This window comes from Fructobacillus sp. CRL 2054 (assembly GCF_028764065.1).
Taxonomy (GTDB): Bacteria; Bacillota; Bacilli; order Lactobacillales; family Lactobacillaceae; genus Fructobacillus.
This window is the reverse complement of record NZ_JACOFN010000003.1, coordinates 1-110,904: the sequence shown is the minus strand read 5'-3', so window position 1 is coordinate 110,904 and position 110,904 is coordinate 1. Positions and strand designations below refer to the sequence as shown.

Here is a 110,904-nt window from a genome sequence, read left to right as displayed (position 1 = left end):
TGACCGCGCCGGTGCCGTTAAGAAGATGCCACAGCCAAAGGCCAACGTTTTGAAGTACTGGTTGGCTGACGGTTCATGGATTGCCCTTCGTCCATCAGGTACGGAACCAAAGTTGAAGCTCTACATCGGTGTTGTGGCTGATTCAGAGAAGGAAGCCGAAGAAAAGTTGGCTGCCTACGAAAAGGAAATGGCTGCTAAAGTTCAAGGTTAAGCGACCATTGCAAGAAAGTTTACCCTTTGGTATACTATTAAAAGGCAATAAGCCATAATTAACGGTAATCCGCTGTGCGATAGTCGGTTCGGCAAGCATAAGATTGGCGATTAGGAGAATGACATGCGTCAAAACATTTTGTTAGAAAAAGTTACTTCAGCCCAATTGCGGAACGATATTCCTGAATTCCGTGCAGGGGACACTGTTCGAGTTCACGCTCGAATCGTTGAAGGTACTCGCGAACGTGTTCAGCTCTTTGAAGGAGTTGTTATCAAGCGTAAGGGAACTGGAATCCAGGCCACTTACACTGTTCGTAAGATCTCTTCTGGTGTTGGTGTGGAACGTACTTTCCCAGTACATTCACCACGTGTTGACAAGATCGAAGTTACTCGCTACGGTCAAGTTCGCCGCGCCAAGCTTTACTACTTGCGTGCATTGCAAGGTAAGGCAGCTCGTATCAAGGAACGTCGTCGCGACGTCTAAGTTCGAGTTAAAGTCTCCACTCTTAGTGGGGACTTTTTATTTTGCTTAAATATTTAGAAAGGGGGGGCGACAGAAATGTCAGAGTTTTTACAGGCCAAAGACCATCGACGAATTTTGCATGTTGATATTGATGCTTTTTACGCACAAGTCGAAATGCGGGATAATCCGAAGTTGCGGCAGGTCCCCCTTGGGATTGGACGTGATCCTGATCAGCACCATGGTCATGGAGTGATTGCGACCGCAAACTACATTGCCCGGCAGTCTGGTGTTCATTCAGCCATGGGGGCGATTGAGGCCAAGAAGGCTTGTCCTAATTTAGTTTTTGTCGCACCAGACTTTGATAAGTATCGAACTATTTCGGCTCAGATTCATGCCATTTTTCATGAGTTTACCGATATGATTGAGCCGGTTGCCTTAGATGAAGCTTATTTAGATGTTTCGGCTAATAAAATGGCAGCCCCAACTTTAGCCGCCCAGTTGCGTCATCGAATTTGGGAAGAGACTCATCTGACTTGTTCGGTTGGTGTTTCTTATAATAAAGTGCTGGCTAAGCTGGGATCGGAACACCACAAACCGAACGGAGTGACGGTGATTCCGCATGAATTGGCCCAAGATTTTATGCTGAAGTTACCAATTCGAAAGTTCCGTGGTGTTGGACAAAAGACCCTTGAGAAGTTTGAAAAATTAGGTGTGAAGGATGGCCGTGATTTATTTGCCATGTCCTTAGATGATTTGCGTGTTCATTTCGGATCCTTTGGGGATGTGTTGTACTGGCAAGCCCGGGCCACTCATTTTTCTCCCGTGAAAGACCGCTCTGTTCGTCAATCCGTTGGGAAGGAATCAACCTTTGAGTTTGCCTTACATGACCGCGCACAGATTGAAGCTGCTTTTAAAGATTTAGCTGAAAAAGTCGTAGCGAATATGACGAAGCGAAAGCTCCTGGGACGAACACTAACGGTGAAAATCCGTGATGACCAGTTTAAGACGCAGACCAAGGGAATCACCCAGCCAACGACTTTTGACCTGGACCCAGCCTTCATGGCACGACAGGCGATGTTGATTTTTGATGAACTTTATCCGGATGGATTCTCAATCCGTTTGTTAGGGATTACTTTTTCAAACATTGTGGAACAAAAGTATGAGGCCGTTTCGCTTTTCGACCGATTCTAAGGATTGATTTCCTTTTGGTTCCGCGGTCTGGCTAGGGTATAATAGTAAGTAGACAAAAAAGACAAGGATATATTTATGGCAAGCATCCAAGAAGATATTTTGGCGCAAATTAAGCGTTATGACACAATCATCATTCACCGTCACCAACGACCTGATCCTGATGCCTATGGTTCTCAGCTCGGATTGCAGGCAATTTTAAAGGCCTCATTTCCTGAAAAGAAAATCTATGCAGCTGGTAAGCAGATTCCTGGTTTGGCCTGGATCGGTGATGGTCAGCCAATTGCTGATGATGTGCCGGATTCAGCCTATAAGAAAGCCTTAGTTATCGTTGTCGATACCGCCAACGACCCTCGCGTTGATGACCAGCGCTGGCGTGACGGAATGGAAGTGGTTAAGATTGACCACCACCCAAACGTTGAACCTTATGGTGATTGGCAGTGGGTCGAAGACGATGCGGCTGCAACTGCCGTCTTGATTTACAAGTTTTACGAGATGCTAAAGGACCAAGGGTTGAAGATGACCAAGGAAGCCGCTCGCTTCCTTTACATTGGAATTACCGGTGATACTGGTCGTTTCATGTATTCTTTGAACGAAGATGTCTTTAACGTGGCTGGTAAGTTGGTTTCCTATGGATTTGACTACCAGAAGATGTACACACAGATGACGACTTTGCCAGAAGCCGCTGTCAAGCTATCTGGTTGGGTCATGCAACACATTACAGTGCTTGATTCAGGATTTGCCTACGTGGTCTTGGACCGTGATTTGCTCGACTCCTTCCACTTGGGGGATGCTGGTACTTCTTACACGGTTTCGATTCCATCACGAATTGACCGTGTGAAGGCCTGGGCTATTTTTGAAGAACAAGATAACGGCGATTACCGAGTGCGTTTGCGCTCTCGTTCCGTTGTCATTAACACCATTGCGCAAGACTTTGATGGTGGGGGACACCCACTGGCATCTGGTGCTTGGGCATACGGTAAGGAGCAGATTCAAGAGGTTGTTGACCGCGTGGATGCTGCCCTTAAGAATGCGAAGTAAGAAAGTAAGGACAATATGTCAGAACAAAGCCAACAATTTGGCCAATTTAATTTAAAGCCGGAAGTGCTCTCAGCACTAAAGAAAATCGGCTTTGATCAACCAACACCAATCCAAGCAAAGTTGATTCCAACGGCTTTGCGTGGTGGGGATGTCGTTGGTCAGTCTCAGACGGGATCGGGTAAGACCCACGCCTTTTTGGTACCCGTCTTTAATAACTTGAAGCCTGAGTTACAGAAGACCCAGGTGGTGATTACGACACCTTCCCGTGAATTGGCTGCTCAGATTGCCAAGGCTGCCCGTACCTTTGCGGAAGCCATGGAGATGGAAAAGGTATCCATCGTCGAATACGTTGGGGGAACCGATAAGGCCCGCCAAATGCGCCAGCTGCAAAAGCATCAACCACAGGTTGTTGTTGGAACTCCTGGTCGTTTAGCTGATTTAGTAAAGACTGGTGCCTTGGTTGTTAACCAGGCCGAAACACTGGTTGTCGATGAAGCGGACATGACTTTGGACATGGGATTCCTGCCAGACGTTGATTTTTTGGCCGCTGCTATGCCAAAGGATTTGCAGACTTTGGTTTTCTCTGCCACGATGCCAGAAAAGTTGAAGCCATTCTTGCGTAAGTATTTGGAGAACCCAACATTTACGACCATTCCAACGTCTGCCACGATTGCCGACACCATTGACAACTGGTTGATTTCAACTCGTTCAAAGGATAAGGAAGAAGTGATTGACAAGTTGTTGTCAATCTTTAACCCTTACTTGGCTTTGATCTTTGGAAACACCAAGGAGCGTGTTAAGGAATTGGCCATGCATCTTCGCCACCAGGGTTTGAAGGTTGCCGAAATCCACGGTGATATTCCACCTCGCGAACGTCGCCGTGTCATGAAGGGCATTATGAACCTTGAGTACCAATACGTGGTTGCAACCGATTTGGCTGCTCGTGGTATTGATATCGAAGGGGTCTCTCACGTCATTAACGATGGTGTACCTGGTGAATTGGAATTCTTCGTGCACCGTGTTGGTCGAACAGGCCGTAACGGTTTGCCTGGTACAGCCGTGACGCTGTACGGACCAGACGAAGAAAAGAAGATTGCTGAACTGGAAGCCCTTGGAATTGTTTTCCAGAACAAGCAGATTAAGAACGGCGAGATTGTTGATATCAAGGACCGTAAGGCCCGTTATCAGCGTCAAGCAACCACCAAGAAGCTCGATCCAGAAATGGTCGGAATGGTGAAGAAGAAAAAGAAGAAGGTTAAGCCTGGTTATAAGCGCCAGATTAAGAATAACCTAAAGCGTAAACAACAAATGGACCGTCGTATTGAAGCGCGTCAAGAACGTCGAAATACCATGCGAAAGAATAAGCAAAACGGTTAATTTGATGTAAATAAAAAACACCCGATATTCTCGGGTGTTTTTTTATTGTGTTTAATAGTCTAAGGTACTCTTTGAATCGCGGTTCTTTTTAGTCTTTGGATCGAAGGCGAGAAGGGAATTCGTAATGGATTGTTCCACTGAAAGTTCCTCTTCTTCTTCAGACATGGCCACGTGTTCATCAACTTCGGCTTCAGAAGCAAGTGATGCAGCCTGTTCTAATTGACTCTGGCTGTTTTCTGTTGAGTCCGGGGCGACGGAGTTAACGCTAGTGCTTAAGGCTTCATCCGTTGAAAGCTCTGTTTCTTCGTCGATGAAGTGTGATTCGGAAGCGGGCTTAATCGTACCGGTTTCTTCGATTTGTTCTTGAACGGATTCCGTCTTGGCATCCATCAAATCGAAGAAGCGGTCGCGAAGGGTAACCTGTTCGGATGAAGTGAGTGAGTTAATCTTATGTTCGTTATCCACCATGATGGTGATGGTAACGGAGTTTTTACGGTTAACAACCTGGAAGTAACCTTCAGAGATTGCTTGGTTTTGCATTTCAACCTGTTGCGCTAGAAAACCGGTTTCCAGTGAAAAGTCAGCCTGACGGTTTAGTGACAAACGGTCAGCCACCACTGGACCGGTTAACACCCACTGCTGTTCGGATTCACCCTGGTAGGCAATTTCAAGCTGACCAAAAGAGGCGTTATCGAAGAATTCTGATAATTCAGCGATTGATTCCAGTGGGAATTGACGAGCCAATTCCTTACCAGCCCAGTAAGTGATGTTGGCGTAATCATCAGTTAATAAGTTTTGCAATAAAGCGTCTCGCAAAAGAAGGGATGCGAAGGCGTTTTCTGTCCGGTTAGAACCGATTCTTTTATTGGCTTTAGCGTTTGGCATTAGGCAAAATCCTTTCTTCTAACCATTATAACAAAAGGAAAGCAAAACGACGCAGTCTCTCTTGCTTTTTTTCACGAATCTACCATAATAGGAGTTATGAAGAAATCGATGAATGCAATTGGAATGATGGATTCCGGTATTGGTGGTTTGACTGTTTTGAAGGCGGTTAAGGCCCTTTTATCAAAGGAATCAATTGTCTTTGTTGGAGACAATGCGAGAAACCCATATGGGCCACGTCGGCCCGAAGAAGTGGTGCAATTTGCAAGACAAATTGCGCATTTTTTGATTGAAAAATACGATATCAAAGTCTTTGTCATTGCCTGTAACACAGCCACGGCCTGTGCTTTACCCGTTTTGCAAAAGGAACTCAATATTCCAGTTATTGGGGTCATTGATTCGGGGGCTAAAGCGGCCGTTAAGACCAGTCAAACGGGTCGAATTGGTCTGATTGCGACGGAAGGAACTGTGAAGTCTGCTAAGTATCAGGATGAGATTCATTCTCTAAAACCTGGGGCTAAGGTCTTCGCTCAGGCCGAGCCCGACTTTGTTCAATTGGTTGAAAAGAATACCTATCAGACGACTGCGGCTGAAGAAGAAGTGGCTGAACACTTGCAGGACTTTGGAGCTGATAAGATTGATACCTTGATTTTGGGCTGTACCCACTTTCCATTGCTGACTAAGTCCATTCAAAAGGCGGTCGGTTCCGGCGTAAAACTGGTTGATGCCGGTGCGGCAACGGCGGTTGATTTAGCAAAAAGTTTAAAGAGTATGGACTTGTTGGACACAGAGTCAGCAGCTGCTGCAAGTTATGAACTCTATACGACTGGTCCAGTTGATGCTTTTGAAGTCATTGCTACCGACTGGCTTGGTCAAGGTGATTGGCATTTCGCTCACTTGCCAGTTGAAGAATTAGAACAAAAATGATGATTGAGGGACTGTCATGGCACGATTGATTATTGCAAGTAAGAACGCGCATAAGGTGGAAGAAATCGAAGCAGCTTTGAAAAAGGCTAAGATTAATTTAGAGGTTTTGTCCTTAGCTGATTTACCAGAGCTGCCCGATGTTTTGGAAGATGGTCAGACTTTTTTGGAAAACGCAACGAAGAAGGCGGAAGCGATTGCGGCTGTTTATCCAGACGACTATGTTTTGGCTGATGATTCGGGCTTAGTGATTCCAGCTTTGAATGGTGAACCTGGTGTTTATTCAGCCCGTTACGCTGGTGATCATGATGATGTAGCCAACAATAAGAAGGTGCTCGAAAAGATGGCTGGCCTTCAAGCGATTGACCGGGAGGCCTTCTTTACCACGGTGATGGTGGTGGCTGGCAAGAATCGTCCAAACTTGGAAGCGGCTGGTCGGGTTGACGGCTTCATTACCGAGGATTGGAACGGGAACGAGACATTCGGATACGATCCCATTTTCTACTATGCACCCGCGGAAATGACTTTCGCGGAAATGACGATGGATGAAAAAAACGCTGTTTCCCATCGCGGCCGCGCCTTGAAAGAAATGATTGCAAAATTGCCAACATGGTTGGCCAAATAAGTCGGGTAACCGACTTTTTTAGTTGATAAAAGTCAGCTCGGCTGGCGGGCAAAAGTAGCGATAATTAGGTTATAATAGGACTAATGACTGACGAAAACCCACAATTTAACGCCTGGTACGAGGGGCAAAACGAGACGGATGAACTCTTGAAGAACGCTTCGGCTAATCAGGAGGAGCAGGAGAGCGAACTTTCACTGCGTCCAAAGAAGCTGTCGGAATACATTGGCCAACGGGCTTTGAAAGAGGAACTGTCTGTTTACTTGCAGGCGGCTAAGATGCGTGAAGAAGCACTGGACCACGTTCTACTCTTTGGCCCTCCAGGTTTAGGTAAAACCACCTTGGCGATGATTATTGCCAACGAGTTGGGCGTCCACTTGAAGACGGCTTCGGGTCCGGCCATTGAAAAGGGTGGCGACTTGGTTGCCCTTTTGAACGGACTGGAACCAGGAGACGTTCTCTTCATCGATGAAATTCATCGTTTACCAATGAACGTGGAAGAAATGCTCTACTCGGCCATGGAAGATTACTACATCGACATCATGGTCGGGCAGGGGCCAACGGCCCGGGCCGTCCATTTCCCATTACCACCCTTTACTTTGGTGGGGGCGACAACTCGTCCCGGGATGCTGTCAAAGCCTTTACGTGATCGTTTTGGAATCATTAACTCTTTGGCCTACTACGAGCCTGAAGATTTGGCGGAGATTGTGAAACGTACGGCGGCGATTTTTGAAGCACCGATTACTAAAGAAGGTGCTTTGGCCGTTGCCCTGCGTTCCCGTGGGACACCGCGAATTGCCAACCGCTTGTTAAAGCGGGTGCGCGACTTTGCCCAGGTTGCTGGTAAAACAGCGATTGAACCAGAACTGGTCGACATGGCCTTGGATAAGCTGCGTGTTGATCAAAAGGGTTTGGATGAAACCGACCATAAATTGTTGCTGTTGATGATTGATTTGTACAATGGCGGACCGGTTGGTCTGGCAACGATTGCAGCCAACATTGGTGAAGAGCAGGACACCATTGAATCGATGGTGGAACCTTACTTGCTACAAATTGGTTTCTTGAAGCGAACACCACGTGGTCGTGTTGTTACCGAAGCGGCGTACGAACATCTCGGACGACCATATCCTGACAAGTAAAAGAGATAAAGAATAAAAAGGGGGGCCTTCCATGACGGAAGCACCACATTACCAACTATCTGATTTTGACTATGATTTACCTGAAGAATTAATTGCGCAAACGCCTTTGAAGGACCGTTCGTCATCCCGTTTGCTGGTTTTGAACGCGGTGACTGGTGCTTATGAGGATAAGCATTTTTACGATATTATCGACTATTTGAACCCGGGCGATGCGCTGGTGATGAATAACTCACGTGTCTTACCAGCCCGTTTGCACGGTATTCGTCCAACAACTGGTGGCCATGCCGAAGTGCTTTTGCTACGCCAGGACCACGACGACGTTTGGGAAGTCTTGGTAAAGCCAGCTAAGAAGTCACCGGTTGGTTCAACGATTGTCTTTGGGGATGACCCAGAGAACCCAGTGATGACTGGTACCATTGTTAAGGAATTGGAGCACGGTGGCCGTTACATTAAATTTAGCTACCAGGGTATCTTCATGGAACGCTTGGAAGAGCTAGGTGAAATGCCACTTCCTCCATACATCAAGGAAAAGCTTGATGATCAGGAACGTTACCAGACCGTTTATTCAAAGGTGGATGGTTCAGCAGCTGCCCCAACGGCTGGCTTGCACTGGACGCCAGAACTTTTGCAAAAAGTCGCCGACAAGGGTGTTGAATTGGTGGAATTGACTTTGCACGTCGGACTAGGAACCTTCCGTCCGGTGGACGAAGAAAACATCGAAGACCACAAGATGCACTCCGAGTTCTACCAGTTGTCGGAAGAAGCTGCTGAAAAGTTGAACAAGGTGCGCGCAAACGGTGGTCGCGTCGTAGCGACTGGAACAACTTCTATTCGTACTTTGGAAACGATTGGAAGCAAGTTCCATGGTGAGTTAAAAGCCGATTCTGGTTGGACCGATATCTTCATCAAGCCTGGCTACGACTGGCAGGTTGTCGATGCCTTCATCACGAACTTCCACTTGCCAAAGTCGACTCTTGTGATGCTGGTTGCCGCCTTTACTGGCCGTGACAATATCTTGAACGCCTACAAGCACGCGGTGGCGGACAAGTACCGTTTCTTCTCCTTTGGGGATGCGATGTTTGTACACAAATAATGGTTACAAAAGCAGCCTTGGATGGCTGCTTTTTTGCTTATTCTGGTCCAGACCGTCAGTGTCGGGACCATGTTATAATAGATTCTATGAAAAAATACGAAAGCAAAAATGCAAAAGAAACCCAGGCTTTGGCAGAACAGATTGCCAACTTGGCTAAGCCTGGTCTAGTTATCACTTTGAACGGTGACCTTGGGGCTGGTAAGACGACTTTTACGAAAGGCTTTGCCCAAGCTTTAGGCGTGGAAGACCGTGTGAAGAGTCCAACCTTTAATATCTTGAATACCTACGAATCAGGGCGAATTCCTTTGTACCACTTTGATGCTTACCGTTTGGAAGAGTCTGGTGCGGCGGATCAGGGATTTGAAGATTACTTGGGAACCGATGGAGTCACTTTGATTGAGTGGCCACAGTTTATGGCGGACTTACTACCAAACGATCGCTTAGTGATGACCTTTGAGCGAACGGGGGAGTCAGAGTCGGACCGTGTGATTACTATCAAGGGACTTGGTTATGCTGAAAGCATTGAAGAGGGGCTATCATGATGGCCGAAAATCGGGGCGATGACGAAGTGACTTTGACCTATAGTTTAAAGGGGATGGACCTGTCCAATGCTCAGGCCGCTCAAGATTTGTTGGCCGTTTTGAAGAAGGAGTCCGATACCTTTTTATTGGCCGATGAACTCGCCCGCCAGCAGTCCCGGTCCTTTGATGAAGATGATTTGGACCCTGAAGATGATTTACCAGCGAAGTCTTGGTTGATTTGGGCGGAAGCTGAGTCGGCAGATGATTCTGCCGATAATCCTGCTGTTTCTTATCCAGTTGGGATTGGATCCATTTCAGCTGGTGAAGTTGGGATTGCTGTTTTAAAAGATTATCAGAATCAGGGACTAGGCCGACTGACAATCGAAGCCATGATCGACTGGGCCGAACAAGTTGGCTACGACCGTTTATGGCTGGATGTTGATGTAACGAATGCGCCAGCTCGTCATCTTTATGATGTTTTAGGTTTTGATATTCAACCTGGCGGTGAGCAGCAGGTCAAGTTACCAAACGGCCGAGTTGCCGAATTGGAGCGAAGGGAGTTGAGTTTAGCATGAATTTTGTAGCAATTGACTTTGAAACGGCCTCTGGCCAACGGCATTCTGCCGTTTCGCTAGCCCTCGTTGTTGTTCGCGATGATAAAATTGTCGACCAGTTTTATAGCTTGTTGAAGCCAGACACTCATTTTTCTGCTCGTAATTCGCAGATTCATGGTATTTACGAAAAGGATGTTGTGGACGCGCCAAACTTCAAAGAGATTTGGCCAACGATTGCGCCCTTCTTTACAGAAGAGAAACTGGTCGTTGCCCACAATGCGACTTTTGATGTTTCGGTTTTGAAAGCTTGTCTGGATTACTACGACTTGCCCGATGCGCACTTCCAAGTACTGGATACACTCCGTACTTCGCGTAAATTGATGCCGGATTTGCCAAATCATAAGTTGAATACGGTATCGGCTTCCTTAGATATCTCACTGAAGAACCACCACAACGCCTTGGCCGACGCGGTGGCCTGTGCTGAAATCTTGATTCGTCAGGGTCAACTTTTTGGAACAGAGCCGTTGAAACAAGCGGTCAGGTATAAGTGATTGATTATTTGATAAGTTAGCGAAAAAAAGTGGTACCAACATTTGTTGATACCACTCTTTTTATTTTCTTTTTTGAGCCGTAATGACTATGGTTGCCATCCAAGGGCCACCCCACCAACCGTTGTAACCAGTTTTCGATAATTGTACATTGTTATACTGCTTTGCCTCCGTTAACGTTACTTGATATTCACGGTCATGGCTGAAATCAATAATTAATAGTTGGCCATTTGGCTTTAAAACGCGAGTCGCTTCTTTTAAAGCAGCTGCTCTTTCATGTTTTGATTTGAGGTTATGGATGGCTAAACTAGCTGTTACAATATCAAAACTATTATCGGCAAAGGGAAGGTCAAGCATGTTTGCTGTCGCAACATTTGCCACTTTTTCGTATCCCAGTTTTGAAATGTTCGATTTAGTTTCTTCGATTGAATTATTTGATTGATCACCGTTTCGCCAGATATCGATTCCTGTTGCTTGGCCAGGAAATTCCAAATATTGGGCAGCTTCAATTAGGACAATGCCATGTCCAGTTCCTAAATCTAAAATTTTATCCGTGTTTTGGATTTTTAGCTGTTGCACAGCATTCTTGATGATTTTATACTTTCCAAAGTAGCTTGTGTGAAAGTATGTGATAGCTGAAAAGAATAAAATGATTGTAAAAATCCATAGAACAGTGTGACCAGTTCGAAGTGCTTGTAAAAAGAGTAGAACAGTCACAAAAGACATTCCGAACAGTGCATATGGTGCATCGATACCTTTTTTCATTTTGATTCTCCCTAATGAATGGTTTATTTAATATACCATACACGAAGAAATGTCCAATATTTTACATTGTTTAATTTCCTACATAAAAAAGCCTCGTAGTTATAACTGCGAGGCTTTTTATTTACATCTCAATATCCAATTCCAATGGGGCGTGATCCTGACGTGCGCCAGTGTCGACGACGTGGATGTCTTGGACCTTATCGGCGATGCGGTTTGAGACCAAGTAGTAATCAATTCTCCAGCCGGAGTTGTTGATTTTTGATGTCTTGGAACGCTGCGCCCACCAAGAATAGATATCTGGTTGGTCAGGATACATGGCACGGAGGGTGTCGGTGTAGCCAGCGTCCAAAAGCTTGGTGAAGTGTTCACGTTCTTCATCCGTGAAACCAGCGGAATGGTGGTTTTGCTTAGGGTGCTTCAAATCGATTTCTTCGTGGGCGACGTTGAAATCACCGGAGAAGATAACGGGCTTCTTTTCGTTTAAGCCATCGATGTACTTCCGGTAAGCGTCATCCCAAAGTTGACGATCGTCCAAACGGGCGAGTTCGCCACCGGCGTTGGGTGTATAGACAGTTGATACGTAAAAGTCTTCAAATTCGGCCGTTACGATACGTCCTTCTTGATCCATTTCACCGGGTGCGCCGATGGTTGGAAAGTCAACCTTTAGTGGTTCGTTCTTGGTAATCAACATGGTACCAGCGTAAGACTTACGAGCTGATGATGAGTTGGCGTAAAAGTGGTAGTCGGGGAAGAGACCTTCCAGGGCTTCCTTTTGCTTCTTGGTCATCCCATCGACTTTTAACTTTGTTTCTTGAATGGCCACAACGTCGGGTTGCTTTTCAGCAATCCCTTCGAGTACGCCCCAGGTCATGAGGCCACGGTCGGATTTGTGCTCGACGGCTGCGTTGATGGAATCGATGTTCCAGGAAATCAGTTTCATTTGAGTGCGCTTCCTTTGTGATTATTCTTCTTGTTCTTCATCAAGCCCGTCAGCGGTGATTGGTGTATCCGCTAGTTTTTTCATAAAGGCGGGGATGGCTTCGGCAATCTTTGATGGCAGAGTCACGTAGGCCGTCTTGCTGAGTTCATCAGCAATGGCCGAATGGCAGTAAACAGCGGCCAGAACGGCCGCGCCAAGGGGATGGAATTGCGCGGCGAAGCCGGCAATCATACCGGCTAGGGTATCGCCCATACCGCCTGTTGCCTGATAAGGGCCGCCGACAGTGAGTTGATAAAGTTCATGTTCCAAGTATACCTGGGTGGCATCTGATTTCAAAACTAAGATTGGTTCCTGATTAAAGTTTACGAGGGCTTCCCAGTTGTTGTCCTCACGCTTTTGGTTGGCAATGGCGATATTAGATAAACGCTGCCATTCCATCTGGTGGGGAGTGAATACAATTTTGGCATTTGGTAAGGAGAGATTATTTTCGGCAATCATTGTGATGGCAGATCCGTCAATAATGAGCACTTGGTTTTCTTGGATTGTTTGCAGACATTCTTTTAGAATATCGATTTCATCACCCAGACCGGAACCGATGAGAACAACGTCGGACTTTTGAATGTAGTCTTCGAGATGTTCGTGGTAGTCGACAACCATGGCTTCGGGTAGGCGGGAGTGAATGGCCGTCTTATTGGAAATGTCGGTTGCAACCGTCACTAAGCCGGCACCCGATTGGACGGCGGCCTGTGTGTTCATAATGGCTGCGCCACCAAGGTTAGCGTTGCCTCCAATAATGAGTACACGACCGTATGTTCCTTTATAACTGTTTGCCTGCCTTGGTTGAATAACATTGGCAGCAATTGTCCGTGAAAGTTCAATCATAAAATTTCTCCTCCTATGCAACATTTTAACGCTCACTTGTGTATAATTAAAATCAAATCATTAGAATATTATGAAAAAGCCCTGAGCGACTTTTCAGATGACATGAGGAGGTTTCCATGATCAATTGGCAAGAGAAAGCAAAGGAAGAAGAGGCGGCTTATTTAGCCGACCTAGCTGATTATTTAGCAATTCCTTCTGTTCGTGACGATAGTAAGGCAACGAAGGACGCCCCATTGGGCCCTGGACCACGTGATGCATTGGTTCACGTTTTGTCCTTAGCAGAACGTGATGGTTTCAAGACTAAGAACATTGAAAACATTGTTGGTTACATTGAGATTGGACCAGAAGACAGTGACGAATACGTTGCCCTCTTGGCCCACGCCGATGTCATGCCAGCCGGTGAAGGTTGGGATACGGATCCATTTACGGCAGTGATTGAAGATGGTAAGGTGATTGCCCGTGGTGCATCTGACGATAAGGGACCTGGTTTGGCTGCCTACTACGCCTTCAAGATGATTCGTGACATGAACTTGCCATTGAAGCGCCGTGTTCGTTTGATCTTTGGTACCGATGAAGAAAACGACTGGACTGGAATGACGCGCTACTTCGAAGTTGAACCAGCGCCAGCCTTTGGGTTCTCACCAGATGCTGAATACCCAATCATCAACGGTGAAAAGGGAAACATGCAGGTTAACGTGACGGCCGCTGGTACAAACGGCGATAAGGCTCAGTTGTTGAACTTTGAGTCTGGCTTGCGTACAAACATGGTGCCAGGTGTTGCTCGTGCAACGGTTGGCGGTTTGACTTTTGACCAAGTCGATGACGACTTCAAGGCCTTCTTAGCAGCACATCCTCAAGTACATGGAAAAGTCACTTTGGATGGCGACGAAGTCCAACTTGAATTGATTGGAAAGCAAGTCCACGGTTCATTACCAGAAACTGGTGAAAACGCTGGAACTTACTTGGCTCATTTCTTGGAAAAGTATGAATTCGGTGGATCGGCCGCTGGATTCTTGGCTTACTTGGGTACTTGGTCACACGATGACCCAACTGGTCGTCAACTAGGCGTTGCCTTTGAAGACGAAGTAATGGGTGCCTTGTCAATGAACGTTGGAATCATTCGTTTCAACGAAGAAGAGGGTGCTTTCATTAACTATAACTTCCGTTATCCAAAGGGTATTTCACCAGACTTCATTCGTGGACAATTGGCAAACGCTGTTTCATCTTGGCCACACGAAGCCAAGATTGGCGGACATTCTCAGGTACCTCACTACGTTGCACCTGATGATCCAGTTGTTCGTACGCTTTTGAACATTTACCATGATCAAACTGGTTTGCCAGCCTACGATCAAGTTATTGGTGGTGGAACGTACGGTCGTTTGATGGACCGTGGGGTTGCCTTCGGTGCTTTGTTCCCAGACTCACCAGAAACGATGCACCAAGTCAACGAATTTGCCTTGGTTGACGATTTGGTTCGCTCAATGGGAATTTATGGTCAAGCCATTTACGAATTGGCCAACTTGCCTGAATAATTAACGGTAATAAAAAAATGCTGTGCAGATTCTGCACAGCATTTTTATTTTTTTAAATTAATCTTCCACTAGGTCGCTTTCGATTGCAGCTTGTTCTTGCTTCTGCTTATCGCGGAAAACATAAAACTTTGCTAAGTAGTAGTTTGGAATCAGTAGCATGGCGTTACGAGCGATATTAACGTAAAAGTCGTTGAAAGACATTAGGTTAACACCAATCCACATGATGACTAATCCCAGCCAGAAAGTGAGACCACGAGAGGAGTAGTACTTGATAATCTCAGGGACAACCTGCCAACCGGAAACTTTTGATTCAAAAACCCATTGTCGGTTAGTTACGTATGCGAAGAGTACCGCAATTCCCCAGGCCAGTGTGTATGCGATTGAATAGTTAGCGACTTTGGAAATGAAACCATAGGCCCACATGTTCACCAAAAAAGTACCAAATCCTAAGACAAGGTAGCGAATGATGCGGTCATATTTTTTTAGTAATTGTTTAACCATGGCTTCTTCCCTCTAAACCGTGTTATTGCAATATATAATAGCAAAGATTAACAAAATGAACATTAAAAATTTTCAAATTAGAAATAAGTCGTGATTTTCTAGGAAATCGGGCCTAGAAACCTTGTGATAATCGTCTATTTAGTCTAAAATTAGTAGGAAGAAATAACTTGGAGGATTTACTATGTCTAAATGGACAGCAGCTGCGGATGCAAACCGCGGAACATTAGAATTTTCAATCGCACAAGCGGATGTACAAAAGGGCTTGAAGGCCGCTTTTGAAAAGAACAAGGACAAGATTGCCGTTCCTGGTTTCCGTAAGGGTAAGGTACCTATGTCACTATTCTTGCAAAAGTTTGGTGAAGAAGCATTGTACCAAGACGTAATGGACTTTGTTTTGCCAGCCGCTTACCAAGCTGCTGTTGCAGAAGCAGGTATTACGGTTGTTGGACAACCTGACATCGCTCCAGTTTCAATGGAAAAGGGTGCTGACTGGGAAATGAAGGCTGAAGTTGCCGTTGCCCCAGAAATCAAGTTGGGTGACTACACTGGTTTGACTGTTGAAAAGCAAGATGCCACTGTTTCAGATGCAGACGTTGATGCTGAAATCAAGCGTATGCAAGAAAACCAAGCTGAATTGGTTTTGCAACCTGAAGGTACAAAGGCTGAAAACGGCGATACTGTCGTAATCGACTTTGACGGTTCAATTGATGGTGACCACTTCGAAGGTGGACAATCAAAGGACTACTCACTTGAATTGGGTTCAGGTTCATTCATCCCTGGCTTCGAAGACCAATTGGTTGGCCACGTTGCCGGTGACGATGTTGATGTGAAGGTAACCTTCCCAGAAGATTACCAAGCTAAGGATTTGGCTGGTAAGGAAGCTTTGTTTGAAGTAAAGCTTCACGAAATCAAGCGCAAGTCATTGCCAGACTTGGACGACGAATTTGCTAAGGATGTTGACGAAGACGTTGACACTCTTGACGAATTGAAGGCCAAGACTAAGAAGAACTTGGAAGAAGCTCGTGAAGAAGCAGCCAAGGATGCCTTCGAAGACGCAGCCGTTGAAGCTGCTGTAAAGAACGCTGAAGTTGTTGGTGGCGACATTCCACAAGAAATGATCGATGAAGACGTTAACCGTCAAATGCAACAATACCTCGGTCAATTGCAACAACAAGGTATCTCACCACAAATGTTCTTCCAAATCTCTGGTCAAACAGAAGATTCATTAAAGAAGCAATTTGCTGAAGGTGCCGACAACCGTGTTAAGACTAACTTGGTATTGGAAGCCATCGTTAAGGCTGAAGATGTACAACCATCAGACGAAGAAGTTGCTGCCGAAGTGAAGGATTTGGCTTCACAGTACAACATCTCTGAAGAACAAGTTAAGCAATCATTGTCAGACGCTTTGTTGAAGCATGACATCGCCATGAAGGCAGCGGTTGATAAGATCGTTTCTTCTGCTAAGGCAAAGTAAACGTGATTAAAAGCCCATTGCGGGCTTTTTTTCTTATAATGAGTTTTAAGTAAAAAACGAAAGGACGGCTTATGGCTGAGCAAAATCAAGGACCAATGATTCACTGTTCCTTCTGTGGGAAGGGCGCCGATGAGGTTAAAAAGTTAGTTGCCGGACCTGATGGCTTGTACATTTGTAATGAATGTACTGACCTGGCTGAGCAGATTATTAAAGAGGACTTAGCTATCGACGCTAAGGAAGAGCAAATTGATTTGCCAACTCCAAAGCAAATTGTTGAATCACTGGGCGACTACGTGATTGGACAAGATGATGCGAAGAAGACTTTGGCAGTGGCTGTCTACAACCACTACAAGCGTGTTAACGAAAACGCCTTGAAGACAACGGATGTGGAGTTGCAAAAGTCAAACATCGCCTTGCTTGGACCAACTGGTTCCGGTAAGACCTACTTGGCTCAGTCATTGGCTAAGATTCTGCAAGTGCCATTCGCGATTGCGGATGCCACGACTTTGACAGAAGCCGGATACGTTGGTGAAGATGTTGAGAACATCTTGTTGAAGTTGCTTCAAGCAGCGGATTTCGATGTTGAATCAGCCCAACGTGGTATCATCTACGTCGATGAAATCGATAAGATTGCCAAGAAGTCTGAAAACGTCTCAATTACCCGTGACGTTTCTGGTGAAGGTGTTCAACAAGCATTGCTTAAGATGCTAGAGGGTACGATTGCTTCCGTTCCACCTCAGGGTGGCCGTAAGCATCCCAACCAGGAATTGATTCAGGTGGATACGACCAATATTCTCTTTATCGTTGGTGGTGCCTTTGCTGGTTTGGATACCATTATCAAGGAACGCCTTGGTAAGCGAGTGATTGGATTTGGTTCTGCTTCTTCTGAAAACGCAGAAGCTTTGTCAAAGGACAACATCCTCCAGAACGTGGAACCAGAAGACCTTTCAAAGTTCGGATTGATTCCTGAATTTATTGGTCGTTTGCCAATTATCACGGTATTGGACGAGTTGACGGTCGAGGATTTGACCCACATCTTGACCCAGCCTAAGAACGCTCTTGTTAAGCAGTACAAAGCTCTCTTGGGCTTGGATGGTGTCGACTTAGAGTTCCAGCCAGCTGCTTTGAAGGCGATGGCTGATTTGGCCATTTCCCGTGGTACTGGTGCCCGTGGCTTGCGTTCCATTATCGAAAAAGTCATGAAGGATATCATGTATGAAATTCCTTCCCGTGACGATGTTGAAAAGGTAGTCATCACCAAGGCTGCTGTTGAATCTGGTAAAGAACCAAAGTTGGTTCTGAAGAAAGAAGAGAAGTAATTATGGATGTTCATAACGTTGAAATGGTCATGTCGGCCGTTTCCCCAAGTCAATATCCAGAGGACGGACGTCCTGAATTCGCCCTTGTTGGTCGTTCAAACGTTGGGAAGTCCTCATTGACGAATACCCTAATCAATCGTAAGAATTTTGCCCGCACTTCTAGTCAACCTGGTAAGACGCAGACTTTGAATTTCTATTCAGTCGAAGACGAACTGTACTTCGTCGATGTTCCTGGTTACGGCTATGCTAAGGTTTCAAAAAAGAAGCGTGAAGAATTCGGCCAAATGATTGAAACTTACATCAGTACTCGTAAGCAATTACGCGGTGTGATTTCACTGGTGGATGCCCGGCATAAGCCAAGTGAAGAAGATGTGATGATGTACCAGTGGTTGGATTACTATAATATTCCAATTCTCTTGGTGGCAACTAAGGCGGACAAGATTGCCCGTGGTAAGTTGAACCAGTCGGAATCAATCATCAAGAAGGCGGTTGGTTTTGATCCCGCTAATTCAGACTTCTGCTTTTTCTCTTCCGTAACTAAGTCCGGTAAGGATACGGTTTGGAACTGGATTGAAGAACGAATGTAAAATTAGAATTGACCGAAAAGACCTCCTTGGTACAATAGAGTACCAAGGAGGTCTTTTTCTATGGCAGAAGATAGCGCAATTTTTGCAGGTGGTTGTTTTTGGTGTATGGTCGAACCCTTTGATTCTTTACCAGGAATTATCAAAGTTCGTTCTGGTTATACCGGTGGCCATGTTGCAAATCCAACGTACGAACAGGTTTGTTCACATACGACTGGGCACACGGAAGCGGTCAAGATTGACTTTGACCCGGATGTGATCACCTACCGTGAACTAGTTGACCTCTACTGGCAGGTGGCTGATCCAACCGATGCCATGGGGCAGTTTGCTGACCGTGGTGATTCTTACCGCCCGGTGATTTTCGTGAACTCGGCTGAGCAGCGGCGGGTGGCCGAAGAATCCAAGAAGGCCTTGGAAGAATCTGGTCGCTTTAAGAAACCAATTGTCACAGCAATTGAAGATGCTAAGCCTTTTTATGAAGCTGAAGAGTACCATCAAGACTTTTATAAGAAAGATCCATTGCGAGAAGCAATGATGATGGTGCCAAGGCAGCAGTACCGGGCCAAGTATTGGAGGGATAAGCGATGACAAAATTTAACCAAGAAGAGTTAAAAAAACGGCTCACTCCTGAACAGTATGAAGTGACCCAAAACGCGGGAACGGAGCGCCCCTTCACTGGTAAGTACGACCAGTGGTGGGAGGACGGCATCTTTGTTGATGTGGTGTCGGGCGAACCCCTTTTCTCATCAACTGATAAGTACGATTCAGGTTGTGGTTGGCCTGCCTTTACTAAGGGGATTGATGAAGCTGATTTAAAGGAAAATACCGATACTTCCTTTGGAATGGTGCGAACCGAAGTGCGGTCAGCGGAAGCTAACTCCCACCTCGGCCATGTTTTTCCTGATGGGCCGGCTGATAAGGGCGGATTACGCTATTGCATTAATTCTGCTTCCTTACGTTTTGTTCCAAAAGCGGACATGGAAAAAGAGGGCTACGGCCGCTACTTGAAATTATTTAAGTAATATTTTTAGAAAAGTCCTTGTGTATCTGCAGGGACTTTTTAATTTGAATTTTTTAATTAGAATATTTACGGCGAATACTATATCTTATATAATATTGTATGAGGAGAGTAGTATGGCAATTAAGATTCCTAATCGAGTTCTGGAAGCGGTGATTCTTTCTGTTTTACAGGAGGAGCCTTTGTACGGGTATGCCCTGACAAAAAAGATTCAAAGTGAAGTGCCAATTTCAGACTCGACAACCTATCCGGTATTACGACGTTTAGAGAAAGCGGGATTGGTCACGACTAGCTCAAAGGTATTTGCGGAACGAGTTCGTAAGTATTATGAATTAACTGATGCAGGACAGTTACACTTAAAAGAAGCCTGTGCGGACTGGTTGGCTTTTGAAGACCAGATTAATTCGTTACTGGGAGAAGGGTAAGAATGACCTATATACAAGAGCTCGAGCAGACCTTAAAAGACCTGCCAGTCAGCGAGCGAGAAAACATAATGAATTCCTATCGGAATTACTTTACGGATGGGAAGTTGTCGGATGAGACGGCCCGTGAAAAGTTGGGTGAACCTTCTGCACTGGCTAAGAAACTTCGTACGGAATTTAATCTAAATGAAGAGCATGCTGAAAGTGATGATGAGAAAAAGCAATCACTATTTCGACGGGATGGCTGGCTTTTTTGGTTAATGGTATTAATTAGCGCGCCGGTTTGGTTCCCATTGTTAATTACTGCCTATGTGTTGATTTTGATATTGCCGTTTATGGCATGGGTTATCGCCATTGCCTTTATTCTGGCTTCTGCTTTCGTTGTCATTGCTGGGGCGGTTGTCTGTCCACAAAACATTTGGGCCGGTTTATTCTATATCGGAATCGGTTTAGCACTTTTGGGCGTTCCAATTATCGCCTCATCATACGCTAGCTGGTTATCACTAAAGGCTAGCGATTGGGCTAAGGCCTTGACCCACACCCTTTACCGGCTGATTCGAAAGGTGGCTAAACGATGAATAAAAAAGTTTTAGTTGGCCTTGTTTTCATTGTTGTCGGTTTAACGCTTTCGGGAGTGGCCGTTTGGCGTGGTGGCTTGCCAGGTGAATTGTATTGGAATAATGGACCAATCTATCTGTCTGATCAAGATGAAAAGGGGACGGCTGATATAACCCCTGACCAGGTGACGACAGGAAAGCAGGATGTGACAGCCCTTGACGTGACAACGAAGGATGCTGATGTTATTTTGAAACGCGGTGAGCATTTTGCCGTATTAACAGACCCTGCTGAAAAGACCAGTGTGACGGTTTCTGCGATTGATGGCACCGTGAAAGTCACGGGGGATGAAAAGAATAACTGGTCCTTTGGGATTAAGAACCATGGTCGCCATCAGATTACCGTGATTATTCCTGAAAAGTTTGATTTGAAGAATGTTTCGTTGTCTAATACGAACGGAGACATTCACTTATCAAAGTTGGAAACTGAAGAAATTCAGATAGGCAATGTTAATGGTGATGTTCTTATCTCAGATAGTAAGGTAAGCAAGTCTGGAAATGTTGAAAATCGAAACGGTGACATCATTGTCAAGAATTCAACGCTCCCTAAGTTAAAGGGCTATAGTCGTTTTGGTGATTTGAATATCACCAATAATTATCAAAACGTAACAGCTGATCAGGCCGTTCTTTCATTTCGAAATTTGAATGGTGATATTTCACTGACATAAAGAACTATCGATGACGAACACTCTCTTATGGGAGTGTTTTTTATTTAATAAAGCGGAAGGACTTTTTCAGTCCTACTAGTAATTTGATATAATAAAAGCAATTCGGCCTTTCGGTCAGTCAATTTCGGTAGGAGAAAATGGTTAAAGCAAATTTAGTAAAAGAAAACCTAGCAGGAAATCGAATTGGTGTGTTCTTCGGGACTTTAGCACCCATGCATATCGGACACCAGGCTGAAATTTATAAGGCGGCGGCGTTAAATGATGGTGTGGTGGTCATTACTTCTGGCTATACGGGAGACCGTGGCGACCAAATCGGTTTACCAGTCGAAAAGCGTTTTCGTTATCTACGTGAGGCCTTTAATGATGAAAAGCGGATAAAGGTTGATTATATTAACGAAGATGACATTCCACAGATGCCCAATGGTTGGCAGGAATGGACGAACCGTTTAGTGGAAACGATTAAGCGCAATATTATGAATCCTGATGCTCACATAACCCTATATACTGGTGAAGCAGACTATAAAGAAATGCTCGAAAAACTTCTACCTGATGATGCGCACTGGTCGGTTTCCCTGATGGACCGGACAATTTTGAAGGTTTCGGCGACTGCCGTCCGTAAGGATCCACTTGGGAACTGGGACTACATTAACCGTGTTTTTCGTCGGCACTTTGCTAAGAAAATCTTGGTTGTGGGGGCGCCGCAAACTGGTAAGTCGACGCTAACGCGACGCCTAGCCCGGACATCGAACTCACCATTTTCAGTTGAATTTTCAAGAACTTACCAAGAAAAGTCGAATGTCTTTGATTCTGAGCTGCTACTAAAGGACTACACGCGAATTATTCAGGGCCAGTACGATGCCAATTCGGCTGAAATTAATTCACCCGCTAACAACGGTTTGACCTTCTTTGATACGGATGCAATGGTGACCATGGCCGAAACACGGGCCTGGTTATCGGCTGAAGATAACCAGAAGTTAAAGGCACTCTTTGATAACACCATCGGGGAAGAAGAGCTGGACCTTATTTTGGTTATTCCACCCGAGGTAGCGGTTGATAATGGAGCGGATGAAGAGTATTCCCGCCTCTTTGACAAGCACCTTTGGCAGATTATTAAAGAGTACGGCTTTGAAGAGAAGGCTGTGGCCTTGAAACACGAGGGACAGGGAATTGACCATGATGGTTATTACGCCCGTTACTTACAAGCTTTACACATTATTGAAGAACGTGTTGGTGTCAACTTGACAAAGGTTTAACACTTGAGGGGGCTACCGGTTGGTAGGCCCTTTTATAGTATTTTAATTTGAATTCTATATAGTATTTTTACCGAAAGGAGTGCCATGGAGCAGTCATACGCAGAGGTTGTGGTTGACGTACCAACCCAGCAGACGAACCGACCTTATACCTATCTGGTCCCAAATGAATTGAATGAGCAAGTCGTCCCAGGCGTTCGCGTTTTGGTTGCTTTTGGGCACCGTTCGGTATTGGGCTATGTTGTTGGTTTAGTAGACAAATTACCAGCTGATTTAAAAGAGGAGCAGGTAAAGGATGTTTTAACTGTACTGGATGACAAGCCAGTGCTCTCAGAAGAGTTACTGACTCTGGCCCATGACCTAGCGGAAACAAACTTTTCTTACTGGGTTTCCTTTTTAGCTTTGATGTTACCCACGGCCTTAAAGGCGGATTATCGAAAGAAGTTAACGGCTTTGGCTGGACTATCCGATGAGGACCGAGTTACCTATTTGGACGGTCAGCAAGAACGTCTTGTGAAGACCAAAGACTTCACGGCCAAGGGCTGGCGGGCGATTCGAGAATTGCAAAAGGCCGGGCAATTGGCGGTTGTCCCTGTGATTGAAAATAAGGGGAAGATTAAAACGATTTTGGCCTACCAAACAAATGCTGATCAGTCAGTTTTGGAAGACATTGAGAAACAGTTAAGTAAGGGGGCTAAGCAGCAACAGCGCCTACTCGACTTTGCTAGGAAACACCCGGGGCAAACTTTTTCGAAGCAAGAATGGTTAACCCAGCTAGATACCTCAGCTGCCTCTTTGAACACGGCTGTTGAAAAGGGGATTTTGAAAAAGGTCCAGGTTGAGGTGAAGCGTCGTCCTGATACTGTTTCTGGTAACCGTGTTGAGCAAGAAAAGGTACTGAATCCAGAACAGCGGGCTGCCTATGACGCCATCACTCTGGCGATTAAAGAAAGGCAGAAGACAACCTTCCTCTTAGAAGGAATTACTGGTTCTGGTAAGACCGAGGTTTATTTACAGGCAGCCCAAGAGGCGATTAACCGAGGTGAGCAGGTGCTTTTCTTAGTGCCGGAAATTGCCTTGACGCCGCAAATGCAAAAGCGAGTGCAGGACCGTTTTGGCGATAAAACCGCCTTGCTACATTCCGGCCTATCTGCTGGTGAGCGCTATGACGAGTGGCGCCGTATCCGTGAGGGAAAGGTACAGGTGGTTGTCGGAGCACGTTCTGCCGTTTTTGCTCCCCTCGATAAGCTGGGCTTGATTATTGTGGATGAGGAGCATGAAGCTTCCTACAGCCAAAGTGAGAATCCCCATTATTCAGCCCGAGACGTCGCCCTTTGGCGTGGCACCTACCACCAGGCACCGGTTGTGCTTGGTTCGGCAACTCCTTCATTGGAGAGTCGGGCCCGTGCCCAAAAAGGCGTTTATCAATTGTTGACTTTGACAGCCCGTGCGAATCCAGCGGCGAGTCTTCCTAAAGTTGACATTGTCGATATGCGACAGGAATTACTGGACCGTGGCGACACCAACTTCTCTCAGAAACTCTTAGATAAGTTGAAGGAGCACCTAGGACGGGGCGAGCAGGCCGTTTTGATGCTAAATCGCCGTGGCTTTTCTTCCTTTGTGATGTGTCGGGATTGCGGCTATGTGCCACGAGATCCAAACTGTAACCTGGCAATGACCCTGCATATGGACACACGTACTCTGAAGTGCCACTATTGTGACTATCAGGAGCCGATTCCTCAAGTCTGTCCGGCCTGTGGTTCCCACCGAATCCGTTATTACGGAACGGGGACTGAAAAAGTCGAGGCGGAGCTCAAAAAATTGCTGCCCGAATACGGTGTCATTCGATTGGACCAGGATACGACCCGGAAGAAGGGGGCAATGGCTAAGGCCTTAGCCGACTTTGGAAAGAAGAAAGCACAGATTTTGTTAGGAACACAGATGGTCGCCAAGGGATTGGATTTTCCTGATGTGACCTTAGTCGGTGTCTTAAACGCCGATACGGGATTGGGCTTGCCGGATTTTCGTGCTTCTGAGAAGACCTTCCAACTTCTAACTCAGGTGGCTGGCCGTGCCGGCCGTGCCGAGCAGCAGGGGGAGGTTGTTATTCAAACCTTTAATCCTGACCACTACGCCTTAAAGTTCGCACAGAATCATGATTATGAGGGCTTTTACCGTCAGGAAATGGCGATTCGTCATGCGGCAGAATTTCCGCCTTACTTCTACACCATTCAGATTCAGTGTTCGGATGTGGATGAATCCAAGGTGGCCTTACAGACGGCCAAAATTGCTGCCTGGCTGCGAAAGCGCCTGCCAGAAGATGTCTTAGTTTTGGGACCATCGCCCCGGTCGATTGCAAAGCTACAGGGCCGTTATTTCTTCCAGATGATTTTGAAGATGAAAAAGCCCCATGAGGCAGACGAACTGTTGCGGGACTTAGTCGACCGTTCTCAAAAGGCCGAGAAGGGCTTCCGCTTGGAAGTTCGGCGGGACCCGGTTTCCTTTATGTGATTGGCCTGGTCTTTTTGGCCCTTAGTAATTTTTGTTATAATGTAAATATTGAGACTTTTTTAGAAAATAGAGTGAGGTAGAAAACATGGCTTTATCAATCGTCTTTATGGGAACCCCACAGTTTGCGGTTCCAACTTTAGAAGCCCTTGCTTCAGATGATCGTTTTGACGTCAAAGCTGTGGTAACGCAGCCTGACCGTCCTTTTGGGCGCAAGCGACAACTAAAGGCTAGCCCAGTTAAGGAAGCTGCTGAAAAATTAGGATTACCGGTTTTGCAGCCGGAGAAGATTTCTGGCTCAGAAGAAATGGCTAAGGTCATTGAAATCGCACCAGATTTCATTGTGACGGCGGCCTTCGGTCAATTCTTGCCAGTGAAGTTATTGGAGGCAGCGAAGTACGGTGCGGTTAACGCCCACGCTTCTTTGCTACCTAAGTACCGTGGTGGGGCACCCGTTCACTACGCCATTATGAATGGTGATCGAGAAACCGGTGTAACCTTGATGTACATGGTGAAGAAGATGGATGCTGGGAATGCTTTGGCGGTTGTTAAAGTCCCAATCACGGAATCCGATAATGTCGGCACCATGTTTGATAAGTTAGGGGCAGCAGCCGTTGGCCTTGTGACTGAGAACTTGGAGAAGATTGCTTCTGGTGAGCTGAAGGGTCAGCCACAGGATGAAGCGGAGGTGACTTTTTCACCTAATATCTCCCGTGAACAGCAGGAATTGCACCTTGATAAGGAAACGGCACAGGAGTTGGACTGGCACATTCGTGGCTTGTATCCAACCCACCCAGCCCATGCCAAGTCAAAGGGCCAGTCAATTAAGTTTGTGAAGGTTAGTCCACTTCCTGAAAAGACGGACGCAAAGCCCGGTGTGATTACTTTTAAGGATAAGAAGCACTTGCACGTGGCGGCTGCTGATGGTAGTCAAATTGCCGTGGAAGAATTGCAACCAGCTGGTAAGGCAGTGATGCCAATTACGGCATTCTTGAACGGGGCAGGACAAAATCTTGCCGTTGGGGATGCTTGGATTGATTTAGGAGAGGCGAATGCCTAAGAAAACGTTACGTTCAAATAACCCCCGTCTATTGGCGGCTGTGACTTTGGCTAAAGTCAAAAACGGGGCTTACTCGAACTTGCAGTTGAATCAAATTATTAAGCAAAATCCCTTGAAGGACTCTGACAAGGGATTGCTGACCAGTCTGGTTTACGGAACAATTCAGTACCGTTTACTCTTGGAATACTGGTTGAATCCCTTCGTTAAGGGAAAGAAGATGGAACCTTGGTTGAAGGAGTTGCTATTGACAGCCCTTTACCAGTGGAAGAAATTGGACCGAATTCCAAAACACGCCATCTTTAACGAAACGATTGAAGTGGCCAAAACTTTGGGGAACGTTGGTGCCGGAAAGTTCGTAACGGCTATCTTACATAGCATGGACCGCCATGGCTTGCCAGATCCAGCTAAGATTAAGGACGAGACCAAGCGTCTGTCCATCACCTATTCAGTACCTGAATGGCTGGTTGCAGAAATCAGCAAGCAGTTGGGTGATAAGAAGGCGGAAAGCATCCTGCAATCTTTGAACCATGCACCGGAACAGTCCGCCCGCGTGAACACGGCCAAGGCTGATAAGGCTGCCGTTAAGGAATCTTTGGAAACTGAAGGATACACGGTTAAGGACGGCAGGCTTGCCGCTGACGCTTTGATTGTCTCTGGTGGGCATGTTGCTTCATCAAAGGCCTATCAGGATGGCCTTTTGACGATTCAAGACGAATCAGCCATGCTACCGGTCGAAGCCTTGCATATTGATGATTCCGTTCAGTCTGTTTTGGATGCTGCCGCAGCACCGGGTGGAAAGACGACTCAAATCGCCCAGTACCTGTCTGACGGGGCTCGGGTAAGGGCTTTGGATATTCATGACCACAAGGTGAAGTTGATTGCCCAAAACGCCGCCCGTATGGGTGTGGCTGACCGTGTTGATGCCATGGCCTTGGATGCACGTAAGGTACCAGATGAACTTCATCAAGAATTCGACCGAATCTTGGTTGATGCTCCTTGTTCTGGTTTGGGTCTGCTACGTCGTAAGCCAGAAATTCGTTACGATAAGACACTGGCGGATGTGGAACATTTGGCTACGTTGCAGCTTGATATTTTAGAAGCTGCTGCATCAAAGCTAAAGAAGAATGGCTACCTGGTTTATTCAACTTGTACCATTTTGAACCAGGAAAACGACGGAGTTGTCGCAGCCTTCTTGGCTAAGCACCCAGACTTTGTTCAGGTAAAGACCGAGACGAAGTTGAATGTGCAGGCTGACCGTGAGACACTGGCCTTGAAATTGTACCCAGATGATTATCAAACTGATGGCTTTTACATCGCCACCTTTCAGAGAAAGGACTAACAGTTATGGCAATTGCCTACCAAAGTGACAAAGGGCCGGTTAGGCCCGACAATCAAGATGCCGTTGGCGCTTTTTATAATCGCGCCGGCGATCCTTTAGTGATGGTTGCGGATGGTGTTGGCTCTCAAAAAGGTTCTAAAAAAGCCGCCCAAATGGTGGTGACGGCTTTGGGACGGGCCTGGGAACAGGTTGCCATAAATGATGAACAAAAGGTTAAGGAATGGTTGATTCACCAAGCGGATTTGGCGAATCAATCGATTCTTTTGGTCGGTCAGCATGACCAAGGAATTAGCCAGATGGCAACAACAATCGTATTGGCCGTTTGTTTACATGGTCAAGTGCTTGTAGCCAACGCCGGTGATTCCCGTGCTTATTTACTGCGAAATGGTGAAGCACGGTTACTGACTTTTGATCACACTTTAAAGAACGAGTTGGAACGGCAATCTGGTGAAGTGGTCGATTCGGCTTTACCAGACGCCGATTCGCTGACCCGTTATTTTGGTGTTAATAAACAAGTTGACCTCGAATGGACGACCGTTACTCCTGAAAAGGGGGATTGGCTCTATTTGACCTCAGATGGTTTTGGTAAAGTCCTATCGATTAAAGAACAGATGGATTTCATTCAACCGGGGGAGCGTCGGCCGGGGAATAACCCAATTTTGGGCTCGGTCTTGGATATATCTGAGCGGCTGTCTGTTTTGACGACGGCGGCCATTGCTCGCAATGTACCGGATAATGTCACGGCGCTGCTTGTCACTGATATGGCTAAGTCGGAACAGCCTTCTGGTCAACGGTTAGCAATGAAGTCAGCTGAAGTGCCAGCTAAGGCAGAAGAAATAATTCTAAAAGATGGATTGAAGGGGAGACTAGACTAATGGAACAAGGCACGTTAATCGATAATCGTTATAAAATCGTGCGCTCCTTAGGTGAGGGCGGTATGGCCAATGTCTACCAAGCCTTTGATACCTATTTGAAGCGTGATGTAACGCTAAAAATGATTCGATTGGATATTAAGAATCAGCCGGAAGCTTTGTCTCGTTTCCAAAAGGAAGCAAAGGCAGCGACAACGCTGGTAAATGACCACATCGTGCAACTTTATGATATGGGTGAAGCCGATGGCTGCCCATACTTAATTATGGAGTATGTGGATGGCACGGATTTGAAGGACTTCATTAAGCAGCATTTCCCAATTCCTTATCAGGAAGTCGTGGATATCATGGAACAGGTTTTAGATGCTGTTTCAGCTGCCCATAAAGCAGGGATTATCCACCGTGATTTGAAGCCTCAGAATATTTTGATTAACAAGCAAGGACAGGTAAAAATTACTGACTTTGGAATTGCGCTAGCTCAAAATAAGTATGGGATGACATCGTCACAGGAACCGGTCATTGGATCAATCCATTACTTGGCGCCAGAAGTGACTCGTGGACAATCAGCCTCTGAAAAGTCTGATATTTATGCATTGGGAGTCATCCTTTACGAGATGTTGACCAACCAGGTACCATACCAGGGGGATTCGGCTGACCGTATTGCTTACCAGCACGCGGAAGTTCCAATGCCTTACGTGCGCGACTTTGACCCACAAATTCCACAACCATTGGAAAACGTGATTCTTCGTGCTACCGCTAAGGATGCCAAGGACCGTTATTTCTCAACGGAAGCGATGGCGGATGATTTGAAGACATCACTTTCAAAGCGTCGCTCTGGTGAGGGCCGTTTTGTTCCTGAAGCTTCGGATGAAACAAAGCTAGTCACACCGGACTGGAATGCTCATCCATTCGTTGAGGATGATCCGATTGAGGATGAACCTGCCGAAGAGCAACCAGAAGATGTGACGGCTCAAATCATCGACTTGGGTAAGAAAGGCTATTCTGTAAAAGATATTTCTGACCGAGTTGATCGAACGCCAAAGTTTGTTCGTGATGTTTTGAAGAAAAATGGTATTAAATATTCTAAGAAGGGGAAGTGGATTTTCCTATTCGTTATTTTCTTGGCCGCAGTGGCGGGGATTTCCTACTTTGCCGCTCAGACTCAATCAAGTACTGTGTCTGTGCCTGATGTTGCCAATCTCTCGGAATCTTCGGCAAAGTCGAAGATTGAGGATGCCGGCCTGACCGTGTCGGGAACAAGTACGACGAGTTCACGTTCTGTTGATAAGGGAAACGTGATTAAGGTGAAACCGGGTGTGGGTACTTCGGTTAAGAAGGGCTCATCGGTAAAGTTGATTATTTCTTCAGGAAGTGACTCTGTCACCCTTTCTGATTACACAGGGCTTTCCTATTCAGATGCAGCCAACCAGTTGACGGATAAGGGAATCACGGTTAAAAAGAAGACGGAAAACTCCACTTCTGTTGCTTCCGGACAGGTCATGGAACAGTCCATTGCTGCCGGAACGCACGTTGACCCATCGGATACGACCATCACTTTGACGGTTTCATCGGGGGCAAAGTCAATTAACTTGCCAAACTTGACTGGCTGGTCACAGTCGGCAGCCATGTCTTGGGCTAACCAGAACCAAGTAGCCTTGTCCTTCCAGATTAAAGATTCTGACAAAGAAGCCGGTACGGTTTTGTCACAAAACCCTGCTGCTGGATCGAAGTTTAGTCTGGACCAAACGTTGACACTAACGGTATCTTCGGGTGCTGCTAGCTCGTCATCCAATAGCTCCTCGTCAAGTTCTAGCTCAAGTGCTAGTTCTTCATCGTCATCGAGCCACTAAACTAGTTTTAAAAGGGAATTCCAATTGGAATTCCTTTTTTTATTAGAATGAATGCTTGGATTGCCATGTTATAATGTTCCTATGAAAACAGGACGAATTATTCGGTCATTGGCCGGTTACTATGATTTAATGCTTGAAGATGGGACGGTTGAACGGACCCGGGCTCGAGGACAATTTAGAAAAAAAGGACAAAAGCCCTTGGTTGGCGATTGGGCTGACTTTGAATCAGAAAATGGTGAAGGATTGATTTGGGCGCTCCATCCACGTGAGAATAGCTTGGTGCGCCCACCGGTTGCTAATGTTGATTTAGCGATTGTGGTGACCTCCGTTGTGGAACCGGCATTTTCTCAGAATTTACTGGATCGGCAGTTAGTTGCCTTGGAGGCCGAACAGGTCAAACCGGTTCTGTACTTCTCAAAGCTTGATTTGTTATCCGATGATGAACAAGCAGCCTTTCGCAATAAAGTCTCGTTATACCAATCAATCGGTTATCCAGTGATTTTTGCAGGGGATGATTTGAAGGAAACCTTCGGTCCGCTGCTTAAGGACAAGGTGGTCGTGGCCATGGGACAGACGGGGGCTGGTAAATCAACTTTGTTGAACCAGTTAGCCCCAGAGTTGAAGTTAGAGGTCGGTGAGGTTTCGCAGGCCCTTTCACGTGGAAAGCACACGACCCGTCAGGTATCCTTAATTCCGGTTAAGGAATATGAAAGCTTGATTGCTGATACACCGGGATTTTCATCTTACGAAGTCTTTGACTTTCCAGCAGAAGAGCTGGGAAATTACTTCCCTGAAATCCGTGAAGTTGCTGTTAACTGCCGTTTCCGGACCTGCTCCCACTTAAATGAACCCGGTTGTGCGGTGAAAGAGGCGGTCAACCTTGGCAGCATTAGTGCCGAGCGCTATAATAGTTATGAACTCTTTTACCAGATTATTAAGGGTAAAAGGCCGGTTTATCAAAAGAATTCGGCTAAGTGGAAACTGGACCGTTTGAACTGATTTTACAAAAAAGATAGCAAAGAAAGAGGAATGATATGGCAGGAATTATTGCCCCATCAATTTTGAGCGCTGATGTTACAAAGTTGGGTGAAGACGTGACTTTGGTAGAAAAGGCAGGAGCTAAGTACTTGCACATTGACCTAATGGATGGCTCATTTGTGCCTTCAATGGCCTATGGACCAGCATGGGTTAAGCAATTGCGCCCAAAGACAAACTTGTTCTTGGACGTCCACTTGATGGCTGTTCATCCTGAAAACCACGTGCAAGAATTGGCGGATGCCGGTGCTGATTTGATTGGTGTGCACGTTGAAGCAACACCACATATTCACCGCGTTTTGCAAATGATTAAGAAGGCCGGCGTTAAGGCTGAAGTTGTGATCAACCCTGGAACACCAGTTTCTGCAATTGTCCCCGTTCTTTCAATGGTTGACCAGGTTTTGGTTATGACGGTTAACCCTGGATTTGGGGGGCAGGCTTTCTTACCTGAAATGACTGATAAGATTAAGGAATTGATGGTTTACAAGAAGGAACTCGGCTTGGACTTTGATATCGAAGTTGATGGTGGTATCAATAACGAAACGGCAAAGTTGACTGCTGAAGCTGGTGCCAACGTCTTTGTTGCCGGTTCATATGTTTACGATAAAAAGGATCCAGCAGCTAAGGTGCAAACCTTGTTGGACGTCACAAAGTAATGATTAAACAGCCAGTTGGCTGCAAGCGGGCTGATTGTTCAGCTCGCTTTTATTTTGGAGGATGAGGATGCGAATTAACATTTTAGCTGGCGGTCCTAAGGATAATTGGCCTGATAATCTTTTTCAGGAACCTGGTCAATGGATTGGCGCCGATCGTGGTGGCTTCTATTTGATGCAGGAGGGGTTTGAACCCTTACTGTCCGTCGGTGACTTTGATTCCTTGAATTCAGCTGAGAAGAAGGAGTTGGAAAGTTATCAGGCGGACCGGGACTTTCGTGTGTATCCACCTAAAAAAGATTATACGGATACCGAGTTAGCGGTGTCCTATGCTCTGGATCAGGGGGCCGATGAAATTATGTTATACGGCGCAACTGGGGGGCGCTTGGACCATGAATTGTCTAATTTATCAATTCCCCTTCACGAGGATTTTCCTGGTTTACCTGGGCATTTTTGGATTGTTGACTGCCAGAATACGGTTGGCTATTTAGACCCAGAACACGAAGTTGTGAAACGCCTTCCAGGACATCACTACCTTGGGTTTATGCCATTAGGTATAGTTGATAATTTTAAAATCATAGATGCCGAGTATCCTTTGACTCTAAGAGAAACAAGCGGTAGAATGTATTCATCAAATGAATTTGTTAATGAATTGGTACATGTTTCCATTGACAGAGGAATTGTACTGTATACACAGTCAGTTGATAGGGGGTAGCAATGGCAGTTGAAGCACTAACAGATACTAATTTTAAAGAAAAAACTCAGTCGGGCGTTTCGATTGTTGATTTTTGGGCAACTTGGTGTGGCCCATGTCGAATGCAGTCACCTGTACTAGATGCCTTGGCTGATGATGCAGCGTATCATAACATTTCCTTTTATAAGGTTGATGTTGATGAGAATAAGGCTGTACCAGCGGAGTTTGCCATTCGTGCAATCCCAACTTTGGTTGTTTTGAAAGATGGTCAAGAAGTAGAAAAACTAACCGGTTTCCACAATAAGGAACAGTTAAGCGAGATTTTGCATAAATATGCTTAATTTCTTGCTAATTTTGTATGGCTCTGGTAAAATATTTCATGTTGATAAGAAGAGCAAGCACGTCGTGCGGCTCGGATAGGAGGGTCACACATGGCAAAAGATGCAATTAACGGTGCACGCACCCGCTTTGGTAACCAACGTTCACACGCCTTGAACTCAAGTCGTCGTAGCTGGAAGCCAAACTTGCAAAAGGTAACAGTTAAGATTAACGGTTCCGCACCTAAGAAAGTTTACTTGACTGCACGTACTTTGAAGGCCGGTCTTAAGAACGGCTCAATCGAACGTGTATAAAAACCACTCCACTGGGTGGTTTTTTTATTTTGATAAGGCCCCTCAAAAGTCTCAGCCCGAGTTGGGGCTTTTCGCCGAATCATGTTAAAATATAAGTAAGTAATTTGAAAGGAAAGTGGAGCGGGTCTTTTGCTTCACAACAGCAGTGCGATGGCAATTAAAATTCGAACAAAAAACGGTGATGTCACGGTTGAAAACGACGTAATCGCTTCCGTTGTCGGTGGAGCAACCATTGCTAACCCTGGAGTGGTTGGTATGGCGTCTCGTTCCGCTTTGAAAGATGGTGTTAACCAAATCTTGAATCGCGAAAACTATGGCCGTGGGGTTGTGGTTTCACAGCAGGAAAAAGGGTTAACAATCGATGTTTATATCGTTGTTCAACACGGTATGAAGTTGGCTGATATTTCAGCTTCCGTTCAAGCCCGTGTGAAGTACTATCTAAACGCCTACCTAGGCCTACAAGTACCTGAAGTGAACGTCATTGTTCAAGGGATTGAAACCGAGGATTAAGAGAGAATGACTGAAGAAATCACAACCATTACGCCCCTTGAATATGGCAAGATGGTGAATGCTGCTGCAGCGAAGTTGTCTGCCAATGCTGAAAATATTAATAAGTTAAACGTTTTCCCTGTGCCTGATGGCGATACGGGAACGAACATGGCCCTTTCGATGGCATCTGGTGCCGAATACGAACGGGAGTCACAGGATCAAACCGTCGGTCAGTTGTCGAAGGCTACGGCCAAGGGCCTTTTGATGGGCGCCCGTGGAAACTCTGGGGTTATCTTGTCACAGATTTTCCGTGGAATGTCGAATTCAATGGCCGATAAGGCGACTTTGTCAGCCCGTGATATGGCAGATGCCTTGATGGAAGCTGCCAAGGTGGCTTACAAGTCTGTCATGAAGCCAACCGAAGGAACGATTTTAACGGTGATTCGCGAAGCTGCTGCTGAAGCAGATCGTTCTGCTTCCGCTGGCGATGCTTTGCCAGTCATGATGAAGAACGTTCAAGTTGCGGCCCAAAAGGCTTTGGACTCAACTCCTGATTTGTTACCTGTTTTGAAGGAAGTTGGCGTTGTTGATTCTGGTGGACAAGGATTGGTAATGGTATTGTCAGCCTTTACTGATGTTATCCTGGGCACTTTTGATGAGAATAACTTGGAAGCACCCGATAACGCAGAGTTGGACCAGATGGTTTCAAACCTTCACGCTGGTGCACAGGCTGATGAATCATTGAATCCAGATGATATTCAATTCAGTTACTGTACTGAAATTATGGTTGATTTGGGCCAGGGAACAACTTGGACGAAGGACTTTGACTACGATACTTTTTACAACTTTATCGCTGATAAGGGTGACTCACTCTTAGTAATTAACGATGATGACGTTGTGAAGGTGCACGTTCATACTGAAGACCCTGGAACAATCATTCACTGGGGAACTGAATTTGGTTCGCTTCGCAAGGTGAAGGTTGATAACATGCGTAACCAACAGCAAGCTGTTATTGATGAACAGGCTGCTGAAAACAAGGCTAATGCTCAAAAAGCAGAAAAGGCTGAAGCGCCTGAATTAGCCGTCTTCGCAGTTGCTTCTGGTGACGGTATTGCTAAACTCTTCGATTCACTCGGCGTTTACCAAGTGATTACCGGGGGTCAAACAATGAACCCTTCTACGAAGGATTTTGTTGATGCTATTCAACAGTCTGGCGCAAAGAAGGCGATTATCTTGCCAAACAACTCAAACATTTTCCTTGCGGCTGATCAAGCCAAGGAAATGGCAGAGGTGCCAGTGGCTGTTGTCAAGTCTCGTTCAATCCAGCAAGGATTGACAGCGATGATGGCTTATAACCCTGATGCTTCAGTTGAAGATAACGAAGCTGCGATGACGGATGAATTGGGAACGGTTGTTTCTGGTGCTGTTACGCAAGCGGTTCGTGAAACGAGCTTGAAGGGTCATGATATTAAGAAGGGTGACTGGCTTGGAATGAAGGACGGCGAAATTGTCGTTGTTGGTAAAAAGTTGGTTGATACTTCTAAGGCTTTGCTAGAACAAATGTGTGATGATGATTCAGAAATTGTTACGATTATTTCTGGTAAGGGTGCGAAGCCAAAGGAAGAAAAAGCTTTGGAAGAAGCCATTTCTGAGATTGACGAAGACCTTGAAATCGAAGTTCACGATGGTGGACAAGATTTGTATCCATTCTTACTTTCTGTTGAATAAAAGAAAAAGGCAAACCAATATGGTTTGCCTTTTTTTAGTTCTAGATAAATAGTAAATAAAAAAGTTCTGCTGAAAACTAGCAGAACTTTTTTATTAACGAATTGCTGAGATAGCAGCGTAAATAACTGATCCAGCCATCACGATGACCATGAAGATGGACATAAAGAGCGTCCATTTTTGATAGCGCGTCTTCTTTTTCTTTTCAACCTTTGGAAGAGGGCGCTTTTCAAGTTGGCGATTTACTTCTTCTTCCAATGCTTTATCGACTGCTGATGAGGAAGGTGCCTCGGCAACTACCTGCTTCTTTTTCTTCTTTGACATAATCCCGTGTTCTCCTGAATGTTCTAGGGATATCTTAACACAGGAATTTGTAAAATTGAAATTTTGGCTTTTGCTTGGTAAAGTAAACGAGAGGTGAAAATGAATGGCATGGTATTTTTGGACTGGAATATGGGTAGCAGTATTAATGCTGGTGATGCTTTGGCGCTTTTTGTACCGTGCCTTTCCGAAAGTATCATTCGTAGATTTGATTACGCTTCCAACATGGTTAGCCTTTTATGAAATTGAGGGGACGGTTTTTTATCGGTCGGATGTGCTGGCGGCGGTGGTTTTGTACCTATTGCTAGCTGGCGTTTGGGCCTTTTTGGTAATTGGACGTAATAGTACGACAGCTTTACGATTTATCCACATCGCTTGGCGAACTTCGGGATTAGTTGCGACTGTTCTCTGTGTTATCACCATTATTTGGGCTATCGTTGCATAAATTGAATAAAATTAGGGAAAATCCCCCACAGGGCTAAAAGCTTGATATATCAAGCCTTTAGCCCTTTTTTGCTGCCGTTCTTTAAAAAAGTCTTAAAGAAAAGTGGAGGGAAGTGGGGGAATGTGGTAAATTATATGTAAGTAATCCACAGGAAGGGAGGAGTGGGCCATCATGTTCATGGGCGAATCATCACATAACTTAGATCCCAAGGGCCGGCTCACGATTCCTGCTAAGTTTCGAAACCAATTAGGCGAAACTTTTGTGATTGCAAAGTGGATGGAACATTCCTTGCGTGCAATGCCTTTGGACGTCTGGAATCTATTGGAAGAACAGTTAAATAATCTACCAATCGGGAAGAAAGACGCCCGGGCTTTTAAGCGTTTTGTAATGGCTGGATCCATGCAAGCTGAATTCGATAAGCAGGGACGCGTGATTATCCCTGCTAATTTAAAAGAGCACGCTGGATTGGAAAAGGAAGTCGTTGTGACCGGAGTCGGTGATTCCTTTGAAATCTGGTCAGCAGATAACTGGCAGGCTTACACTGCTGAAACTGCTGAAAACTTTGACGAAATTGCCGAAGGATTGGTTGATTTCGACTTTTAATAGGGAATGAGACGAATCGGACACCGTGAGGAGGGGAAAGATGACATTTGAACATATAACCGTTCTCCAAAAAGAGGCCGTTGATTTATTAAACGTGAAACCTGATGGTGTATACGTTGATGCGACCCTTGGTGGCGGTGGACACACTGGTGTTATTTTGTCTCGCTTAACAACTGGTCGTCTTTATTCTTTTGATCAGGACGAAACAGCCATTGCTTATAACAAAGAGCAGTATAAGGACGAGATTGCTGCGGGTAAGTTGGTTTTAATTTTTAACAACTTCCGTACTCTTAAATCATCATTAGCAGACCAAGGTGTTATTGCTGTTGACGGAGTCCTTTACGATTTGGGTGTTTCATCCGTCCAATTCGATCAGGGTGACCGTGGCTTTTCCTATAATAACGATGCGCCGTTGGATATGCGAATGGACCAGCGTCAAGAGTTAACAGCTAAGACAATTGTGAATGATTGGCCATTTAATGACTTGGTGCGTGTCTTAACCCGTTATGGTGAAGACCGCTTCGGTAAAGCGATTGCCCGTAAAATCGAACAGCACCGGGAAGTAGCGCCAATCGAAACGACCTTTGAATTAGTCGAAATTATTAAAGAAGCCATTCCGGCTCCTGCTCGTCGACACGGTGGGCACCCAGCCAAGCGCTCCTTCCAAGCCTTGCGCGTGGCCGTTAACGATGAGTTAGGGGCTCTGGAAGATTCCTTGACGCAGGCTTTGAATCTATTGGACGTGGGTGGTCGAATTTCGGCCATCTCCTTCCAATCACAGGAAGATCGCTTGATTAAGCAGATGTTTAAGGAAAAGTCTCAGGCACCAGAGTTGCCACGAGGACTACCAGTCATTCCGGCAGAAATGCAACCAGATTATAAACTATTAACTCGCAAGGCAATTAAGCCAAGCGAAAAAGAACAAGAAGAAAATCACCGTTCTTCTTCAGCACAGCTGCGAGGAATTGAACGGTTAAAAGTATCGGACGAAAGCTAACCTTTAATTCTAGGTAATGATTTAAAGGTAATTCGTAGTAAAGGAGAGAATTCAATGGCACAAAACGCATACCATTATCAAGATGCGGCAAGAGCGCTACCAAAGCAAACTACCCGTAAAAAAGTTAAGGTTAAAAGACGCTATCAGCCAGCCGTTTGGACAAAGCAAGAACGTTCACTTGTGATTGTTATGGCGGTAACGGTTCTCTTCATGATGTTGGCAACCGTTTGGACGACCGTTTCAATGCAACGTGTTGATGCACGAAACCAGGCTGTTAGCGAAAAGATCGACAAGGTGAAGGAAGAAAACGATTCCTACCGTGGCGATATTCAGGCGAAGACGAACAAGGATAACTTGGAGAAAGTTGCGAAGTCAGCTAACATGGAACAAAGTACTAATAACGTTCGCAACGTCAATCAATAATAATGAAACAAAGTAAAAGACGACAACTCGGTAAAAAAATCACTGGTAATGCCAAAAAATTCGGCCTCCTTTTGGGCCTTTTTGCATTAATTATCATCGTGATTATGGGTGGTCGTCTTTTTCAAATTGCCGGAGTGAAAACGGTCAACAACCATAATTTGACCGCTGCTACTCGCATGACTTTTATGCAAAAGTCGACGGTGCCAGCAACCCGTGGCCAAATTCTTTCTTCGAATGGGTCGGTCCTAGCTGACAATTCCACGGTGTATGATATGTACGCGGTTTTGGATAAAAAGCAAAAGGTGAATGGTAAGGCGGACTACGTCACCGACCCTAAAAAGGCTGCTGAAGAAATTGCACCAATTATTGGAGCAAATCAAAATGATTTGTATAGCTTACTTTCTTCAAATAAACTGCAGGTTGAATTGGGGACGAAAGCCAAGAACCTTTCGGTTGATCAGTATAACCAGATTAAAAAACTGAATTTATCCGGAATCAAGTTTACGGCACAACCTGCCCGTTATTATCCAAATAACCGAATGGCCTCTCACATTATTGGCCTGACGAATTCTGTTTCAAATAGTGTGGGTCAAAAAACACTGAATGGTGTTTTGGGTATTGAAGCTTATAAGAATACCGCCTTACGAGGTAAGGATGGGGTAACAACGACCCTTGGTTCTGATGTTCAGACTTCTAAGAAGAATCAAGTTAAAAACGGTTCAAACGTCACTTTGACGATTAATGAAAAGTTGCAGGCGACACTGGAAAACCGAATGGATGTTTTGTTCTCAGGAACAAAGGCGAAGTCCGCTTCCGCCTTTGTGATGGAAGCCAAGACTGGAAAAATCGTGGCTGCCACACAGCGACCAAACTTTGATCCAAATACGCAGGATGGACTATCAGATGCCTGGGAAAACCTTTTGAACCAAGGAGCTTTTGAACCAGGTTCAACAATGAAGACTATTACTTTGGCTGCTGCTATTCAGGAGAAAAAGTGGCAACCAAATGCTACCTATAAGTCTGGTACCTTGGACATTAACGGGCAGAAGGTTACTGATGCCTTTGGAAATAATGCCGGAATGTTAACTTACCGACAGGCTTTTGAACGTTCCTCAAACGTTGGTTTTGCAAAAATTGAGCAGTCCTTAGGTGCAAAGACCTGGAAGTCTTACATTAACCGCTTCCACTTCTTAAAGAAGACGGGGGTTGAACTGCCAAATGAACAGTCAGGTTCAATGTCATTTGAACAGCCAATCGATCAGGCTAACACTTCATATGGTCAGGCCATTCGAACGACACCGGCTCAAATGTTGCAAGCTTACTCGGCCTTCGCCAACAAGGGGACGATGGTTAAGCCCTACCTGGTTGCAAAAACTACCAATCCAACCACCGGTAAAACCATTTCAACTGGTAAGACAACCAAGGTTGGTCAACCAATTTCAGCTTCAACAGCTAAAGAGGTTTTGTCAAACATGGAAGGCGTTGTTAATGCTGATGATGGTACTGCTAAGCAGTATTCGCTTGCCGATGCAGGTTACCAAGTGGCGGCTAAAACTGGAACCGCCCAGGTGGCAGAAAACGGAAAGTACCTGGATGGCTTAACGAATGCCATTCACTCGGTCATGGCCTTGGTTCCTGGGGATAATCCAAAGTACATTATGTACATTGTTGTTCGCCAGCCACAGGTCTTCCCAGATGCCAATATTCAAATCACTTTGAACAACGTTTTCCGTCCAGTCATGTTGCAGGCCTTAAACGATAATGATGCGACCGTGAAGTCGGCAACTAAGACGGTTGAACTTCCTGACGTTCGGGGTAAGTCTATTGAGGATGCGGAAAAGACTTTGACAGACTTGGGTATGAAGGTTACCACAGTTGGAAGTAAGGGAAAGATTACCGCCCAGACGATTAAGGGTGGACAATCGGCTGTTAAGGGACAGTTAATCTTGCTGTCTGCTTCTGGAACAGTCACCGTACCTGATATGTCCGATTGGACAAAAAATGAAGTTTTGTCATGGGGTAATCTTGCTGGTGTTAAAATAACATTATCGGGATCTGGCTACGTTGAGAAACAGTCTGTAAAGGCTGGCAGTGGCGTATCCAACCATAAGAATATAACTGTAACGTTTAAAGAGAAGGATTAGGGAATGCTTGTATTAGAATTTCTGTTGGGGATGGTGCTAACCGCCATTGCGATGCCAACTGTGATTAAAAAGTTGAAAGCTAGTAAGGAACAGGCTGTTATTCGTGTACTTGGGCCTGACCACCAGCAAAAAGCCGGAACACCATCGTTAGGTGGTGCCGTCTTTGGATTAGTAACAGTGGTGATTGTCTTCTGCTTACCATCGACTTATCAAAATCACCATTCATTAACAACTATCTTGGCTTTGTCAGTTGGTTTTGCTTCATATGGTGTGATTGGAGCCGTGGATGATGTGCTGAAGTTGATTCATCATGCTACGGATGGCTTTGCCTTTAAGCCAAAGTTGGCAGCGCAAACGGTTTCAGCTGTTGTCGTGATGTTTCTACTCTGGGCAATGCACGTGCCTGCCGAATTGAACTTGCCGTTCTTTGGTGTTGTTCATTTGGGATTCTTCTACGTGATTTTTCTTTGGTTCTGGTTAGTTGGTTGGTCAAACGCGACAAACTTGACTGACGGATTGGACGGCCTTTTGACAGGCTTAGCCTTGATTGCCTATGGTGCTTATACGCTAATGGCTGTTCGTGTTGAAAACTGGGCAATGGTTTCCTTTAACTTTGTTTTGATGGGATCCCTTGTTGGTTTCTTGTTGTTTAACAAGCCAAAGGCTAAGATTTTCATGGGTGACTGTGGTTCCTTAGCCATTGGGGCCGGCTTAGCAGTTGAATCCATTCAGCTACACGCGGTTGTTTCCCTCTTAATTATTGGTTTGGTTTTCGTCATCGAAACCCTTTCGGTTATCATTCAGACAATTTCTTACCATTTCTTCAAAGTCCGTGTCTTTCCAATGGCACCTATCCACCATTCCTTTGAAAAGTTTGGTTGGACGGAATGGCAAATTGACGCTGCCTTCTGGACGTTTGGTTTGCTATCCGCAGCCTTTGGATTGTGGTTGTTTCAATAAGATTTAAATGGTGGGTTATCCACCGTACATAAAAAATATAAAAGGGGAGTAGTACTTATGTCAGCCTTAACGTTTAATGGTAAAAAGGTCCTTGTCCTTGGTTGGGCAAAGTCAGGAAGGGCAGCTACAAAGCGCCTGGTCGATTTGGGGGCAACGGTTACTGTTGCTAATCGCGATGCAATTAAAGAAGACGCCGATGTGGTTGCTTTAAAAGAAGCCGGTGTGACTTTTATTGAAAACGATAAGGCGGAAGCGCTTGCTGCTGATAGTGACTACCTTGTTAAAAATCCTGGTATCTTTTATAACCACCCAATCGTGGAAAAGGCTGAATCACTCGGTGTACCAGTTTTGACAGAAGTTGCTGTTGCTTTGTCAACCTTTGAAGGGCGCTTGATTACCGTAACGGGATCAAATGGGAAAACGACAACGACTTCATTGTTGGGCTTGATGTTACAACACGACCCCAAGCAGGGCAAAGTTGTGATTGCTGGTAACATTGGGACACCGGTCTGTGACGTTGTGGGTGATATGGGTAAAGAAGATACCCTTGTTTTGGAACTTTCAACCTTCCAGTTGGTCGGTATACCAGAAATTGCGCCTGATATTTCAGTGATTACCAACGTTTTTGCTAACCACTTAGACTTCCACCATAACCGTGAAAATTACTTGGCGGCTAAGGAACGGGTGGCAATTCATCAAAAGCCGGGCCAAGCCCTCATTTTGAATGGGAATGGAAAAGATACACCAGCCATTGCCCAGTTGACTGCTGGTCGTGTGCTGATGTTTAACCCTGACGACCAGAACGCCTTTGCTCATGAAAATAAGGCGGGTGATTTAGTCTTGGACGGTAAAGAATTAATGCCATTTGCCGATGTTAAATTGGTAGGCCGTCCAAACTTGGAGAACGCGTTAGCCGCAACGGCAGCTGCAACGGTTGCAGGATGCAGCCAGGATGCCATGCGTTCCGTTCTAAAGACCTTTGCCGGTGTTAAACACCGTTTGCAATTCCTCTTTAAGAAAAATGATGTGATTTATTATAATGATTCAAAGGCGACGGATATTGAAGCAACACAAGCTGCGCTATCAGCTTTTCAACAGCCAACCATTTTGTTGGCCGGTGGATTAGACCGTGGGGATGATCTCAACCGTTTGGTTCCAGATTTAAAGCACGTCATTCAAGTGATTGCCTTTGGTCAAACAAAGGATAAGGTTGTGGCGATGGCTAAGGCTGCTGGAATTCCGGTAGAGGTTGTTGAAAACGTTGAGGAAGCGGCACCTGTTGCTGTAAAGATGGCTAAGCCAGGTGAAGTGGTTTTGCTTTCACCAGCTGCTGCTTCTTGGGATCAGTATCCTAATTTTGAAATTCGTGGTGACAAGTACGTTGCTGCACTAGAAAAAGCTTTGGAAAAGAAGGATTAATTCATGAAAGTCATGCTCTCAGGTGGCGGCACAGGCGGTCACATTTATCCAGCACTTGCACTAGCAGAAGTGATTAAGCAGAAGGAACCGGATGCAGAATTTATGTACGTTGGTTCATTCCGCGGTGTTGAAAAAAATATCGTACCAAAGACGGGAATCCCATTTAAACAGTTACATGTTCAGGGATTTTCTCGCTCACTATCAATGACGAACTTTAAGACTGTTTGGCTGTTTTTGAAGGCTGTTTCTCAGGCCAAGAAGATTATTAAAGACTTCCAACCAGACGTTGTTGTTGGAACTGGTGGTTATGTTTCAGGGGCTGTGTTGTATGCCGCCCAACAGTTGCACATTCCAACGGTCATCCATGAACAAAACTCAGTAGCGGGTGTGACAAACAAGTTTTTGGCACGCAAGGCTACTAAAATTGGAATTGCCTTTCCAGATGCGAAGGCCTTTTTCCCAGCTGAGAAGACAGAATTAATTGGAAACCCACGAGCACAAGAAGTGGCCAACATGACGTCTGACTTTTCATGGAAGACCTATGGCCTATCCGATGATAAGAAAACCCTCTTAATCTTTGGTGGGTCACAGGGAGCCCCAGCCATTAACTTGGCAACATTGGAAGCAATCCCAGAGTTTAACAAGCGTAACTACCAAGTTGTTTTGGTAGCTGGACCTAAGCGTATTGATAACTTCATGCGTTTGCTCAAGGAACAGGGGAAGACGCTATCCGATAACATCAAGGTTTTGCCTTATATCGATAACATGCCAGCCGTGATGCAAAAGGCCTCTGTCCTTGTTTCTCGCGCTGGGGCAACGTCGATTGCCGAATTGACGGCTCTGGGGCTACCATCCATTTTGGTTCCTTCACCATTCGTTACGGGTGATCACCAGACTAAGAATGCCAAGTCCTTAGTTGATGCTGGTGCGGCTTTGTCAATTAAAGAACCTGATTTGAATGGCCAGTCCCTTGTAAAGGCTGCGGATGCATTGTTGGAAAACGATGCACAGGCTCAAGCAATGGAAGGGCAATCAAAGAAAGTCGGTATCACAGATGCTGGCGACCGTTTCTACAATTTACTTAAGTCCGTTATTAAGTAGGAGAGAATCGTGCAAGAAGAGCTAGGCAGAATAACAAAGAAAAATATTCTGACCAGTGCCTGGTGGGCCCTGGCTTTTTTTGCTGTATCTGGATTAATTTTGTTAGTTTGGCGACCATGGTTGCCGATTAAAACCGTGTCGGTTGATTCGGGTAATATTCCGACCGAAACAATTGAGAATCAACTAGGTATTAAAGCAGGGTCCTACCGATACGAAGTGGCCTTGCAAGAGGCTTTCTTAGCTCGAAAATTAAAGTCTAAGAATGCGAAGGTTTCGCAAGTCGAAATGCACTTATCAGGGCAAAAGTTGTCAATCGTCGTTTCTGAAAAAATTAACGCTGGTTTTGTTAAATTGAATGGGCACTGGTACCAGTTGGATTCAAATGGTAACCGCCAGTCGGTTAAGGAGCCGGATGGCCGGGGACCCGTTTATTCAAACTTCCAGTCAACCAGTCGAATCAAGGCGGTGGCTAAAGCGGTTGCCTCACTTGATTCAGTTATTCGGCAAGATATCGGTGAAATTCGTTTTGCACCAGATAGCAATAATGATAGTAAGTTAATATTGATTATGAATGATGGGAATACCGTATATGCCAGTCAAAAGACTCTAGCAGAAAAAATGCGTTATTATGCTGGTATTGCACAGTCGATGAGCCAAAATGGTGTTGTTGATTTGCAGGTGGGTTCTTATTCATATAGCTATGGTTCTTAAGCTGAAAAATTTCTAACAAATTCGTCCTAAAACCTACCGGATAGGCGGTCGATATGTTAAGATTATCTTTAGGTTTAGTTTCAAAATTTTAAATTATAAGGGGACAAGTACATGACCCAAAATGGCGTGATAGTTGGTTTAGATATCGGAACAACCATGGTAAAAGTGGTTGTTGCCCAAAATAATGGTGGCCGATTCAACGTCATTGCTACAGGTTCAGCGGCCGGTGCTGGTTTGAAACGAGGCGTAATCGTCGATATCAACCAGACTGCTGAAGCTATTACAAAGGCTGTTTCACAGGCTGCTGCTAAGGCAAACGTTTCAATTGAAGAAGTAGTGGTTGGCTTGCCTGCTAACCAGGTCACAATTCAAAAGATTTCCGGCCTTGTATCAATTGAGAATCAAAACAAGCAGATTACTGGTCAAGACGTCGTTAATGTAACTAACCAGGCATTGAACTCACTTTCATTAGCTGAACAAACACCCGTTGAATTTATTCCATCGCAATTTATCGTGGATGGCTTTGATGGAATCAAAGATCCAACGGATATGATTGGTGTTCGGCTGGAAGTGCAAGGCCTTGTCTACCTGGCACCAAATAAAGTTGTGGACGGTATTAAGACCGCTGTTAAAAAAGCGGGCCTACATTTGGCTGCAATGGATTTGGCACCAATGGCATTGGCGCCATCCTTCCTATCTGATGCCGAACAAAATTTTGGAGCAATCTTAATTGATATTGCTGGTGGTCAGTCAACGGCTTCCGTTATTCATGATCATAAGGTCAAGTACATGACGGTTGATTATGAAGGTGGCGTGAACGTTACCAAAGATATTTCAACAGTCCTTAGCATTTCTGAAAGGGAAGCGGAGGCTGTTAAAGTCAAGTATGGTTCTGCTGATTCAAAGCAGGCTTCAGCTGAACAAATCTTCTACGTTGATGCCGTGGGCTTAACAGAGAAGAAAGCGGTTGATGAAAAGTACTTATCAGAGATTATGGAAGCACGTTTTGACCAAATCTTTGACCGCCTTGACCAACAGTTAGACAGTGTCGGAGCCGATGACCTCCCTGGTGGGTACATCATTACGGGTGGCTCAGCTGCGACACCTGGACTCTTGGCAAAGGCACAGGAACACTTCGGTGAAAACGTACAAATTGCACGTCCCAACCAAATCGGCTTGCGCCATCCAAGTTTCGCCCGTGCCCTCGCGTTCGCTTCCTATGAAGCGTTCCAATCAGACCTTCAAAAAATGATTAAGTCAGTTTTGATGGGTCAACAGGTCTACCAGGCGGTTGCCAAGCCTTATCACCAGGCTGAAACTAGTGAACCAGTAATACAAACTACTGAAGAAGATGAGACTTTTATTGAAGAAGATGCGCCTAAAGAAGGAATCTTTAAGCGGATGAAGAATTCTTTGAGCTCATTATTTGCAGAAACAGACGACGAAGACTAACCATACCAAAGGAGTATTTTCATGGACTTTACAATCGACGAAACGCAGGGAACAGCCGGCGCGGTAATTAAGGTCATCGGTGTTGGTGGCGGAGGTTCAAACGCCATTAACCACATGATTGAAGATGATATCCAAGGTGTGGACTTCATCGTGGCCAATACTGATGTCCAGGCTTTAGACAAGTCTGCTGCAAAGCAAAAGATTCAGATTGGTCCTAAGTTGACCGGTGGATTGGGTGCTGGTTCCAACCCCGAACGCGGAGCAAAGGCTGCCGAAGAATCACAAGAAGAAATCGAAGAAGCATTGAAGGGTGCCGACATGGTTATCATCACCGCCGGAATGGGTGGTGGAACTGGTAACGGTGCTGCCCCAGTCGTTGCTAAGATTGCCAAGGACATGGGCGCCTTGACTGTTGCCGTCGTTACACGACCATTTGCATGGGAAGGACCTAAGCGTTCAAAGTACGCGACTGAAGGGCTCCAAGCTCTTTCAGAACAAGTTGATTCATTGGTCGTTATTACTAACGAACGCTTGAAGGACCAAATCGACTTGAAGTTGCCAATTATCGAAGCCTTTAAGGTTGTTGATGATGTGGTTGCTCAAGGTGTTCGAGGTATTTCTGAATTGATTACCAACCCAGGATTCATCAACTTGGACTTCGCGGATGTGAAGACGGTGATGGAAGATGCCGGACCTGCCTTGATGGGTGTTGGTTCTGCTACTGGTGAATCACGTGCCGTTGATGCAACACGTTCAGCTATTTCATCACCACTTTTGGAAGTGGATATGACGGGTGCTTCAGAAGTGCTCTTGAACGTTACGGGTGGACCAGACCTTTCCGTATACGAAGCACAATCAGCTGCTGATGTCATTAACCAAGAAGCTGGCCGTGACGTGAACGTTGTCTTCGGAACTTCCGTTGACATGGACATGAACGATGCCATCCGTGTGACGGTTATTGCAACCGGTTTGCAAGATGGTAAGAAGCGTCCTGCAACGCACACTAACACTGTTGCAGCACCAAAGGCTGAAAAGCCAGCCGCTGAACAGTCAGCACCAACGAACAACCAAGCCGGATTGTTCTCACGCTCAGCTTCAGACGGAGCTGAAGGTGTTGATGCTAAGAACGACCCATTTGCTGACTGGGACATTACCACAAAGCAACAACAACCAAAGCAAGACGAAAAGCAATTCGATGGCGTTGCCAAGCAAGCTTTTGATCCCGTTGAGCCTGTTAACCAAAATATTGACCTCGACCTCTCTTCAGAAGACGATGACAAACCACCTTTCTTTAAGAAGCGCTAAGGAGGAATGACAGATGGCTTTTGATAAAATTAAAACACTATTCTCTGGTGATGATGATTACTATGAGGAAGAGTATGAAGAAACAGCGCAAGAACAGGAAAAGCCTGCTCCTGCTAAGGTAAATAAGCAGATGGCACCAGTGAAGAAGCAAAACAAGAACACTGTTAACACAGCGGAAACAAGTGATGCTATTGCACGTATCGCTTTGTTTGAACCAAAGGTTTATGCCGATTCCCGTGCCATTGCCTCACAAGTGATTGAAGGTGACGCTGTTATTGTTAACTTCTCTCAACTCGAAGAAGACCCTGCACGTCGAATTTTGGACTACATTGGTGGCGCTGTTTATGCTGTTGATGGTTCCATGGAACGCATTGGTGAGAAGATTTTCTTGTTGACACCATCAACTTATGAAGTTGCCGGTTCAATGAGTGAAAATTTGGACAACCAAACTCGGTATTAATATATGATTTTATCGATGATTTTCATCATCCTTAGTTATGTCATTCAGATTTATTCCTATGCTCTGGTGATATACATTTTAATGTCCTGGTTACCTGGCTTGTACCATACATGGTTTGGTCGAGAATTAGGAAAAATTATTGAACCATACTTAGCTTTATTTTCCTTTATTAAGCCTCTTGGCATTTTGGACTTACGTCCACTTGTTGCCTTCTTTGGTTTGGAAGCCTTAAGTTATGCTTTGGCATACCTTCAGGTGCTGGTGAGTTAAGATGGTTGATAATCAAGCAGTAGCCCAGCACTTCGATTCCGAAGAGCGGGCTTTTGTTTCACAAGCAACCGATTGGTTGCAAACAGTTTCAAATGAATATCGGGTTGTTTTAACACATTTTTTGAATCCAAGAGAACGACATATCTTATCGATCCTTATTGGTGATCGAACGGATATTAAATTTGAATCCTTCGGGATGTTTGATCGTGCTGAAAAAAGGCGGGTAGTGATTGCTCCCGAATTCATCGAGATTGAACAGTCTGATTTTGAAGAATTACTCTTGCAAATTCATTTTCCAAAAAAGTTTTTGGAGTTACGCCATAAGGATTTACTTGGCGCTTTTCTTTCTGCCGGTATCGACCGTTCTGTTTTTGGCGATATTTTGTTAGATAAGGATGCCGGCATTGCCCAGGTGGCGATTGAAAAAAGACAGCAATCCTTTATCGAACAAGAGATTTTACAAATTGGAAAAGTCAGCACGGACTGGCAGTCTGTTCCCATTGAACAGGCACTTGTAAAAGAAGAGGAAGGGGAGGAAAAGTTTCTACTTGTTCCTTCACTACGTTTGGATGCTGTGATTGCAAGTTGTTTTAACCTCTCTCGAAGCCAAGTCAAAGAATTGATTGAAAGCGGATTCGTTGCAGTGAATTGGTCTAAGACTTTGAAAGCAAATCGAACAATTCACTTACATGATGTGATTTCTGTTCGAAAAAAAGGGCGAATTGCTCTCCAAAGCTTGGCAGGACACAGTAAAAGCGATAAAATAAAAGCAGTTTTTCAAATCATTCACCGTTGAATAGAATGATGCAGAAAGGAAGAACAGATGGCATTAACACCTGATGAAATTTTAAACCATGAATTTACCCGTAAGGGATCTCGTGCGTATGTTGCTCGTGAAGTGGATTCCTTCTTAGACGAAGTGAACAACGACTATCGCTCAATCATTGCGGATTATCAAGAATTGCAAAAGAAGAGCCGCCAGCAACAAGAACGTATTGAACAATTGGATGCACAAAAGGACCAAGTGAACGAATCAATTATGTTCGCTCAGTCTGCAGCCTCACGTCTTCGCTCTGAAACGGAAGAAGAAGTGAAGTCTCAATTGGAAAAGGCTCAACAAGAAGCTAAGGAAATTGTTGATAACGCCCGTCGTAAGGCGGAAGACGAATCAAAGCGCTTGGCTCAACAAAACGTTGATTTGATTGATGAACAAAACCGTTTGCGTGAGCGTGTTCAGTCATTTAAGAATTCATTTGTTGAATTGATTGATGAGCAAAAGGCACTTTTGCAAGAGGATAAGTTGTCTCAGGCTGTTGAAGCTTTGCCTGCTTCTATTATTTCTGACCAAGTGTTAGAAGAACTAGACGGTGAAGAAGAGTTAGAGTTGCCAACTGATTTGGGTGAAATTCCTGACTTTGCTAAGGGCCCAATCGAAAAGCAGGCCGATTCTGAAGTTAGTAATGAAGACGCCGAAGAAGACGATGCGGACGCGAAAGAGTCTGCTGAACCAACGGTTGTTGTTTTCCCAGAATCAGAAGAAAAATAAAGATTGAAGCGTAAGACGCGCTATTGACTAGATATTGAAAGCGAGCCATGTCCGGTGAAAGATGGCCAATCCCTCGAGTCCTTAGTATCACTTGCGTTATTCCAAGGCTGAATCCTAGTAGGCCCTGGCGAAGGACAGCCCGTTAGAGCTGTATGAAGCACCAACTTTTTGGTTGGTGGAAGAATAGGTGGTACCACGTTCGTTCGTCCTGTTTACCCTTTGGGGTAAACAGGACTTTTTTATTACATTCGCTAAAAATTAATAGAGGAGAATCCCATGAAGTACAAAGACACCCTGAACCTCGGAAAGACAGCCTTTCCAATGCGTGGCTCCTTGCCAAAGACTGAACCAGAACGTCAAAAGGTCTGGTTTGAAGAAGACCTTTACGGTCAACGTTTGGCCCAAAACGAAAAGAAGCCTCACTTTAACCTACACGACGGCCCTCCATACGCCAACGGTAACATCCACATTGGTCACGCTTTGAACAAGATTACCAAGGATATCATTGTTCGCTACAAGAATATGTCTGGCTTCTACGCGCCTTATGTTCCTGGATGGGATACGCACGGTTTGCCAATCGAGCAGCAATTGACGAAGGCCGGTCACGACCGTAAGTCAATGCCAAAGTCGCAATGGCGTAACTTGGCCAAGGACTTCGCCTTGGAACAAGTTGAAAAGCAAAAGAAAGACTTCAAGCGTCTTGGGGTCATGGCTGACTGGGACCACCCATACATTACTTTGCAGCCTGAATTCGAAGCAGCACAATTGCGTGTCTTCGGTGCAATGGCTAAGAAGGGCTACATCTTTAAGGGTGCTAAGCCTGTTTACTGGTCATGGTCATCTGAATCAGCCTTGGCTGAAGCCGAAATCGAATACCACGACTTGAAGTCAACGTCACTCTTCTATGCCAACCAAGTGAAGGATGGTAAGGGTGTCTTGGACAACGATACTTACTTGGTTGTTTGGACGACGACACCATTTACGGTTACTGCCTCACGTGGTGTGACAGTCGGACCCGACTTTGACTACGTTGTGGTGAAGCCTGAAGGTTCTGATAAGAAGTACGTGGTTGCCAAGGAATTGCTTGAAACCATCGCGCCAAAGTTTGGTTGGGATAAGTACGAAGTTCTTGAAGAGCACAAGGGTTCAGAACTTGAAAACATCACAGCCTACCACCCATGGGACAAGGATGTTGCCGAAGTTGTCATGGTTGGTGATCACGTTACCTTGGATTCTGGAACTGGTTTGGTCCACACGGCCCCTGGTTTTGGTGAAGACGATTACAACGTTTCAAAGCCTTACGGTTTGGAAGTTGCTGTTACCGTTGACGAAAAGGGAATGATGACCAAGAATGCCGGTCCTGACTTTGAAGGTCGTTTCTACGATGACGTCACTGGAACGGTTATTACGAAGTTGCAAGATGCTGGTCTCTTCTTGGCTAAGGAAACAATCAAGCACTCCTACCCATTTGACTGGCGTACAAAGAAGCCAATCATCTGGCGTGCCGTGCCACAGTGGTTTGCTTCAATTGACAACTTCCGTCAAGACATCTTGGACCAGTTGGATGAAGTAAAGTTCTACCCAGCATGGGGTCAAAAGCGTTTGCACAACATGATTGCCGGACGTGGCGACTGGGTTATCTCCCGTCAGCGTGTTTGGGGTGTGCCATTGCCAATCTTCTATGCTGAAGACGGCGAAGCTATCTTGGATGCTGACATCATCGAACACGTTGCTAAGCTTGTTGAAAAGCATGGCTCAAACATCTGGTTCGAAAAAGACGCCAAGGACTTGCTTCCTGAAGGTTACACGAACGTTCACTCACCAAATGGTATCTTCAAGAAGGAAGAAGACATCATGGATGTTTGGTTCGATTCCGGTTCTTCATGGAACGGTGTGATGCGTCAGCGCCCTAACTTGGACTACCCAGCTGACCTTTACCTGGAAGGTTCTGACCAATACCGTGGATGGTTCAACTCATCCTTGATCACGTCAGTTGCCGTAACGGGTAAGGCACCATACAAGAACTTGCTATCACAAGGATTTACTTTGGATGGTAAGGGAAACAAGATGTCAAAGTCCCTTGGAAATACGATTTCACCTGCTGAAGTCGGTGACCAATTAGGTGTTGAAATCTTGCGTTTGTGGACTATCACAGTTGATACGTCACAGGACATGCCTGTTTCAAACGAAATCTTGAAGCAGGTTGCGGATTCATACCGTAAGATCCGTAACACGATGCGTTTCTTGTTGGCTAACACGTCTGACTTTGACTACGCCAAGGATGCTGTGCCATTCGAAGACCGTCAAGCCCATGACAAGTACGCCACTGTTTTGTTGAATGATCTTGTTAAGGATTTGGAAGACGCTTATGAGAACTACCGTTTCAGCGATGTTTTCTCAAAGTTGATTAACTTCATTAACGTTGATTTGTCAGCCTTCTACTTGGATGTTGCCAAGGACGTTGTCTACGTTGATGCTCCTGATTCAGCAGAACGTCGTTCAATGCAAACGGTCTTCTACGAAACGGTTCAAGCATTGACGAAGTTGATCTTGCCAGTTTTGCCACACACGGCCGAAGAAATCTGGTCATACTTACCAGACGATTCAACAAAGTTTGCCTACTTGCAAGAGATGCCTGAAGTACGTGACTTGCCAGGTGCAGAAGACATCAAGGCTAAGTGGCAGACGGTCTTTGAAATCCGTTCGGCTGCTAACAAGGCCATTGAAGAAGCCCGTTCAGCTAACCTGATTGGTAAGAACGCGGAAGCGGCTTTGACTTTGTACTTGTCAGACGAGCAAATCGCCACGGTGGATGCCTTGGGTGTTAACCTGACACTTGTCATGATGGTTTCACAGCTTGATGTTAAGAAGGCTGATGAAGCTTCATCTGGCGTCAAGGAATTCGATGGTATGAAGATTGAAGTCGAAAAGGCCCGCGGTGGTTTGTCGCCACGTGACCGTCGTTACCACGAAGACTTGGGTGTTGACCCTGCCTTCCCAGAATTGGCTGGATACGAAGCGAAGATTGTACGCGAGTACTATCCTGAAGCTGTTGAAGAAGGATTTGAAAAGTAATTTTCTTTCCGACTTGGCCTAAATAAAATCAAAATTAAAAGCATGTCAAGTAATTTAGCTTGACATGCTTTTTGATATCTGGCATACTATTACTTGTAAAGAAATCGGAGGAAATTATTCATGTCAGTAAAGATTCGTTTGAAGCGCATGGGTGCTAAGAAGCGTCCATTCTACCGTGTTGTTATCGCCGACTCACGTTCACCACGTGATGGTCGTTTTATCGAAATCGTTGGAACTTACAACCCAATCACTGTTCCTGCCCAAGTTAACTTGGACGAAGAAAAGATCATGGGTTGGTTGGCAAATGGTGCACAACCTTCAGACACAGTTCGTAACTTGTTGTCAAAGGCTGGAATCATGGCTAAGTACGCTGAAACTAAGGCAGGCAAGAAGCCAGCCGCTGCAAAGCCAGCAAAGAAGGCTGCAGCTAAGCCAGCTGCTAAGAAGGAAGCTGCTGCTTCATCTTCAAAGCCAACGACTAAGAACACAGTTGCTGAAATCAAGGCATACTTGGACGCAGCAGGTACTAAGTACCCATCATCAGCTAAGAAGGCTGACTTGTTGGACTTGGTTTAATCAAGTGTTAAAAAACTACCTTCGGGTAGTTTTTTTATTTTCTTTGAAAAATGATTTGGCTTGCGGGACATCTTTTAAATAGGAGTGATAGCAAATAATTTGCTATAATAGACGGTATGGAAAGTACAAATTATTTTAAAATTGGAAGCATTGTGAATACTCATGGTATCCGTGGGGAACTAAAGGTAAAGGCCATTACGGACTTTGCTGAAGAACGCTTTGCAAAAGGAGCAACGGTCTACCGCTTGTCAAACAACCAGTACATTGCGGAAACGGTTGAAAAAGCCCGTGTCCACAAGGGAATGTGGTTGATTACCTTTAAGGGGATTACCAACATTAACGAAGTCGAAGCCTATAAGGGCGAAGACCTTTACGTAGCTGAAGCCGACCGTGATGATCTCGATGATGGGGAGTACTACTACTCTGATATCATCGACTGTACCGTTCAGGATGAAGACGGACAGGTAATTGGTGCTGTTAAGGAAATCATGGAAACCGGTGCCAACGACGTTTGGATTGTGAAGCGTCCAAAGGGTGCCGATGCCTTGATTCCGGTTATTGCTGACGTTGTCAAAGACGTGAATATCGATGATAAAGTCATTACGATTGACGTTTTGGAAGGGTTATTAGACTAATGAAAATCGACGTGCTCTCACTTTTTCCAAACATGTTTGCGCCAATGCAAGAGTCCATTATTGGAAAGGCCATTGACCGTGGTTCACTGTCATTTTCCGTAACGGACTTTCGTGACTACACAACCAACAAGCACAATAACGTGGATGATTATCCATTCGGTGGTGGGGCAGGAATGCTTTTGATGGCACAGCCAATGTTTGATGCCATCGAAGCCATCAAGGAAAAGGATGACAAGAAGTCCGCTGGCCACGTTGTTTTGCTTGATCCAGCTGGGAAAAAGTTTGACCACACCGATGCGGAACGCTTGGCTTCCTATGACCATTTGACCTTTGTCTGTGGCCACTACGAAGGCTATGACGAGCGAATCAAGACTTTGGTAGACGAAGAGCTATCACTTGGTGACTACGTGTTGACCGGTGGGGAACTTGGAGCCATGGTCATGATTGATGCCACGGTTCGTTTCTTACCAGATGTTTTGGGTAACCGGGAGTCAGCCACTGGGGATTCTTTCCAAGATGGCTTGTTGGAGTACCCACAGTACACGCGTCCTGCTGACTTTCGCGGGATGAAGGTGCCGGAAGTGCTAACCTCTGGTAACCATCAAAAAATTGCAGAATGGCGTTTGAAGGAGTCGTTGAAAAAGACCTACTTACGTCGCCCAGACTTACTAGAAGGACGTCAGTTCACGAAAGAGGAACGTGACCTTCTGGATGATATTAAAACAGAGTTGGACGAAGGGTAAAAGACGTCCAACAGAGGGGTAGAATGATGGAATTAGAATTTTTAGGGACCGGATCTGGTCAGCCATCAAAATTTCGCAATGTTGCAAGCATTGCCCTCCGTTTGCTAGACGAGCGAAACGCCGTCTGGCTTTTTGACGTTGGTGAAGCAACGCAACACCAAATCTTAAAGACGACGATTCGTCCTCGAAAAATCGAAAAGATTTTTATTTCCCACCTACATGGTGACCACATTTTTGGTTTGCCAGGCTTACTTTCTTCCCGTTCTTTTCAAGGAGCGGATAAGAACGAACCTTTGACCATTTACGGACCAAAGGGTGTCCGTTCCTTTGTGACGGCCGCTCTACGCGTTTCTGAAACACACCTCTCTTATCCAATTAACTACGTGGAACTAGAAGAGGGTGTGATTTTTGAGGATGAAATCTTCAAGGTGATTGCAGAACCTCTACGTCACCGCATTGCGGCCTGGGGCTTCCGTGTTGAAGAAAAGCCACACCCAGGTGAGCTTTTGATTGACAAGGTCAAGGCGGATAAGATTCCTTCTGGTCCTGTTTATGGCCAGTTGAAGGCCGGTGAAACGGTTACCTTGGAAGACGGACGTGTTGTGAACGGTAAAGATTACCTTGGTCCTGCACAGCCGGGCCGTGTGATTACCATTATTTTTGACACGATGCCAGCTGAAGCAGAGTATTCTTTGGCAAAGGACGCTGATGTTTTGGTACACGAGGCAACCTACGGGATGTCAAAGGAAGAAGGAAAAATGGCTCGTGCACACGGCCATTCTACTTCACGGGATGCTACTAATCTTGCCAAGAAGGCTGGCGTTAAGAAGCTCATCTTGACACATATCTCAGCCCGTTACATCGGACCACTCTTACAGAAATTTATCGCAGACGTACATAAGAACTTTGCTAACACCTATGTCGCCCGTGACATGGACATTGTCAATGTCCCATTTGAAAAGGAGCAGCATGACTAGGAAGTGGCAAATACTTGCACAACCAGATAGCGATAAGAGCCGGATCTTACAGGACGGTTTGGGCCTTGGCCCCGTCACTGCCGGTTTTTTAGTTCAAAAGGGAATTGATACGGTGAAGGCGGCAGAGGCCTTCTTGAATCCGTCCTTTGATCAACTGCACGACCCAAACGACTTCTACCAGATGGATGTCGCGGTGGAGCGGATTCAAGAGGCCGTTTTCTCCGGAGAAACGATTTTAGTTTACGGCGATTACGACGTCGATGGTCTCACTTCGACCACCATCATGACAGAGGCTTTGACCTCTTTGGGTGCCGATCTTGTGTCCTATATTCCCAACCGCTTTACTGACGGTTATGGTCCTAATCAAGCAACCTACGAGCGCTTGATTGACGAAACGGGGGCTAGCCTCATTATCACCGTCGATAACGGTGTTTCTGGTAAGGAGCCGATTGCCTGGGCCAAGAGCCAGGGCGTTGATGTGGTCGTGACCGACCACCATGCCTTGCCCGAGGAATTACCGGATGCAGTGGCGGTGATTCATCCTCGTCATCCTGAAGGAAATTATCCATTTAACGATTTGTCTGGTGCTGGTGTGGCTTTCAAAGTCGCTCAGGCCGTTCTTCAAGACGGAATGCCGGCTGAAAGTCTAGCTGACTTGCCAACCGAGTTCTTTGACTTAGTTGCCATGGGCGCCATTGCTGATGTGGTTTCACTAACTGATGAAAACCGGGCTTTTGTGACCTGGGGTCTGAAAGAAATTGAGCAGAATCCCCGGCCAGGTTTGGCAGCACTTTTAAAGTCTGCTAAGCACGCCAAGGATGCGCCGGTTCTATCTGAAACCGTTGGCTTTAAGATTGCGCCCCGTTTGAATGCCATTGGCCGTTTAGGGGATGGTAGCTTGGGGCTTGATTTATTAAGGACGAAGGATGAAGCAAAAGCCAAGGAGTTGGCTAAGCAGGTAGAAGAGATTAACAATCAACGGCGTGAGTTAGCTGACCGGGTCTTTGAAGAAGCCAAGGAACAGGCCCTTTCACCTGAACAGGCGGACCAACCGGTTCTGCTAATTGCCGGTGAAGACTGGCATCAAGGAGTTCTAGGTATTGCGGCTGCGCGTTTAACTGATGTTGTAGCAAAGCCGGTAGTTGTGATGACAAAGGTCGACGGGCTCTACAAGGGGTCCGGTCGTTCATACGGGGATTTTGATTTACACGCTTTCTTAGCTGATTTCCAAGACGACTACGCCTCCTTTGGTGGACATGCCGGTGCTTTGGGAATTGCCATTGATGTCGATAAGCTGGAAAAAGTTCGCGAACGTGTTTTGGCGGCTGGTTCGGGTCTGACTTTTGATGAAGAGCCTTTGGCTGTTAACTTGTTGATGGAGCCTTCGATGGTTACCAAGGACTTCTATGATCAAGCGACTCTCTTGGAACCATTTGGGCAAGATAATGCGCAACCAGTGATTGGCCTAAAGAACGTTTCGTTGACTAATGTTCAAGCATTGGGTGCTGAAAAAAAGCACCTGAAGATCAGCTTTAATGGTGGACGTGGTCCGGTTGAGGCGCTGGTCTTTAATGACCCAGCACTCGTTAAAGAGGCGCAGGGGAAGCGTGAAGCAACCATGGCCGGAACGGTTGGTGTGAACACCTTTGCTGGCCGGACTCGCTTACAATTAATGTTGGCTGATTTGAAATTTTCGAACGAAAAGAAAAGTAGCCAGATGGGGCAGGCCGAAGAAAAAGTCGCGTCCGCAGCTTCAAAAATTGAGAACCATTCACAATCAAAGAGCCAGTTTTCTTCAACAAAGGCGGACTTTGCAAGGATTTATAAATATCTTTATGTTCATCAAGAAGAGAATGTGGTCGATGGTTTAAGTCAAGTATTAACTGATTTGACGATTCAAGAAATTGAATTTAAATTAATAATTCAGGTCTTTTTAGACCTTGGTTTTGTTAAAATGGAAACAGGACGTATTCGTTGCTTAAAGCAAACCGAAAAACGAGCACTTACTGATTCAATAACATATCAACGCTATTTTGCCGGTTAAACCGGTGTGAGGAATAATATGACTAAGATTGATTTACATGACTACGTTGCTTCCGTAAAGGACTATCCAGAAGAAGGTGTTATCTTCCGTGACATCTCACCATTGATGGGAAACGGTGAAGCTTATAAGGAATCGATTGACCAAATTGTTGATTTTGCCAAGGATTTGAACGTTGATTTGATTGCCGGACCAGAATCACGTGGATTTATTGTTGGTTCACCATTGGCCTATGCGATGGGAATCGGCTTCGTGCCAGCCCGTAAGATGGGAAAGTTGCCACGTAAGGCCGTTTCTGCATCATACACTTTGGAATACGGTGGTGTGAATGAATTGGAGATTCACGAAGATGCCATTAAGCCTGGTCAACGCGTGTTGATTGTTGACGATTTGTTGGCAACTGGTGGAACCATTAATGCAACCCGTAAGATTGTTGAAGAGCTTGGCGGCGTTGTTGCTGGTGTGGCCTTCATTATCGAATTGAAAGACTTGCATGGCCGTGACAAGATTATGCAAGCGGGTCAAGTACCATTCTTGGCTTTGATGGAATACTAAAAAAGAGAGTAGTAAGAGGGAGAAGAGAGACAAATGCTATGGTGGGCGTTGTTCATTATCATTATTGTCAACGGCCTGTTGGCCTTGATTACTGTCTTTCGTGAACCGCGGGATATCGCAGCAACCTGGGCCTGGATTCTGGTGTTGATTTTTATCCCCGTTATCGGATTTCTGATTTACTCTTTCGCTGGTCGAAAGCTGCCCCAAAGGCAGCTTTTTGCGTATCAAGATCAGGATATTTCAGAAATTGAGAAATTGATTCGAAAGCGGATGACAGATGGACCGGGACCATCTGTTGCTGATAAAGTCGCAATGCTCCCTCGCTCTGCCCAGTCCCTAGTGACACTCTTTCAGCGGATTAACAGAACCCCTCTGGCGACCAATAACCAAGTTCGTTTGTTGACCTCTGGTCAGGACTTCTTTGACCGGTTGAAGCGGTCGTTACGCGAGGCGAAGACAAGCATTAACATCGAATTCTACACTTTTTATTCCGATGATTTAGGACATGAAATATTAGACATTCTTGTTGAACGGGCTAAAGCGGGGGTAGAAGTACATGTCTTGTACGATTCCCTTGGTTCGGCCGGTACGACTTTACGTTTTTTTGCTCCATTACGCGCTGCGGGTGGTCATGCCGCTCCCTTCTTGAAACGTCGTTTTAACATTGTGAACTTCCAGTTGAACTTCCGCGATCACCGTAAGATTGTTGTGATTGATGGTCAAGTTGGCTACATTGGAGGATTTAACATTGGTGACCAGTATTTAGGTCGTAAGAAGAAGTTTGGCCATTGGCGGGATACGCATTTGAAAATAGTTGGTTCTGGGGTTTACTATCTTCAAGCACACTTCCTGCTCGATTGGAATGCTTCTGTTTTGACAAAGCCAATGCATGTTTCCGATGAGCACTACTTCCCTGAATTACCAGAGCATAAAATTGGTGATACCGATTTACAGATTGTTACTTCAGGACCTGATTCGGATGATGAACAAATCAAGATGGGCTATATTCGTTTAATTCAGTTGGCTAAAAAGCGCTGTTGGATTCAAACACCTTACCTAATTCCGGACGATTCGACGATTGATGCCTTACGAATTGCCGCTAATTCTGGGGTAGATGTTCGTATCATGATTCCTTGCATGCCAGATCACATGTTTGTTTATCGAGCTACGCAGTATTTCGCTTCTCAGCTAGTCAAAGATGGTATTAAAGTCTATTGCTATAACAACGGGTTCTTGCATGCGAAGACGATGGTAGTGGATGACCAACTTTCATCAGTTGGTTCCGCTAACTTTGATTTCCGTTCCTTTAAATTAAACTTTGAGGCGAATGCTTTTCTATACGATAAGGAAATTGCTCAGCAATTAGCCGCTCAGTATGAAAAGGATATTGAATGTTCAACGGAGCAAACCGTTGAGAGCTTTGCTGAACAAGGCCGTTGGTTGCGCTTTAAACAGGTATTCTCGCGTTTACTGGCACCAATTTTATAAAAGAAAAAGAGCCGAAGGGCTCTTTTTTATTTGGCAAGGTAGATTTTATCATCGAAGGCGTCGAAGGCTTGGTAGTGAGCGTTTAAGCTTTCTGGCAGTGAAAGCTTGGCATTATCCCAGAAACGCTTCGAATTGGTTGAGGGTCCCTTTTCGCCAATGACAATGAGGTCGAAGGGAAGACCGGATGATCGTAATTCCTTTAAAATCTCCCAATCAAAGGTTTGACCATTGGGTGACCAGGCAAGTAAAAAAACGGGGAGTGTTCTTGCTTGCCCGGATTGAACTGTATGGATGGCTTCTTTCACTGCTTCTAAGGCGTCTTGTTTCTTAACTGTTGTCCAGGGTTCGGCTTCTTCCACATCTTGTCCGACCCAATCGAGTTTATCAATTGGGCTTGCTTGCAGACCCAGTGACTGTATTCCAGATGAAATAGCTGCATTACCAGCGGCAAGTTCAATTAGGGAACGACCGCCTAGCCAAGTGGCCAGGTCATGTAGGAAGTACTTATTTAGAAGGAACCAGATACCATATTGGTTGATAATGGTTTCTCGGACTTCCGACATGGCTTCATCTAGTGGGAGAAGGCTAGGGTCGCGGAGCAATTGCTTTTCACTGTATAGCAATGGAGGAAGAGCATGTGCGGGGATTTCTTTCTTCGCTAGGGCATGCAAGCTGTTTTCGACTGCTTGAATTTGATTGAGCTGTTTTGTCCGCCCCGCATAGCGTACCTTTAATTCAGACAGCCGTTTGTCATCTAACATTTTTAATCTCCCTGATATTGATTCATAATCTACCTCTGGTAAAGTAGAAAGAAAGGTTATTTCTAGGAGTTAGTATACCATGGCGACATTTCACTTAACGGATTCAACTTGGGACGAAGGACTCGGACGACTCCTGCCAGCAGGCTATCAGGAGCAGGCAGCGGCCTTTTTGAATCGGGTCTATAACGAAGATACACCCACTTATCCAGCGCGTCAGCGCGTTTTTTATGCCTACCAGGAAACGCCCTTAGAAAAGACGAAAGTCATTATCTTAGGCCAGGATCCCTATCACCAACCTGGACAGGCACAAGGTCTTTCTTTTTCCGTTCCAGACGGTATGAAAACGCCACCTTCTCTTCGTAATATTCTAAAAGAGCTTGATGATGACCTTGGCGCGGTTCGTTTGCACCAGGACTTAACGCCTTGGGCCAAACAGGGGGTTCTGCTTTTAAACGCCGTGTTAACTGTTAAGGATTCGCAGGCTAACGCCCACCAGGGGCAAATTTGGGAAAGCCTGACAGATGCTACCATTCAATTGGCATCTGATGATTCCAGCCCGAAGGTTTTTATTCTCTGGGGAAGTTTTGCACAGAAGAAGGCGAAACTGATTGATTCGAGTCGACACTGCATTATTCAATCGGCTCATCCTAGCCCATTGTCGGCCTATCGTGGCTTTTTCGGTTCAAAGCCATTCAGTCGGGCCAATGACTTTTTAAAAAAGTCTTCACTTTCGCCAATTAACTGGTTAGAGTGACTTCTTTTTAAAGGGACTTTGCTATAATTTAATTAAGTAATTACTTTTTTGAGGAGAGCCATCATGTCACTATTTGATGAACTAAAAGAAAAGATTCAAGACGAGCAGATTCGCCTCGTTTTTCCTGAAGGGGAAGATGTTCGTATCCAAGGTGCTGCCACGCGCTTAGCAGATGAAGGACTCGTTCAACCAATTCTATTGGGTGATACAGATGCCATTCAAGAAACGGCAGAGACGGCTGGCTTTGATTTAAGTAAAGTTCAAGTGGTTGATCCAGCCAAGCAGTCTGCTGCTGACCAATCCGCTATGGTAGAAGCCTTGGTTGAACGCCGAAATGGTAAGACCGATGCAAGTACGGCCAAAAAGTGGCTAACTGACGTCAACTACTTTGGAACGATGATGGTTCAAATGGGCCAAGCCGACGGTATGGTTTCTGGTGCCGTACATCCAACTGGTGACACGGTTCGACCAGCTTTGCAGTTGATTAAGACTGAACCTGGTTCACGACGAATTTCAGGGGCTTTCTTCTTGCAAAAGGGCGATCAGCGCTATGTCTTTGCTGATTGTGCCATTAACATTGAACTCGATGCGCCAACGATGGCCCAAGTTGCGATTCAATCAGCGCAAACCGCTAAGGCCTTTGGTGTAGACCCAAAGATTGCCATGCTTTCCTTTTCAACGAAGGGATCGGCTAAGGGGGAAATGGTTGACAAGGTTGTTGAAGCAACCAAGCTAGCCAAGGAAATGGCGCCTGAATTGGCTGATAAGATTGATGGCGAGCTGCAGTTTGATGCCGCTTTTGTTCCTTCAGTAGCGGAAGCGAAAGCCCCCAATTCAACTGTGGCTGGACAGGCCAATATCTTTGTTTTCCCAAGTTTGGAAGCTGGAAACATCGGTTACAAGATTGCCCAACGCCTTGGTGGTTTTGAAGCAATGGGACCAATTTTGCAGGGATTGGCTAAGCCTGTTTCTGATTTGTCACGTGGTTGTTCAGAAGAGGATGTTTATAAGGTTGCTATTATTACGGCAATCCAATTCCAGAACCAAAAGTAATGGATCAGTTGACGGTAGAAGACTTTGGAGGACCAAATGAATTTCTTTTTGAACAAAGGATTAGGACATGGAAATTCAGGGGTTGAGCACGCCCAATTCTACCGTAAGCAAGCTTTTGAGGATTTAAATCAGCCAGTTAAGCTAGTTTATTCGGACTTACTTCCTAAGCTGCACGAACACATGCGCGAATGGCATTTGGCGGAAAAGAACGTCATTAATCTTTACGATTATTTGATGGCAGATGATCCGGAACGGTATCTTGAAGAGGGGTTAACCGAGGCAGAGCAGGAACCCTATGACCAAACGGTTTTGTCGGACTTTAGCAAAACCAACCGGGTGATCATTGAACAGGCAACATCCGGTTACGTCATTCGACGAATGAAAGAAAAAGTCTTCAACGATAAGAAGCAGCTTTACATTGTTTCTGATGCGCAAGTGGTGCTTTCTGCTGGAAAGCGCCGTTTATCATGGGGTTACCGCCTGGTGGATGAAACACGGGAGATGACGGCAATTTCTCTGGAAAATTTTCAGGGAAAAAACTATTATTTTCAAAACTTTTACCAGCTTTTAACCTTTTTCATGGAGGCATTACAAGAGCATTTTGGCCCATCTCGTTACTTCTTTGACCGGGGGTTAGACTATGACGAGTACCTTGTGGCTAATCGTAAGGAACACCAGCAGGATCAATTGATTGCCGTTGTTCATGCCAACCACCGTTTGGCAAACATTGGGAAACGGCTGGTTTTTAATCAGTTTTACCAGTATTTGGCAAATCACTTATCCGCCTATGACGCGGTGGTGGTGGCGACCCGTCATCAGCAAGTTGCCTTGCAATCTGATTTGGATTTGCTCGGCTATGGTAATGATGAAAAGGCGAAGGTTCATGCTATTCCAGTTGGCTTTGTGAAGCAGGTTCGGGCCGAATCCTCAACGGTATCTGATTCTGAAAAAACATTGCGTTTGGTTACTGCTTCTCGTTTACACCAGGAAAAGCATATTGATCAAATTATTTTAGCCGTTGCTGCGCTGAGGCGGGCAGGGGTTCTAGCAGATTTGACGATTTATGGTTCAGGCCAGGAACAGAAGGCTTTGGAGCAACTCATAAAAGAGCAGGGGCTGCAGAAGTACGTCCACCTCGCAGGACTTTCACAGAACCTCTCAAGTGATTTAGGGGAGTTTGACCTATATGTTTCGGCTTCCTATTCGGAGGGTTTTGGTTTAACCTATTTGGAAGCGTTGAGCCAGCGATTGCCAATCATTTCCTATGCCAATGAATATGGTGCCCAGGAATTGGTTTCAGACGGTTATAATGGCTATCTGGCGCCTTTTTCAATTGATGATAATCAAATCCCTGAAAACGTGGACGCTTTGGTTTCAGCGATCATTAAGGCCGAGGGCCAGTTAGAAGAGCTCAGCCAGGGTGCTGGTTTGACAGCCCAAGGTTATTTGAAAGAAGCTGTAACAAAGGCTTGGCAAAAGTTATTGGAGGACCTTCATGAAAATTGAGTTGATCGAATCACTTGATAAGCGTGCGGAACCTTCAGTTGCCTGGCAAATTGAACAGGTTCGAAGGGGACAGGCCGACTGCTTGTTTTTGCTGAATCCCCATGAGGATGCTAAGTCCATTTGTGAATCGTTAGGATTAAAGGATAGTCAGGTTTTTGATATGGCTAGCCGGGAGTCTTTGGAATCTGTGCCTGGTGGTTCCGGTCGTTTTCTCTTTGATATAAAGGTGCCCAATCAGGGGCAGATTAATTTGGACGAAGAAGGGGCTGTGAACTTCTCCTCAGCCGGGCAGCGAATAGCAAATGTCGTTTTATTCTCAAACAGCCATTACCTTGTACAGGCGATTGCTTGGCTTGACCAAGACGGCCATGTGAGTCGCAAGGATGTCTACAGACGGAATGGGCAGCTATTTGCGCAGCAGTATTTTAACCGTGGTGAGCTGTTAGAATCTGATTTCTATTTTGGACATGATATCGCAGTTTTATCGGACTTTTATTTCCTTGGCCGCCGAAATTTCTCCCGTGTTTTTGGAATTAGCTATCCAAGCTACGAAGCAGCTCAGCAAGATTACTTTGCTAAGATTGAAGGCGAGAGTGAAGTTGAGATAACCAAAATCGGTTCTTTGGGGACGATTGCGAAAAAGGCCGTTCTGGCCTTACCCCAGGGGCTATTTGATGAAAACGAAGCCGTGGATGCTGAAGTTCAAATGATATTGGAAAATCCAAGTTATCCGATTGATGAAGTAAGGGTTTCAGCTGAAGATTATCAAAAGGCTGAGCGACTTGGACTCCCCCTATACAAATTGAAAGTAGTCAATTTTTAAGCCCGAGCGGGCGTACATAGTAGTGAAAGAGGAATCGTTGTGTCATTTGCTGTAATTCCCAGTTGGCCAAATAATTTTCAGATTGGTCAAGAAGACAAACAATTAAACGCATTAATCCAGCAGGTTCAATCGCAGACAGAGCCTTTTTTAGTTTTACCAACTTACTTACCAAAGTGGCAGTCGATGCGCCGGCAGTTGGGCTTAGTTGATGTACCCTATTGGTCGGCCTTTGATGCTTTACAGAAAGTCAGTGTAAAAGAAAAACGACCATTGCAGTTGGAAGATTTAACTTGGCCAAAAGACGCGCAATTTGTTCGCATGTTTGATCGAATTATTGTCCTTTCAGGTACAACAATTTATGGAACGGTCTTTTTTACCTATCCTAAAGCTGATCAAATCGATCGAATTGATTTGCTGAAAAAAGGGAAGCTCAGTCAGCAGCTAACAGTTGATGACCGTGGCTTTATTTCTAGAGTGTTGAACTATAAGGACGGTCAGTTAACGAAGGCCTCCTATCTTTCACAGTCTGGAGCTGTTGTTGCCGAGCAAGATTGTTTAACTGGGCAAGTGCAAGCTATTTTGCCTGATGGGCGTAAAGTTTCTTACTCTCAGATGATTGATTTAGTTCAGGAGTTAACGGTGGCTTATCTAAAGGCACACCACCAGGGGGAAGCCTTGGTTGCCAATTCAGAATTGAACTATCGGATTGCTCAGCAAGTTAGTTTTAACCGCTTGTTTTTGTGGGCCGGTCAGGAAGACGCTGCTGATTTGCAGGATAGTTGGCGGTCTGTGTCGACTGACGTACAAATTTTGCAGAGTCAGGTCAGTTCCGTTAGCGGGGATGACGCTGATTCGGGTGTGCTAATAGCACCATACCCGGTTCATCCCAAAGAGTTGGTTCAGCGGAAAAACCAAACGGTTTTGTACATTAAAGTCGGTGATTTAGATTCTTCAAAACAAGCGACTTTAATGGACCAAGCGGTGAAACTGTTTAATCAGGATGAAAATCGGACCGTGATTTTTGAAGGGGCGACTGTCCCAGCGACTTTTCCGGCTCGATTAGAACAGGCGCTTAGTGAACAATTAGTAGACCTTCATTTAGACGAACAGCTCTTAACGGAAGCCAAGGCGCATTTTGTTTTCTTAGGGGAACAATCAGTCAAAAGTCGTTTGCAATACTTAGCAACCAGTTCACTCTATGTTGATTTGTCAAAGCAACCTGATTTAGAAGTGCTAGCGACGACCGTTGCGTTGGGCCTTCCAACTTTTACAGCGGTTAAGACCGCCTATTCACTGCTTGATGGATTTGATTCGGTTGAACCCGAGGAGTTGTCCGACAAGGTAACGAACTTATTGACTGCTGAAGGCTGGCAACAGGCGCAAGAACAACTGATTCAGCAACAAGCGGGATTGGCCATTGCCGCCTTAAACCAGCAGTGGCAGGAACGATTAAAAAAATAAAGCATTCTATTTTTGTTTTAAGGAGTAGCTATGGCACAAACTATGTCAATTTTACAAATCGGGGGGACTGATTGGACCAATCAGGTGGCTGACTATCCACTGGATTGGACCTACTGCCAAAACATTGATCTCCCGGTTTTACTGGCTCGGCAAAAAAGCCCAAGTGACCTCACTTTTAACTATGTTCTATTAACGGATTCCATCTTGGATTCGGGTGTTTTAGCGCGGCAAATTCAAGAGTGGCCTGCTTATCGTGTCCTTTATCTAGGGGAGTTACAAGACTTCGCACCAGCTGTCCAAGCGGCCTTAATTAAGCGTCGGGCTTTTTCCTTGATTGAACAGACGGCCGAATCAGTCGCTGAAAAGATTCTAAGAGATTTCTACCTAGGGCAAGCTGGTTTTGCGACCCGTTTTTCAGAAAATCAATTCCTACCGGAAAATAACTATGCTTGGCACTGGCGTCGCGCAGGGCGTTTTGAAACAACGGTCACGGGGGACTTTGGAGAAAACTTCCAGCAGATAGGGACTTTGAAGACATTCCCAGGCGACTTTCAACCTAGTCAGGAGAACCTGCTTTACGCAGACTATTCAACGACTGGTAATGTTGAGTTGGCCCTGTCCTTTGTGTTCTTTCAAAATGGTGGACTCCAGCAACTGAAGCTCTTCCAAAACCCGGATGCGAAGAATTTACCAATGGTTCGTGCACCAAAAGATTATCAAAATTATCAAATTATGGTGCTGGCGAAGGGGAATGGTAGTTTAACGTTGCGTAATTTACACCAGCGTAAATCCCGTCACGGTGTGGGCTATTTTATTCCAGGCGGTGAACGACTGCTGACCGCAGATGGGCAGGAAATTCATTCTTACTTCAATCCAGGATGCCGAAAGGGCCCCCTTGTCGTTGCCTTTGCAGGTACCCGCCTGCACGTTGAAGGCTTTGAAATGATGGGACCCTTAAATGAACTGGGCTACCCATATTTGCTCTTTACGGATACAAGAGCCCAGGGTGGCGCCTTTATGGTTGGTAGTGAAGAATTTGAGCAATTAGTGATGGCTCGTATTGCCGAAGCAGAGTTACAGTTAGGGCAGGAAACTGAAAATACGATTTTTACTGGTTACTCAATGGGTTCTTACCCAGCCATGTACTACGCGGGTAAAAGGAACGGTCGCTACTTAGCCATTGCCAAGCCCATTATTAACCTTGGTACTTTCACTGCAAAAGGAAACTTTGCCCACCAGGGAATTAACCATGATTGGCCAATTGATATTCGACAAGTATTGACGGGCCGTTTGGATGAGCGTGATACTGGTCGATTGAATCAAAAATTGTGGTCAGCGCTTGATCAGTTAAACTGGGCCAAGACAAAGATCGATCTCTACACGATGCAGCAGGACGAATACGATGGGGAATCGCTGCCCCAATTCTTGGATTACTTAGAAGAAAAGCAAGCTAAGGTACACCATGTGGAGGTGCCTGGCCGTCATGAAGATAAGATTGCGGTTATGATTGACTTTCTTCAGAAGTCGATTGACCAGCAAGCGCAACAGCAAATGGGAGGGCTCAGATAAATGCAAACACAAATTTACTGGCAGCCCCAGACCATGCTTCATGAATTGCAGGGGGCGGTGATTGACTTTGTTAAAGAAGACGAAGTGCACTATCAAAACCACTTTTTGCCTTCAGGACGAATCATTGCTTCCTGGACTGATTCGGACAACTATTTTCAAAATAAAGCGATTGGTGAATTACCTCAGTTAGAAGTTGGAAAAAAATACAGGGTCAAGCGTTTTATCGACAATTCGGATAAAATGCATGCCTATTTATCCTGGCGCTTCTATGATGAAAAGGGTCAATTGATTGACCAACATTATCAAAATGGGGATGAGGATACTTTTGTTGTTCCTGCTAACTATGCTAGTTACCGTTTAGATCTCTTATCTGCCGGTGTTGGCTCCTTTGTTTTTCATGAAATTCAGTTAGCCCCAGCGGTGGATGGTGTTTTGATTGATGGTGACCATGCCTTGACGGACCACTTATCAGCCTACTTAGAAGTTCCTGAAAAGGTTGTTTCAAAAACACTGCGCGTCGTTCTTTCAGAACCTGCTTTCCGGACCATGGATTATCCAATTAAGGATATTCAATCATCGCCACAGGCTGTCTTATTTATGGCTACGGATTTAATGCACTGCCAATCTTATTACGATGAGAAGGCCTTAGACTTTATTAGCCAGTCTAAGCGGGCGGTTAAGGCGAAAAATATCGAATTCGTTGGTTACGGACCGATTTCATCTTTGACCGCCTTACTATATCGACAGGCAGTAAAGGGTTCAACTGCTGTGATTCCAACAAAGGAAGAATTGGAACTCCCTGCTGGTTACAACCGTCGTTCACCTGGACTGGCAACTTTCCTTCAATCACTGCCTGCAAAAATTGAAGAAGAACGTCGTTCAGAAGATGGCCTTCTGACTCAACCATCCTTACTAGCCAATGATGCGCCAGTGCAAGCCTTGGCGGCAAAGGGTGAACTGCTGGCTTCGTTGACGTATTTGGATTGGCCTCTTGATAAAAAAGCCGAGAAGAAACGTAAAGCAGAAGAACACGCTGCCCACGTGCAAGCGGAGAAAGCTGAAAAGCTCCGTGCCAAGCAGGATAAAAAGCAGATGGCAGGCCAATCAACTAAGGAATTGGGATCAGCTAACATTCGTGCTGTTCAAGAGAAAAAGGCAGCTGAAGAAGACGAAAAGCCTGTTACAACGAAGAAGTCCCTGTTTAGACGAGGTCATGGATTCCGTAAGCATCAATTAGAGCGTGCTGAAGAAATGAAAGAAAAGCCAACGTCTAGTCAACTTTTACAGGACTTTTTTACCAAAAATCGCTCATAAAAAAAGACACCCATTGGGGTGTCTCTTTTTTTTGTATTTAGAAATAAGCTTCCATAAACAGGTTGATTGCCAGTCCAATGGCTGCCAAGGAAATTAAGATTTTCAGAATCTTTTCGGGGATGATTTTAACGATGTGCGGTCCAATCCAACCACCGATAAAGAGACCGATTCCCATTGGGATAACGAGCGCCCAGTAAATGTGCGAAGAGAAGATATAGATCACTGTTGCAATCAGGTTTGCGGCACCCAATGAAAGGTTCTTTAGCGCGTTGTATGATGCGAAAGGCATGGTGGTTGTGGCTGAAAGGATGGCCAAAAGCAGGACACCACCAGCAGCTCCGAAGTAACCACAGTACATACCAACTAGTAAAATGCCAATTGAGACAACGACTTTGTAAACTGGGTGATGGTCTTCGTTTTCAATTGAATCATCACGGGTTAAGTTCGTTTCAGCGTTCTTAGACTTGTTAACCTGTGACATTAGGAGTAAACCAGCCAATAGAACGAAAAATGGTACGGCTTTTTCAAAAGTCGTTGCGGGTGCTGCCATTAGCAACCAGGCACCAAGAATTGATCCACCAAGGGTCAGTGGCAGAATTCGGAAAAGTTCTTTTTTGTGTCGGCCGAGATCCTTACGGGAGGAAACGGTCGCACCCAGTCCAGTCATGACAAGGGCCGCCGTGTTGGTCACGTTAGCAAAAAGTGGTGGGATACCAACAGCTAGTAGGGCGGGGTAGGAAACAAGTGAAGCCAATCCGGCAGTTGTGGAAACAATACCAGCTAGTATTCCCATTGGAAGTAGGAAGAGAAAGTGCTGCCAATAGTCAGCCATCGATAAATACCTCGTTCATTCTTTGAATTTATTAATTAACGCTTGAAAAAGTTTTAAATAACATATTTAAGTATAGTCTTGATTAAAATGTGCTGCAAGAAAGTTCATCAACCCTTAATGAAAGGTTAAATATTGAAACAAAAAAAGCACTCACGGGGTGAGTGCTTTTTCTAATTTAGTGCCGATGACAGGAATCGAACCTGCACGGAGATAACTCCATACCGACCTGAACGGTACGCGTCTGCCAGTTCCGCCACATCGGCAATAAAACAATCATTATTATATCTTTTGTAGGAGAGCCTGACAAGTAAAAGCGTGGAATTTACATGCTTTATGAAAATTCATCTTATTATACATATTGCTCCCTCTAGTGTCTGTGCAGGGGATGTTTAGCCCGATATAATTAATTTAACAAATAAAGGAGAGATGTTATGTATCATTCAGAAAACCAATTCTCGAATTCTTCCACCTTTTCTCTTGGAAAAGAATTTTATACTAAGCGGTATGAAAAAACGATATTTATATCATTCTTACTCGTTACTTTATCTGTGTTAACCTTTGCTGCCTTTTTTGATCGTGATGTGACCAACCTGGTGATGAACCGGTCGTCGATTGTCGGGGATTTCTTTCAAAAATACGGGACGAAGGGACCGAACATTGTTTTGTTTTCTTGCTTCGAAATAGTAGCCTGGACGATTTACTGTTCTCAGAGGGCTCGCTTGGAAAGATTGTTGCTGACGACACTTTTCCTAATATTAGCCATGCACCAAGTCTTATTGGGGGTAAATGGTTATTTTGCCTACACCTTAGCGAGGTTGCTCAACGGAAATATTAAAACGGTAGCAGACGTTGACCTTCAGCAGTGGGTGTTGGCCCTTATCTTCACCGTAGTTATGTCTTATTTGTTTTACCGTTATGTTGATTTACAAGACGAAAATGAACAAAATTACCTTTTAAAAGCAGCCGTGTTCGGCATTGCATTAGTCTTTATCGTTTCGGTTATTATTGGTGATTTGAAGTTGCACTGGGGGCGTTACCGTCCATTCCAAATGGATCAGGCGATGAGCCAGTTTACGCCATGGTATCAACCGAATGGTTCCAATGGACATTTCTCATTTCCGTCGGGTCATACGACCTCGGGTTGGTTGCTCGTCTATCTGACCTTCCTTTTGCCAAGAAAGTACCATAACATGCAAAAATATGTATTGATTGGGACTGTCTTGTTGGCCATCACCATTGCCCTTAGTCGAGTGCGTTATGGGGCACACTGGTTGTCTGATGTGACCGCTGCTTCTTTGATTGTTGGGACGATGATTTTTGTTACTTCAAGAGTATTAAAGGCACATTTAGTTGAGGATGCAATTGAATAGAGTCATTTATCGATTTATTTCTTAAGGTCGGCCCCTGTGGCCGACTTTTTATTAGAATAAATATCAATTGAATTACTAGTAATCAACCAACAACTTTGATACAATAAGTAAGATTTTTAAATTTTAAGGAGAAGACACAATGTCAGGACATAGTAAATGGCATAACATTCAAGGTCGTAAAAACGCCCAAGATGCTAAGCGTGGAAAGATTTTCCAAAAGCTTGCGCACGACTTATATGTTGCAGCAAAGGCTGGCGGTGCTGATCCCGAAATGAACGCCTCACTTCGTTTGGTAGTTGATAAGGCGAAGGCCGCCAACATGCCAAAGGACAACATTCAACGTGCCTTGGATAAGGCATCCGGTGCTGGTGGTGCAAAGTTCGAAGAAGTTACTTACGAAGGTTATGGTACTGCCGGTGTTGCCGTGTTGGTTGAAGCATCAACTGATAACATCAACCGTACTGTTTCATCAGTTCGTAACTCATTCAAGCACTTTGGTGGTTCACTCGGAACTTCAGGTTCAGTGGCCTTCCAATTCGACCGTAAGGGTTACTTGGTGATTGACCGCGAAGAAAACCCAGAAGCCGACGAAGATGCAGTTTTGGAAGTTGCTCTTGAAGCTGGTGCAGATGATGTACAAACTTCAGACGAAGCTTTCGAAATTTACACGGCACCATCTGATTTCCAAGCAGTTGAAGCTGCTTTGACTGAAGCTGGTTACACATTGGCTGAATCAGAAGTAACGATGATTGCTCAAAACCCAATGTCAATTTCTGATGAAGACCGTGAAAAGCTTGATAAGCTTGTCGATGAATTAGAAGACAACGAAGATGTTTTGGCCGTTTATACAACTGCTGAAGACTAATCTTCAAATAAAAAAGACCGCCGAAAGGCGGTTTTTTTATTGAACTTCTTTTAGAACGTTATCAACCAAATCGGTTAAACGTTCTTTATCTTTAGGAGATGGATAAAGGTTGATACGTACTAATTCACCAGCACGCTTTGCACCAGTTTTTTGAATTTGCTTATCGAACTTGTCCAAGGCCATGCAGTAATACTCTTCGTAGAAGGTATCCCCTGAGCCGGCAATACCATATGACAGATTTGGCAAATCGACATCGGCCAGATCGTCAAAGTAGTCGAGCCCTTCTTCGGGAAGGGAACCCTCGTCGTAAGTGTAGGGAACCAAGAAGGCCACATCGTAGTCTTCTAGTTCTTCAGGTTCCGTTTGAGAAATTTCGCTTTTGGTAACTTGAAGCCCTTTATCCGTTAAGATTTCGACCAGGTTATCTGCTACTGCTTCGTTGTTACCAGTGATTGTGGCAAAAACGACCTGTGCTTTTAATCCGTCTGTAGACATATTGCCTCCTGTGAAAGCTTTATTTAGATACTATTATACAAGAAATGCCAGGGGACTTCTGAGACTTTTTTAATCACAGACTGGTATTTTAAATTAGCCTGCTTTATAATAGTCAAAAATACTTGGAGGAGAGAACGATGGCATTATCAAAAGAACAAGTGGCTGCATTGCAAAATGTTTACGACCACGGAATTTTGGATCATGATGACAAGGCGCGCCAAGCACTTGCCCAAGTTTTAGAGGATAACAAGTAATTCCTTGTAACTTTTTAAAAAGTGTGTAATAATTAGTTCAATAAATTGCTGATGAGGATAACTTGTCTTGCTTAACTAGAAAAGAGAGCCAACGGTTGGTGTGAGTTGGTCTAGTGGTGAGATTAAGACTACCTCGGAATGGTGAAGGAGTATTTTTGAAACTTCACCCGGGTGACACCGTTAAACGTTTCTTGAGTCTGAGTTATCTCAGAGAAATGGGTGGTACCACGGTCTAACGTCCCTTTTGCTTAGTTTTAAGCAAAAGGGGCGTTTTTCTTTTTATCAATCATTATTCAAGATAAAAACGGTTAATCATCAGCAAGGATAGAAAAGAAAGAAGGCAGTACAAATGGCAGAAATTACCTTAACATTCCCAGATGGGGCCAAGAAGTCCTTTGATGAAGGGGTTAAGCCAATTGAAGTTGCAGAATCAATTGCGAAGTCTTTGGCTAAGAAGTCCGTTTCAGCAAAGCTGAACGGGGCTTACGTTGGCATGAATGACCCAATGAACGAATCGGGCGACTTTGCATTGATTACAAAGTCAGACGAAGAAGGTTTGAAGATTCTTCGTCACTCAACCGCCCACTTGTTGGCACAGGCTCTTCGTCGCATGCCAAAGTTTGCGGATATGCACTTTGGTGTTGGACCAGCCATCGAAAACGGCTTCTACTATGACACTGACAACGGTGCTGGTAAGCAAGTTTCTGTCGATGACTTCCCAGAAATCGAAGCAATGATGAAGAAGATTGTGAAGGAAGACCTTCCAATCTTGTCACACCAGATTTCACGTGAAGAAGCCCTTGAGACTTTTAAAAACGATCCTTACAAGGTTGAATTGATTAACGATTTGCCTGCTGATGAAAAGATTACGGTTGCTGTTCAAGGTGAACACGTCGAATTGGACCGTGGTGGATTGGTTCCATCAACCGGTTGGATGAAGCACTTCAAGTTGGTTTCCGTTGCCGGTTCATACTGGCGTGGTGATTCTGACAAGGCCGTTATGCAACGTATCTACGGAACGGCCTTCTGGAACGCCGATGACTTGGAAGCGGATTTGCAACGTCGTGCCGAAGCTAAGGAACGAGACCACCGTAACATCGGTCGTGACTTGGACCTCTTCTTTACTAGCCAAAAGGTTGGTTCAGGATTGCCAGTTTGGTTGCCAAATGGTGCAACTATCCGTCGTCAAGTTGAACGTTACATCGTGGACAAGGAATTGGCCAACGATTACTTGCACGTTTACACACCAGTGTTGTCAAACTTGAACCTTTATAAGACTTCAGGTCACTGGGACCACTACCGTGAAGACATGTTCCCACCAATGGACATGGGTGATGGCGAATTCCTTGAATTGCGTCCAATGAACTGCCCTTCACACATTGCCGTTTACCAACACAAGCCACGTTCATACCGTGACTTGCCAATGCGTGTTGCTGAACTTGGAATGATGCACCGTTACGAAAAGTCAGGAGCCTTGACAGGTTTGTCACGTGTTCGTGAAATGACTTTGAATGATGGCCACACATTCGTTGCACAAGAACAACTAGAAGAAGAATTCAAGTCAATCTTGGCCATGATGATGGAAGTTTACGAAGACTTCAACATCACGGACTACCGCTTCCGTTTGTCATACCGTGACCCAGAAAATACGGAAAAGTACTTTGATGACGACGAGATGTGGGAAAAGTCACAGGCACAGTTGAAGCGTGCCATGGACGACATGGGCTTGGATTACTTCGAAGCACCAGGTGAAGCCGCATTCTACGGTCCTAAGTTGGATGTTCAAACAAAGACTGCCCTTGGTGGGGAAGAGACTTTGTCAACTATCCAGTTGGACTTCTTGTTGCCAGAACGCTTTAACTTAACTTATGTTGGTGAAGATGGTCAAGATAACCACCGTCCTGTTATGCTCCACCGTGGAATCGTTGGAACGATGGAACGCTTCACGGCTTACTTGATTGAAATGTACAAGGGTGCCTTCCCAACATGGTTAGCGCCACTTCAAGTACAAATCATTCCTGTTAACGCGGAAGCACACGGTGCCTACGCAAAGCAAATCCAAAAGGATTTGGCTGCTGCTGGACTCCGTGCAAATGTCGATAACCGTTCTGCAAAGATGGGTTATCTTATCCGTGATGCACAAACTAAGAAGGTGCCATACACGCTTGTTCTGGGAGATAAGGAACAAGAAGATGGTACTGTAACGGTTCGTCGCTACGGCCATCAGGAAACAGAAGCAATGGCTGCTGCGGACTTCAAGGCACTTGTTTTGAAGGATGTTGCCCGTTACTCACGTCCTGACGAAGAGAAATAATTAGTAAAGCAAAGGACACCTGCTAATGGGTGTCCTTTGTCGGAAATACGAGAGAGAAAAATTATTATGTCAAAAGAAAATGAACCAAGCTTGCAAAAGGGCTTGCAAAACCGCCACGTGCAGTTGATTGCCATTGGTGGAACGATTGGAACTGGACTCTTCATGGGTGCCGGAAACTCAATCCACTTTGCAGGTCCCGCCATCTTGCTTGTTTACGCAATTATCGGTGCCATGATGTTTGTTATGATGCGCGCCATGGGGGAAATGCTTTATCAAGATCCCTCACAACCAACTTTTATTTCATACATGACCAAGTACTTGGGTAACCGTGTCGGGTTCTTTGCTCGCTGGTCCTACTGGTTAACGACCATCTTCTTCGGAATGGCTGAATTAACGGCCATTGGGAAGTATGTTCAGTTCTGGTTCCCATCAATGCCTGAGTGGTTGATTCAAATCATCTTCTTGGTTGTATTGGCCGGTGTGAACTTGATTGCTGTTGCCGTCTTTGGGGAAATGGAATTCTGGTTCTCAATGATTAAGGTGACTGCTATCTTAGCTTTGATTGTGACTGGAATCATGATGGCCTTTGGGCATTTCAAGACGCCAGTTGGTTACGTTGAATTCTCAAACGTTTGGCACAATTTCAACTTGTTCCCAAATGGTATTGGTAACTTCGTGAACGCCTTCCAGATGGTTATGTTTGCCTTTGTTGGTATGGAATTCATTGGAATGACGGTTGCCGAAACGGAAAATCCTCGAAAGATTTTGCCAAAGGCAATTAACCAAATTCCTTTCCGTGTCTTGTTCTTCTACTTGGGTGCCTTGTTTGTCATTATGACTATCTACCCATGGAAGCAAATCCCTGCCCACCAATCACCATTCGTTATGGTCTTTGAATTGGTTGGCTTGAAGGGTGCCGCTGCTATCATTAACTTCGTTGTTTTGACAGCCGCCGCCTCATCATTTAACTCAATTTTGTTCTCCGCAGGTCGTAACTTCTACTCACTTGCTAACGAATCACACGCTAAGTTCTTGAAGCCATTTGCTAAGTTGTCAAAGTCTGGCTTGCCATCAAAGGCCTTGCTCTTCTCAGCCTTGGTTTCAATTGGTTCACCAATCTTCTCATCAATTCCTGCAATCAACGATGCCTTTGTCTTCGTGACGTCTGCAGCTACTGATCTTTTCTTGATGATTTACATCATGATTTTGTGGGCATACTGGGAGTACCGTAAGTCATCTGATTACATGCCAGATGGTTTCTTGATGAAGGCACCACGTGTCTTTGTTCCAATGGCTGTTATCTTCTTCGTATTTGTTTACGTTACGTTGTTCTTCAACGATTCATCCGTTGTACCTGCCATTGGTGCCACTGTTTGGTTGGTTGTCTTCGGAATTATTTCTTATTTCCAGCCAAAGGAAGCCCCTTCACTTAAGTAATTTTTCTTTGATTTAATGTGAGTAGGGTATAAATAGTAGTTATAAATCTAGAATGGAGACTTTTAATGTCTTTTTTGATCAACTTTATCTTGCATATTGATGACCATATTGCGAACTTAGTTCAGAATTTTGGTGCTTGGACCTACTTAATTTTATTTGCGGTTATCCTGATTGAAACGGGGGCAATTATTTTGCCTTTCCTACCTGGGGACTCCTTGCTTTTTGCCGCAGGTGCCATTTCGATGACCCCCGCTGGTCAGTCAGCCGGGTTAAACCACTGGGTATTCATGATTGTCTTCTTCGTAGCTGCCGTTACTGGTGATACGTTGAACTACACGATTGCTCGCAAGGGTGGGCGTGCCTTACTTGATAAGAAGCCCTTTTCGACTTTTATTAAGCCTAAGAATATTGAAGAAGCGGAAGTCTTCTTCCAAAAGCATGGTGGTGTTGCGGTGATTATGGGACGTTATATTCCAATCATCCGAACTTTCATGCCGTTCGTGGCTGGGTTATCAGCGTTTTCATTCCGTCGTTTTATTGAATTTACTTTGATTGCGGCTTTCTCGTGGTCATTCTTGATGACGGGAGCAGGTGCCCTCTTTGGAAATATTCCATTCGTGGCTAACCACTTCTCAGCAATTATTCTTGGTATCGTCTTTGTGACCTTGTTGCCATCAATCATTGCTCTGATTAAGTCAATTATGGCTAAGAAAAAGAAATAAGCATTTAAAAGAAGCGCTAGGCCTGTTGTCTTAGCGCTTTTTTCGCTTTTTGTAGCGAGCTTCGTTATAATAGAAACAATGTTTTAGCAAGGACTATTGAAGGCGATGTAATCGTTTTAGTTCTTGAAATACTCGGCAGAAGATGAAGAGGAACATTCTGATGAACTTGATTTTGGCAACTGATGCTTACAAGTTAACCCACCACTTGCAATATCCACAAAACATTAACAAGCTTTATTCATACGGGGAAGCCCGTGTTGGTGGAAAGTACCCAACGGTTTCATGGTTTGGAATGTCAATGATTTTACACGACTACTTTCAGACAAAGATTACGACCGAAATGATTGATGAGGCTGAAAAAGTCTCAGAAGAAACTTTTGGAACAAAGGAATACTTTAACCGTTCCGTTTGGGAAAAGGTTCGTGACCTTGGCTATTTCCCAGTGAAGGTTAAGGCCTTGCCTGAAGGATTGGAGGTACCAACTGGTACAGCACTCTTTACCATCGAATCAACGGAAGAATGGTTTGCCACGTCATTGAATGCCCTAGAAGTCATGCTCATGCACGTTTGGTATCCTACAACCATTGCCACCAACTCTTTGTACATTAAGAAGCGCTTGTTACCACTGGTTGAAAAGACTGGCACCGTTGAGATGCTGCCATTGATGGTCAATGACTTTGGATTGCGCGGTGCAACATCACTTGAATCTGGTGAGCGTGGAGGAGCAGCCCATCTCTTGCATTTCCGCGGTTCTGATAATCTGGCTGCCTCAAACTACTTTGCTAAGGTTTATGGTAAAGAGGGACGGGCCTTGTCCATCTGGGCGACGGAGCACTCCGTGGCCACTTCCTATGGATCAGGACAGGGTGAGTTCGATTACTTGAACGCCCAGCTGGATCGTACCCCAGACGATGCGCCTCTTTCAATTGTGATTGATTCCTACGATACTTTTAACTTTGTTCGCCACGTTGTGGGTTCCGAACAGATGGTGGAACGAATCAAGAATCGTGAAGGCCGGGTTGTTCTCCGTCCTGATTCCGGTGATCCAATCACCATGGACCTGGCGGTTTTGGATATTTTGGCCGAAATCTTTGGAACGGATGTGAATGATAAGGGCTACAAGGTCTTGAAGCATAACGTTGGTTTGATTCAAGGAGATGGTATGAAGGCCAACACCATCATTAAGTTGTACGAAGCCTTGATTGAACGAGGATGGTCAACGGATAACCTCGTTGTTGGTTCTGGTGGTGGACTCCTTCAGGAAGGCTTCACCCGTGATACGGAACGCTTTGCCATTAAGGCGGCCTATGCGCACACGATTGAAGGAGAAGACCTGGATATCAAGAAGCAGCCTAAGACAGACCCAACGAAGGCTTCAAAGGCTGGTTTGTTGAAAGTCATTGTTGATAGCAGTGGACAGTTACAGACTGTACCACAGCATAAAGAGGGGAAAGACCTCTTGCAGACCGTTTATGAAAATGGTGTGATTACGCCGGTATCAGCCGATGATATTTTGAAGCGAGCGGCAGAACCATTAAAAGAAAAGAATAGCCTTGGTCGTGAAAACGGTTAAGTTGTTGAAAGGTTAACTAGGATACTTAGTTAACCTTTTTTGTTGAAAATATTCCCTATCTAGTATTTTCTGTGGTACAGTGGAATTAAAGAAAAGAGGCCTTATGTATCGACTAACCGTGCAATCAATTCTTGATGAACTTGTCTTACCTAAGGCCCTTATTTGCTCAAAAACAGCTTTCGTTTACTAACGAAGGCTGTTTTTTATTTATTTTAGGAGGTACTTTATGCTGTCTTCAGCAAAAGCTAATTTGATTGGACCTGACTTTTTAACGCGTTTAAATTTGCAGAATCCACACGATTTAAAGCCAGTTTCCGGTGGCGATGTGAACTTGGCCTATTCCTTGTACTCTGGTAATGACCGGTACTTTTTGAAGGTTCAACCTAATCACGATAAGCACTTCTTTGATTCAGAAGTGGCATCTTTAAAGGCTCTAGGCAAGCATGTGACGGTGCCAAAAGTAATTAAGCAAGGGGAGTGCCAGGGCTTTGCTTACCTACTTTTGTCATGGGTCCCATCTGGCCCTGCTAACCAGGGCGACCTCGGTCGAGCATTGGCCGTCTTGCACCAAACAACATCGAGTCAATTTGGCTTCGATTTATCAAACGAATATGACTTTGTGCCAAAGGACAACACTTGGAATGATTCATGGGGTCAATTCTTTGTTCATCAGCGTTTAGAGCCATTAATGGAACAGGCCATTAAGAAGGGCTTTTGGTTGACGCAACGTGGTGATCACTTTGACAACTTGAAGAAAGCCATTTTGAATGATGAACACGTCAAGAATGTGAAGCCTTCGCTCTTGCACGGTGACCTTTGGGCTGGTAACTTCATGTTCGATGAACAGGGTCAACCCGTCTTTATTGATCCGAACGCCTTTTACGGTGACCGTGAGTACGATATTGCCATTACCAAAGTCTTCCCAGGATTTAACAAGAAATTCTACGAAGGCTATGAAAATGCCTATCCACTCGATGAGGGTTATGAGGACCGTTTCAAGTGGTATGAGTTTTACTACATCTTGATGCACTTTGTTCGCTTTGGTGATATTTACGCACCACGTTTGAACCGATTGCTCTTGCAGTTCTAATTTAATTGGGAAATCAAAAAGCTGACAGTAACCAAAGAAATTGATTTTGGTTGACAGCTTTTTTTCTTATCGCTATACTCTTAACATTAGCGTTAGGAGAGTTAATTATGAAATCAAAGCAGAAAAATCAACTTTTTGTGGCGACAACGATGTTTGTGGCCATTATTCTTCTACAATCAGTTGTGCCATTCCTTGGTTACGTACCTTTGGGAGCCGTTGTGGTAGGCGCTTCAGCCGTTATTTTACCAGCAACTGCTGCGCTTGCTGGAATTACGCTGGGACCAAAATCCGGCTTTGTCGTTGCCTTTTTCTGGGCAGGTTACTCATGGATTAAGGCCATGCTGCATCCAGGAACCTTTGGGGCCTTGCTATTCTCGAACCCCTTCGTTGCCTTTATCCCTCGCTTACTAGTCGGTGTTGTTATTGGTTACATTGCTAAGCGTTGCTTTGTTGATCAAGAAAAGCCGGTTTGGTTCCTTTTTTCAATGGGGAGCTTGGCAGCTTTTATTAACACTTCAATGGTTATTTTATTGACTTGGGTATCTCTAACTGTGATGCCATACAACGGGTACGGTATTCCAAAGGAAAACTTGTTCTTTTGGTTAATTGGCATTTTGGCCTTTAACTTTATTTTTGAAGTAGTGATTAACGGTATCTTAGTGGCGGCAATCGGTCGTATTCTTTTGAAACGACTACCTAAATTTAACTAAAGAAAAAGTCAGCCTGCTGGGCTGACTTTTTGTTTTGTATTGATGCACCTGCCCTGCATTAACGCATAAAATTAAAGAATGCTGTTATACAGAGGTTAAAAGCTGGAATGGTTGATATAAAGCTGTTACAAGCGACTTTTATCAACTGTTTTTGTGTTATGTTTTGAAACGTATTGTCACGTTTTATCACTGTTTTTCCTAAAAAGTCGTGCAAAAGTCGTGCATCATAATTTATTAATTAATGCTTGAGCTTTTTTATCTTCTGCCTCTCTTTTGTTCTGAAAGAGGTGAGCGTATATTTCAAGTGTGATATTGACGTTGGCATGACCCAATCGCTCGCTTACATATTGAACAGATACATCATGCGATAAAAGATAGCTAGCGTGCGTATGACGAAGCCCGTGAGATGTTATGACCTTTGAGCCATCTTTCTGCAAAAAACATTTTAGCGACTTATTAAGACCGTTTGTCGTTAAGGGTAGTCCGTTGCGTCCTTCAAAAACAAAATATTTTCCAAAACCCCATTCTTTAAACAGGTTAGCCAATTCTTCGGAAATGGTAATGACTCGATTTGATGATGGGGTTTTTGTTGGTTTGAAGTCTTTAGTTACCAAGTCCCAGTTTTTATTAATACTGATTGTTTTATTTTCCAAGTCAACATCGTTTGGTGTTAATCCGGCTGTCTCGGCATAACGCATTCCTGTCATTAATTGAGTGATGATCATGTGAGCCGATAAGTCATTTGATTTTTTTGCCCGTTTCATTAATTTTTTGAGTTCATCGTCCTCAAGAAACTTGTCAATAGGTTTCTTGCCTGTCTTTTTAGCGACAACGTACACGCTTTTGGTGAAATCTCTGTTAATGATTTCCTCGTCGACTGCGTATCTGACAAAAGCAGTGATGATGGTTTTTACTCGATTTGCTGATGATTGAACATGTTCTTGCGAATAATCATTGATAAGCATTTGAAAGTCGGCAGCCGAAATATCATTCACTTTTTTAGATGACCACTTTTCTTCGGCAATACGAATGGCGTTGCGATACCAAACGTTCGTTTCTCTTGATACTTTTGGCTCTTTAAATATCTGATACCACTTTTTCATCTCGTCAATAAAGAGATTGTTTGACTTGCCTAGTTTTCCTAGTGATTTTTCATACTCAACTTTGGCAACCCACTCGTTTGCTTCTGCTTTAGTTACAAAGCCATTTTTCTGTTTTGTTTTACGTTTTCCATCAACGTTTAATAGGACGGAAGCAGTCCAAGTTTTAGCGCCTTTTCGTTTAAAAATACTCGCCATAATTGTTCCTTTCCTAAAATTGGAACAAATAAAAAAGCCTAGGGCTTAATCATTGTTATGTATGCCCGAAAGGGCGTTTGTTTACTTACTTAAATGATCAATAGCATATTGCGCTTCTGATTCGGTAAACTTTTCTCCATCGTTTGAAGTTAGTTGGTCTTTAATGTCCGCTACAGACATGTCCTGGTCTTTTTGATAAGACTCAGCTGATTCAAGAGCATTTTTGTTATAGTCTGCTTTTAAATTGTCAACTGCATATTGAGCATCAGCAGCAGAGAATTTATCACCATCATCAGAAGTTAATTGATCATAAATACCTTGCTTAGACATGTGCATTGAGTTACTGTACGTTTTTGCACTACCCAGGGCGGCTTTTTGTTGGGCCGTAACTTTTGAACTAGATTTTGAAGAACTAGAAGAACTAGAAGAACTAGAAGTGTCTGATGAATCTGATGCTTTTGAAGTTGATGAAGATTTTGAAGTTTTTGAAGTTTTATCTTTATTACTTTTTTCATCATTATCGTCACTACTGCTTGAAGCACTTACTCCAATTACCACAATAATAACAGCCACAATCCAGACCCATACTTTTTTGTAAAATGGTTTCTTTTCTTTTCCTTTATTGTCTTTCACAATACTTCTCCTATCAGCTTTTAACGTGGTTCCGTCCTGCACGTAACTTAGCGTTTAACTTAACAGGCTGTATTCAGCCTCTACATATTCTTCTAACCATGATGGTACATCATAAAAATTCATGAAAGTTTCAACACTAGTTGGTTGCTTGATCTTCATTAACATTTTAACAGCATTCTTGTGGGCTAATAATTCTTCTCCACGTTTTCCAAACTCGCAAAATCGGTAAACATCTTGCAGTGATGTATCACCATATAGAAGGTGACTCAATTCATGGGCAAGGCGAAAATTATATGAAACTTTGGTAGAAAAGTTAAAATTCATCATGATTGCTTTGATGGAAGGCCAGGTCGTGTCTGGGACATTACTTTTAACATCATCAACATCAATAATCTTAATCCCGTTTTTTGTCGCTATGTTTTGTAAGGTTTCTTGAATCTCTTCATCTAAAACAAACTCTTTAAAATAATTATCGATCATCGTCCCTCCCGCTCACGTTCTTGCATGATGAATCGTGCGTACTGGAGTAACTTTTGGCGGTCTTCTTCATCAATAGGCTTACCATCGAATGCCAAAATAGTTGTGTTTTCAAGGTCAGTCGCCTTGTCTTTTGAACTGTAACTGTTCATTTGATTGGTACGACCCAGTAAGTAATCGGTTGATACATCTAATACGTCGGCAACTTTCTGTAGAGTTTCTGACCTTGGGCTATTTTTATCCCAAAGATATATAGCCTTTTCACTCAAACCTGCTTGAAGTGCAACGTTGCTTAAGGATCTTCCCCTTAATTTAGCAACCTTTTTTGTGTTTTCTAATAGTGTCATATAAGGATACCTACCTGGAAAACAAGAAAAAGTATAGAAAATAAATAAAAAGTGTTGACTTGTATAAATTCCTATACTATACTTCTTCTTGTAAGTTAATTACGCAAACAAAAAACAGTTAAAACTAAAGTGTCTTGGCGGGCTACTAAAGGTTATAACAGGTCTTTTGTTATGCTTTTACTTTGTCATTATAGTATAAGTTTTTATACAAGTAAAGTAAAACTTACAAACATTTGTTATCGAAAGGAGGGGAGAAGGATGAAAATTTCAGATTTTAGGGAAAAGAAGCAAAAGTTAGAACCGATCGTTAACGAATTGGCGCTTCAACTGTCAAAAAAAGACTTAACTGTTTTGGAAGCAGAGATCGTCACAGATATGCTTTCAAAATTAGTTAAGCCTAGTATCGAAGACAAAAAATTGTCCGATTTTATTTAGTCATCATGTTCAAGAACTGATAGAAACTCAGGGTAAGCGATTTCATACTTTTCTGAAAAGTAATTCAAAGCTGATATATCAGATAGATCTGAACGTCGTGATGATTGCTCTAAGAATGTTTTCGCATATGCGATAGCCATTTCATGGGCACGTTGTTCGTTGGTCATAATAACTCTCCTTTCAATTTACTAGACAAATGAGTCAGTAATTAAAGGATAACAAAAATATAGAAAGGAGGTCTCCATGTCAGTAAAAGAAGCTAAGCAGGTTCTTGAAGAAGAACGTTTTAAGTTTCAATTCTACCTTAAAAAGAAGGGCATTAAGCAAGCTATGTTGGCGCCAGTCATTGGTTCATCAACATCATACATTCGTCAGCTTTTAAATGGATTAGCAAGTGGCAAGTCAGCCCATGATAATTTGCAAAAGTTGTTCGAGTTCACTGGTTACGAAGGCGAAAACTGGTTTTAAGAAAGGAGACGTAAATGGGAAGACATTTTGACCAAACGAAGTGGTATTCGCAAAAAGACATCATGGACGAGTTGGGTATTAAGTCTTACGCCACTTTTCGAAAATACTACAAGAATAGGCGTGACTTTCCGAATCCAGTGATGGATAGCAAAACACACCCTAAATGGGACGGACTAGCGTTGCAAAATTACTTCTTTAAAAAAGCGAATCGCTATGCATAAGAAAGGATAACAATGGAAAACTTAATATTTTGGAATGATGTTGTCGTAGGGGGTTGTTTGTTGGCAGTTGGTATTGGTTTGACTTTGTTCATTAGTAAGGCAATGAAGCCAACTTATACCCACAACGATATTACACGAAACGTTGTAGACAACGATTTACACGACTTATTGCAAAAAGAAAAAGCCCACTTCGTAAAGTGAGCTGTGACATCAATAATTCCTGACAGAATTTGATGTCTCTATTATAGCACGAGGCCATCGCTGATGGTTGGACAGAAAGCAGAGAGACAATATGGCAACACAAATTGATAAAGTTAGAGATTTTATTCGTAATAATCCTACTGCTGACAATAAGACTATCAGCGAAAAAACTGGCGTAAATATTGATTCGGTAAAGGCTTATATCAGCCGTGATTTAAAACAAGGTCGATTAACTAAGCTTGAAAATATCGACGAAGAAACTAACCAAACAGTTCGTTTCTTAGACTATGGCGAGTTCATGACAAATCGTGAAGCGATTAGGGACGCTAAGGACTACAAGAAGAAGATTTACCGTCAGATGGCACAAATGATATATGAGGCAGCAGAACGTGGGGAAGATGTCGACAACCTAGTAAAGGCGTCTCGGGAAATCCGTAACACGCTAGAAAGGATTAAATAATGCCTAACATTGAAAATCACATGGTCACTGATCAAGACGAGTTCAACAAACGAGGGCTTGGATATATCGACCAGTCGTCTGTGTATGACGAAGAGGTAGATGATGAAACGATTAGCTGAACTAAGAAAAGAAAAAGGTGTGTCGCAAATTGAGTTAGCCGAACAAATTAGTTTTTCTCACAGCGTAATTTCACGGTATGAAACAGGTGGATTAGAACCGAACATTAGCAATCTCAAAAAGATGGCTACTTACTTCAACGTTTCAATTGATTACTTAGTGGGGTACAGCGATGAACGGTAATAGATTGAGAATTTTACGAATAGATGATGGGCTGAAGCTAATTGATGTTTCTGAAAAAACAGGAATTCCAAGTAATACATTATCCAATTACGAACGTGGAAAACGAGAGCCGAAACTTGTCACATGGGAAGCACTAGCAAAGTTCTTCAATGTGACACCGCAATACCTAGTGGGGTGGACGGATGAACCGATTAGCTGAATTACAAGAGATAAATCGTTATATGGGCCACTTTATCAGCAACATGGCATCATTACAAGAAATTTATATGGGTAATTTTGTTACAACAATGCAACAAGAACAAGAAATTTATATGGGTAATTTTGTTACAACAATGCAACAAGAACAAGAATTGTATATGAGCCATTTTGTTACCCACATACTCAAAGAGCAAGAAGCATATATGCAATCTTTCGTTAGCAACATGAAAAAGTAGAGGTGCTAAAAATGAATAAGATTGAAATTACTTATAAGAGAAATTCTAAGAATAAATTTGATTTTACCGCAAAACAAAACGAAAAAATTATTTATGGCAAAACATATTCGCCAAAAGAAGATAAGAATCAGCACATTATGGGGACTATTTTAGTTCAAACAATGCAAGATTGGGCCGACAGAGAATTGAGTCGAAATCCAGAATTTAAATGGAATAGCTTTGATGAGTTTAAGGAGTGGGCGGGAAATCCACAGCTTAGGAAAGAGGCATCAAAAAAATATGAACAAATGATGTTTTCAAGTGAGGGTATCGATGAAGCCTGAACAACGATTACAGTCACAAATCACGACTTATCTTCGCCGAAATGACTACTTTGTAAACAAGACCCAAGCGGGCCCCGGAACTGACATTGGAACGCCAGATATCATCACGATGGATAAGCACGGAAAGTTCTTAGGGTTGGAGATTAAGCGACCAGACGGACAAGGCACGGTATCTGCCGAACAGAAAGCGGTTGGTGCGCAAATTAAGCGCAATAACGGACTTTGGTACGTGGTTGATAGCTTTACTGATTTCTTGGAGGTTATCGAAGATGTCGAAAAACTCTTTTAGCCTCTATGAAGCCCAGGCCAAGCAGGTCGCTAAGTCACAACCAAATTATTATTACGTCATGAAAATGGGAACAGGAAAGACCGTTGTTGGTTTATCCCATGTAATGAAACACTTCCCATTGTCAGACGTGATTGTGATTGCACCACGGCAGGTTGTGAAGGCTAAGTCGTGGGAGAAAGACTCTGAACTGGTTGGCTTTAAGAATGACATGCAGGTCATCACGACTGATGGCGTTAAGAAACTAAACAATTCCGATGTTGTCGGTAAGGTCTTAATTATCGATGAGGCCCACAAGTTTAAGAACGGCTCTGGTCGGTCTGAAAAGTTGCGAACACTGATCAAGTGCTGTGCTGGTTTTGTTTTCCTATCGGGGACACCAACAAATGGAAAGTTAGACGACTTGGAAATGTACGCTTTGTACTTCGGTCATGTGCCAACTAAGAAGCAGTTCAAGGACTTGTACAAGGTCGCTGAACACCCAGGTTGGTCAAAGTTTCCCATTTGGAAAGTCGGAAAGAATACAGAAAACCTGACAAAGTGGTTTAAGTCCATCACGTCTGATGTCGTCACGCTTGATGACATTACTGAACTGCCAGATGTCAACGAACACGTTATCTCGTTAAAAGCAGACCGTGAGTATAAAAAGACAAAGATGTCCTACAAAAAAGACGACAAGATTATCTTTGCTAATCCGACTGCCCGGCGTATCTATCAACGTCAAAACCAGAACAATAAGGCCAAGCTCGAATGGTTGGACAGCGTTAAGGAAGAATACGGTCAAGACAAGTGCCTTATCTTCTACACCTATGACACGGAACTTCAACTGTTAGACAATGCGTTAAAAGGATATGAAGTTGGTCACGTTAACGGTCACAAATTTAACGACCGAGGCGACTTTATCTTGATCCAATCAACGGCTGGTTCCGGGATGACGTTGAACGAATACAAGCACGCCATCTGGTGGTCGTTACCTGACAGTTTTATCGACTTTGACCAGTCGAAATATCGAAACTACCGTATCGGGCAAGACAGCAAAATCACCCGGGACTATTTAGTCGTTCATGGAACAATTGATGATGCATTATGGTCATCACTAGAACAGAAACAAGATTTTAACGCAGAAATGTTTGAGGACTAATTATGAAAAAGAAGATTTTTACAGAAGAACAGTACCAGAAGATTGTCATTGCTTATGACAAATTGCTACTACAAGAAGATGTTGATTTTGGTTTGTTAGATGGCGGTTCTAATTCTTCTGAAAGCCTTTATGAAATTCTCGAGGAAGATACTTGTGATTTTGGAGTTATTGTTGATAACTACGAAAAAGCAATTGCGATTGCTAACCCACTTACTCGTGAAGAGGCTAAAGACAAGTACGTTGAGAAAGAGAAGAAATATTTCTGGAGAAGTAAGAAGAAAGATAACTGTGACATTAGGTTGCATTTGAATATGAACAAATATGATTCGGTTGAAGCCAGTTATAACAGAGTGACTCCACTTACCGAAACTGAAATCCGAGAATGGGGATACAACCCTGATTATTACGACAAGGAAGAGGTGGATTGATGCGAGATATTAAGTTTAGGGCGTGGGACAGATTCGCTAAAGAAATGGTTTTTGCTAAAACGATTGATTTTGGCACAAACGGTGCAGAATGTATTGTTGATTCTGATGAAATTATTGGCGAAGTCGAAAGTGAATGGGATTTAGAGCAATTCACAGGCCTGTACGACAAGAACGGCAAAGAAATCTATGAAGGGGACATTGTTAAGGTTTACGGATTTTCAAAAGTTACTGTCGGTAAGGTAGTTTATGAAAACTATTATTTTACCCTTGATGGATTCTGTGACACAGGTACAGACAGACCAGAAATGGCATTTTCAGAAGGTGAATTTAAAGTTAATTCAGAAGGTGAACCGGAAGTAAATTACGAAGTTGTTGGTAACATTCATGAAAACAAGGAGTTGCTAGATGACTGAAAAACCCACCCATCCGACTATTAGTAAGTATAAAGAGAATGTCTTTAAAAATAACAAAGGCGAACGATATATTGTTTCTTATCAAAAATTTGATATATGGAATGTACTAGAAGAAAAAACTGGTAAAGAGGAACAAATGTCTAGTTATCAACTGATAGAGTTTAACAAATTATTTAAATTGAGGAAGGCTAAACAATGACTGACAAGATACACATGTCCCCCACACGGGCATTCAAGTTTAGCAAGAACCCACTGCGTGCTTACCAAGACTACATTGGTAAATATCCATGGTGGGAAGGAAGCAAAGATGCACTGCTGTTCGGAACAATCGTTCACAACGTGGCTGAAGGTCGTGACAAGACACAAGACATGTCGGACGAAGACAAAGACCTGCTGATTAGTAAGGCTGGCAAAACGAAAGGGCAATTCAAGAAAGCCTACACAGATGCTGAAGTCATCGGCGGTCGTGTACATGAATACGTTGAACGATTTGGTCAGGCTGATTTTGAAGTTGAAATCAACGAACCAGCAGAAACGGGACAAGGTGTTCAATTTGACGCCACCGGTCGAGCAGACATGCTAACAGAAAACGCAGTGTTTGATTTTAAGACAGTGGCACCCAAGGACTTTGATGGTTTTATTGAGTATGGTTCGTTCCGTGACAATCGGCAAGAAGAGTACAAAAAGCAAATCGCTTACTATGCCTTCATGTTCGACAAGAAAGAAACCCACCTTATTTACATCAAGAAAGACCCAGACAAACCATTTATCTATGACTTCAAGATGAACCATGATGAGATTTTACGATATGCCAATGAGATGTCTGATGAGATTGAAAAGGCAGTGAATTACATTTACAGCCCAGAACCTTGTCCGGCAGTAAATGACGGTAGCAAATGGGCGTTTGATTATTTTGGAGGAGTGATTAGTGGAACTTAAAAACGCTTTAAAAAAAGCTAACATGACCCAAAAGGAACTAGCTGAAAAAACTGGTTTATCAATTTATTCGATTAGCGCTTATGTCCGTGGGCTTAGAAAGCCAAAGGTTGAAACTAAAGCCAAGATTTATAAGGAATTGAATATCGATGCGAAAGATATTGATTTGTTTCAACAAGCAGAAGTTATTTTCGGTTCTGGTATTCCAGTATACGTTGTTTACAAAGGCAAATATTACAAGGTGGTAAATGATGACTGATTACATTTATCTAACCCGTGACCAAAAACGAATGGTCGAGCAGTCAGTTGATCTAAACGCTTTGCAAATCAAGATGTTCAAGGCTGGTTATAACCCAGATATTGATAGCGAGTTATTCCATTCAATGAAAAAGGCGTATGAGCAACCAGAACTAATCAGAGTGAAGTTAGGAGCAGATGATGTCTGAAAATGAATTATTTTGCTTAAGTTTAGCTTTCAAAGATGGCAGTATCAAAAATATTGATGGTATTTCCGACTTCCAAAAAGATGATAGATTTTTGTGGATATATCACAAAATCCAGATTAACGATAATGAAACGATTTATGTAAACGATTATTTTAATTTTGATGAAGTTAAAAGCTATTGCTTATCAAAGACAGTAAGAAAGGATAACGAATGATTACGATTAAGAAGCCAAGTGGCAACATTCAATTAAAAAGCCCATTGCCTACCAAGATGATTGTGTCTGGTGAGGCTATGGCAGGTAAGACAACTTTTGTTGGTAAGTTTCCAACACCATTTTTCCTATCGTTTGACGGTAACGCCATTAAAGAGGGACGAGATGGTGTTGACCTACGAGGAGCGTTTGATTATCAAGATGTGATTAATGCCATCCCCGAAATCGTCAAAGCAGGTTATAAGACTATTGTTGTTGACACTATCGAAGACATGCTAGACGGCATCGAACGTGGCGTGGCAAATGGTGGGTCAATTACTGACATGACCAACTCATTTAACGGTTGGGCCAAGTTGAACGGTCGATTTAAGAAGTTGGTAACGGCCATTGACGACAGCAAGTTGATTACTGTTTTCATCGCTCGTACAACCATTGATGCGGACGGAAATATCAAGTCAGATGCCCGTGAGAAAAATTATTCATGGCTAAAGGGTCGCATTGACGGAGAGATTTTTATCAACAAAGACCATACAGCTGAATGGCGTGCGCATCGTGGCTACTGGAAACAAGACGAATTGCCAGACCATTTGAAAGATGTTGCTGACCCAGAACGTGAGGGACAGGAACGCAAGGAAGCAGCACTCAAGCGCCGTCAAGAATTGATGAACAAAGCAGCAGAAAAGAAGAACTAAGAGGAGATTAACCAATGACGAACTATAACGATATTTTCAAGAGCCTTGCAGAAGTAACAAACGATACTCAAGTGAATGAGGGTGGATTCAAACTTATTGATGAGGGTAACTATGAAATGGAAATTGTTGATGTACGCTTTGATCCATTTAAGAAAGGTTCATCATTAGCAGTTGATTACGAAACAAATGATGGACAACGTGGAAACGAAACTTTCACATTTGATTTGAAAGATAAGAACGGAGCTAATACTCGCGAAAGCATTTTGAACAGTTCTGCTAATCGTATGAAAGCGTTGATTGTTGCCACACAAATGGCCGGTATTCTAACGATGGACGACATTACACGCGGGGATGAAAAAGTCGCTGAAGCATTGTTGCCAATGGTGGGACTTAAGTTCTTCTCAAAGGTAACTCATCGCACTTACGAGAAAAAGGACGGTTCTGGAGAGGGAACTAGTGTCAACTATACTCACGAAAAGAACCCTATTGACTAATGAAGAAAATAGAGGCAATTAACGTTTTAAATAAGGGCTATCGGATAACGCCAGTAGTCGACAAAAAGCCAATTTTGCCTTTTGCATCAGTTGAATGTGACAAAAAATGGGTCTTGCGCAATTGGAAACCAAATTACGACATTGCCATTGTCTGTGGTGGTGATGATTGGTTCGCTGTTGATTTCGATAATAAGGACGTCTACGAGAAATTAGCGCCATTAGTTGTCGGTGGTCACATTGAGCAGTCAAAGCGTGGTTATCATGCCTACTTCAAGCAACCAGATGAGCCACTAACCCAGAAAATCGGACTAGTTCATGATGTGGACATTAAGGCCAGTAAAAACAACTATGTCGTTATCCATTCTGAATTACCAGAATTGGACGACCTACCCGATGCAGGGGATGAGTTATTGGCCTTTATTGAAAACACCGAACCTGAACACAAGCAGACAATGAGCAGTGATGGCGAAATTAATTTCTTACATCAGCCATTGTTTGATGTGATTAAGGACGGGTGGGGCGAAGTTGGCACGCACGACGACACGATTAAAGACTACATCTGGTTATTGCTAATGACCGGTATTAGTCCAGAAACGGTTTTACACATGGTCTTACTAGCCGATGCGATGACCCCCACATCAACTTACAAAAAGGAAGAATTAGCCAAGAAAGTCGATTACGCATGGCAGAAATGGAGTAGTTAATGAAATCAGTTGAAATAGCCGAATTGATTAAGAAAACTGGTCTTGATTTCGCCATGGATGAATTTTCTGGAAAAGTGATTAACCGGAAACGCCAACTAATTCAGAACATCTGGGTCGAAGAAGGTCCAATCACTGACCCACTATTCTCAACGCTGCAGATGCACTTGGAACGCAAGTACGACAAGCCGTTTTCAATTAACAAGATTCGAGAAGCACTCAACATGATAGCCGTTGAAGAGAAGTTCAACGAACCGGCTAAGCGCTTTGATAGTTATGAGAAAAAATGGGATGGAGTACACCGTTTAGACACGCTTGGAACTGTTTTCTTCGGAAATTCAAACGCTAACGAAGCCATTCGGTTGATGTTGCTATACATGGTCGCTGGTGCTTATGGTGCCACAGTCAATTGGCAGTACACATTAGACTTTATTGGTCGTCAAGGAACTGGTAAAACTCAATTCTTGAAGAAAATCGGTGGTGAGTATTACACGGATCAGATTACATCGTTTCGTGACAAGGACAGTCTGGAAGTGATGTCTGGTAGTTTGCTGGTCAATGATGATGAAATGTTGGTTTCGTCTGGTAAGTCCGCCATTGAGTTTAAGAAGTTCGTTTCATCAACAAAACTGACATTTCGTGCATCCTATGGTTATGTTTCACAGACACACCGCAGGCGATTTGTTATCGCTAGAACGACCAACGATTTCAGCTACATCAAAGACCTAACTGGTAATCGCCGTATCGTTCCAATTATCGTTTATGAAAACGAGCGCAAGCGACACCCAGCTACAATCACTGAACTGGAAGCACAAAAGATTATCGGTGAAGCAGTCCACGAATACGACTGGGACGAGCTAATGGGCGAATCACGTAAGTTTGACAGACAGATTGGCGAAGTTATGGCCGAAACGATTGAAGAGTTATCGAGCGATGGTGATTTTGTTGACCGAGTGCGGAAGTTCGTTGAATTGCAAAATGAGTCCTTTACGAAAAAGGAAGTCTTGCAGTTCTTAACATCGAACGACCCAAACTTGCTAGAGGGTAACTCGGTCCGTTTCTTAAATAAGAAGATCGTTGATGTTTTGTCGTCAATGGGCTATCGAGAAAAGGTTACAAAACAAAATGGTAAGGCAAAACGAGTTATGGTCGATGAAAACGCTAAAACCGTTGATGCGACTAGAGCGAAAGAGATTTTTAGTGGGTTACAGAAATAGTTACAAAAAGTCCGAAAACGCCGAAAAGGTTACAAAACTTTTTGTCAGGTAACTGTTTATTATAAAAATACAGTTTTCTATTTTGTAACTTTGTGATTCCAAAAAGGCTCTAGACTGGGAAAGTTACAAATTGAAAAAGTTTTGTAACCGGTTTTGTAACCGCTGAAAACGTTGGGAGAGTAAGGATATACCTATATAGTTACAAGTTACAAGTATATATATATATATATATATTTTATATAGGGTATAGGGCATATATACAGAATATGTACGAAAAGTTTTGTAACTTGTAACCTGTAACCGAAATGGAGTAAAAAAATGCAATTAACTTCTGCATATGGAGAAGTGAGAAATCGTGTTGGTCAACTCAGACATGAAAAGGGCATGACCGAAGAAGAACTCGGAGAAGTGTTCGGAGTGACTGGTTCACTTATTAGAAACATCGAATGCAGACGAAATGAACCGCGTGTTGAAATGTGGCACGCACTAGCTAATTACTTTGATGTACATGTCTGGTACTTAATGGGAATTATCGAGGAGTGAAAACGATGAATGAAACAACTCAAATATTTATTGCTGCTTTAGCCGGAGTTATAGCTGGTCAAGTGTTGTGGCAATTAACTAAAAATGTACTGCAAGACCGTGCTAGGAAACAAACCGTAAAAGCGATTCTACGATTACACGAATTAAATGAAAAAATAGAAAAAGAAATGGAAAACGAAAAATGAAGAATTATTTGGCTTGGCTTAAGGAAGAAATTAAGTCATTGAACACAACGGGTGCTGTGATGTTGGCATTCATGACAGGCGCACAGTTGATGTTCTATTTATTGAACGAAATCACAGTGCTATCAACTGTCACATTATTGGCAACACTACTTGGTTCGGCATGTACGGTCTACATGATGATTGGAAAACCGATTAACGGTGTACTTGGTCTTTTGTCAGCAATCGGATTCATTTACGTCAACTGGACGGCAGGACACTATGCTAGCGTTCTAGATCAGTTAGTCTTTGTGACACTGATTGACATCCCCTTAATTGTCACTTGGAAGAATTGGGGACATCGTATTGAAAACGGCGTAAAGCATTTGTCAGTTGCTGGTTGGTCGGCAACCTTTGCTTTGATGATGGCTGCTTGGGCAGTGACGTTTATCATCTATCAACACATCGGTGACACGAATCCTATGTGGGATGCCTTGACTTTGATTATTGGGGCAACAGCTTCGGTATATGTCTTCCGTGGCTATGGCGATAGCTACTCACTGTGGCTAATGGCGGACTTCGTGAACATCGCACTGTGGTTTACGGCTTTTACAGATGGTTATTCTGCAAGTGCCTTACCCATGTTACTAACGATGGCATTCTACCTAATGACGGCTTTGTATGGACGATTTAAGTCAGTTTGGAGTAAGTAATGAGTCAATTTACATTATCTGAACAGTCTAATCAGACTGAAGAAGAATTAAAGAAACCGAATCGTTATATTGGGGGGGATGGATTAGAAGTGTTTGACATTATTAATTCATTTGGACTTGATTACTACGAAGGAAATGTATTGAAATATCTATTGCGTTATAAGAAGAAAGGTGGACTAACGGATTTGAAAAAAGCGCGTGTGTATCTTGACTACATGATTGCGGGGTACATGGAATGAAGGTATATCAAGACACAGATGGTTGTGAATATATCATTTACGAATACAATTCGATTCTTGGTATCTGGCATATTACAAACCGTTTAAGTGGCGAAACGCTGGTTGGCAATCGTCAAAAGGTTGACCAGTTTATCGCAGAAAAAGGACTAACGGAGGTAGTGGACTGATGTTGATGATTATTTTATATGTTGTATTGGCGCTGATTGCTGCCTACTTTTTAATCAATTTAATTGGTTTTGTAATTGGTGCAACAATGCTTAAGCGATTTGAAAAGAAGCACTTCGATGATGACTTCTTCAACAAATGGTAAACAACTAACAAAGACAAGGAGGATGGATAATTGGCAGACGAAGTAGACCGTTTGTTTTCAGAGTTCTTCACAGGTCTAACTGAACGCCAGTTAACCTACTTGAAATGGGAAATACGGCAACGTGTCGGAAACGGTGACGAGAACATCGGTGGTAGTCGAGGAAGTCGGCGGAACGGGCAACGTGATTTGGTTGAAGGTAACCTTATCCGTGAAGAATCAAACCCACTGATTCAATCATTAGAACGCAAGCAACGGTCAATGACTGACTTTTGTTTAACGCTAGACGAAGGTTCGTTGTCACTATTGCACTACCGATATGACAAAAGAAATTGCTATCCGTGGTATGAAGTGGCGAACCGAATGTGTAAATCAGAACGGCAATGCAAGCGACAAATGCACAACATCAAACAGATGTTCAAGCAGTCAGTCTGGTACACACGTGAGCTAGTTACCAAGTATACTTATAACAGAAACGTTTAGGGCGTCACTTTTTTGACACTTTTAATGCCCGAATGACCCTAAAAACCGTGTTAAATTAGTAGAGTAGTATTTTATATAAATACAACAAAGAACAAGGCAAACGCCACAAGCACCCAATCGAACTCTTTATTTATTTTACTTAGTCGACGGGTTGCCTTGTTCATACATAGGAGAACAAGAATGTACGAAGAATACGAAGGCATCTATTTAGATAAGCACCAACGATCACAGATCCGTGCGAAGAAGTCGAGCGAAGTTAATCGACGTGAGATTAAGTTGAGTCAACAAAGTGACGTTCAAAAGCAACGTCGACGAAATCAAATGCGCCGTGATTTGAAGAAAGGTGGTGTTAATTACTCGCAACACATGTCTTGGTTGAAAGATTAAACACAGTGGTTGTTTCCAATTGGAAATGACCATTTTTATTTGGAGAAAAGCATGAAAGATTATTTGAAGCTTAAGGTCACAAAGACAATGGCATACATGGCGAACGCGGTTGCCTACACGTTATTGGCTGGACTGCTTGCCGGTGCAACTGGTGTCATAATCATTGGTGCTAAGTTTTTGTGGTTCGGGGTAACATTGTAATGAATTATGCAACTAACAAGTATAGGATAGTTAATTATTTGATTAGCAACCTTGAAAATCCTACGCGATTAAAAATACAAAATGGTCTATATTTACTCTGGGCTTTTTACTCCGGTAGTTATGGGAATATAGACAATAAGTCATTCGGTGGTAATTACCCTAAGAATTTATTTAAGCCTAACTTTTATGCCGGTAAGTACGGAGTTTTTGACCCAGACGTTGATGATTTGATTAAAATAAAAGGAATTAAATGATGTTAGTCAGAAAAAAACCAGTTATATGTGAAGCACGTATTGCCGAACATACTGAATATATCGAAACGCTTGAAGGAACGATGAAGGCGAATATTGGTGATTACATCATCACTGGCATTAAGGGAGAACAATGGCCTGTGAAGTCAGACATATTCAAGCGAACGTACGAGGTTATTTGATGTTATTGATATTAGGACTACTCGGATTCTATTTAATCTTCTCGTTCTTTGAATTCTTATTCGTCACAGTCGTTGCGCTGTTGGTACTTGCCTACTGGTTGTTTGGTAGTGTTGGTTTCTTCATCGCATTGGCTGTGCTGTTCTTATTGGTAGGTTGGTACAAATGCCGAGAATGAAACGCTGTCGAGCAAATGGTTGTCATCAGATGGTGGCGTATGAGTCACGTTACTGCAAACAACATGAGTACCTAGCCAAGGACGACAAGCCCAAGCGTGACTACTCACGATACAACCAGATAACAAGACACAAGGATGAGAACAAATCAAATCAGTACGCTTTCTATCGAACAAGACAATGGGTTCACCTTAGACAACAAGCGTTGGAGCGTGACCATTACGTTTGCCAATACTGCCGACTGTCTGCTGTTGTGACACCAGCTAAGGTTGTCGATCATATCGTACCAGTAGAAGCAGACCAAGGACTGGCGACTAAGCTAGACAATCTAGCAGTCGTCTGTCCGTCTTGTCACACAAAGAAGACCAGGTTTGAGCAACGATATTATGGAACGGGAAATGGGCGAGAATTAAAGCCTGTACGACCAATCACTGACATCGCTTTAATCAACAAATTAATGAATAGTGTTTAAACGCCATATAAGACGATTTAAGCGTTTTTATTTTGTAGCAGTGTAACTACACTAAACTATAATAAAAATGCAACACACCCCCGCCCCTGTCGGTCTGGCGAAGAGAGCGCACACATATCGTCGTCTTAAATAAAAATCGAATTTTGAAACTTTTTTATTAAGGGGCTGACTGACCCAGAAAGGAAATTGGCAAATGACCGAAAACAAGCGCAAACGCTACACTAAAAATGGCTTGAGCCAAGACCCACCAGCCTATATGAGTGTTCAAGCAAAGACGACATGGCGCCAAATCGTTTCGGCTTTGGGTGAAATCAAAGAATTAAAGAAATCTGATGCAAAGTTGATTGAAATGTACTGCACACAGTACGAATTGTATCGAAACGCCTACAAGCACATCCAAGAAAACGGAGAAGTGCAACCGATTTACGATACAGTCCAGAATAATTTGGGCGAAGCCATTGGAAAAGACTTCAAAGGGTTTAAACGCAACCCAATGACAAGCATCTACAATGATGCGATTAAATCATTGAACAACATTAGTCGTGAATTGGGTCTGACACCTAAGTCACGTAAGGAATTGTTTGATGCAATTGATAAAGGGGATGGCGAGTCAGTAGCTGCCATCAAGAAGCTATTTGGATAACAGATGAAAATTGATTTAACAGTTAGCCATGATGTGAATGGCGCTTTTGAACAATTGAATATCGCAGAGTTGCGTAGTAAGTATACTGATAACGGAACAAAGTACGCACTGGATGTCTTGGACGGTAAAGTGCAGGCAGGCTACTTGATTAAGTTGGCTAGTTTTCGTCACATTCGGGACTTGCAACGGCAAGGACAAGACGACTTCCGTTTCGTTTACGACACTAAGAAAGCTGAACAGATTTTAAAGTTCGCATCAATGTGTCCCAATGTTGACACTGGCGAACCAACTGAGTTGATGCCATGGCAAGAGTTTATTCTTACCCAGTTAATTGGTTGGCGTGATCAGCAAGGCGGAAAGCGTTTTAGTCGTGCTATTGTGTCGGTGGCACGTGGGCAAGGTAAAACATATCTAATGGCCATTCTTATGGCTTACTCATATCTGATTGAAAGTCTTGGTTTAGAAAACCAGGACTTTTTAGTTTCATCAATTAACTTTAAACAGACAAAGAAGTTGTTTGGCTATGTTCGCACCATGTTGAATTCACTGGCTGAATCAGATGTGTTCAAAGCATTGGCCGAAAAGGTGGACTTGGCCGTGCAAAACGACCAAGTTATTATGAAAGGTCCTAACAATGTGATTCGAGCCATCTCACACGAATCTGGGCAGTATGATTCGTACCACTTTACAACAGCCATTGTTGATGAAATTGGTGAAATCACAAGTCGGGAACGTATCAGTAAGATTGTTTCAGGGCAAGTCAAAGTTAAAAATCGACAGTTCGTCCAGATTAGTACCGCCTATCCAAATCCCAATGTTCCGTTCCACGATGACCAAAGAATGGTACAGCAGGCAATGGAACAAGACTGGAAACGAGATGCAGATACCTATCTCGGCCTTATCTGGTCCCAAGATTCACTTGAAGAAACATTCAAGCCTGATACTTGGCCTAAGTCGAATCCATTATTAGGATTGTCAGACCAAAGACAGAACCTTATCAGTGGACTTACAGACAAACGAGATTCTGACGCGCTGTCAGGGACTATATCAGACTTCCAAAATAAGAACTTGAACATGTGGTTGCAAGAATCAACGAACGCATTCTTGAAGTTGTCTGATATTGAGAAGTCAATCATCCCCGATGAGCAGTTCGACATTGACGGCAAGCAAGTTTATATCGGGTTTGATTACTCAATGTTCAGTGATAACACGGCTATCGCATTTGTTTTCCCCTATATGGACGGAGAACAAAAGAAGTGGCACATCTTCCAGCACTCTTTCATTCCTTGGGAGAAAGCAGGCTCGATTGAAGCCAAAGAAAAGCAAGACGGTATCGAATACCGACATCTTGAAGCACTCGGATATTGCACAATCACATCTCATCCCCAAGGATTGATTAACGACGACCAAGTTTATCAATGGATACGAGAATTTGTTGAAGACCACCAGTTAGATGTGGTCTTTTTTGGTTACGATGCGTGGGGAGCAACACCAGCGATTAAGCAATTAGAGAACAATAGTTCTTGGCCTTTGTTGGCAGTTCGTCAGCGAACATCAGAGCTGAAAGACCCAACTAAGTTCTTGCAGTCGTCACTAGTCGAGGGTTCATTGACCAGATTCGACGACAAGATTATGGAAAAGGCACTGATCAACGCGCGCGTTGTCGAAGATAAGATTGGTATTCAGGTCGATAAGGCTAAAGCAACGTTAAAAATTGATGTTGTCGATGCAATTATTGATGCTTTTTATCAAGCAATGTACCATTTTGAGTCCTATTCGACCGTAAATGACCCAGATAAAGCCTACGATAGGCTGTCTGATAACGAAAAAAACGCCCAATTATTAGAGCAATGGGGCATTCCAAAGGAGTATTTAACAGATGATTAAGCAATTTTTAGCCCTATTTTGGGGCTTTTTTGATGCACTTTTTTTCCTAATTGCACTGATTTTCGCCAATATTTTTGCATATTCCTTTGGTATTCGCTGGTTATGGCTATCATTAGCCATTTCATCAGTGTTAATCGCGCTGGCAAGTGAGATGCTGGCGCAGACAAACGAACAAGGAGGTAAAAGTTAATGCTATTTAAGCCAAGTTTTACAAATGGCTTAGTAGTTCCTAATGGGCAAGAAATTGGTTTCGATTCGGCTGATATTGTCAACTTTTTAAATGTTGATGATAGTCAAAACGACTACATCCAAGCGGATAAAGCACTGCAAAACTCAGATGTCTATTCGGTCGTCTATCAGTTGAGTGCTGACCTAGCATCGGCAGTCTTACACGCTGACAAACAGCAGGCACAGGCGATGATTGACAACCCCAGTAACGACTGGACGAACGCACACGCTTTTTGGCAAGGTGTTTTCGCTCAATTGTTGCTCGGTGGAGAAGCATTCGTCTACCGATGGCGCAACGTCAACGGTAACGACCAGCGCTGGGAATACTTGCGACCAAGCCAAGTCACTGTTAATGCGGTGTCTGACTACTCTGGCTTGTATTACAACGCAAGTTTTGACAGTCCAGATGTCGGTTACATGCAGGCAATTCCAGCTAATGACATGATTCACTTCCGATTGCTTAGCCAAAACGGTGGGGCAACGGGTGTTAGTCCGCTCAAGGCATTGGCAACCGAGTTCCAGATTAAAAACGGTTCAAACAAGCTGACCTTAAAGGCACTGGCACAGTCGGTGATGTCAAATGGCGTTCTGAAAGTCGATTCTGGAATGCTAAATGCTAAGACCAAGTCTGCTGTTTCCCGTGCGTTTAAAGCACAGGTAGACAACTCAAACGGTGGACCAATTGTCTTGGATAAGTTGTCCGAATACCAGCCACTGGAACTGAAGTCTGATGTGATGTCGATTTTGTCCCAGACTGATTGGACAGGTAAGCAGATTGCCAAAGTCTACGGCGTGCCAGATTCCGTAATTAACGGGACAGGCGACCAACAATCATCAGTAGCGATGATGGCAGGTGAATATGCAAAGTCACTAATGCGATTTGCAAACGCCGTTATATCGGAACTTAAAAACAAATTAGGAACGAACGTGTCAATTGACATTAAGCCAGCGATTGACCCAGTCAACACTGACTACACCACGAACATTGCAACGTTCCAAAGCAATGGAATGCTTAGTCCGGAAGAGGCTAAATGGCTGTTGAAAAACTCGGGTTACTTGCCTAGCGACATGCCAGACATTCCGAGTGAAACAACAGGAAAGGAGGATAACCAATGACAGTTATTGATATTAAAGGGCCAATCGTAGACGACCAATCGGCCATGATTTACGACTGGCTGGACATGACTTGTGTCAACCCGGCATCAGTTATTGAACAAATGGCCGACAACGATGGGGATGATATTCAAATTAACATCGCATCAAACGGTGGGGATGTGTTCGCAGCATCTGAAATCTATTCAGTCTTGCGAGCAGATGACCGAAACGTGGTGGTCAATATTCAAGGACTTGCCGCATCGGCTGCATCAGTAATCGCTATGGCAGGGGACACGGTCAACATCAGTCCAACTGCTCAAATTATGATTCACCAAGCGTCAACAATGGCGGAGGGTAATCAAGATGATATGGCCAAGACGATTAACGCTTTGCAAGGAATTGACGAATCAATTGCATCGGCATATGAAGCAAAGACGGGTATTGATCAAGGACAGTTGCTGAATATGATGAGCAATGAAACTTGGCTAGGCGCTAAGGATGCTGTTGACAAGGGATTTGCTGACAACATCATGTTCCAAGAACAGCAAGCACCACAATTGATGAACGCAACGGCCGGAATTATTCCTAAGACAGCAGTTGAAAAGTTCATCAACTTAAAGGCGAAAGCCGAACGAGAAAAGGCTGAACCAGCCACGTCAGAAAAGACGGAAAAATCAAAAATTGAAGAAGTAACTAACGAAAGTCGCTTGACCGATTTACGAAATCAGAAAGCGGCTATTTTGTTGCAATCATTTAACTAATAGGAGAAGAAAACATGGATATTAACGCACTTCAAAAGACGTTTACTGATGCCGGACAAAAGGTATCAGATTTGCGAGCAGAAGCTCAAGCAATGGCAATTAACGATGCAGTTACTGCCGAAGAAATCACAGCAAAGCAAGCTGAAATCAAGAATGCTGTTGCTAAGCGTGACTTGGCAAAGGAAAACTTGGAATCAGCTCAAGCAGATATTAAGGCAGCGGAAGTTATGAACGCTGAAAAGAAGCCTTTGACTGCTAAGGAAGAAGCCAAGAAGAACACTTTCATTCAAGACTTCAAGAACATGGTGGCAGGTAAGCCATTTAAGAACGAATTGAACTCATCTACTGATGAAAATGGAAACGCTATTGGTTTGGTTATCCCAGTTGATGCCCAGACTGCTATCCGTTCATTGGTTCGTGAATTTGATTCTTTGCAAGAATACGTCAACGTGGAAAAGGTAAGCACTCTTTCTGGTTCACGTGTAATTGAAAAGTCAGCTGACATGACACCATTGACTGTTTTGGATGCCGAAGATGGTGTTATCCCAGCAAACGACGACCCTAAGTTGTCACTCATCAAGTACCTCATCAAGCGCTACGCAGGTATGACGACAATCACGAACTCATTGCTTTCAGATTCAGCTGAAAACATCTTGGCTTGGTTGACTGGATGGATTTCAAAGAAGGTTGTTGTTACTCGTAACGCAGCTATCTTGGCCGAATTGCCAGCATTGCCAAAGAAGGCAACGATTGCATCTTATGACGATGTAAAGGACATGGCTATCACAGCTTTGGACCCAGCTATCGCTCAAACTTCAATGTTCTTCACTAACCAATCTGGTTTCGCAGAATTGGCAAAGATGAAGGACGGTAACGGTCAGTACCTTATCACTCAAGACCCACAACAAGCTGATGCCCACGTAATGGAAGGTAAGCAAGTTAAGGTTTTGGCTGACCGTTTCTTCCCAGCTGTTGCTGGTGCTAACCCATTGGTCTTTGGTGACTTGTCACAAGCTATCACTTTGTTTGATCGTGACCAAATGTCAATCGCTACGACGAACGTTGGGGCTGATGCCTTTACAACTGACACAACTAAGTTGCGTGTTATCGACCGTTTCGATGTTGAATTGGTTGACCAAGCCGCAGTCGTTGTTGGCTCATTCAAGTCAGTTGCTGCATCAACACCAAAGACATCAAACTAATTTAGTTTAATTGTCGCCGAATAAATACACAGTACCCAAGCAGAATGGGGCGGCATTAAGGGGGACAGATGATTGAACCACTAGTATTAATTGATGATTTGAAACTGTCCTTGCGTGTTGACACGAACGCAGATGATGCGTTGTTGCGTGGCTATGCTATTGCAGCCGAAAGCTATATCAAAAACGCTGTTGGAAACGATAAGCCAGCCTTTTACGACCAACCGAACGTGGTTGAGTTGATTAGGGTGGCAGTGATTGCTCAAGCGAGTGCTTATTACTCATACCGAACGGCCTTGTCACTCGTTCAGTCCTATCCAATCGAACTGGCGGTTGAATCAATTGTCAGTCAATTACAAGGCGAGTATGCGAAGTTTGTGGAGGATGAAACCAATGCAAATCAACCCACTTGAATTCACAGATAGGTGTGAGTTTGGAACTTATAAAACAGTTCCGAACCCTAAGAATGGTAATCCTGTTCCAACGTTTACGCCTAAGTTTTCGCGTTGGTTTGGCTGGCGTAATCAGACCTTTAATCAGCAATATCAATTGATTGGTGTCACTGATACAGACACAAAGCAGATTGCTGTTCGTCATGATGGTGCGATTACGCCCGACTTACGGGTTCGTATCAAAGACGTGGTCTATCAGTTTGTTTTGTTCAGTCCAGATAACCGTTCTATGCGTGAAACCTTTGACCTATTAACACTCAAGGTGGTAACCAAGCCATGAGCGATTTTGAAAGTCAATTAGGGGGATGGTTAAACAAGGTAGGTGGGCTGGTCAATCTAACAGTGGAAGAGCGTGAAGAAGTGACAAAAGCTGGTGCTGATGTTTTCGCTGACCATTTGAAACCAGACACACCTTATAACTCAAAGCGTAAAGGCAAAATGATTCATCTTCGAGATTCCGTTCAAATAGGGAGATTGGAAGATGAAAGTAAAAGCATGGGTAACACAGCCGTTGGCTTTCCTAAAAAAGGTTCAGACGGTGTTAATCATGCTCGTATTGCCCGTTTTGTAAACGATGGCACGTCAAAAATGGAGGGAAATTCATTTGTAGATAAGGCTCAAGTGCAGTATCAAGACGTCACTTCAAACGCTATTCAAGAGGCTTTGTCTAAGGTCCAAGCGAGAAAGGCTAAATAATGACAGCATTAAGCAACTTATATGGGTTATTAGATGGCCATTTTGATTGGGTGGATAACACCTATATCAAAGCAATTCCAGACGATGCGCCAAACAATAGCACATTCATTTTCATGCGTGACAGCACGCAACAACTAAAGGACTTTGGGTCAAATGCGTTTAGATCCATGCAGTACGACCTAGAAATTCAAATTTATTACAGCACAGAAAGCGAATTAGATTACGACTCGGTTGAGTTAAATCTGATGCGCTTTTTAATTTCAAACGGATATGTCATCGAAACGGTGCGTGGTCGGATTCAAGACCCAGATACCGCTCAAGACTATCAAACAATAATCGTCGGTAAGACAGAAAGAGGTATTTAATGGCAACATTGGGTATTAAGCGTGCTTGGGTAGCACGTGTTGATAGCAATTTCAAAGTTATCACAGGCGTTGACGGTATCAACGGCGACGTCAACGACAAGGACGGAAAGTTCTTGATTGATGAATCAACTTCTTATGGTTTGGCATCTGCTAACATGACCAACCTACAAGGTGCTTTGTCTGACATTTACGGTTCTAACAAGATTGTTTACAAGTCAGCCGCTAAGGGTAACGTGCAGACTGTTTTGACGGTCAACCACTTGCCTGCTGAAATTAAGCAGCGCATGATTGGAAACCAATCCGATGGCAAGGGTGGCTACGGCATCACGGGTAAGTCAAACTCTAACAACCGCATCGCTTTGCTGGTTGAATCAGCAGACGCCTTTGATGAAACACAACCTGTTTACGTTGGTTTCTACGCAGCCGTTGTTACTGAACCAAGCCAAAATATGGCAACGAACGATGCAGCTGAAAAGCGCACAACTGATGCGTTGACATTCGGACACATCGAACGTGGGGACGATGGCTTTGGTAAGTATTACTTCTCAGAAGAGCAAGGATTTAACAAGGACCAAATGTTCTCTGAAATCTTCCCAACCACTGCATCATCTGTTACGCCAGTAACACCATCCAAGTGATTTTTTTACAGGTCGGCCTAACGGTCGGCTTTTTATTATGGTCTTTCTAGGCCGCCAAAATATCGTTAAGGAGAAATTATGACAGTTAAAATTAGTGTTTTACAAGAATTAGGTATCCGGAAGAAGATTGAAATCAAAGAAACGAACGCGAACATGCGCAAGACCTTTGAGTTTCAGCGTGGACAGGCTCGTTTGCAGGTCAAGCAAGCCCAGATGCAAAAACAAATGGAAAAGGCGTCTGATGATACTAGCGCAGCTAAGGGAGTGGACACGATGTTCACTTCAATGTTGGAAAACATGGCCAACACGCAAGAATACATCACTGACATGCTTGGACTTGATGAAGAGCATCAAGAAAAGCTCGATAATCTTGATTTCAATGAAACCATTGATTTATCCACTAAGATTACATCGGCCATCTTAAAGGTAGAACCCGAAGAAAATACGGGAGAGGTGGACGATTTAAAAGCCTAACCCAGCGTTTTGATTTCTTTGACGAAGCGCTAAAAGATTTCGATTATACCTACCAACAGGCATTGTCTGAATTGCACATCTTGCCGAGTGACTTTGATCAGCAAGACTATTACCGAATGGCCGAAATCATGAACGCTAAAGAAAAGAAAGACCGACCATTATCAACGGGTGCTTTCTTGCGTTCAATGGGCCTTAACTCGGACGGCAAGACTGCGCAGAAAATATGAAAGGAGGTATAAATGGCTAATAAAATTGCAACAGAAATGGCGACCAACCTAACTCTTGATGTGAGCCAAGCAAAGAGTTCGCTAAAGGAGTTGGGGCAAGAAGTTAAGTCCACCAACAACGCTTGGAAAGTGCAAGAAGCACAGATGAAGTCAGCAGGGGATGCTGTTGGTGCATCAAAAGCCAAGTATGACGGGCTTACCGATACGGTCGCTAAGCAAAAGGAAAAGGTTGATAGTCTTAAAACTGCCCTTGGTAATGTCAATACTGACACTCAAAAGGGTAAAGATTTGCAGACCTATTTGACCGCAGAATTGGCGAAAGCTGAACGGCAATTAAACAGCTACAATGGTCAATTGACCAAGGCTAGTGAATCATATAAGTACCAGTCGTCTGGTTTGTCAAAGTTGAATGGCGACATCCAGCACAACACCGAGATGACCAACGCCAATGTGAAAGCACTAGAGGCTGAGGGTAAAACAAACGAGGCTAACAAGGCTAAGTTGTCTGGTCTACAAAAGACCCGTGAGAGTCTAAACAGCATCTTGAAGATTCAGCAGTCCGAGTTGAATAAGTTGTCAGAATCTGGCGACAAAAACTCGGAGGCTTACAAGAAACAAGAACTGCGCGTTGCTCAAATGAAAGCCAAAATTGCCGAGGCGAACAAAGAGATTAAGACCATGAACTCTCGTGGTATTAAGCTAAACACGTCCAGTCTTGACAAGACACGTGAAAAATTAACGAAGATGAATGAGGCGATCAATAAGTCGAATCACATGTTCGCGAAAATTTTTGGTGCAAATGTACTGTCTAGTGCGTTTACAAATGGCGTTACGTCCGCTAAAAGCGGAATTGTTGCGATGACCCATGCGGGTGCTGATTTCAACAAAGAACAGCAAGTTATGGGCGCCACTTGGGAAACGTTGACTGGTTCTGCTGAAAAAGGTCAAGACATGGTTAAGTCAATTAACGGAATGTCCAAGGCCTTTGGACAGTCGAACGATGTCGTCAATGAATTGCAGCAACAGTTCTACCACGTTTTCAATCAAAAAGAGCCAACCCAGCAATTAACTGGTTCTATGCTTACGTTGGCCGATACATTAGGAATGGGTTCAGCAGAAGTTGAACGCCTGGGCCTTAATTTCACGCACATGATGACGTCATCTAAGTTGCAGCTTGGCGATTTCAACATGATTTCCGACCAACTGCCAATGTACGGTGAAAAACTTCTTGAGTACGAAAAGAAGGTACAAAACAATTCAAACCTGACAATGTCACAATTGCGTGACCAAATGTCAGCAGGAAAGATTAGTGCTGATGACGCTACAAAGGTAATCAATGAACTTGGCGATAACTATAAATCGGCCTCTGAAAATATGCTTTCAACATTCACTGGAATGGAACGGCGTATTAAGTCACAGAGTAAGGTTTTGGCAGGTTCAATTACCGCACCAATTTTGGCGACTAAAAGTCCACTTTTCAAAGCGGTTTCAAATTGGGTAGCTGATGACCGAACGGTCGCACTGTTTGGAAAGTTTGGTGACCAGTTAAGCAAAACGTTTAGCACGATCACGGCCGCTTTTGGTAAATCGTTCAAAAGCAAGGACTTCGAAACATTTGCCAACGATACCATGGTACGAGCAACAAACGCAGTCGCTAGATTTGGCGATTACGTTTCAAAACACGCCAATGACATTGTTGATTTAGCTAAAGGAATTAAAGCGGTAGGCGGTTCGGCCATGTCAACTGGTGGACTAATGATTAAAATCCTAGTTCCGGCACTTATTCAAGCAGGAAAGTTTGCAACTAAACACAAAACAACTTTTAAGGTGTTAAGTGTGGCAATCATTGGACTTGGCATTGCTTTCAAGGGTACGATTGCAGCAATGAAAGGCTTTACCGTTATTAACAACGGGGTCAAGTCGTTCCAAAACCTTGCGAAGATGATTAAGTCAACAACTTTGGCAAGTAAGGCATCGGCTGCTGCAACCAAAGTTATGACAGTTGCTCAAAAAGCATTTAATGCGGTGCTAAAAGCGAACCCATTAGGTATTTTCTTAACAGTTCTGACACTGGTATCAACGGCTTTTGCCGTTGCTTACAAAAAGTGCAAGCCATTCCGTGAATTTGTTGACGGTCTAGGTAAGACGGTCAGTCAAGTGTTTGGTAAAATGGGCAGTTTCATTGGTGACGTGATGGGAGCTATTGGAAAAGTTATCTCATCTGCATGTAAAGGAATTGCTAGTGCATGGAGTTCCGCTTGGAGTGGAATTGCATCATTCTTCAGCAGTGTTTGGTCAGGAATGAAGGGTGTTGGTTCAGCCGGGGTTAAGGTTGTGTCAACCATTATTTCTGGTGAAATCAAAGGCCTGCAGGTGATTTGGTCTGGTATTTGGACGGCCATTAGTGTAGTGTTCGGCTCAATTTGGGGCGGTATCAAATCAGTGGCATCTGGCGCAATGAACGGTTTGAAATCAATTATTTCTGGTGCCACAAGTGCTATTTCGAGTGTTTGGAATGGTGCTTGGCATGGCATTGCAGTCGCCTTCAGTGCCATCTGGGATGGAATTACTTCCACAGTTGAAAGAGCTGTTGATAAGGTTAAATCCATCATTAAAGGTATTTCCGACACTGTTGGAAAGGTCGGTAAGTCAATTGGTAAGTTGATTCCACATTTCGCCATGGGTGGAATTGTTAAGGAAAACAACCAAATTGTTATGGTCAACGATGGAACCGGTCCCGACTGGAAAGAGTTGATGCACCTACCAACTGGTGAATTGATGATGTCTAACCAGCGTAACGCTATCATGCCGTTGCCTGTTGGAACTCGCATCTATTCTGGTGTGGATACTAAGCAAATCATGGATAGGCAAGGTATTAAGAAATATGCGACCGGTGGAATCGTTGGCAGTGATAGCACAACTAACATTTCAAACGTGATTAATAACTTCAAGCCAAGCGAGATTATTCCAGTTTCTGGTGTTCAAGAATCAAACGGTTATGGTTTGCTTAATCAGTCAGCTAGTTCAGTGCGATCAACACCAACATCACAGCAATCATCTATCGATAGCTCAAAGCTCGACCAGATTATTTCACTATTGGCACTCATCTTGGGTGTGAATAAGGAACAATTGGCCGGTAGTGGGTCAACTGGTTCATTAGTTGGTTTGTACCAGCAAATGTCCAAGGATAATGCCATGCGAAACTGGCAACGGACTTAGAAAGGGGAAATATGTCAGATTTATATATCATGCCAAAAGACGGTACGGAGTTTTGTTTGACAGACAAGTACCCGAACATTGATTTGTTAGAGATGAACGTGGGTGCGCCACAGATTACACCGGCTTACAATTCTATCCAAGGCAGTGACGGTCAGTTATTGCAGACAGTAGCGTTTAACTCGTCCACAGCGACCGTTTCGATGCTGATTAAGGCAAACACACGGCAAGAGTTTAATCTTGCTAAGAGCGCCTTACAAGGCGAATTGTACGGCCGTAAAACAATGCGGATTCGTTCATCAGACGACCCCGGAAAAGCGGTCTGGGTACTAGCTAACCCGACTGACATCAATCCACTAGATAGGGCTGATGATGCAGTTGTTAATTTCACGTTTACAGTGATTTCTGGAACAAAGGTCACGCCGTTTAATTCGGATGAATTGGCTGATAATTTGGATAAATTAGCGTTCGGGATGAATTTAGACTTGGACAATCTTCCAAGCTATCATTTCACTTCTAACTCATTTGTTGTCAACAATCCGAGCGACCTAGCCATTGACCCATACCGACAGCATCACGATATGATTATTCGTATCAAAGGAGTTGGTTCATCGGTAACGGTTGAAAACATGGCCAATGGGACATCATTCACAGCCAATGTGAACATGGGGTCTAGCGATGTACTAGCCATGAACGGCATCACGCTGTATTACAACGGACAATCTGGTGCAGTTGATACGGACTTTGGTCACATTAAACTGGAAAAAGGGAACAATGAGATTCAGATTTCTGGTCTATCGAATCTCGATGTAACGTTCTCGTTCCCATTCTTGTACTTTTAAAATGTACACATCTGATAAAGTAGTGGTTCGTTCGCGTGACCAGACAAGGACGTTACCACTAACAGGACTAGATTTTTCTAGTTTTCAGACGACTTGGGAAAAGAACAATAGTTACCAATTAGACTTCACATCGTTCGATGATGGCAGTGAATCGTTTAACCTTTTGACTGTTGAAAACAGCATTTTTTGGAACGGCCAAGAATACATCATTAAACAAGCGACTGACGGTTACGCACAGGGTATTCATACCGTTCAAGTAACGGCGACCCATGTGTTCTATCAGTTAAATGCACGCCGTCAGAATAATGTGAATAAGGGCGATGCCACTTATAACATTTGGGGCGCTTTGTCGTTTCTGACTAGTGATGTGACTGATTATTCATTTGATGTTGTCGGGGATCTAAACAGCACCCAGACGATTACTGATTTTGGTAACTGTTCGATTATGGACGGTTTATCCACCATATCTAGTTCTTTCGGTGTCTATGCTATCGTTCCCGATAACAAACACATTGTTTTATATAGTGAGGCCAATTTTGTTAAAGCGACAAGAAAGGCCTTTTTTTATCAGAACAATTCTTCGGATATTAGTCTGCAGTACGACTCATCCACTATTGTGAACCGTGTTCAGGTCGTATCGACATCTGACACACCACAATTCAGTCCGTTCTATGTGACGGATGATGATTCCATTAAACAATGGGGCCTTTGTGATGGGGAACGTGTTGAAAACGACAAGGACAACAATACCAGTGCGAGTGCAGCGACTGCTAAGCGTAAGTTAGTCCCAGTTCCGTCACTATCATTGACTTTATCGACCCAGACGGAAGATGTGCAAATGGGGGAACAGTGGACATTGGTTATCCCGGAAAGTGACATCAAAACAGCTGTACAAGTGGTGTCCATCGTTGACACGCCGTTTATTCCCCATAACACGCAAGTAACGCTGAATAATACTCGTCAGAACTTCT

The 110,904-nt window shown here is 44.0% G+C and carries 135 protein-coding genes, 1 tRNA gene and 1 other annotated feature (1 of these 137 only partly in view); of the genes, 121 read left to right on the top strand and 15 right to left on the bottom strand.

Annotated elements, in window-relative coordinates:
- The 5 genes from H7198_RS02280 to H7198_RS02260 form a co-directional block, all read left to right on the top strand.
- Positions 1 to 211 carry the end of a phospho-sugar mutase gene (locus tag H7198_RS02280; protein ID WP_274458197.1) on the top strand. It extends 1,496 nt beyond the left edge of the window, so only the last 211 of its 1,707 coding nucleotides appear in the window; the start codon falls outside the window, past its left edge; it ends in the stop codon at positions 209 to 211.
- Positions 212 to 334: 123 nt separating this feature from the next.
- A complete protein-coding gene (gene rplS, locus H7198_RS02275; RefSeq protein ID WP_274458196.1) occupies positions 335 to 694 on the top strand; it encodes a 50S ribosomal protein L19 in 360 nt (119 codons plus the stop codon).
- A 75-nt stretch (positions 695 to 769) separates the two neighbouring features.
- Positions 770 to 1,864, top strand: a complete 1,095-nt coding sequence (dinB, locus tag H7198_RS02270; RefSeq protein WP_274458195.1) for a DNA polymerase IV — start codon at positions 770 to 772, stop codon at positions 1,862 to 1,864.
- A gap of 75 nt (positions 1,865 to 1,939) precedes the next feature.
- The gene (locus H7198_RS02265) at positions 1,940 to 2,902 is read left to right on the top strand and encodes a DHH family phosphoesterase (protein WP_274458194.1); all 963 of its coding nucleotides are present in this window, start codon (positions 1,940 to 1,942) and stop codon (positions 2,900 to 2,902) included.
- Between the two features lie 15 nt (positions 2,903 to 2,917).
- On the top strand, positions 2,918 to 4,279 hold the full coding sequence (locus tag H7198_RS02260) for a DEAD/DEAH box helicase (RefSeq protein ID WP_274458193.1): 1,362 nt from the start codon (positions 2,918 to 2,920) through the stop codon (positions 4,277 to 4,279).
- A gap of 51 nt (positions 4,280 to 4,330) precedes the next feature.
- On the opposite strand, the gene H7198_RS02255 is transcribed toward H7198_RS02260, so the two are convergent.
- Entirely contained in the window at positions 4,331 to 5,164 is an 834-nt protein-coding gene (locus H7198_RS02255; RefSeq protein ID WP_274458192.1) for a YslB family protein, read from the bottom strand.
- 96 nt (positions 5,165 to 5,260) lie between these two features.
- Between H7198_RS02255 and murI the strand changes: the two genes are divergently transcribed.
- The 7 genes from murI (at position 5,261) to H7198_RS02220 (ending at position 10,565) form a co-directional block, all read left to right on the top strand.
- Positions 5,261 to 6,088 (top strand): glutamate racemase, encoded by an 828-nt coding sequence (gene murI / locus H7198_RS02250; RefSeq protein WP_274458191.1) that lies wholly within the window; start codon positions 5,261 to 5,263, stop codon positions 6,086 to 6,088.
- Between the two features lie 16 nt (positions 6,089 to 6,104).
- Positions 6,105 to 6,710: an XTP/dITP diphosphatase gene (locus H7198_RS02245; RefSeq protein ID WP_274458190.1), complete on the top strand. Its 606-nt coding sequence runs from the start codon at positions 6,105 to 6,107 to the stop codon at positions 6,708 to 6,710.
- A gap of 83 nt (positions 6,711 to 6,793) precedes the next feature.
- On the top strand, positions 6,794 to 7,846 hold the full coding sequence (gene ruvB / locus H7198_RS02240; RefSeq protein ID WP_274458189.1) for a Holliday junction branch migration DNA helicase RuvB: 1,053 nt from the start codon (positions 6,794 to 6,796) through the stop codon (positions 7,844 to 7,846).
- A gap of 31 nt (positions 7,847 to 7,877) precedes the next feature.
- Positions 7,878 to 8,939 carry a tRNA preQ1(34) S-adenosylmethionine ribosyltransferase-isomerase QueA gene (gene queA / locus H7198_RS02235; protein WP_274458188.1) on the top strand — a complete coding sequence of 354 codons (1,062 nt, stop codon included), beginning with the start codon at positions 7,878 to 7,880 and terminating at the stop codon, positions 8,937 to 8,939.
- 86 nt (positions 8,940 to 9,025) lie between these two features.
- Complete coding sequence (gene tsaE, locus H7198_RS02230) at positions 9,026 to 9,481, top strand: tRNA (adenosine(37)-N6)-threonylcarbamoyltransferase complex ATPase subunit type 1 TsaE (protein ID WP_274458187.1); 456 nt, start codon at positions 9,026 to 9,028, stop codon at positions 9,479 to 9,481.
- Positions 9,481 to 10,035, top strand: coding sequence for a GNAT family N-acetyltransferase (locus tag H7198_RS02225; RefSeq protein WP_274458186.1), 555 nt, complete (start codon positions 9,481 to 9,483; stop codon positions 10,033 to 10,035). The genes tsaE and H7198_RS02225 overlap by 1 nt, the downstream gene beginning before the upstream one ends.
- A complete protein-coding gene (locus H7198_RS02220; RefSeq protein WP_274458185.1) occupies positions 10,032 to 10,565 on the top strand; it encodes a 3'-5' exonuclease in 534 nt (177 codons plus the stop codon). Before H7198_RS02225 ends, H7198_RS02220 begins: the two co-directional genes overlap by 4 nt.
- A 60-nt stretch (positions 10,566 to 10,625) precedes the next feature.
- Here H7198_RS02220 and H7198_RS02215 read toward each other — a convergent pair whose 3' ends face one another.
- The 3 genes from H7198_RS02215 to H7198_RS02205 all read right to left on the bottom strand — a co-directional run bounded on the left by H7198_RS02215 (position 10,626) and on the right by H7198_RS02205 (position 13,149).
- Positions 10,626 to 11,327 (bottom strand): class I SAM-dependent methyltransferase, encoded by a 702-nt coding sequence (locus H7198_RS02215; protein ID WP_274458184.1) that lies wholly within the window; start codon positions 11,325 to 11,327, stop codon positions 10,626 to 10,628.
- A 121-nt stretch (positions 11,328 to 11,448) separates the two neighbouring features.
- Positions 11,449 to 12,267 carry an exodeoxyribonuclease III gene (locus tag H7198_RS02210; protein ID WP_274458183.1) on the bottom strand — a complete coding sequence of 273 codons (819 nt, stop codon included), beginning with the start codon at positions 12,265 to 12,267 and terminating at the stop codon, positions 11,449 to 11,451.
- A 21-nt stretch (positions 12,268 to 12,288) separates the two neighbouring features.
- On the bottom strand, positions 12,289 to 13,149 hold the full coding sequence (locus H7198_RS02205) for an NAD(P)H-hydrate dehydratase (protein ID WP_274458182.1): 861 nt from the start codon (positions 13,147 to 13,149) through the stop codon (positions 12,289 to 12,291).
- 116 nt (positions 13,150 to 13,265) lie between these two features.
- Here H7198_RS02205 and pepV point away from each other — a divergent pair, with 116 nt between their 5' ends.
- Positions 13,266 to 14,681 carry a dipeptidase PepV gene (gene pepV / locus H7198_RS02200; protein ID WP_274458181.1) on the top strand — a complete coding sequence of 472 codons (1,416 nt, stop codon included), beginning with the start codon at positions 13,266 to 13,268 and terminating at the stop codon, positions 14,679 to 14,681.
- Between the two features lie 57 nt (positions 14,682 to 14,738).
- On the opposite strand, the gene H7198_RS02195 is transcribed toward pepV, so the two are convergent.
- The gene (locus tag H7198_RS02195) at positions 14,739 to 15,182 is read right to left on the bottom strand and encodes a GtrA family protein (RefSeq protein WP_274458180.1); all 444 of its coding nucleotides are present in this window, start codon (positions 15,180 to 15,182) and stop codon (positions 14,739 to 14,741) included.
- Between the two features lie 181 nt (positions 15,183 to 15,363).
- On the opposite strand from H7198_RS02195, the gene tig reads away from it, so the two are divergent.
- From tig to H7198_RS02090, 21 genes are all read left to right on the top strand, one after another.
- Entirely contained in the window at positions 15,364 to 16,656 is a 1,293-nt protein-coding gene (gene tig, locus H7198_RS02190) for a trigger factor (protein WP_091502050.1), read from the top strand.
- Positions 16,657 to 16,727: 71 nt separating this feature from the next.
- The gene (clpX, locus tag H7198_RS02185; RefSeq protein ID WP_274458179.1) at positions 16,728 to 17,975 is read left to right on the top strand and encodes an ATP-dependent Clp protease ATP-binding subunit ClpX; all 1,248 of its coding nucleotides are present in this window, start codon (positions 16,728 to 16,730) and stop codon (positions 17,973 to 17,975) included.
- 2 nt (positions 17,976 to 17,977) lie between these two features.
- Positions 17,978 to 18,562 carry a ribosome biogenesis GTP-binding protein YihA/YsxC gene (gene yihA / locus H7198_RS02180; protein ID WP_274458178.1) on the top strand — a complete coding sequence of 195 codons (585 nt, stop codon included), beginning with the start codon at positions 17,978 to 17,980 and terminating at the stop codon, positions 18,560 to 18,562.
- Between the two features lie 60 nt (positions 18,563 to 18,622).
- Positions 18,623 to 19,147 carry a peptide-methionine (S)-S-oxide reductase MsrA gene (msrA, locus tag H7198_RS02175; RefSeq protein WP_274458177.1) on the top strand — a complete coding sequence of 175 codons (525 nt, stop codon included), beginning with the start codon at positions 18,623 to 18,625 and terminating at the stop codon, positions 19,145 to 19,147.
- The gene (gene msrB / locus H7198_RS02170) at positions 19,144 to 19,581 is read left to right on the top strand and encodes a peptide-methionine (R)-S-oxide reductase MsrB (protein WP_274458176.1); all 438 of its coding nucleotides are present in this window, start codon (positions 19,144 to 19,146) and stop codon (positions 19,579 to 19,581) included. Before msrA ends, msrB begins: the two co-directional genes overlap by 4 nt.
- A 112-nt stretch (positions 19,582 to 19,693) precedes the next feature.
- Positions 19,694 to 20,002, top strand: coding sequence for a PadR family transcriptional regulator (locus H7198_RS02165; RefSeq protein WP_274458175.1), 309 nt, complete (start codon positions 19,694 to 19,696; stop codon positions 20,000 to 20,002).
- 2 nt (positions 20,003 to 20,004) lie between these two features.
- Positions 20,005 to 20,577, top strand: a complete 573-nt coding sequence (locus tag H7198_RS02160) for an HAAS signaling domain-containing protein (protein ID WP_274458174.1) — start codon at positions 20,005 to 20,007, stop codon at positions 20,575 to 20,577.
- A complete protein-coding gene (locus H7198_RS02155) occupies positions 20,574 to 21,281 on the top strand; it encodes a DUF4097 family beta strand repeat-containing protein (RefSeq protein WP_274458173.1) in 708 nt (235 codons plus the stop codon). Before H7198_RS02160 ends, H7198_RS02155 begins: the two co-directional genes overlap by 4 nt.
- A 137-nt stretch (positions 21,282 to 21,418) precedes the next feature.
- On the top strand, positions 21,419 to 22,534 hold the full coding sequence (locus H7198_RS02150; protein ID WP_274458172.1) for an AAA family ATPase: 1,116 nt from the start codon (positions 21,419 to 21,421) through the stop codon (positions 22,532 to 22,534).
- Positions 22,535 to 22,618: 84 nt separating this feature from the next.
- Positions 22,619 to 25,042, top strand: a complete 2,424-nt coding sequence (priA, locus tag H7198_RS02145) for a primosomal protein N' (protein WP_274458171.1) — start codon at positions 22,619 to 22,621, stop codon at positions 25,040 to 25,042.
- An 85-nt stretch (positions 25,043 to 25,127) separates the two neighbouring features.
- Entirely contained in the window at positions 25,128 to 26,099 is a 972-nt protein-coding gene (gene fmt / locus H7198_RS02140) for a methionyl-tRNA formyltransferase (protein ID WP_274458170.1), read from the top strand.
- On the top strand, positions 26,092 to 27,438 hold the full coding sequence (rsmB, locus tag H7198_RS02135) for a 16S rRNA (cytosine(967)-C(5))-methyltransferase RsmB (RefSeq protein ID WP_274458169.1): 1,347 nt from the start codon (positions 26,092 to 26,094) through the stop codon (positions 27,436 to 27,438). The genes fmt and rsmB overlap by 8 nt, the downstream gene beginning before the upstream one ends.
- Before the next feature lie 5 nt (positions 27,439 to 27,443).
- A complete protein-coding gene (locus tag H7198_RS02130; protein ID WP_274458168.1) occupies positions 27,444 to 28,313 on the top strand; it encodes a PP2C family protein-serine/threonine phosphatase in 870 nt (289 codons plus the stop codon).
- On the top strand, positions 28,313 to 30,157 hold the full coding sequence (gene pknB / locus H7198_RS02125; protein WP_274458167.1) for a Stk1 family PASTA domain-containing Ser/Thr kinase: 1,845 nt from the start codon (positions 28,313 to 28,315) through the stop codon (positions 30,155 to 30,157). Before H7198_RS02130 ends, pknB begins: the two co-directional genes overlap by 1 nt.
- 81 nt (positions 30,158 to 30,238) lie before the next feature.
- Positions 30,239 to 31,156 carry a ribosome small subunit-dependent GTPase A gene (gene rsgA / locus H7198_RS02120; protein ID WP_274458166.1) on the top strand — a complete coding sequence of 306 codons (918 nt, stop codon included), beginning with the start codon at positions 30,239 to 30,241 and terminating at the stop codon, positions 31,154 to 31,156.
- Between the two features lie 35 nt (positions 31,157 to 31,191).
- Complete coding sequence (gene rpe, locus H7198_RS02115) at positions 31,192 to 31,848, top strand: ribulose-phosphate 3-epimerase (protein ID WP_274458165.1); 657 nt, start codon at positions 31,192 to 31,194, stop codon at positions 31,846 to 31,848.
- 61 nt (positions 31,849 to 31,909) lie between these two features.
- Complete coding sequence (locus H7198_RS02110) at positions 31,910 to 32,560, top strand: thiamine diphosphokinase (RefSeq protein ID WP_274458164.1); 651 nt, start codon at positions 31,910 to 31,912, stop codon at positions 32,558 to 32,560.
- A gap of 2 nt (positions 32,561 to 32,562) precedes the next feature.
- Positions 32,563 to 32,880, top strand: a complete 318-nt coding sequence (trxA, locus tag H7198_RS02105; RefSeq protein WP_274458163.1) for a thioredoxin — start codon at positions 32,563 to 32,565, stop codon at positions 32,878 to 32,880.
- 90 nt (positions 32,881 to 32,970) lie between these two features.
- Positions 32,971 to 33,171, top strand: coding sequence for a 50S ribosomal protein L28 (gene rpmB / locus H7198_RS02100; RefSeq protein ID WP_010691569.1), 201 nt, complete (start codon positions 32,971 to 32,973; stop codon positions 33,169 to 33,171).
- 150 nt (positions 33,172 to 33,321) lie between these two features.
- Positions 33,322 to 33,681 carry an Asp23/Gls24 family envelope stress response protein gene (locus tag H7198_RS02095; protein ID WP_274458162.1) on the top strand — a complete coding sequence of 120 codons (360 nt, stop codon included), beginning with the start codon at positions 33,322 to 33,324 and terminating at the stop codon, positions 33,679 to 33,681.
- 6 nt (positions 33,682 to 33,687) lie between these two features.
- Positions 33,688 to 35,388, top strand: a complete 1,701-nt coding sequence (locus tag H7198_RS02090; protein ID WP_274458161.1) for a DAK2 domain-containing protein — start codon at positions 33,688 to 33,690, stop codon at positions 35,386 to 35,388.
- Between the two features lie 93 nt (positions 35,389 to 35,481).
- On the opposite strand, the gene H7198_RS02085 is transcribed toward H7198_RS02090, so the two are convergent.
- Entirely contained in the window at positions 35,482 to 35,709 is a 228-nt protein-coding gene (locus H7198_RS02085; protein WP_091502087.1) for a DUF4044 domain-containing protein, read from the bottom strand.
- A 103-nt stretch (positions 35,710 to 35,812) separates the two neighbouring features.
- On the opposite strand from H7198_RS02085, the gene H7198_RS02080 reads away from it, so the two are divergent.
- From H7198_RS02080 to cls, 23 genes are all read left to right on the top strand, one after another.
- On the top strand, positions 35,813 to 36,151 hold the full coding sequence (locus H7198_RS02080; RefSeq protein WP_274458160.1) for a hypothetical protein: 339 nt from the start codon (positions 35,813 to 35,815) through the stop codon (positions 36,149 to 36,151).
- Positions 36,152 to 36,322: 171 nt separating this feature from the next.
- Positions 36,323 to 36,754 (top strand): division/cell wall cluster transcriptional repressor MraZ, encoded by a 432-nt coding sequence (gene mraZ / locus H7198_RS02075; protein WP_274458159.1) that lies wholly within the window; start codon positions 36,323 to 36,325, stop codon positions 36,752 to 36,754.
- 40 nt (positions 36,755 to 36,794) lie between these two features.
- Positions 36,795 to 37,751 (top strand): 16S rRNA (cytosine(1402)-N(4))-methyltransferase RsmH, encoded by a 957-nt coding sequence (gene rsmH, locus H7198_RS02070; protein ID WP_274458158.1) that lies wholly within the window; start codon positions 36,795 to 36,797, stop codon positions 37,749 to 37,751.
- Between the two features lie 54 nt (positions 37,752 to 37,805).
- On the top strand, positions 37,806 to 38,174 hold the full coding sequence (locus tag H7198_RS02065; protein WP_274458157.1) for a cell division protein FtsL: 369 nt from the start codon (positions 37,806 to 37,808) through the stop codon (positions 38,172 to 38,174).
- 2 nt (positions 38,175 to 38,176) lie between these two features.
- Positions 38,177 to 40,318, top strand: coding sequence for a penicillin-binding transpeptidase domain-containing protein (locus tag H7198_RS02060; protein ID WP_274458156.1), 2,142 nt, complete (start codon positions 38,177 to 38,179; stop codon positions 40,316 to 40,318).
- 3 nt (positions 40,319 to 40,321) lie between these two features.
- Positions 40,322 to 41,278 carry a phospho-N-acetylmuramoyl-pentapeptide-transferase gene (mraY, locus tag H7198_RS02055; protein ID WP_274458155.1) on the top strand — a complete coding sequence of 319 codons (957 nt, stop codon included), beginning with the start codon at positions 40,322 to 40,324 and terminating at the stop codon, positions 41,276 to 41,278.
- Between the two features lie 57 nt (positions 41,279 to 41,335).
- Positions 41,336 to 42,697: a UDP-N-acetylmuramoyl-L-alanine--D-glutamate ligase gene (murD, locus tag H7198_RS02050; RefSeq protein ID WP_274458154.1), complete on the top strand. Its 1,362-nt coding sequence runs from the start codon at positions 41,336 to 41,338 to the stop codon at positions 42,695 to 42,697.
- Positions 42,698 to 42,700: 3 nt separating this feature from the next.
- The gene (gene murG, locus H7198_RS02045; RefSeq protein WP_274458152.1) at positions 42,701 to 43,798 is read left to right on the top strand and encodes an undecaprenyldiphospho-muramoylpentapeptide beta-N-acetylglucosaminyltransferase; all 1,098 of its coding nucleotides are present in this window, start codon (positions 42,701 to 42,703) and stop codon (positions 43,796 to 43,798) included.
- A gap of 9 nt (positions 43,799 to 43,807) precedes the next feature.
- Complete coding sequence (locus H7198_RS02040) at positions 43,808 to 44,509, top strand: cell division protein FtsQ/DivIB (protein ID WP_274458151.1); 702 nt, start codon at positions 43,808 to 43,810, stop codon at positions 44,507 to 44,509.
- Between the two features lie 111 nt (positions 44,510 to 44,620).
- The gene (gene ftsA, locus H7198_RS02035) at positions 44,621 to 45,961 is read left to right on the top strand and encodes a cell division protein FtsA (protein ID WP_274458150.1); all 1,341 of its coding nucleotides are present in this window, start codon (positions 44,621 to 44,623) and stop codon (positions 45,959 to 45,961) included.
- A 21-nt stretch (positions 45,962 to 45,982) separates the two neighbouring features.
- Complete coding sequence (ftsZ, locus tag H7198_RS02030) at positions 45,983 to 47,266, top strand: cell division protein FtsZ (RefSeq protein ID WP_274458149.1); 1,284 nt, start codon at positions 45,983 to 45,985, stop codon at positions 47,264 to 47,266.
- Between the two features lie 13 nt (positions 47,267 to 47,279).
- Positions 47,280 to 47,726 carry a cell division protein SepF gene (locus tag H7198_RS02025; protein ID WP_274458148.1) on the top strand — a complete coding sequence of 149 codons (447 nt, stop codon included), beginning with the start codon at positions 47,280 to 47,282 and terminating at the stop codon, positions 47,724 to 47,726.
- Positions 47,727 to 47,729: 3 nt separating this feature from the next.
- Positions 47,730 to 47,996, top strand: coding sequence for a YggT family protein (locus tag H7198_RS02020; protein WP_274458147.1), 267 nt, complete (start codon positions 47,730 to 47,732; stop codon positions 47,994 to 47,996).
- A gap of 1 nt (position 47,997) precedes the next feature.
- Entirely contained in the window at positions 47,998 to 48,792 is a 795-nt protein-coding gene (locus tag H7198_RS02015) for a YlmH family RNA-binding protein (protein WP_274458146.1), read from the top strand.
- Positions 48,793 to 48,819: 27 nt separating this feature from the next.
- Positions 48,820 to 49,542: a DivIVA domain-containing protein gene (locus H7198_RS02010; RefSeq protein ID WP_274458145.1), complete on the top strand. Its 723-nt coding sequence runs from the start codon at positions 48,820 to 48,822 to the stop codon at positions 49,540 to 49,542.
- Positions 49,543 to 49,818: 276 nt separating this feature from the next.
- Positions 49,819 to 52,617 carry an isoleucine--tRNA ligase gene (gene ileS, locus H7198_RS02005; protein WP_274458144.1) on the top strand — a complete coding sequence of 933 codons (2,799 nt, stop codon included), beginning with the start codon at positions 49,819 to 49,821 and terminating at the stop codon, positions 52,615 to 52,617.
- A 120-nt stretch (positions 52,618 to 52,737) separates the two neighbouring features.
- Complete coding sequence (gene rpsP, locus H7198_RS02000) at positions 52,738 to 53,193, top strand: 30S ribosomal protein S16 (RefSeq protein WP_091502116.1); 456 nt, start codon at positions 52,738 to 52,740, stop codon at positions 53,191 to 53,193.
- Positions 53,194 to 53,309: 116 nt separating this feature from the next.
- Positions 53,310 to 53,828, top strand: a complete 519-nt coding sequence (gene rimM, locus H7198_RS01995; protein ID WP_274458143.1) for a ribosome maturation factor RimM — start codon at positions 53,310 to 53,312, stop codon at positions 53,826 to 53,828.
- Complete coding sequence (trmD, locus tag H7198_RS01990; protein ID WP_274458142.1) at positions 53,828 to 54,571, top strand: tRNA (guanosine(37)-N1)-methyltransferase TrmD; 744 nt, start codon at positions 53,828 to 53,830, stop codon at positions 54,569 to 54,571. The genes rimM and trmD overlap by 1 nt, the downstream gene beginning before the upstream one ends.
- Positions 54,572 to 54,597: 26 nt before the next feature.
- Positions 54,598 to 55,548, top strand: a complete 951-nt coding sequence (rnz, locus tag H7198_RS01985; RefSeq protein WP_274458140.1) for a ribonuclease Z — start codon at positions 54,598 to 54,600, stop codon at positions 55,546 to 55,548.
- Positions 55,541 to 57,592, top strand: a complete 2,052-nt coding sequence (recJ, locus tag H7198_RS01980) for a single-stranded-DNA-specific exonuclease RecJ (protein WP_274458139.1) — start codon at positions 55,541 to 55,543, stop codon at positions 57,590 to 57,592. The genes rnz and recJ overlap by 8 nt, the downstream gene beginning before the upstream one ends.
- 18 nt (positions 57,593 to 57,610) lie before the next feature.
- The gene (locus H7198_RS01975) at positions 57,611 to 58,144 is read left to right on the top strand and encodes an adenine phosphoribosyltransferase (protein WP_274458137.1); all 534 of its coding nucleotides are present in this window, start codon (positions 57,611 to 57,613) and stop codon (positions 58,142 to 58,144) included.
- A gap of 33 nt (positions 58,145 to 58,177) precedes the next feature.
- Entirely contained in the window at positions 58,178 to 59,632 is a 1,455-nt protein-coding gene (cls, locus tag H7198_RS01970; protein WP_274458136.1) for a cardiolipin synthase, read from the top strand.
- Positions 59,633 to 59,658: 26 nt separating this feature from the next.
- Here the strand turns inward: cls and H7198_RS01965 are convergent, their stop codons facing one another.
- The gene (locus H7198_RS01965; protein ID WP_274458135.1) at positions 59,659 to 60,393 is read right to left on the bottom strand and encodes an SAM-dependent methyltransferase; all 735 of its coding nucleotides are present in this window, start codon (positions 60,391 to 60,393) and stop codon (positions 59,659 to 59,661) included.
- Between the two features lie 79 nt (positions 60,394 to 60,472).
- Here H7198_RS01965 and H7198_RS01960 point away from each other — a divergent pair, with 79 nt between their 5' ends.
- The 7 genes from H7198_RS01960 (at position 60,473) to asp3 (ending at position 68,873) form a co-directional block, all read left to right on the top strand.
- Positions 60,473 to 61,147 carry a uracil-DNA glycosylase gene (locus H7198_RS01960; RefSeq protein ID WP_274458134.1) on the top strand — a complete coding sequence of 225 codons (675 nt, stop codon included), beginning with the start codon at positions 60,473 to 60,475 and terminating at the stop codon, positions 61,145 to 61,147.
- 63 nt (positions 61,148 to 61,210) lie between these two features.
- Positions 61,211 to 62,200 carry a phosphate acetyltransferase gene (gene pta, locus H7198_RS01955; RefSeq protein ID WP_274458133.1) on the top strand — a complete coding sequence of 330 codons (990 nt, stop codon included), beginning with the start codon at positions 61,211 to 61,213 and terminating at the stop codon, positions 62,198 to 62,200.
- Positions 62,201 to 62,236: 36 nt separating this feature from the next.
- Positions 62,237 to 63,706 carry a glycosyltransferase gene (locus tag H7198_RS01950; protein WP_274458132.1) on the top strand — a complete coding sequence of 490 codons (1,470 nt, stop codon included), beginning with the start codon at positions 62,237 to 62,239 and terminating at the stop codon, positions 63,704 to 63,706.
- Positions 63,696 to 64,529 carry a hypothetical protein gene (locus H7198_RS01945; protein WP_274458131.1) on the top strand — a complete coding sequence of 278 codons (834 nt, stop codon included), beginning with the start codon at positions 63,696 to 63,698 and terminating at the stop codon, positions 64,527 to 64,529. Before H7198_RS01950 ends, H7198_RS01945 begins: the two co-directional genes overlap by 11 nt.
- A 39-nt stretch (positions 64,530 to 64,568) precedes the next feature.
- Positions 64,569 to 65,990, top strand: a complete 1,422-nt coding sequence (gene asp1 / locus H7198_RS01940; RefSeq protein WP_274458130.1) for an accessory Sec system glycosyltransferase Asp1 — start codon at positions 64,569 to 64,571, stop codon at positions 65,988 to 65,990.
- 30 nt (positions 65,991 to 66,020) lie between these two features.
- Complete coding sequence (gene asp2 / locus H7198_RS01935; protein WP_274458129.1) at positions 66,021 to 67,559, top strand: accessory Sec system protein Asp2; 1,539 nt, start codon at positions 66,021 to 66,023, stop codon at positions 67,557 to 67,559.
- Positions 67,560 to 68,873, top strand: a complete 1,314-nt coding sequence (gene asp3 / locus H7198_RS01930) for an accessory Sec system protein Asp3 (protein ID WP_274458128.1) — start codon at positions 67,560 to 67,562, stop codon at positions 68,871 to 68,873.
- Between the two features lie 37 nt (positions 68,874 to 68,910).
- Here the strand turns inward: asp3 and H7198_RS01925 are convergent, their stop codons facing one another.
- Together H7198_RS01925 and H7198_RS01920 are read right to left on the bottom strand one after the other, a co-directional pair.
- Positions 68,911 to 69,705 carry a sulfite exporter TauE/SafE family protein gene (locus H7198_RS01925; RefSeq protein ID WP_274458127.1) on the bottom strand — a complete coding sequence of 265 codons (795 nt, stop codon included), beginning with the start codon at positions 69,703 to 69,705 and terminating at the stop codon, positions 68,911 to 68,913.
- Positions 69,706 to 69,884: 179 nt separating this feature from the next.
- Positions 69,885 to 69,968, bottom strand: a tRNA-Leu gene (locus H7198_RS01920).
- A gap of 498 nt (positions 69,969 to 70,466) precedes the next feature.
- On the opposite strand from H7198_RS01920, the gene H7198_RS01915 reads away from it, so the two are divergent.
- Together H7198_RS01915 and H7198_RS01910 are read left to right on the top strand one after the other, a co-directional pair.
- Positions 70,467 to 71,075, top strand: a complete 609-nt coding sequence (locus tag H7198_RS01915; RefSeq protein ID WP_274458126.1) for a phosphatase PAP2 family protein — start codon at positions 70,467 to 70,469, stop codon at positions 71,073 to 71,075.
- Positions 71,076 to 71,214: 139 nt separating this feature from the next.
- Positions 71,215 to 71,940: a YebC/PmpR family DNA-binding transcriptional regulator gene (locus H7198_RS01910; protein ID WP_274458125.1), complete on the top strand. Its 726-nt coding sequence runs from the start codon at positions 71,215 to 71,217 to the stop codon at positions 71,938 to 71,940.
- Positions 71,941 to 71,976: 36 nt separating this feature from the next.
- Here H7198_RS01910 and H7198_RS01905 read toward each other — a convergent pair whose 3' ends face one another.
- Complete coding sequence (locus H7198_RS01905) at positions 71,977 to 72,435, bottom strand: flavodoxin domain-containing protein (protein ID WP_274458124.1); 459 nt, start codon at positions 72,433 to 72,435, stop codon at positions 71,977 to 71,979.
- A 293-nt stretch (positions 72,436 to 72,728) separates the two neighbouring features.
- Positions 72,729 to 72,935 (top strand) — a binding site (T-box leader).
- Positions 72,936 to 73,038: 103 nt separating this feature from the next.
- On the opposite strand from H7198_RS01905, the gene thrS reads away from it, so the two are divergent.
- The 6 genes from thrS (at position 73,039) to H7198_RS01875 (ending at position 80,535) form a co-directional block, all read left to right on the top strand.
- Positions 73,039 to 75,003, top strand: a complete 1,965-nt coding sequence (gene thrS / locus H7198_RS01900; protein WP_091502156.1) for a threonine--tRNA ligase — start codon at positions 73,039 to 73,041, stop codon at positions 75,001 to 75,003.
- 66 nt (positions 75,004 to 75,069) lie between these two features.
- Positions 75,070 to 76,440: an amino acid permease gene (locus H7198_RS01895; RefSeq protein WP_274458123.1), complete on the top strand. Its 1,371-nt coding sequence runs from the start codon at positions 75,070 to 75,072 to the stop codon at positions 76,438 to 76,440.
- Between the two features lie 65 nt (positions 76,441 to 76,505).
- Complete coding sequence (locus H7198_RS01890) at positions 76,506 to 77,162, top strand: VTT domain-containing protein (protein ID WP_274458122.1); 657 nt, start codon at positions 76,506 to 76,508, stop codon at positions 77,160 to 77,162.
- Positions 77,163 to 77,304: 142 nt separating this feature from the next.
- Entirely contained in the window at positions 77,305 to 78,735 is a 1,431-nt protein-coding gene (locus H7198_RS01885) for a nicotinate phosphoribosyltransferase (protein ID WP_276057296.1), read from the top strand.
- A 226-nt stretch (positions 78,736 to 78,961) separates the two neighbouring features.
- Positions 78,962 to 79,825: a fructosamine kinase family protein gene (locus H7198_RS01880; protein ID WP_274458121.1), complete on the top strand. Its 864-nt coding sequence runs from the start codon at positions 78,962 to 78,964 to the stop codon at positions 79,823 to 79,825.
- A gap of 107 nt (positions 79,826 to 79,932) precedes the next feature.
- On the top strand, positions 79,933 to 80,535 hold the full coding sequence (locus H7198_RS01875; protein WP_274458120.1) for an ECF transporter S component: 603 nt from the start codon (positions 79,933 to 79,935) through the stop codon (positions 80,533 to 80,535).
- Between the two features lie 224 nt (positions 80,536 to 80,759).
- Here the strand turns inward: H7198_RS01875 and H7198_RS01870 are convergent, their stop codons facing one another.
- The 4 genes from H7198_RS01870 to H7198_RS01855 all read right to left on the bottom strand — a co-directional run bounded on the left by H7198_RS01870 (position 80,760) and on the right by H7198_RS01855 (position 83,290).
- Positions 80,760 to 81,833, bottom strand: coding sequence for a site-specific integrase (locus tag H7198_RS01870; RefSeq protein ID WP_274458119.1), 1,074 nt, complete (start codon positions 81,831 to 81,833; stop codon positions 80,760 to 80,762).
- 81 nt (positions 81,834 to 81,914) lie between these two features.
- Positions 81,915 to 82,466 (bottom strand): Ltp family lipoprotein, encoded by a 552-nt coding sequence (locus H7198_RS01865; RefSeq protein WP_274458118.1) that lies wholly within the window; start codon positions 82,464 to 82,466, stop codon positions 81,915 to 81,917.
- Positions 82,467 to 82,520: 54 nt separating this feature from the next.
- Positions 82,521 to 82,946: an ImmA/IrrE family metallo-endopeptidase gene (locus tag H7198_RS01860; protein ID WP_274458117.1), complete on the bottom strand. Its 426-nt coding sequence runs from the start codon at positions 82,944 to 82,946 to the stop codon at positions 82,521 to 82,523.
- On the bottom strand, positions 82,943 to 83,290 hold the full coding sequence (locus tag H7198_RS01855; protein ID WP_274458116.1) for a helix-turn-helix domain-containing protein: 348 nt from the start codon (positions 83,288 to 83,290) through the stop codon (positions 82,943 to 82,945). Before H7198_RS01855 ends, H7198_RS01860 begins: the two co-directional genes overlap by 4 nt.
- Positions 83,291 to 83,548: 258 nt before the next feature.
- Between H7198_RS01855 and H7198_RS01850 the strand changes: the two genes are divergently transcribed.
- Complete coding sequence (locus H7198_RS01850; protein ID WP_274458115.1) at positions 83,549 to 83,725, top strand: hypothetical protein; 177 nt, start codon at positions 83,549 to 83,551, stop codon at positions 83,723 to 83,725.
- Here the strand turns inward: H7198_RS01850 and H7198_RS01845 are convergent.
- Positions 83,722 to 83,892: a hypothetical protein gene (locus H7198_RS01845; protein ID WP_274458114.1), complete on the bottom strand. Its 171-nt coding sequence runs from the start codon at positions 83,890 to 83,892 to the stop codon at positions 83,722 to 83,724. The genes H7198_RS01850 and H7198_RS01845 overlap by 4 nt on opposite strands.
- Positions 83,893 to 83,968: 76 nt before the next feature.
- On the opposite strand from H7198_RS01845, the gene H7198_RS01840 reads away from it, so the two are divergent.
- The 48 genes from H7198_RS01840 to H7198_RS01600 form a co-directional block, all read left to right on the top strand.
- Positions 83,969 to 84,193 carry a helix-turn-helix domain-containing protein gene (locus H7198_RS01840; RefSeq protein WP_274458113.1) on the top strand — a complete coding sequence of 75 codons (225 nt, stop codon included), beginning with the start codon at positions 83,969 to 83,971 and terminating at the stop codon, positions 84,191 to 84,193.
- 14 nt (positions 84,194 to 84,207) lie between these two features.
- Positions 84,208 to 84,414 carry a hypothetical protein gene (locus H7198_RS01835; RefSeq protein WP_274458112.1) on the top strand — a complete coding sequence of 69 codons (207 nt, stop codon included), beginning with the start codon at positions 84,208 to 84,210 and terminating at the stop codon, positions 84,412 to 84,414.
- A 60-nt stretch (positions 84,415 to 84,474) separates the two neighbouring features.
- Positions 84,475 to 84,615, top strand: coding sequence for a hypothetical protein (locus H7198_RS01830; protein WP_274458111.1), 141 nt, complete (start codon positions 84,475 to 84,477; stop codon positions 84,613 to 84,615).
- Positions 84,616 to 84,706: 91 nt separating this feature from the next.
- Positions 84,707 to 85,075 (top strand): hypothetical protein, encoded by a 369-nt coding sequence (locus H7198_RS01825; RefSeq protein WP_274458109.1) that lies wholly within the window; start codon positions 84,707 to 84,709, stop codon positions 85,073 to 85,075.
- A gap of 102 nt (positions 85,076 to 85,177) precedes the next feature.
- Entirely contained in the window at positions 85,178 to 85,375 is a 198-nt protein-coding gene (locus H7198_RS01820; protein ID WP_274458107.1) for a helix-turn-helix domain-containing protein, read from the top strand.
- Entirely contained in the window at positions 85,365 to 85,574 is a 210-nt protein-coding gene (locus H7198_RS01815; RefSeq protein WP_274458106.1) for a helix-turn-helix domain-containing protein, read from the top strand. The genes H7198_RS01820 and H7198_RS01815 overlap by 11 nt, the downstream gene beginning before the upstream one ends.
- Positions 85,558 to 85,809 (top strand): hypothetical protein, encoded by a 252-nt coding sequence (locus H7198_RS01810; protein ID WP_274458105.1) that lies wholly within the window; start codon positions 85,558 to 85,560, stop codon positions 85,807 to 85,809. Before H7198_RS01815 ends, H7198_RS01810 begins: the two co-directional genes overlap by 17 nt.
- An 11-nt stretch (positions 85,810 to 85,820) precedes the next feature.
- Positions 85,821 to 86,132 carry a hypothetical protein gene (locus tag H7198_RS01805; RefSeq protein WP_274458104.1) on the top strand — a complete coding sequence of 104 codons (312 nt, stop codon included), beginning with the start codon at positions 85,821 to 85,823 and terminating at the stop codon, positions 86,130 to 86,132.
- A complete protein-coding gene (locus H7198_RS01800) occupies positions 86,122 to 86,421 on the top strand; it encodes a VRR-NUC domain-containing protein (RefSeq protein ID WP_274458102.1) in 300 nt (99 codons plus the stop codon). The genes H7198_RS01805 and H7198_RS01800 overlap by 11 nt, the downstream gene beginning before the upstream one ends.
- A complete protein-coding gene (locus tag H7198_RS01795; RefSeq protein ID WP_274458101.1) occupies positions 86,402 to 87,559 on the top strand; it encodes a DNA helicase in 1,158 nt (385 codons plus the stop codon). The genes H7198_RS01800 and H7198_RS01795 overlap by 20 nt, the downstream gene beginning before the upstream one ends.
- 2 nt (positions 87,560 to 87,561) lie before the next feature.
- A complete protein-coding gene (locus H7198_RS01790; protein ID WP_274458100.1) occupies positions 87,562 to 87,987 on the top strand; it encodes a hypothetical protein in 426 nt (141 codons plus the stop codon).
- Positions 87,987 to 88,400: a YopX family protein gene (locus H7198_RS01785; protein ID WP_274458099.1), complete on the top strand. Its 414-nt coding sequence runs from the start codon at positions 87,987 to 87,989 to the stop codon at positions 88,398 to 88,400. Before H7198_RS01790 ends, H7198_RS01785 begins: the two co-directional genes overlap by 1 nt.
- Positions 88,393 to 88,599, top strand: a complete 207-nt coding sequence (locus H7198_RS01780) for a hypothetical protein (RefSeq protein WP_274458098.1) — start codon at positions 88,393 to 88,395, stop codon at positions 88,597 to 88,599. Before H7198_RS01785 ends, H7198_RS01780 begins: the two co-directional genes overlap by 8 nt.
- On the top strand, positions 88,596 to 89,339 hold the full coding sequence (locus H7198_RS01775) for a PD-(D/E)XK nuclease family protein (protein ID WP_274458097.1): 744 nt from the start codon (positions 88,596 to 88,598) through the stop codon (positions 89,337 to 89,339). Before H7198_RS01780 ends, H7198_RS01775 begins: the two co-directional genes overlap by 4 nt.
- Positions 89,329 to 89,595: a helix-turn-helix domain-containing protein gene (locus H7198_RS01770; RefSeq protein WP_274458096.1), complete on the top strand. Its 267-nt coding sequence runs from the start codon at positions 89,329 to 89,331 to the stop codon at positions 89,593 to 89,595. Before H7198_RS01775 ends, H7198_RS01770 begins: the two co-directional genes overlap by 11 nt.
- Positions 89,588 to 89,782, top strand: coding sequence for a hypothetical protein (locus tag H7198_RS01765; protein ID WP_274458095.1), 195 nt, complete (start codon positions 89,588 to 89,590; stop codon positions 89,780 to 89,782). The genes H7198_RS01770 and H7198_RS01765 overlap by 8 nt, the downstream gene beginning before the upstream one ends.
- Complete coding sequence (locus tag H7198_RS01760) at positions 89,775 to 89,996, top strand: hypothetical protein (protein WP_274458094.1); 222 nt, start codon at positions 89,775 to 89,777, stop codon at positions 89,994 to 89,996. Before H7198_RS01765 ends, H7198_RS01760 begins: the two co-directional genes overlap by 8 nt.
- On the top strand, positions 89,993 to 90,685 hold the full coding sequence (locus tag H7198_RS01755) for an AAA family ATPase (protein WP_274458093.1): 693 nt from the start codon (positions 89,993 to 89,995) through the stop codon (positions 90,683 to 90,685). Before H7198_RS01760 ends, H7198_RS01755 begins: the two co-directional genes overlap by 4 nt.
- 14 nt (positions 90,686 to 90,699) lie before the next feature.
- A complete protein-coding gene (locus H7198_RS01750) occupies positions 90,700 to 91,179 on the top strand; it encodes a DUF669 domain-containing protein (RefSeq protein ID WP_274458092.1) in 480 nt (159 codons plus the stop codon).
- Positions 91,179 to 91,883 (top strand): bifunctional DNA primase/polymerase, encoded by a 705-nt coding sequence (locus tag H7198_RS01745; protein ID WP_274458091.1) that lies wholly within the window; start codon positions 91,179 to 91,181, stop codon positions 91,881 to 91,883. The genes H7198_RS01750 and H7198_RS01745 overlap by 1 nt, the downstream gene beginning before the upstream one ends.
- A complete protein-coding gene (locus tag H7198_RS01740) occupies positions 91,883 to 93,097 on the top strand; it encodes a VapE domain-containing protein (protein WP_274458090.1) in 1,215 nt (404 codons plus the stop codon). Before H7198_RS01745 ends, H7198_RS01740 begins: the two co-directional genes overlap by 1 nt.
- Positions 93,098 to 93,442: 345 nt before the next feature.
- Positions 93,443 to 93,640, top strand: a complete 198-nt coding sequence (locus H7198_RS01735; RefSeq protein WP_274458089.1) for a helix-turn-helix domain-containing protein — start codon at positions 93,443 to 93,445, stop codon at positions 93,638 to 93,640.
- Between the two features lie 5 nt (positions 93,641 to 93,645).
- Positions 93,646 to 93,825: a hypothetical protein gene (locus tag H7198_RS01730; RefSeq protein WP_274458088.1), complete on the top strand. Its 180-nt coding sequence runs from the start codon at positions 93,646 to 93,648 to the stop codon at positions 93,823 to 93,825.
- Positions 93,822 to 94,514: a nicotinamide riboside transporter PnuC gene (gene pnuC, locus H7198_RS01725; protein ID WP_274458087.1), complete on the top strand. Its 693-nt coding sequence runs from the start codon at positions 93,822 to 93,824 to the stop codon at positions 94,512 to 94,514. Before H7198_RS01730 ends, pnuC begins: the two co-directional genes overlap by 4 nt.
- Positions 94,514 to 94,753: a DUF3310 domain-containing protein gene (locus tag H7198_RS01720; protein ID WP_274458086.1), complete on the top strand. Its 240-nt coding sequence runs from the start codon at positions 94,514 to 94,516 to the stop codon at positions 94,751 to 94,753. The genes pnuC and H7198_RS01720 overlap by 1 nt, the downstream gene beginning before the upstream one ends.
- Complete coding sequence (locus H7198_RS01715) at positions 94,750 to 94,920, top strand: hypothetical protein (protein WP_274458085.1); 171 nt, start codon at positions 94,750 to 94,752, stop codon at positions 94,918 to 94,920. The genes H7198_RS01720 and H7198_RS01715 overlap by 4 nt, the downstream gene beginning before the upstream one ends.
- A gap of 5 nt (positions 94,921 to 94,925) precedes the next feature.
- A complete protein-coding gene (locus tag H7198_RS01710) occupies positions 94,926 to 95,063 on the top strand; it encodes a hypothetical protein (RefSeq protein WP_274458084.1) in 138 nt (45 codons plus the stop codon).
- Between the two features lie 30 nt (positions 95,064 to 95,093).
- Entirely contained in the window at positions 95,094 to 95,543 is a 450-nt protein-coding gene (locus H7198_RS01705; protein ID WP_274458083.1) for a DUF722 domain-containing protein, read from the top strand.
- Positions 95,544 to 95,723: 180 nt separating this feature from the next.
- On the top strand, positions 95,724 to 95,930 hold the full coding sequence (locus H7198_RS01700) for a hypothetical protein (RefSeq protein WP_274458082.1): 207 nt from the start codon (positions 95,724 to 95,726) through the stop codon (positions 95,928 to 95,930).
- A 51-nt stretch (positions 95,931 to 95,981) separates the two neighbouring features.
- The gene (locus H7198_RS01695) at positions 95,982 to 96,131 is read left to right on the top strand and encodes a hypothetical protein (protein ID WP_274458081.1); all 150 of its coding nucleotides are present in this window, start codon (positions 95,982 to 95,984) and stop codon (positions 96,129 to 96,131) included.
- Between the two features lie 432 nt (positions 96,132 to 96,563).
- Positions 96,564 to 96,740 carry a hypothetical protein gene (locus tag H7198_RS01685; RefSeq protein WP_274458079.1) on the top strand — a complete coding sequence of 59 codons (177 nt, stop codon included), beginning with the start codon at positions 96,564 to 96,566 and terminating at the stop codon, positions 96,738 to 96,740.
- On the top strand, positions 96,728 to 97,210 hold the full coding sequence (locus H7198_RS01680; protein WP_274458078.1) for an HNH endonuclease: 483 nt from the start codon (positions 96,728 to 96,730) through the stop codon (positions 97,208 to 97,210). The genes H7198_RS01685 and H7198_RS01680 overlap by 13 nt, the downstream gene beginning before the upstream one ends.
- A 193-nt stretch (positions 97,211 to 97,403) precedes the next feature.
- Complete coding sequence (locus H7198_RS01675; protein ID WP_274458077.1) at positions 97,404 to 97,853, top strand: phage terminase small subunit P27 family; 450 nt, start codon at positions 97,404 to 97,406, stop codon at positions 97,851 to 97,853.
- Between the two features lie 3 nt (positions 97,854 to 97,856).
- Positions 97,857 to 99,740, top strand: coding sequence for a terminase large subunit (locus H7198_RS01670; protein WP_274458076.1), 1,884 nt, complete (start codon positions 97,857 to 97,859; stop codon positions 99,738 to 99,740).
- Complete coding sequence (locus tag H7198_RS01665; RefSeq protein ID WP_274458075.1) at positions 99,733 to 99,930, top strand: DUF1056 family protein; 198 nt, start codon at positions 99,733 to 99,735, stop codon at positions 99,928 to 99,930. Before H7198_RS01670 ends, H7198_RS01665 begins: the two co-directional genes overlap by 8 nt.
- Positions 99,930 to 101,084: a phage portal protein gene (locus H7198_RS01660; RefSeq protein ID WP_274458074.1), complete on the top strand. Its 1,155-nt coding sequence runs from the start codon at positions 99,930 to 99,932 to the stop codon at positions 101,082 to 101,084. The genes H7198_RS01665 and H7198_RS01660 overlap by 1 nt, the downstream gene beginning before the upstream one ends.
- Positions 101,081 to 101,824, top strand: coding sequence for a head maturation protease, ClpP-related (locus H7198_RS01655; RefSeq protein WP_274458073.1), 744 nt, complete (start codon positions 101,081 to 101,083; stop codon positions 101,822 to 101,824). The genes H7198_RS01660 and H7198_RS01655 overlap by 4 nt, the downstream gene beginning before the upstream one ends.
- Positions 101,825 to 101,838: 14 nt before the next feature.
- A complete protein-coding gene (locus H7198_RS01650) occupies positions 101,839 to 103,026 on the top strand; it encodes a phage major capsid protein (protein ID WP_274458072.1) in 1,188 nt (395 codons plus the stop codon).
- A 68-nt stretch (positions 103,027 to 103,094) separates the two neighbouring features.
- Entirely contained in the window at positions 103,095 to 103,436 is a 342-nt protein-coding gene (locus tag H7198_RS01645; RefSeq protein ID WP_274458071.1) for a head-tail connector protein, read from the top strand.
- Positions 103,417 to 103,755, top strand: a complete 339-nt coding sequence (locus tag H7198_RS01640; RefSeq protein ID WP_274458070.1) for a phage head closure protein — start codon at positions 103,417 to 103,419, stop codon at positions 103,753 to 103,755. The genes H7198_RS01645 and H7198_RS01640 overlap by 20 nt, the downstream gene beginning before the upstream one ends.
- Positions 103,752 to 104,171 (top strand): HK97-gp10 family putative phage morphogenesis protein, encoded by a 420-nt coding sequence (locus H7198_RS01635; protein WP_274458069.1) that lies wholly within the window; start codon positions 103,752 to 103,754, stop codon positions 104,169 to 104,171. The genes H7198_RS01640 and H7198_RS01635 overlap by 4 nt, the downstream gene beginning before the upstream one ends.
- Complete coding sequence (locus tag H7198_RS01630) at positions 104,171 to 104,536, top strand: DUF806 family protein (protein WP_274458068.1); 366 nt, start codon at positions 104,171 to 104,173, stop codon at positions 104,534 to 104,536. The genes H7198_RS01635 and H7198_RS01630 overlap by 1 nt, the downstream gene beginning before the upstream one ends.
- Entirely contained in the window at positions 104,536 to 105,174 is a 639-nt protein-coding gene (locus H7198_RS01625; RefSeq protein WP_274458066.1) for a major tail protein, read from the top strand. Before H7198_RS01630 ends, H7198_RS01625 begins: the two co-directional genes overlap by 1 nt.
- A 78-nt stretch (positions 105,175 to 105,252) precedes the next feature.
- Positions 105,253 to 105,648, top strand: a complete 396-nt coding sequence (locus H7198_RS01620) for a phage tail tube assembly chaperone (RefSeq protein ID WP_274458065.1) — start codon at positions 105,253 to 105,255, stop codon at positions 105,646 to 105,648.
- Positions 105,649 to 105,710: 62 nt separating this feature from the next.
- Positions 105,711 to 105,875 carry a hypothetical protein gene (locus tag H7198_RS01615; RefSeq protein WP_274458064.1) on the top strand — a complete coding sequence of 55 codons (165 nt, stop codon included), beginning with the start codon at positions 105,711 to 105,713 and terminating at the stop codon, positions 105,873 to 105,875.
- A 12-nt stretch (positions 105,876 to 105,887) separates the two neighbouring features.
- Positions 105,888 to 109,094, top strand: a complete 3,207-nt coding sequence (locus tag H7198_RS01610; RefSeq protein ID WP_274458062.1) for a tape measure protein — start codon at positions 105,888 to 105,890, stop codon at positions 109,092 to 109,094.
- An 11-nt stretch (positions 109,095 to 109,105) separates the two neighbouring features.
- Positions 109,106 to 109,933, top strand: coding sequence for a phage tail domain-containing protein (locus H7198_RS01605; RefSeq protein WP_274458061.1), 828 nt, complete (start codon positions 109,106 to 109,108; stop codon positions 109,931 to 109,933).
- Between the two features lies 1 nt (position 109,934).
- A partial coding sequence (locus tag H7198_RS01600; RefSeq protein WP_274458060.1) for a prophage endopeptidase tail family protein occupies positions 109,935 to 110,904 on the top strand: 970 nt, incomplete at its 3' end.

Excerpts from the sequence above, each read along its gene's own strand:
- rplS (WP_274458196.1), top strand. The coding sequence starts at position 335 with ATGCGTCAAAACATTTTGTTAGAAAAAGTTACTTCAGCCCAATTGCGG.
- dinB (WP_274458195.1), top strand. The coding sequence starts at position 770 with ATGTCAGAGTTTTTACAGGCCAAAGACCATCGACGAATTTTGCATGTT.
- H7198_RS02265 (WP_274458194.1), top strand. The coding sequence starts at position 1,940 with ATGGCAAGCATCCAAGAAGATATTTTGGCGCAAATTAAGCGTTATGAC.
- H7198_RS02260 (WP_274458193.1), top strand. The coding sequence starts at position 2,918 with ATGTCAGAACAAAGCCAACAATTTGGCCAATTTAATTTAAAGCCGGAA.
- H7198_RS02255 (WP_274458192.1), bottom strand. The coding sequence starts at position 5,164 with ATGCCAAACGCTAAAGCCAATAAAAGAATCGGTTCTAACCGGACAGAA.
- murI (WP_274458191.1), top strand. The coding sequence starts at position 5,261 with ATGAAGAAATCGATGAATGCAATTGGAATGATGGATTCCGGTATTGGT.
- H7198_RS02245 (WP_274458190.1), top strand. The coding sequence starts at position 6,105 with ATGGCACGATTGATTATTGCAAGTAAGAACGCGCATAAGGTGGAAGAA.
- ruvB (WP_274458189.1), top strand. The coding sequence starts at position 6,794 with ATGACTGACGAAAACCCACAATTTAACGCCTGGTACGAGGGGCAAAAC.
- queA (WP_274458188.1), top strand. The coding sequence starts at position 7,878 with ATGACGGAAGCACCACATTACCAACTATCTGATTTTGACTATGATTTA.
- tsaE (WP_274458187.1), top strand. The coding sequence starts at position 9,026 with ATGAAAAAATACGAAAGCAAAAATGCAAAAGAAACCCAGGCTTTGGCA.
- H7198_RS02225 (WP_274458186.1), top strand. The coding sequence starts at position 9,481 with ATGGCCGAAAATCGGGGCGATGACGAAGTGACTTTGACCTATAGTTTA.
- H7198_RS02220 (WP_274458185.1), top strand. The coding sequence starts at position 10,032 with ATGAATTTTGTAGCAATTGACTTTGAAACGGCCTCTGGCCAACGGCAT.
- H7198_RS02215 (WP_274458184.1), bottom strand. The coding sequence starts at position 11,327 with ATGAAAAAAGGTATCGATGCACCATATGCACTGTTCGGAATGTCTTTT.
- H7198_RS02210 (WP_274458183.1), bottom strand. The coding sequence starts at position 12,267 with ATGAAACTGATTTCCTGGAACATCGATTCCATCAACGCAGCCGTCGAG.
- H7198_RS02205 (WP_274458182.1), bottom strand. The coding sequence starts at position 13,149 with ATGATTGAACTTTCACGGACAATTGCTGCCAATGTTATTCAACCAAGG.
- pepV (WP_274458181.1), top strand. The coding sequence starts at position 13,266 with ATGATCAATTGGCAAGAGAAAGCAAAGGAAGAAGAGGCGGCTTATTTA.
- H7198_RS02195 (WP_274458180.1), bottom strand. The coding sequence starts at position 15,182 with ATGGTTAAACAATTACTAAAAAAATATGACCGCATCATTCGCTACCTT.
- tig (WP_091502050.1), top strand. The coding sequence starts at position 15,364 with ATGTCTAAATGGACAGCAGCTGCGGATGCAAACCGCGGAACATTAGAA.
- clpX (WP_274458179.1), top strand. The coding sequence starts at position 16,728 with ATGGCTGAGCAAAATCAAGGACCAATGATTCACTGTTCCTTCTGTGGG.
- yihA (WP_274458178.1), top strand. The coding sequence starts at position 17,978 with ATGGATGTTCATAACGTTGAAATGGTCATGTCGGCCGTTTCCCCAAGT.
- msrA (WP_274458177.1), top strand. The coding sequence starts at position 18,623 with ATGGCAGAAGATAGCGCAATTTTTGCAGGTGGTTGTTTTTGGTGTATG.
- msrB (WP_274458176.1), top strand. The coding sequence starts at position 19,144 with ATGACAAAATTTAACCAAGAAGAGTTAAAAAAACGGCTCACTCCTGAA.
- H7198_RS02165 (WP_274458175.1), top strand. The coding sequence starts at position 19,694 with ATGGCAATTAAGATTCCTAATCGAGTTCTGGAAGCGGTGATTCTTTCT.
- H7198_RS02160 (WP_274458174.1), top strand. The coding sequence starts at position 20,005 with ATGACCTATATACAAGAGCTCGAGCAGACCTTAAAAGACCTGCCAGTC.
- H7198_RS02155 (WP_274458173.1), top strand. The coding sequence starts at position 20,574 with ATGAATAAAAAAGTTTTAGTTGGCCTTGTTTTCATTGTTGTCGGTTTA.
- H7198_RS02150 (WP_274458172.1), top strand. The coding sequence starts at position 21,419 with ATGGTTAAAGCAAATTTAGTAAAAGAAAACCTAGCAGGAAATCGAATT.
- priA (WP_274458171.1), top strand. The coding sequence starts at position 22,619 with ATGGAGCAGTCATACGCAGAGGTTGTGGTTGACGTACCAACCCAGCAG.
- fmt (WP_274458170.1), top strand. The coding sequence starts at position 25,128 with ATGGCTTTATCAATCGTCTTTATGGGAACCCCACAGTTTGCGGTTCCA.
- rsmB (WP_274458169.1), top strand. The coding sequence starts at position 26,092 with ATGCCTAAGAAAACGTTACGTTCAAATAACCCCCGTCTATTGGCGGCT.
- H7198_RS02130 (WP_274458168.1), top strand. The coding sequence starts at position 27,444 with ATGGCAATTGCCTACCAAAGTGACAAAGGGCCGGTTAGGCCCGACAAT.
- pknB (WP_274458167.1), top strand. The coding sequence starts at position 28,313 with ATGGAACAAGGCACGTTAATCGATAATCGTTATAAAATCGTGCGCTCC.
- rsgA (WP_274458166.1), top strand. The coding sequence starts at position 30,239 with ATGAAAACAGGACGAATTATTCGGTCATTGGCCGGTTACTATGATTTA.
- rpe (WP_274458165.1), top strand. The coding sequence starts at position 31,192 with ATGGCAGGAATTATTGCCCCATCAATTTTGAGCGCTGATGTTACAAAG.
- H7198_RS02110 (WP_274458164.1), top strand. The coding sequence starts at position 31,910 with ATGAGGATGCGAATTAACATTTTAGCTGGCGGTCCTAAGGATAATTGG.
- trxA (WP_274458163.1), top strand. The coding sequence starts at position 32,563 with ATGGCAGTTGAAGCACTAACAGATACTAATTTTAAAGAAAAAACTCAG.
- rpmB (WP_010691569.1), top strand. The coding sequence starts at position 32,971 with ATGGCAAAAGATGCAATTAACGGTGCACGCACCCGCTTTGGTAACCAA.
- H7198_RS02095 (WP_274458162.1), top strand. The coding sequence starts at position 33,322 with ATGGCAATTAAAATTCGAACAAAAAACGGTGATGTCACGGTTGAAAAC.
- H7198_RS02090 (WP_274458161.1), top strand. The coding sequence starts at position 33,688 with ATGACTGAAGAAATCACAACCATTACGCCCCTTGAATATGGCAAGATG.
- H7198_RS02085 (WP_091502087.1), bottom strand. The coding sequence starts at position 35,709 with ATGTCAAAGAAGAAAAAGAAGCAGGTAGTTGCCGAGGCACCTTCCTCA.
- H7198_RS02080 (WP_274458160.1), top strand. The coding sequence starts at position 35,813 with ATGGCATGGTATTTTTGGACTGGAATATGGGTAGCAGTATTAATGCTG.
- mraZ (WP_274458159.1), top strand. The coding sequence starts at position 36,323 with ATGTTCATGGGCGAATCATCACATAACTTAGATCCCAAGGGCCGGCTC.
- rsmH (WP_274458158.1), top strand. The coding sequence starts at position 36,795 with ATGACATTTGAACATATAACCGTTCTCCAAAAAGAGGCCGTTGATTTA.
- H7198_RS02065 (WP_274458157.1), top strand. The coding sequence starts at position 37,806 with ATGGCACAAAACGCATACCATTATCAAGATGCGGCAAGAGCGCTACCA.
- H7198_RS02060 (WP_274458156.1), top strand. The coding sequence starts at position 38,177 with ATGAAACAAAGTAAAAGACGACAACTCGGTAAAAAAATCACTGGTAAT.
- mraY (WP_274458155.1), top strand. The coding sequence starts at position 40,322 with ATGCTTGTATTAGAATTTCTGTTGGGGATGGTGCTAACCGCCATTGCG.
- murD (WP_274458154.1), top strand. The coding sequence starts at position 41,336 with ATGTCAGCCTTAACGTTTAATGGTAAAAAGGTCCTTGTCCTTGGTTGG.
- murG (WP_274458152.1), top strand. The coding sequence starts at position 42,701 with ATGAAAGTCATGCTCTCAGGTGGCGGCACAGGCGGTCACATTTATCCA.
- ftsA (WP_274458150.1), top strand. The coding sequence starts at position 44,621 with ATGACCCAAAATGGCGTGATAGTTGGTTTAGATATCGGAACAACCATG.
- ftsZ (WP_274458149.1), top strand. The coding sequence starts at position 45,983 with ATGGACTTTACAATCGACGAAACGCAGGGAACAGCCGGCGCGGTAATT.
- H7198_RS02025 (WP_274458148.1), top strand. The coding sequence starts at position 47,280 with ATGGCTTTTGATAAAATTAAAACACTATTCTCTGGTGATGATGATTAC.
- H7198_RS02020 (WP_274458147.1), top strand. The coding sequence starts at position 47,730 with ATGATTTTATCGATGATTTTCATCATCCTTAGTTATGTCATTCAGATT.
- H7198_RS02015 (WP_274458146.1), top strand. The coding sequence starts at position 47,998 with ATGGTTGATAATCAAGCAGTAGCCCAGCACTTCGATTCCGAAGAGCGG.
- H7198_RS02010 (WP_274458145.1), top strand. The coding sequence starts at position 48,820 with ATGGCATTAACACCTGATGAAATTTTAAACCATGAATTTACCCGTAAG.
- ileS (WP_274458144.1), top strand. The coding sequence starts at position 49,819 with ATGAAGTACAAAGACACCCTGAACCTCGGAAAGACAGCCTTTCCAATG.
- rpsP (WP_091502116.1), top strand. The coding sequence starts at position 52,738 with ATGTCAGTAAAGATTCGTTTGAAGCGCATGGGTGCTAAGAAGCGTCCA.
- rimM (WP_274458143.1), top strand. The coding sequence starts at position 53,310 with ATGGAAAGTACAAATTATTTTAAAATTGGAAGCATTGTGAATACTCAT.
- trmD (WP_274458142.1), top strand. The coding sequence starts at position 53,828 with ATGAAAATCGACGTGCTCTCACTTTTTCCAAACATGTTTGCGCCAATG.
- rnz (WP_274458140.1), top strand. The coding sequence starts at position 54,598 with ATGGAATTAGAATTTTTAGGGACCGGATCTGGTCAGCCATCAAAATTT.
- recJ (WP_274458139.1), top strand. The coding sequence starts at position 55,541 with ATGACTAGGAAGTGGCAAATACTTGCACAACCAGATAGCGATAAGAGC.
- H7198_RS01975 (WP_274458137.1), top strand. The coding sequence starts at position 57,611 with ATGACTAAGATTGATTTACATGACTACGTTGCTTCCGTAAAGGACTAT.
- cls (WP_274458136.1), top strand. The coding sequence starts at position 58,178 with ATGCTATGGTGGGCGTTGTTCATTATCATTATTGTCAACGGCCTGTTG.
- H7198_RS01965 (WP_274458135.1), bottom strand. The coding sequence starts at position 60,393 with ATGTTAGATGACAAACGGCTGTCTGAATTAAAGGTACGCTATGCGGGG.
- H7198_RS01960 (WP_274458134.1), top strand. The coding sequence starts at position 60,473 with ATGGCGACATTTCACTTAACGGATTCAACTTGGGACGAAGGACTCGGA.
- pta (WP_274458133.1), top strand. The coding sequence starts at position 61,211 with ATGTCACTATTTGATGAACTAAAAGAAAAGATTCAAGACGAGCAGATT.
- H7198_RS01950 (WP_274458132.1), top strand. The coding sequence starts at position 62,237 with ATGAATTTCTTTTTGAACAAAGGATTAGGACATGGAAATTCAGGGGTT.
- H7198_RS01945 (WP_274458131.1), top strand. The coding sequence starts at position 63,696 with ATGAAAATTGAGTTGATCGAATCACTTGATAAGCGTGCGGAACCTTCA.
- asp2 (WP_274458129.1), top strand. The coding sequence starts at position 66,021 with ATGGCACAAACTATGTCAATTTTACAAATCGGGGGGACTGATTGGACC.
- asp3 (WP_274458128.1), top strand. The coding sequence starts at position 67,560 with ATGCAAACACAAATTTACTGGCAGCCCCAGACCATGCTTCATGAATTG.
- H7198_RS01925 (WP_274458127.1), bottom strand. The coding sequence starts at position 69,705 with ATGGCTGACTATTGGCAGCACTTTCTCTTCCTACTTCCAATGGGAATA.
- H7198_RS01915 (WP_274458126.1), top strand. The coding sequence starts at position 70,467 with ATGCACCAAGTCTTATTGGGGGTAAATGGTTATTTTGCCTACACCTTA.
- H7198_RS01910 (WP_274458125.1), top strand. The coding sequence starts at position 71,215 with ATGTCAGGACATAGTAAATGGCATAACATTCAAGGTCGTAAAAACGCC.
- H7198_RS01905 (WP_274458124.1), bottom strand. The coding sequence starts at position 72,435 with ATGTCTACAGACGGATTAAAAGCACAGGTCGTTTTTGCCACAATCACT.
- thrS (WP_091502156.1), top strand. The coding sequence starts at position 73,039 with ATGGCAGAAATTACCTTAACATTCCCAGATGGGGCCAAGAAGTCCTTT.
- H7198_RS01895 (WP_274458123.1), top strand. The coding sequence starts at position 75,070 with ATGTCAAAAGAAAATGAACCAAGCTTGCAAAAGGGCTTGCAAAACCGC.
- H7198_RS01890 (WP_274458122.1), top strand. The coding sequence starts at position 76,506 with ATGTCTTTTTTGATCAACTTTATCTTGCATATTGATGACCATATTGCG.
- H7198_RS01885 (WP_276057296.1), top strand. The coding sequence starts at position 77,305 with ATGAAGAGGAACATTCTGATGAACTTGATTTTGGCAACTGATGCTTAC.
- H7198_RS01880 (WP_274458121.1), top strand. The coding sequence starts at position 78,962 with ATGCTGTCTTCAGCAAAAGCTAATTTGATTGGACCTGACTTTTTAACG.
- H7198_RS01875 (WP_274458120.1), top strand. The coding sequence starts at position 79,933 with ATGAAATCAAAGCAGAAAAATCAACTTTTTGTGGCGACAACGATGTTT.
- H7198_RS01870 (WP_274458119.1), bottom strand. The coding sequence starts at position 81,833 with ATGGCGAGTATTTTTAAACGAAAAGGCGCTAAAACTTGGACTGCTTCC.
- H7198_RS01860 (WP_274458117.1), bottom strand. The coding sequence starts at position 82,946 with ATGATCGATAATTATTTTAAAGAGTTTGTTTTAGATGAAGAGATTCAA.
- H7198_RS01855 (WP_274458116.1), bottom strand. The coding sequence starts at position 83,290 with ATGACACTATTAGAAAACACAAAAAAGGTTGCTAAATTAAGGGGAAGA.
- H7198_RS01850 (WP_274458115.1), top strand. The coding sequence starts at position 83,549 with ATGAAAATTTCAGATTTTAGGGAAAAGAAGCAAAAGTTAGAACCGATC.
- H7198_RS01845 (WP_274458114.1), bottom strand. The coding sequence starts at position 83,892 with ATGACCAACGAACAACGTGCCCATGAAATGGCTATCGCATATGCGAAA.
- H7198_RS01840 (WP_274458113.1), top strand. The coding sequence starts at position 83,969 with ATGTCAGTAAAAGAAGCTAAGCAGGTTCTTGAAGAAGAACGTTTTAAG.
- H7198_RS01835 (WP_274458112.1), top strand. The coding sequence starts at position 84,208 with ATGGGAAGACATTTTGACCAAACGAAGTGGTATTCGCAAAAAGACATC.
- H7198_RS01825 (WP_274458109.1), top strand. The coding sequence starts at position 84,707 with ATGGCAACACAAATTGATAAAGTTAGAGATTTTATTCGTAATAATCCT.
- H7198_RS01820 (WP_274458107.1), top strand. The coding sequence starts at position 85,178 with ATGAAACGATTAGCTGAACTAAGAAAAGAAAAAGGTGTGTCGCAAATT.
- H7198_RS01815 (WP_274458106.1), top strand. The coding sequence starts at position 85,365 with ATGAACGGTAATAGATTGAGAATTTTACGAATAGATGATGGGCTGAAG.
- H7198_RS01810 (WP_274458105.1), top strand. The coding sequence starts at position 85,558 with ATGAACCGATTAGCTGAATTACAAGAGATAAATCGTTATATGGGCCAC.
- H7198_RS01805 (WP_274458104.1), top strand. The coding sequence starts at position 85,821 with ATGAATAAGATTGAAATTACTTATAAGAGAAATTCTAAGAATAAATTT.
- H7198_RS01800 (WP_274458102.1), top strand. The coding sequence starts at position 86,122 with ATGAAGCCTGAACAACGATTACAGTCACAAATCACGACTTATCTTCGC.
- H7198_RS01795 (WP_274458101.1), top strand. The coding sequence starts at position 86,402 with ATGTCGAAAAACTCTTTTAGCCTCTATGAAGCCCAGGCCAAGCAGGTC.
- H7198_RS01790 (WP_274458100.1), top strand. The coding sequence starts at position 87,562 with ATGAAAAAGAAGATTTTTACAGAAGAACAGTACCAGAAGATTGTCATT.
- H7198_RS01785 (WP_274458099.1), top strand. The coding sequence starts at position 87,987 with ATGCGAGATATTAAGTTTAGGGCGTGGGACAGATTCGCTAAAGAAATG.
- H7198_RS01780 (WP_274458098.1), top strand. The coding sequence starts at position 88,393 with ATGACTGAAAAACCCACCCATCCGACTATTAGTAAGTATAAAGAGAAT.
- H7198_RS01775 (WP_274458097.1), top strand. The coding sequence starts at position 88,596 with ATGACTGACAAGATACACATGTCCCCCACACGGGCATTCAAGTTTAGC.
- H7198_RS01765 (WP_274458095.1), top strand. The coding sequence starts at position 89,588 with ATGACTGATTACATTTATCTAACCCGTGACCAAAAACGAATGGTCGAG.
- H7198_RS01760 (WP_274458094.1), top strand. The coding sequence starts at position 89,775 with ATGTCTGAAAATGAATTATTTTGCTTAAGTTTAGCTTTCAAAGATGGC.
- H7198_RS01755 (WP_274458093.1), top strand. The coding sequence starts at position 89,993 with ATGATTACGATTAAGAAGCCAAGTGGCAACATTCAATTAAAAAGCCCA.
- H7198_RS01750 (WP_274458092.1), top strand. The coding sequence starts at position 90,700 with ATGACGAACTATAACGATATTTTCAAGAGCCTTGCAGAAGTAACAAAC.
- H7198_RS01745 (WP_274458091.1), top strand. The coding sequence starts at position 91,179 with ATGAAGAAAATAGAGGCAATTAACGTTTTAAATAAGGGCTATCGGATA.
- H7198_RS01740 (WP_274458090.1), top strand. The coding sequence starts at position 91,883 with ATGAAATCAGTTGAAATAGCCGAATTGATTAAGAAAACTGGTCTTGAT.
- H7198_RS01730 (WP_274458088.1), top strand. The coding sequence starts at position 93,646 with ATGAATGAAACAACTCAAATATTTATTGCTGCTTTAGCCGGAGTTATA.
- pnuC (WP_274458087.1), top strand. The coding sequence starts at position 93,822 with ATGAAGAATTATTTGGCTTGGCTTAAGGAAGAAATTAAGTCATTGAAC.
- H7198_RS01720 (WP_274458086.1), top strand. The coding sequence starts at position 94,514 with ATGAGTCAATTTACATTATCTGAACAGTCTAATCAGACTGAAGAAGAA.
- H7198_RS01715 (WP_274458085.1), top strand. The coding sequence starts at position 94,750 with ATGAAGGTATATCAAGACACAGATGGTTGTGAATATATCATTTACGAA.
- H7198_RS01710 (WP_274458084.1), top strand. The coding sequence starts at position 94,926 with ATGATTATTTTATATGTTGTATTGGCGCTGATTGCTGCCTACTTTTTA.
- H7198_RS01700 (WP_274458082.1), top strand. The coding sequence starts at position 95,724 with ATGTACGAAGAATACGAAGGCATCTATTTAGATAAGCACCAACGATCA.
- H7198_RS01695 (WP_274458081.1), top strand. The coding sequence starts at position 95,982 with ATGAAAGATTATTTGAAGCTTAAGGTCACAAAGACAATGGCATACATG.
- H7198_RS01685 (WP_274458079.1), top strand. The coding sequence starts at position 96,564 with ATGTTATTGATATTAGGACTACTCGGATTCTATTTAATCTTCTCGTTC.
- H7198_RS01680 (WP_274458078.1), top strand. The coding sequence starts at position 96,728 with ATGCCGAGAATGAAACGCTGTCGAGCAAATGGTTGTCATCAGATGGTG.
- H7198_RS01675 (WP_274458077.1), top strand. The coding sequence starts at position 97,404 with ATGACCGAAAACAAGCGCAAACGCTACACTAAAAATGGCTTGAGCCAA.
- H7198_RS01670 (WP_274458076.1), top strand. The coding sequence starts at position 97,857 with ATGAAAATTGATTTAACAGTTAGCCATGATGTGAATGGCGCTTTTGAA.
- H7198_RS01665 (WP_274458075.1), top strand. The coding sequence starts at position 99,733 with ATGATTAAGCAATTTTTAGCCCTATTTTGGGGCTTTTTTGATGCACTT.
- H7198_RS01660 (WP_274458074.1), top strand. The coding sequence starts at position 99,930 with ATGCTATTTAAGCCAAGTTTTACAAATGGCTTAGTAGTTCCTAATGGG.
- H7198_RS01655 (WP_274458073.1), top strand. The coding sequence starts at position 101,081 with ATGACAGTTATTGATATTAAAGGGCCAATCGTAGACGACCAATCGGCC.
- H7198_RS01650 (WP_274458072.1), top strand. The coding sequence starts at position 101,839 with ATGGATATTAACGCACTTCAAAAGACGTTTACTGATGCCGGACAAAAG.
- H7198_RS01645 (WP_274458071.1), top strand. The coding sequence starts at position 103,095 with ATGATTGAACCACTAGTATTAATTGATGATTTGAAACTGTCCTTGCGT.
- H7198_RS01640 (WP_274458070.1), top strand. The coding sequence starts at position 103,417 with ATGCAAATCAACCCACTTGAATTCACAGATAGGTGTGAGTTTGGAACT.
- H7198_RS01635 (WP_274458069.1), top strand. The coding sequence starts at position 103,752 with ATGAGCGATTTTGAAAGTCAATTAGGGGGATGGTTAAACAAGGTAGGT.
- H7198_RS01630 (WP_274458068.1), top strand. The coding sequence starts at position 104,171 with ATGACAGCATTAAGCAACTTATATGGGTTATTAGATGGCCATTTTGAT.
- H7198_RS01625 (WP_274458066.1), top strand. The coding sequence starts at position 104,536 with ATGGCAACATTGGGTATTAAGCGTGCTTGGGTAGCACGTGTTGATAGC.
- H7198_RS01620 (WP_274458065.1), top strand. The coding sequence starts at position 105,253 with ATGACAGTTAAAATTAGTGTTTTACAAGAATTAGGTATCCGGAAGAAG.
- H7198_RS01610 (WP_274458062.1), top strand. The coding sequence starts at position 105,888 with ATGGCTAATAAAATTGCAACAGAAATGGCGACCAACCTAACTCTTGAT.
- H7198_RS01605 (WP_274458061.1), top strand. The coding sequence starts at position 109,106 with ATGTCAGATTTATATATCATGCCAAAAGACGGTACGGAGTTTTGTTTG.